Raw genomic sequence first — 115,343 nt, 5'->3', positions numbered from 1 at the left:
ACTATTGTGCTACTCACATGGTATGACAAGTCTGACTACAGCTACATCCAGAGTGAGAGCTACTTTGGCACTGAATCAGATGACAACCTGATGTATACACATAGCAGCAGCTACTCCTCTGAAGAGCTGCCTTACGAGCAGGTAGCATCCACTTTCAAGTTTGACTTGGATGTTGACGTTGTGACAGTTGAGTATCCGGATGACGATTATAGCCCAGAGGCTGAGAAAGAGGAGCTTTACAGTAGGTTACAGTCCGAGGAATACACCCTGGTTACCCCGATAGAGGATGGATTCACACTTAATTATGTAAATGTAACAACCGAAGAAGATCTTAACGACCCGCTTAGCGAGTATATGGCAGATCGCGACTTCTATGCCCCAGGTGAGCTAGGAGAGAAAATGTATCAGGAGTATACCTCTTATGCAAATCTCGATACGCTATTCCCAGAGGTTGAGTACGGCGTAACAGCAGGCTCTACCAGCTATAGTGCATCTATCTATCATGATGGCACATCACTTGAAGAGCTTATCAGGCAAAATCGCGGCGACTCTCCCGTGAACAACGTATCTCTGACAATTAACGGTGAGACAGTTGGTGCTGTACAGGTTGAATATGGACAATATAGTGAAGTAAGCAAGAGTGGTGGCAGTGCTGCGAGCTCGGGTAGTGGATCAAGCGACCGTGACATTATGCCCGTAGAGCCGGTAGAGGAGTATTACAGCGTTTACTACATATTTGAGTACCAGGATAATGTGTACACACTGAGTGTTGGTGGCTCAGACCAGCCAGCGGTTGAGAGCAAGTCTTTCAAGACATATTCATCTAACTGGTGACTTTGCTTACTTGCAGGGGTTAATCGAGGCAAGCAGTATGTATGATAGTAGTGGTGACGGTGAGCAGATTCCTGTAGACGTAGCATACTAATTAAATAAAAAGTTAAGCTTTCTTAACCTGCTTGTTATTCGGCAAGGGGAAGTGCGTATAAAGTAGTGCTTCCTGCAATGCGACCCGCCTTTGGCGGGTCGCATTTATTTTACACAGCAACTTCATTGTTTTTCATTGACAGCAACGCCAAATAACTGATACTATTACGTCCGGATTTCTAGATAAAAGAGCGCAAATGCAGAAGTATAAGAAATACCTCAACCCCATCGTGACCAAGCTGGACACGATTTCCGATTTTAGTAATGCAGAGATAACCTCAGAGACCCAGAAAGAAGAGCAGCCATACCTTGAGAAGGTGGTTAAAATGCTTATTTCCGACATTCACCGAGAGCTTAAGGTCATGGAAGATCTAGAAGAGCAGATCGAACACTGGATCACTGTCATCGATAACGAGACAGGAGACGACAAGAACGAAGCATTGACAGAGTATAAGAAGCTGCAGGATATGATGCACGATCTGCTAGAGAGGATGAATCGCATCCTCGATATGATCTATTCGCCTTACTTCGGCAAAATCAGCTTCCACCGCAAGAAGAATGAGCGCTATCCAGAGACAACACTTCAAATGTATCTGGGCAAATTTGCCTACATGGACAAAGATTCGCATCTGCCGTTGATTACCGACTGGAGAGCACCTATTGCCAACCTTTACTACATGAACACAGGGCCAACCGATGACGTGTCATTTGTGGCTCCAACAGGTGTGCAAAGCGGTGATCTGCTTCAGAAAAGGCAGTTTGAGATCGCCGAGGGAAGAATCACACATATTTATGACGCCAAGAGCGGTAATGCTGCTGCCGATGAATTCTTGCTCTCTCAATTAACCAAGCGCATAGGCCAAAAGCTGAAAGATATTGTCGCCACAATCCAGGAGCAGCAAAACGACATAATCCGCGCAGGAATCGATAAGCCTACTTTGATCCAGGGTGTCGCGGGCTCGGGAAAGACTACAATTATCCTCCATCGGATGGCCTACCTGTTTTATACCTACGCCGAGAAGATCAGGCCAGAGCGCTCCTTGATAATTGCGCCAAACAGAATGTTCCTAGACTATATATCGGATGTGTTACCAAGCCTTGGTGTTTCCTACCTTGAGCAGAATGTATATCTCTTCTGGGCTAGAAGCATACTTGGATTCAACGACAAATATATGCAAAATGTCGACAAGGACAACCTAGAAATAATGAAGCTAAAGGGGAGCAAAGATTTCGTAGAGTTGATTAACAGATACTTTGAAAAGCTGGAGGCTGATATTTTCGAAGGGCTCACAGGAACAACGGGCTACGATATCGAATATAGGTATCGAGAGCTCTCACAGCAGCACCCACAGATGACTATGATTGAGAAACTTGAGCTCTCGGTAGACTATGCCTTCGCCCAGGTGCAATTCAAGAAGAAAATGATCGGGGACTTCATGGGCAATCTCGAAGTACAGAAAGAGAAGCGCAAAAAGATTCTTGATTACATTAGAAAATCTACAGATATTTACAAAGCGTATCAGGGTCTGTTTAAGCGGTCAGAGATAACTGTCAGCACTGACTCAATCAGCTGGAAAGAGGTAGCTGCACACACAAATGCTTACCTCAAAGGCACTCCAGGCAACTCGATCGGATATAAGCTCGAGGATCTTGCCCCCATGGTGTGGCTATATTTCAAGATTCACGGTTTTAAGGATAGCCAGCGTAGCTACATTATCGTAGATGAGGCACAGGATCTTAGCCCATTCCAGCTATTAACCCTCGCCCGTATTGCTGAGCGCGGAAATATTACTATCGCAGGTGATTTAGCTCAATCAATCGTCCCACCGTTTCATATCGATGACTGGGATAAGGTGATCGCACTATTTAAAGAGCAGATTCCTGAGTTCGCACAGCCCGACTACTTCCAGCTTTTCCGCTGCTACCGAACTACCGTTGAAGTTATCGATTATGCAAACCGCATTTTCAAGAAGTACTTCCCGGATAGCTACAAGCTGCCAGAAGCAGTGCTTCGACATGGCGATACTGTAAAGCAGATAGAGACTTCAAGCCCACTTGAGGCTGGGAAGGAGTCAGATATCAAAGAGCTGCTCCAGATATTAAATGGCGAGACTGAGAAGGGTGCAGCCACGACGGCGATTATTTGCAAGAACGAGGGTCACGCTGACCGTATCCACAACGCGCTGCTACCTCACGCAGAGAAGATGAAATCACTCCTGGTAAGCCATAAAGAGGAAGATTACCATACAGGAGTCTTGGTACTCCCAATAGAGAAAGCAAAAGGGCTTGAGTTTGATTCGGTCATATTGGCCGATGTATCAAATGAGCATTACAAGGATAATGGTCTAGATGTGCGACTACTTTATGTCGGAATTACTAGAGCTCTTCACAGACTGTACATCATACATCCACAGGGCGACACTTCCGAGCTTCTTTCAGATTAGACTACTGCAGAACAGCACCTATCTTTTCCAATGCATCTCCACGGTTCACAACAATATAGTTCTTCCCTTTTGAAGCCTCAATAGCATCGCTTCTTGGCTCGAAAAGGAATGGGTGGTTGACTAGATTTAGAAACTCAAAATCAGCAACTGAATCGCCTAAACCGATTGAGTGTGTCGCCTCAGCCAATATCTGACCTGAAAATTCACGCTTACTCTGGTAATCAAGTATTGTTGCGAATTCGTTTGTAAGCATTCCTTCTTTCTCTTTAAACGCAGAACAAAAAAATGTATCGAAATCCAACATTTCCTGTGCCTCCTCAAGAATAAAATCCCAACAGCCAGATACGATTACCGTGAGATATCCATGCTCCTTTAGCGTTGTTATAAGTTTGCTTGAGTGTGGGTAGAAATATTTATCCCAATCGAAATGATCGTGTAAAAATTTGGTAACATCAGCGCGCCTTATTCCGTTAAAATAGTTTGCGAAAATTGCCTTATCGTCTGCGAATTTCTGGTTGTAGGTTATCTGCCCATCCTCATATGCGGTTTGCAGTGCTTTGACCTCGTCGGAAAAACCGTGATTAATTATACCCTCCTCTTCCATCAGATAGCCCAATTCATATCTGGCATACCCTTCAAAAAGTGTATAGTCAAAATCTAGCACAGCTATCTTCATAGTTCGAAAAGTGATCAAATTATTATCCATGGAGCAAGTGGCTCTTTCTATAATGAAAGCATCCCCCTGCCTTCCGCAAGCTGCAGTAACGGCTCCATACGCACGCCAGCCAGCATATATCATATAACGACTGCTCAAATTTGCAAAGCCTTTTGGGCACACTTTCGTGATAGTTGCACCCACAGCCACGATTGTGCATAATTCTTACGAATTCATGAACTACAAAATCAGTAAGAAATTAAATAGAATACTCCCAACAGGCTGGTCACAAAAATTTTGGGTTTACATCTACCCTATTATTATCGCAATTGCCTTCGTTTCAATAGCGTTTTCCGCTGTTCAGACAAAATCTGCCACGGTCGATGAGAAATTCCACCTAGTTCGCGGTGTGATGCTTCTTGAGACAGGTGATCTCCGAATAAATCAGCACCACCCATACCTTTTCAACCTGATACATGCGTTGCCAACACTCCTCGACAAAGATATTGTGAACCCTCCAACCGACTCTGAATTGTGGGATCAGGCTTTGAAAGATGAATTGGCATTCGAACACGTCGAGCTAAACGGAGGGGTGATCGAATACACTAAAAATGTGTTGGCGGGTCCTCGTTTACTTGCCACGATAATTACCGGATTTTTTCTTATCGCTTTCTACTGGCTCTTGCGCAGGGAGCTTGGGGTATTTATAGCGGCTACAGCGACGTTTCTGCTTGCATTCAGCCCAACCTTGCTTGCACACGGCCCGTTAGTCACAACTGACGCCCCAGCGATGATTACAATATTCCTGTCGAGTTGGTATCTATACCTTTGGATCAAGTACTCCAGAAAAGATTATCTCATCGCGTTTGTCGTATTCGCATTTGTGGCACTACTGACTAAATATAATGCCGTCATGCTGGGGCCAATCTGGGCTGCATTTCTACTCATCGGTTTCTATGCAAAACCTGATGCTGCAAAGCGACTGGAGCTGAAGCGCCTCATGATTGCTGCAGGTAAGGTACTACTAGTATGCATAGTATGGGCAGTAGCGCTTACCTTTGCTTACAAGCTGCAGTTTGCAACTATATATGACATGGCGTATGGCCGAGTCACCAGTGAGCAGCAAATCCTTGCTGAGATATCTCCTGAAGATCCACCGATCGTTCAAGATATCAAGGAGCTCGTATATCTTAAAATCAAGTTCCCGTTCCCACAATATGTTCATGGATTCCTTGATAATGTGATCTTCCACAATGAGGTTGGACACGATGCATACCTTCTTGGTGAATCCAGCAACTTTGGTTGGTGGTACTATTTTCCAATATCTTTCGCAATTAAGGAGACTTTGCCAACACTGTTCCTGACAATCGTAGCTTTTGCGCTTGCTACATATTTTCTATTTGCGCAGTGGAAATTGGGCAAAGGCATTAAGACCCAGTCATTCGTTCTGATAATGGTTCCAGCGCTTTTATTCGCTTTGTCGGTCAGCAGCTCACTCAACCTAGGCATAAGGCATCTACTTCCTATCTATCCATTCCTATTCTTACTTATTGGTGCAATGCTGTATGAAGTCGCTAAAAGAGTGCGAATTAAATATCTGCTAACTGCTATGATGGCGATCTCCTTCATTTCAGTACTTCTAGCCTACCCGAACTATATATCATATTTTAACGAGAGCATCCCAAGCAGAAGCGATGGCTATCTTTACCTCAGGAGCAGTAGCTACGACTGGGAGCAGGACCTGATCGTACAGCAGGAGTATATCGATACTATCCACGACAGGAAGATCTTTCTAAAAGCCGAAGATATAGATGGCGAGGGTCTATTGGTGCAACGCAAGGTAAACTTCTTCAAGAACTATAACCTGATTGAATCCAATAGATTGAAGGTACTAAGGATGCTTTATGAGAATGGGGAGCTTGAGACATATAAAGAGGTTGGTGACACACTTATTGTGTTTGAAGTAGACTCATTTGAGATTGACTCGCTAATACCGAAGATGCAGATCTGGGAAGCGGACAAGCTTTCAGCTGCACAGTAAGAATTTTACTTCTGCCTGTATGGAATCTCTGGGTATGCCTGCTTTATCCCATACCTTTCGAGAGGCTCAACGTTGTTTTGTCGTTGATACTCAACTGTAAGCCCGATCAGATATGTAATCACTGTCAACATCCCCATCGATGCCGCTATTGCGATCAGAACCACCCCCCAGTAGAGATCTATCTTATCTGTAACTTTCAGCACGATGCTAGAGATTAGCGATACAGCCATCACCGACAAGAATATCAGTGATAGCCAGCCATACACATAGATAGGAGTCTCCCCCATCTTGTTAAGCATTACAACAGTCGTCATATCAAACACACCACCCTGCAATCTATTAACGAAGCTGAAATTGCTTTTGCCAGTGCTACGTTTTCGATTCTCAATTGGGACCTCGGCTATTTTATATCCCTTGGCACCAAGCAGAGCAGGTATAAATCTATATGATCGACCTTTTAGATTGAGCTCTTTCGCAACATACCCTCGATATGCCTTAAATCCGCAGTTCATGTCGTGCACAGTGACACCGGTCAACATTCGGGTAAGGGTGTTGCTTATCTTCGAGGTAAGCATGTAAATCTTTCCATCTTTGCGCTTCTGCTTGAAGCCGGTTACCATCTCATATCCCTCGTCTAGCTTCTCGAGGAACTTTGGCAAGTCTGCTGGATTATCTTGACCATCCGAATCAATCTGCACAATTATTTCACCTCTCGCCAACTCAAACCCGACCATATACTTGGCTGATTTGTCACTACCTGCTGGACGATTGTAGGTTAGCTCTAGTGCATAGAAATTTGGGTAGCGGTCGGCATACTCCTTCAATGTAGCGAATGATGGGTTGCCAGATGGTGAGTCGATCATGATAACCTCGTAGCTCTTACCTATCTGCTCCATTACCTGCACTATCTCGTCGAGAACTTTGGCGACACTAGCGCCTTCATTTCTTGTAGGGAATATAAACGATATATCTACTCGATTATTTTGCTCTGCCATTTGGTAGCCTTTCTACCAGAAACTTAGTTACAAAGAATGCAAGGAATCCTAATACTTCTCCAGATATGAAAACTATCCTTGCAAGTACGGCGATTATAACAGAGGCTGATCCCGAGAGTCCAACTGATGCTGTCAGTAGAAATATCATCACAGTCTCTCTAACACCTGCCCCACTCGGTGTAATTACTGACATATATCCGAGTGCCCACGCCATCGCATTAGCCGAAATAGCTGCAACGTAGTTACTTTCAACACCAACTGCCTTCAAGATGAAGTAGAAGCTGATAGAATAGATACCCCATGCAATCGCATATCTAAGCAGCAGAATCAATCGATCTTTCATAGATATATCAAGCAGCTGAAACTCTCGCCTACTTTTCTCAGATAGTTTTGGTAATAGAAATTTATTAAAGAGTGACTTCAAGACACGGTTATCTAGGATTACGAAGAGTGTTAGTACAAATACTGCTACTATCAATCCTTGGAAAAGCAGGTCTGGCTCGCTACCAATCTCGAGGCGATCAAAAATATCTTGCCCAACTGAGAAAAGCGCTATTGACCCAAGCAGTAAGCCCAATGCCAGATACACAATATTTTCCCAGAACCAGCCCCAAAGCGACTTGGCCATCGGGACATTGTACTGCTTGTTATAGATCGCCCTTGCCAGTATACCCACGATATTTCCCGGCACATAGCGCAATAGGTATGACTTCAAATATACCTCGACTTGGCTTATCACAGTTACATCTTCACCGGATGCCTTGATCATATAGTGCCAGTTGAGGGCATTCCAGAATGTATGCCCCATATAGACAAAGACTGCCAGAATGAGCAGGCCGTAATTGATCTCTGACCACACATCGATTCTAGCGAGACTTCCACCAAGCTTATCGTAGATAAACCAGATAACCAGAGCATATATTGCTAGCTCTAAGCTCTTAAACAGGATTTTCTTTGAGTTGAATTTGGACGGTTTCTCGTTGGCCATATGTTTCGGTGTGATTTTAGCATGTGGCTCGGGAAAAGAGGATATCTATTGATTTTCCAGCTTCTTAGTAAGCGCTTCTAGATTCTCGATCCTCTCAGACAGTGGCGGATGTGTGGACATAACTTTCGTCCAGAACCCCTCTTCGGCTGTAGATACAGCATACATGTGATTAAGCGTGAGATCTACCTGCTTCTGCGCTGCTGATTTTTTGGCTTTTTCCCTAGCCTTTTTCTTTTTCTCCTGCTCGACGATCTTTTCAAGCTTCTGCAATGCGCTGATCAGTGGCTTGCCTGTGCCCATGTAGCGAGCAGCAGTAGCATCTGCAGAGAACTCGCGTGTCCTTGAGATTGCCATCTGGATTACTATTGCCACAATTGGAGCCAGCAGCAGCATGAGAATTGCCCTAAAAGCCTGCTCTACGGGATTTCGAATCGACCCAAGAATCCCGAAAAATAGTGTGAGCCTCGTTACAATTGTCACGGCAAAGACTAGTAGTGCTGCCGTTATTGAGATAATTACATCGCGATTTTTCACATGTCCAAGCTCGTGAGATATAACAGCTTTCACCTCTTGTCTTGTGAGTACTTTGAGCAGGCCATCTGTTAGGACGATAATTGCATTCTCTGGATTTCGACCGGTTGCGAATGCATTTGGAGACTTCTCCTTGTAATGAAATAGCTCGGGCATTGGTAGTTCCATTTTGCGACACATCTCCTCCACGTCTTGATAGACGTTTTCATATTTCCTTCTCGGGAGTGGCTTGGCCTTAACCATCTTCACAGCAAGCTTATCGCTATGGTAGTAGGCGAGGAAGTTCAGCAGCGCCATCATTGTGAATATAAATGCAGCGCCGGTAACTCCTGCCAGTCTATCACCTACATAGAGAACGAAAAGGGTGAGGACAATTAGGAGCAGCATTGTGCGGAAATATTTGTTGATGCGGTTCATTTTGCCTATGTACTGAAATTGTAAAATCGAATTGATGTGTCCTCACGAACCGACGGTTCTCTTCACAAGATACATACCAAGATCCATAGCACCCTTGGTTGCGACCGATCTTGGTGAGTCGCCAGGGACTCGAACCCTGAACCTAATGGTTAAAAGCCATTTGCTCTACCATTGAGCTAGCGACCCACATACCCCCGCTTATGCCTAAGCCAAAGGGAAAATCAAACAGGGCATTATACTCCGATTTCTACTATTTTTACAATATTTTTTGACTGCTGGGAACCGCCTACCCCATCTATCAGGAAAGCATACACACCACCCACAGATGACTCATCATATTTACTCTGGTTGAGCCATACCGATATGGTACTCCATAGCCTCGACAGCTTTAAGCCGCTGATTGATTCTGTGGCACTTTGAATGGAATTTCTTGATCTATATCGCACTTCGAAAAAATATACTCGTCCCTTTTTCTCGCCTATGATATCGATTTCACCAGATCTAGTGCGGAAATTTCTATCCAGAATTTTTACCTCACGTTCTGTCAGATATTGAACTGCGAAATCCTCATAGCGATCCCCTACCGACTTCATTAAATTAGCGCTGCTACAGGCTTATAAGTTTTGCGGTGAATTTCAGTTGGGCCATATGCTTGCAAGGCTGCCCGATGTGCAGCAGTGCCATATCCCATATGTGAGTCAAAGCCATACAGCGGATATTTTTCGGCATACTGCTTCATTACTCGATCTCTATGTACCTTAGCCAGTACTGAGGCTGCGGCAATCGAGTAATGGTTTGCATCGCCTTTATTCATCTTTTCCATCTTATATCCGGCTAGAAGCAGCACATTCTTACCATCGACAATTAAGTAATCGGCACGCACTCCAACCATCTCTTCTGCCTGCTTGATTGCCGAGAACATAGCCATAAGCACTGCTTTCTGTATGCCAACCCTATCTATCTCTGTTGAGGATATTTCGCCAATCCCCCACCCGACACAGCTCTCCTTTATCTCCTCGAAAGCCTCCTCTCTCTGCTTGAAGCTCATCTTCTTGCTATCTCTTACACTACTTACAATCTGGGTGTCATCGCCAATTATCACCGCCCCTGCAGTGACTGGCCCAGCCCAAGGACCACGACCCGCCTCATCAAGGCCAACGACAGTTTTGAAGCCTGAGCTCCATAGCCTACGTTCTAATTCTGTATCTGGGTATTGGATGGCGCCTCGCATGCTTAAGACTGTAAATTATTGCCTAAAATGCTTATACTATGCCCATGAGAATTCGGTCAAATCTTTTAACCAATTCATACACTATCTGCCTTACATTTTTAATAACCATCTTGGCATGGCTTGCTCCTGCTGCAATCTCCGCAGACGAGGGAACAGCAGAGGCAACACTTTTCCTGAGCCAGGAATGCCCGCAGTGTGAAGATGTGCTAGCAGAGATGGAAGAGCTAGATCTTACGAGCGTTGAGATTGTTTACCTAGAGAATGCCGGAGCTGATGACCAATACGCAGAAGCGGCGGCAGCATGTACTCTTACAGGACAGCCAGTCCCTATGCTATCTCAAAATGACGAGTGTATCGTTGGTGACACAGCAGTAATTGAGGCGCTAAGAGCCCTCTCTGCTGAGAATACTCCGCCAGTTCAAGATGAGAACAACGAAGATGATCAAAATAACGATATCCCAGTGGAAGAAACTGCTGAGGATTCAGCTGACGACGACGCGGCTCAACCCGAGATCTCACCATTCGTACTAATCGCCTCCTTGGTGGCGCCGATTCTCCTCGTTGCAATTGGCTACTACCTGATCACAAGGTTCAAACTTTAGCATCGTTCCCACCTAAAGACATAGTTAATGAAACGGCGTCCCTGTTTGCCAAAAGAGTCTCTCCTATGATATATATAAGCGTAGCTAATATATCACAATATTAATAATGGGAAAGAATGCAGGAGCGACATTTCTAAAAGGTGCACTCGTAGGTGCAGTAGCTGGCGCAACAGCCGGAATACTCTTTGCCCCTAAATCAGGTAAAGAGACACGTGAAGATATTAAAAAGGCAGCTGCAAAGCTGAGCAAAGAGGCTCAAGAGTTTTATGTAAATGCTAGAACCATGCTTGAGAAGAAGATGAAAGCACTTGAGAAGCTTGGAAAGAGCATCGATAAGGAGAAGTATATGGCTCTCGTAGAAGAGGTAATGGCAGAGCTTAAGAAGAACAAGACTATTGATCCTAAAGTAGCTTCAGAGGTTGGACAGCAGCTTGGCGCTGACTGGACAAAGCTCCAAAAGGCATTGAAGGCTTAAGGTTGTTGTGTATTTAAACCGACCACTTAGCGATATTTAGTACTGGGATTACCAGACTATCGCCGCCAAGTGGTCGGTTTTTTGTGTATAATGTGTATAATCGGTTAGATCGGGCGGGATTAGTTTAGTGGTAAAACGCCACCTTCCCAAGGTAGAGATATGGGTTCGATTCCCGTATCCCGCTCCATTAGTAAATTCGCCGCAGGTAAATTCCCACATCCCCTCTTATGCTAAAATGAATTAGCTCTATTTAAGTTTTCACTTAAAGGTAAATGCAAAAGCTGCATTACTCTATTTCTATCAACGCCCCAGTTCAGAAAGTCTGGGACACCATGCTGCAGGATGCAACTTATAGGCAATGGACAGCTGCATTCAATCCAGGGTCATATTATCAAGGGAGTTGGGATAAAGGCGCGAAAATGCTATTTCTTGGACCAGATCCTATGGGCGGCGAAGAAGGTGGAATGGTGAGCAGGATTGCTGATAACCGTCCAAACGAATTTATCTCAATTGAGCATCTTGGTCTAGTTAAAGGTGGTGTTGAAGATACTACCAGTGAGGAAGCGAAGAAATGGGCACCTGCTTACGAGAACTACACTTTCACTGAACAGGAAGGCGTCACAACTGTAAACGTAGAGATGGATAGCTTAGAGGAACATGCTGAGATGTTTAACGATATGTGGCCAAAAGGGCTTCAAAAGCTGAAAGAAATGGCTGAAAGCAATTAACATCTGACAATAGCCATTCAATTGAATCAGATCCCCCATATCTGTGCTATATTGGAGTGCATCCAGAACCAACTTCATACAAGTTGATTCTTCATGAATACCTAAATTATTAAAGGTCATTTTATGAAGGGTTTTCACAGTAATATTGAGGAGGAGACGAAGAGCAACTCCAACTTCAGGCGGGTACTTTACACTGCCAAAAACAGCCAGCTAGTACTTATGTCGTTGAAGCCAAAGGAAGAGATCGGTATGGAGATTCACCAGAACGACCAGTTTTTCAGAATCGAGTCCGGTGAAGGAAAGTGCCTTATCGATGGGAATGAGTATCCTCTTCATGATGGTGTTGCACTCGTCGTACCGGCAGGTGCTGAACACAACGTAATTAACACATCTGAAAGCGAAGACCTCAAGCTGTACACTATCTATTCCCCTGCACACCACAAGGATGGTGTCGTCGCGGCCACAAAAGAAGAGGCAGCAGCTATGGAAGAGGAGTTTGATGGTGTGACGACCGAGGCTTAGGAGGCAATTGGTAGGCTTTATTTCTATACAATTTGCTATAATCGACAATGAATAAGGCACAAATGGATGCACAGAGAGATAAAATCTACCCTATGATCTTCTCCGGTGTCTACCCGTTCTATATCGCCAAGGCAGAGAAAAAAGGCCGAACCAAAGCCGAGGTCGACCAGATCATCCTCTGGCTGACAGGATACAGCCAGAAGCAGTTAGATTCACAGCTGGACAAGCAGGTTGATATCAAGACATTCATCGAAGATGCACCGAAGATGAATCCCTCACGAGACCTGATCAAGGGTGTTATCTGCGGTGTACGCGTCGAAGAGATAGAAGATCCGGTTGTGCAAGGGATTCGCTATCTTGATAAGCTTATTGATGAGCTTGCGAAGGGCAGGGAGATGGAGAAGATATTGCGAGCCTAAACTTTCGTTAATAAAGCATGGAAAAGAAAACCGCTCCAGCAAGAGATATTGATGAATATATCAAACGATTCTCGCCGAGTATTCAGGAAAAGCTCCAGAAAATAAGAGATACTGTTGCAAAACGCTGTCCAGAGGCCATCGAAGTGATCAGCTACCAAATGCCTGCATTCAAGTATAAAGGCCGGATTTTGATCTATTTTGCCGCTTGGAGTGACCACGTAGGCGTTTACGGCATTTCTTCGGATATCAAAGCGCCTTTCATGGATGAATTGAAGAAATATAAGGCTTCCAAAGGCACTTTTAGCTTTTCGTTTGATGAGCCGATTCCATATGAGCTTATCGACGCATATGTCGAGTATAAGATGGAGAATTCTCAGACAGGCAAAGGCTATTAGGTAGCCTAGGAGAGTGGTTTTCACGACGATTTCAACCCTTTAGATTGGCGGCGCTACCGGTGGATATCTCCGTTTAAATATTGTATACTATGGGCTTCAACAAGGTGGGGATTTCTTTTATCAGAAGGCCAAGATGGACATCAATGGAGTCAACATTCCTAAAAGAGCAGCTGGGATCGATCTACAGCGACAGATCGAGGGCACACCTTTCGCGCCTGGAGAAAATGTTTTCGAAAGGATTGACCCAATGCTCGCAACTGATGCCGGAAGAATCATTGGCGCCATTTTCAAAGATATGATGAACGGTACATCATCTTTTACCTATGAAGGATCCTTCGCCTTTGCACCTGAGGTCGAACAGCAGGAAGAATTCCAGTCAGTAGTAGAGAAGATAAACCAGCTCGGGACATTGCTAAAAGAAAACCATCTTATTGGTCTTGGTTACCACGAGCTAGAACAGCTGAATAATGGATTACTGAGAAACAAAGATTTGTACGACCAAGTTGTATCACTCCTTTCAGAATGTACTGATGCTGGGCTTGCAGATTTGTTTATACATTGCGGACTCTACACAAGCTCAAGCGCGGGTTATATCGATAATCATGGGCGCCTAGCCTACCTAACGGAAGACGGACGCACTGATCAATTTGAGCAATTAATAGCTCGATGGAAAAAAACATATGAGTTCGTGCTTCTTAATATTTTGCTTTTCACTGGGAGGCCCGAGCCTGGATCAACTTCTACTCTACAAACGATAGCATCAGGTAGAGAGATATTGGCCGAGAAGACACTCTCCACTAGGCCGCGAAGCATGACTGGCAAACGGCTACAAGGCAGGGTCGAGATGTACCAAGATATTGTCAGCACACTTGGTGATCTAGATTACGTAGATCTACTTTTTAACCCCTCTGCATCCTTTCTCACGAATGGGATGCAAGCCTTTCTTTCTGCTCTAGACGATAGCGCGAATAAATCTCGAGGGAAATATCAGGTTTTAGCCAACTCGCTAAAGGATGGTGATTCACAGACAATGTTTAAGCGATTTATATCGTTACCACAGAGAGATTATAGAGGATTACTCAACGAGCTAAGCAATAATCCAGACTTCGCACACATCCAGGCAGAAATAGCAGCATACAGAAATGTATGGCTCTTGGCCAGGGATTTGAGCGGACATATTAAGCTGGGTAAGCTGGCAACCGCAATTAAGACTAGGCCCGACGCCCTGTTCCTAACAGGTAATTGGCAACTGAGAAATGGAACAATCCGCTTGCTCGATAAATGCTATCGCGACTTTTCTGAATCTTACAAGGATTTTCTTGGGTGGCTAGAAGTTAACGATCCAGAATTTTGTATGGAGCTTGAGAAGTCTGTGTCGAAGAGCGCAAGCGGCAAGTTTTTCTTCGACCCAGAGAGTGATTGGGTTATTCCAGAAGTAAGAGAAGCTTACAGTCGCTACGTCGAAGAAAGCGGAGCAAGTGTAGTGCCTGCCGGCATTGAAATTTTTGAGCTGAAGACAGGAGGGGTTGATGATGCAACGCATCGGACCCAAAGAAGAAGGTTTTTGATAGTCTTGCTGTCGCTCTATGCTGAAAATAGGTTGCCACATCAATCACTGTCGGACTGGTTGCGAAGTCGTCAAAATCCGCTTTTATTCTTCTACCTTTCAAACACATTGCGCATTGAGCAAAGCATCCTGAAGACAGCTGGAACTCTTAGCGAGTATCTGAATTATGATCCACTCACCCAAGAGATAAAGCCACCGTTTACACCAGCAGTTTTTTACAGAGAGAAGATGATCGACGCCCTACCTGCAATTTTAAAAGAGGTGGGGATCTTAAAAAATGAGCTGGACTTTCTATTGAATAGTTCGGCCGGTGATTAAGCTGAGCCCTCAATCACACAATAGTACTGACGTGCGTTAAAATTGACCCATTTTCCATGGTAAAATTAATAGAATGCCTGTCGGTCTCTAAATATTGTTAAACAAAGGTTGAGTACAATCCTAAGCCTAATAAATGAATACCTCACTATCATTAAGATTAAGATCCGTTCATATAGGCTGAATTCCCCTCCCCCACACTGGCGTAGAGGAACCAGAGGCGACATCCTACTTATCCACGGCTGGAACGAAACATGGAGCTATCTACTTGAAGTAGGCAATTTAATGAACTCGCTTGGATACACGGTCCACACAATAGACAGCATAGGTCGAAACCATAGCCATATATATGTAGCAGCGCAAAAGGTTAACGACTATATACTCAGTAACAATCTTAATGATCTTATTTTAATCTGCCACAGCAAAGGTGGCATGGTGGCCAAAGCGGTAATTGACCGATATCCTGCAGGTGCCAATATCAAGCAGGCAATCACGATAGCCACACCTTTCAACGGCTCGAAGTGGGGTTATCTTCGAATATGGAGCCTCGCCGATCTTATCCCAGGATCAGAGTTCATTCTTAGTTTTAATGAAAATAAGCAGAATCAGAAGATTACTAGCATTAGGGTCAGGGTCGACAACCATGTGATTCCTTTTGACTCGCCTATTTTGCCAAATGCACACAATATAGAGCTGCCGATAGTAGGCCATACCTCTGTCTTGGAGTCGGAAGAGTTAATGAAAACTCTCGAGCGTCTGGTCCGACCACCCCGCTAACTTATAATATTTTGTCCCGCTTATAGTTCCAATTAGGATTTAATGAATTCAGAGAATTCTACTTGCTTCGATATGCTGTACTATAAGTTAGCGGGGTGGTCGGACTTCCCATTTCACTACCCACAGAGTAGAATCAAATAGCATTAAATAAATTGAGTCCTAATCCAATGGGTACTTTTTTAGGCTTCTTCTTCTGTGTGTTTCTAGTTCTGATCGGTGTCTCTCTTTTAATGATTGTTTACTATAACTCGCTTGTTCAGCTGAAGATTCGAGTTGAGGAAGCCTGGGCCGATATTGATACCTTCCTTAAGCAGAGATATGACATGATTCCAAATCTTGTCAGTACAGTTAAGGGATATATGAAGCATGAGCAGGAGACATTGACCAAAGTTACTGAGCTTAGATCACAGGTAGCAAATGCTACAACAATGGAAGAGCGTGCTGAGGCTGACAACATGCTTACAAGCACATTGAAATCGCTTTTCGCAGTTGCTGAAAACTATCCAGATCTTAAAGCCAACACAAACTTCCTCGATCTACAGGAAAAGCTTTCAGGCTTGGAGGACAAGCTGCAAAATTCAAGGCGTTTCTACAATGCTACAGTTCGAGATTACAACACCAAGATCCAGGTTTTCCCAGGGAGCATAATCGCAGGGATGTTCAAGTTCGAGCAGAAGGAGTTCTTTGAGGCAGCAGGTGCAGAGCGTGAGAATGTGAAGGTCAGTTTCGACGAGCCAACAGCTGAGGCAAAAAGTGCTGCCGAGACTGATGCTATGGTTGAGAAGCCAGAGGCACTCGAGGCACCAGATGCAGATATGAGTGATGAATCAGGTTCTGTAGATAAGAAGACAGAAGAGTAGATGTTCCAAATAATTAATCGTCGAAATTGGAGTCGGTCAATCAGGCTGCTCTTTGTGGCCACTCTCTTTGCGCTTTCAGCGATTTCTCCAAATGTAGCTTCCGCGCAGGATCCACTTACAGTGCCAGAGTCGTCGCTCTGGGAGATTCAAAACTTTAGAGCTGATATTCAGGTAACTGATCGCGATCGAATAGAAGTAAAAGAGACCATTGACGCATACTTTTTCGTCGAGCGCCACGGCATTTTCCGTACAATTCCTTACAAATATGATGATGACCGAGGCGATCTTAAAATTGATGTAGCGCAAGTAACGAATGGCGAGGGGGTACCAATTCCATACACTGTCACGAATATTGGTGACTATATAGAGATAAAGATTGGCGACCCAGATGAATTCGTAATTGCAGAGCAGCGCTATGTAATCGAGTACGATGTCAGGAATGTCATTGGCTATTTTGAAGAGCATGACGAGCTTTACTGGAACGCCACTGGCAATGAATGGCCAGTCCCTATTGCTATGGCTGAGGCTGTGGTTAAAGGCCCAGAAAATCTTCCAGAGGAAAGCTTCGACGAAATCCAGGCTCGCTGCTATACGGGAGGGTATGCATCCACAGAGCAAGAGTGCGAGTATGCACGACAGGGTCTCAACACAGCATTTAGAAGCAACAGAGAGCTAGATATACGCGAGGGTCTTACAGTAGTAGTTGGCTATCCGAAAGGTTTTATCCAGGAGCCGACATTTATCGAGCGATACTGGTTGCTCTTCGTGGCAAACCTTGGTGCCTGCCTGCCATTTATTGTCTTCCCTATCACCTTTCTACTTTGGCGAAAATATGGCAAAGATCCGAAAGGACGAGGCACAATTATGCCGCAATATGAGCCACCAGAAGGATTGTTACCGGCAGAAGTGGGTGTGATCTATGACAACAGCTCGGACATGCGTGATATCTCGGCAACAGTGATAGACTTGGCCATCCGTGGCTACATCCAAATCGAAGAGCTACCTAAGAAAGCGCTCAGCAAACAGGACTATGCTTTCCACCTTTTGAAAACTGACTTAAGCGAGTTGAAGGAGTATGAGATCAATATATTGACCGGAATCTTTGGGACTGCAGTGGCCGAGGGCGAGGTAGTCAAGCTAAACTCGCTTAAGGAGAAGTTTTATCAAACTGCGCAAGAGGTAAATGAAGCACTTTACACACAACTAACCAGCGGTGGCTACTACACCAGGAAGCCGAAGAGCTTGACGGCTGTGATGATTACATTGGGAACACTTATTGGGCTAGGCTCTATCTTCCTGCTGAGCGTGCTCGCACCAATTGGCGGCTATCTCACTTTCTGCGGATTGCTACTTTCCGGTGTTGCTTTTCTAGCCATTGCCCCATGGATGTCTCAAAGGACTGCCAAAGGCACTGAGATTGAAGAGCATATCAAAGGGCTCAAGATGTACCTTGAGATTGCAGAGGAGGATCGGATCAAGACCTTGCAGGGACCTGATAGCGAGTATGTAACTGATCGAAAGGCTCCAAAACGTGATGTGAAGCTGTTCGAGAAATTGCTGCCATATGCGATGGTGTTGAAAGTAGAGAAGGCGTGGGCAGATAAGTTTAAGGATATATATAAGGAGCCGCCAGACTGGTACTCAGGAAGCAATATGTCTACATTCAACACTATCTATCTTATGAACTCGCTATCTAATGCCGCAACTAGCATGAATAGCACTTTCACATCCACTCCTAGGTCATCAGGAAGCGGATTCAGCAGTGGAGGTGGTTTTAGCGGTGGTGGAAGTGGTGGTGGAGGCGGAGGAAGCTGGTAAAGCTTCGATAATAGATACCCTTAATTTTTAATTGTGGTATGATCACCACAATTAAGCTTCAATAATGCATAGGTATGCAAGATCCTATTTCCCTACTTGAAAAACTTGTAAACATTAACTCATGGTCATACAACCAAGAAGGCATAAACGCATGCAATAATCTTGTTGTTGAGGCTATTAAGCAGGTTCCAGCTGCTCATTGTGAGTTCTTGAAAAAAGATGGAAAGCCCAATCTGCTTATTATTCGGAATACTCACGTGACTGGGCAAATGAATGTAATGTTCCTCGGACATATGGATACGGTTCACCTACAGGAGAGACATAAAGACTTTATAATAAAGGGTGAGAAAGCGGAGGGTGACGGTGTAGAAGATATGAAGGGTGGAAATGTAGTCATGCTGGCAGCTTTTGCACAGCTTGCTCAGAGCAACTATAACCTTACCGTAGTACTGAATATTGACGAGGAGATAGGTAGTACCTCTTACGAAACCGAGCTAGCAAAAATATATGCAGAGCAGCAGTTGACTCTTGTCTTTGAGGGAGGAGAGATGGAAGATGAATCGAGAAAACTGATCACAGACCGGAAGGGTATTGTAGCCTACGACGTGAAAACCGTAGGAAAGGCTGGTCATTCAGGTGTCTTAACCAAGCCATCTGACCGGCTAAGCTCAAACTTGGAAATGATCTATAAACTGGCAGAGATCCAACGATTGGAGGAGAAGTTTCAAACCGTCTCTGTAAATATCGGTACGATCCATGGAGGCCAAGCTTTCAATATCGTCTCAGAGGAGACAACGGCCAATTTTGAAGTACGGTCGTTTAATGAAGAAGAGATGCATGAGGCACTGGAACTTGTTGAAGAAATATTAAAGAAAATATATCGCCCTGGTGTTACTACTGAGTATAAGAAGCTCTTTAATTTTATGCCTCTTCAAAAGCAGGCCGATCATTTGAAAGTCCTTGAGCAGTTGAAGTCTTCACTTGATGCTGAAGGGACACAGATAGAGTATGGAAATAGAGGTGGCGTCTCGGATGCAAATAAAGTTCGTGAACATAACAAATCAGCACTAGTAATTGATGCGCTTGGACCAGTCGGTGGCGAGAGCCATACGAAGAATGAGTGGATTGAGCTGAGGAGTATCCAAGACAGCATTGACCTCACCATCAAAATAGTCGATAACTATAATAAGATAATCTCTCAGTAGTTTACTGCTCACAATGGCTATTCAGTCGCTAAATCCATACAGTGGCGAGCTTCTTCGTGAATTTACACCGTTAACAGAGCTAGAGCTGACTCAGAAAATAGCATTTGCACGTAAAAAGCACTTTATCTGGAAAGAGTTTGATTACCCTCAACGAGCTCAGTTCTTGCGGCTTCTAGCTGGATTCCTTGAGCGTCGCAAAGGTGACCTTGCCAAGTTGATGGCTGTTGAGATGGGCAAGCTTTATACCGAAGGGGTCGCTGAAATCGAGAAGTGTGTGTTTGTTTGCAACTATTACGCCGACAATGGCGCTACATTTCTGGCTGACGAGCAGCTAGAAGATGGCTATGTTATGTATGAACCGCTTGGGGTTGTCTTGGGTGTAATGCCTTGGAATTTTCCTTTTTGGCAGGTTATGCGCTTCGCCGCCCCTGCCCTGATGGCTGGAAATACGATCCTGCTAAAGCATGCCTCCAATGTGCCGCAGTGCGCTATCGCATTAGAGGATGCATTTAATGAAGTTAAATTTCCACCTGCTGTTTTTCAAAGCCTGCTTATAGGATCGGACATGGTTGAGCGAGTTGTGCGAGATCCTGCGGTTCGCGCTGTTTCATTAACTGGAAGTGAGGTAGCCGGTAGTACAGTGGCTCGTGCTGCCGGGGAATCATTAAAAAAATGTGTGCTGGAATTAGGCGGAAGTGATCCGGCAATTGTAATGGAGGATGCAGACTTGGATCTTGCAGTTGAGCAGCTGGTAATGTCACGGGCGAGGAATGCCGGCCAGAGCTGTATCGCAGCTAAGCGTTTTATTGTTCATGAATCAGTACACGATCAATTTGTAATGAAATTTAAAAGTGCCATGGAGAAATTAAGATATGGTGATCCTCTATCTTCAGAAACAAGCCTAGCACCACTTGCTTCTGCCTCTGCACTCGAGCGGCTTGAAGAGCAGGTAGTCGATAGCATTCACGCCGGCGCGAAAGTAGTAACTGGTGGGAAAAGGTATCCAGGTAACGGATTTGGATACCAGCCGACAATACTAATTGGAGTTAATGAAAATATGCCTGTATTTAATGAAGAGGCTTTTGGGCCTGTAGCTGCTGTAATCAAGTATGGGCGTCTCGAGGATGCTCTCGCATTAGCTAATAAGACAAAGTATGGGCTTGGCGCATCAATTTGGAGCAGAAACGAGGTTGAAGCAAAGCGGCTAGTTCGGAGGCTCGATGTAGGTGTTATCGCTATCAATAAGATGGTACAGTCAGACCCAGCTTTTCCGTTTGGAGGAGTGAAGGGCTCTGGCTACGGTCGAGAATTGGGCAGGCACGGGATCCTCGAATTCGTGAATGTGAAGAGCGTTTCGGTTGGCTAGCTCTGTGAAACAGGCAAATGTCAAACGAACTCCGCCTTCACCAAGTCGCACTTGCTAAGTGCGATTTCGCTTCGGTGTAGTCAACAACCATATGCATAAAGGCTGCCTTTCTGGACATTAATCCTTTCCTGAGGTCTCCCTGCAACGTATCCGGGTCGCCTAATCTGGTATAAGCGATGCCATAACTCTTCGCGAAAAGCTCCCAGTCAGGATTTTCGAACTTCAGCCCATTCTCTTTCAATCCCAGATGCTCCTGCTTCCACTCGATCATCCCAAAGCTTTTATCCTCAAGAAGTAGGATCTTAACCGCAACTCCGAGTCGCATCATAGTCTCAATTTCTTGAGAATTCATCATGAAGCCTCCATCCCCTACTACAGCTACAACTTGCGAGCTAGGGTTGAGCATCTTGGCGACTGTTGCAGTAGGGAGCCCTGCACCCATAGTCGCGAGAGCGTTGTCGAGAATTAATGAGTTTGCCTTATAAGCCTTATATTTCTCTGCAAATGCCAGCTTATATAGGCCGTTGTCGAGACAGACAATGCCGTTCTTTGAAATCACTGTACGTAGCGAGTGGACTAGGTGCTCAATGCTGATCGGTTGGTGATTTGGGGTCTCCTCGACCGACTCGGCTTCATACGGATCGAGCTCATACTCGGGCTGGTCGGCGAGCTCTCCACCAAACAGCAGATTGCTTTCTGTGAAAAGCTCGTGCTGCCCACCTTTAACCTCCTCTACTTTAAATTCAGTAAGCGAATTCCCTTTCCAATAGTTCTTTTGCTCGACCTTCTCTATAACTGCCTTGAGGCTCGCTGGAATATCGCCAACTACTTCATGCTCGAAAGTGAAACCGGCATCTTCTGTCGGATAGCTATTTATACTTAGCAGCTTTGAATTTGCTTTACTGAAAATAAAGGGCGGTTTTTCATATACGCCATATCCAATGCTAACTATCAGATCTGCTTCATTAACTATTTCATGAATTTTTTGCCCCTCTGTAAATATCGGGCAGCCAAGACAGTTATCCAACCGCTCATCTACCGCACCTTTACCCATCTGGGTTGAAATAAATGGAACCCCTAAAGTTTTAATGAAATCTGTAAGTGAGGCAGAGATATTTTTGTGATTTGCTCCCGAGCCGACTACCACCAGAGGCTTGTTTGCAGCGCTAATCACTGCCGCCGCATTAGAGATGTCCGCACTGTTTGGATAATTATTTGAGAGCTCGGCAGGCAGTGGAGTGTCCACTTCCGATGTGCCTGCAGCTACATCTTCTGGTAGCTCAATATGCACGACGCCAGGTCGCCCATTTTCCGCTTGATAAAATGCAGCTCTTACTGTTCCCGCGATACTCGCACCGTTATCAACACGACTACTCTCCTTCACAATGCTTTGCATCATCTTGATCACCTCAACCTTCTGAAATTTCCCTTCTTGACGATCTTTGGCCGACTTCTCGGCTGTGATTGCGACAAGCGGCATAGCTCCAAGCTGTGCATGAGCAATCCCGGTCATCAAATTGGTAGCGCCAGGGCCAAGAGTTGAGAGCACAACGCCGGCCTTGCCGGTCAAGCGCCCATAGGTTGCAGCCATAAATGCAGCGGCCTGCTCGTGTCGAGTAGTTATGAATTTTATTTCAGAATCTTTTAATGAATCGAGAAGGTCAAGATTTTCTTCCCCAGGGATGCCGAAAATATACTTGACTCCTTCATTCTCCAGGCATTTTACAAATAGGTCTGCGCCTTTCATGCCTCATTATACTAATATTTCGTTTTTCTGCTAAAATTCAAGCAACCTTGAAGAAATGCTGGTGTAGCTCAGTTGGCAGAGCAAATCTTTCGTAAAGATTAGGTCGTGAGTTCGAATCTCGCCACCAGCTTTTTGTGACCTTTCGTCGTGTTCAGTCCTCTCCTAACCACTTGAGGTATTATGCAAGTGGTTGGATGCGGAAGAACACTCCTTAAGATCACAAAAAGTTAGAACATACTCTCCTGTATAATGTGTGTATGAGCATGCAGCTAACTGAGCTATTTTCAGAATTCGAGACACTACACGCCAAACATGGCAGCCCAAAATTAAACCCTATCTTCGGCGCAGGCAAGATCGATAACCCAAAAGTGTGCCTAGTCTTTATGAATCCCACCAGCAGGAATATTGCCTCATCAAAAGAATGGTCAGGTATACTGGCGCCATGGCTAGGAACAAAGCATGTATGGAAAATGCTTCATACTCTTGGGCTATTCACAAATGACAAGATGCTTGACGAGATCAGCAACAGGAAGCCGAAGGAATGGGATGAGGCTTTTGCAGAGGAGCTATACTCCGAGATCGCGAGTGCTTCAATATATGTCACAAATATTGCTAAATGCACACAAGATGACGCCCGCCCCCTTCCTGATTCAATTTTTAAGGAGTACCTACCCTCCTTCAACCGTGAAATTTCATTAATTAATCCTGAAATCACTTTCACATTTGGCAATCAGGTCAGCTCGGTCATCTTAGGAAGGAGTATCTCAGTCTCGAGCTATCTTAGCTCCGAATTTGAGCCATTGGAGATCGATGGAAACTCCTTAAAGATCTACCCTACCTATTATCCTGTCGGGCAAGGGATGAGAAATATGGGGAAGGCGACCGAAAGAATTAAAACTGTCTTGCACTCATGATAAAAGCTGTAATCTTTGATGTCTTAAATGTCATCTTCACGCCAATCCCTGGTGAGGCCTTTAACTATCAGCTTACCGACGAGATGAAGGCTCTGCTATGGCAACTTGATAGTCATGACCTCATGATCGGATATCTCACAAACACATCCGGCAAGCGGCTGGATCAGCTTGTAGAGCAGAAAATTTTGCCTCAATTTAAGATACGGATCTCCTCTGTTGAGGCATGCTTCCCAAAGCCAGATCCACAGGTATATGCCCAGCTTGTCGAGGAGCTTGAAATGGTTGGGATCAAACCGGAAGAGACGCTTTTCATTGATGACAAAGAGCAGAATCTTGAGCCAGCAAGACGCATAGGTATAAAGACGATTCTGTTTCGGGGTGATCAGGAGTTAAATGACTCACTAGAAAGGCTTGTAGTAAAGTAGATTCCCATTCCGCTTGACAGGTTACGACATTGTTATAATAATGTTACGTTATCCCTTCCTGAAAATTTAATGAATATACCTACTTATACAAACACAAACCTTGTTATCAACTATCTGATCAAGATAGAAAAGGCCATTCAGACAATTAACAGAACCCCTATCCCATATATACACAAAGAAGAGCTACTTAATGAAATGTATGCGGAGGACATTATAGCTATCGCAGAGCTTATTAATGAAGAGCTGGGCTACGACGAGGCTAAACGTGTGCAAGAAGGCAAGGTCTTATCCTCTGCAAGGTCAAAGCTACTTCCATACATCAATTATCGAAACGGTATGGATTTTGTGCGTTCATACACGCCTCAGAGCTTCATGCAGCCATCTGTGGACCTACTGCTGCATATCAACAAGATCCAGATGAATAAATTGGTAGAGGAGTGGGAAGCAGGGAAATTGCGTGATTTTTCTGATCAGCCAAACGAGCTTTACGATAGCTGGTACGCTTTGCGTGACTTCTACCCAAACCTCGACTTTGCCAACCATTTTAATGAAATCATTAATTGGATCTACGCTCGCGGAAATAATTTTCATAAGCTGATTCAGATAGCGATCCTGCTCTATGAGCTAATCGACAAAGCACCTCTGCTCTCGGGCAACCAGCTAAGCTCAACGCTTCTCCTTTCAACATTAACCAAGGATCTAAAGTACAACCCTGACAGCATGCTGTCAATTGCGAAGGCGCTCAACTTTATCGGTGAAGATCTCAAGTCGGCCTTTAAAATTTCGAGGTCAAACCGCGATCTCACAGTGTTTATCGAAGCATTTCTTTACACTATGTCGAATGAGTACCTTAGCCTTGAGCAACGATACCTAAATGTGTATGAAAGAAAGGTAAAATTGCACGGTAAGCTGTCAGAGAAGCTTAATAATAGGCAAAAGAAGCTGCTAGATTATATGGAAAACAATGAAAAGGTGACCCGATCGGAGGTAAGGAAGCTAATGGGCGTTTCATTTATGACGGCTTATAGAGATTTACAGCAGCTTGTTGAAGAGGGATATATCGAGATTAAAGGTGTTGGAAGAGGTACCTACTATAAGCTACTGAAGAAAGACTCGGCAGACCACTCTAAGCCCGAGCTGCAAGTATTTGGCTCCCACAGCTAAATACTACACAATTATGCAGATTAAATTTGATCTCACATTTTGAAAATTTTGTGCTAAAATAGGCCGCTTATATGAATTGCTGGGGTGGCGGAACTGGCAGACGCGCATGGCTTAGGACCATGTGGGATTAAAATCCTGTGGAGGTTCGAGTCCTCTCCTCAGCAGATTAAATCTGGGGCATCTATAGCTAGCGCAGTTGAACTGCAAATTATTAAGATTAATTATTGTAACAACTGTGATAAAGAAATTTTTGCTTCCATTCCAAGTAGTCCTCTTGAAACGCAGGCTTTGTCCTGGGTGCACACACTCACTCGATAACATCGGCAAGCGCGAAGCTTTCCGTACCAACAAAGTAATGGTTACCTGCAAGTGCAACCGCAGATATGTGTTAGATCAAGATTCTAACCAGTACAGACGTGCCTCAGCTAGTGAAGAGAAAGAATTCCTTAACAAAAGGGGTGTTTTGAAGTAAAATGTCCTGTTTGCTCATTATTGACGCCACTTCACGCAGTGAGGTGATATATGCCGCCATCGTCTAACGGCTAGGACACTGGGTTTTCATCCCAGCAATCGGGGTTCGATTCCCCGTGGCGGTAGTTTATAACTTTTCCACACACACACTATGAAGAAAATTGGCAAGCTAGTAAGAGACAAGATCCCTGAAACAATAGAGAGTGAAGGCAGGAAGCCCATCACAAGGACACTCCTAAAGGATGAATTCCTTGCGGAACTAGATAAAAAATTCAGCGAAGAGCTGGCTGAATTTATAGAAGAGCATGAAATCGTAGAGTTAGGCGATGTCCTTGAGATTATTTATGCTTATTGTGACCTGCTTGGTGTTAGTTTCGAAGATCTAGAGAAGATTCGCAGTGAAAAAGCATCCAAGAACGGAGATTTTTCAAAAAGAATCTATCTTGAAGGCACTGAGGAATAAATCCTTAACCCCCTTTTAAATCCCACACCGATATACTCTTTACACTTAAGCAATTATCAAATAAGCTGTAGTAATCAGAACGGCGAGATTAATTTACTGCCCGAATAGATGTACGACACACCAACACCCGAAGCAAAGCAAGGATTCGCCAAACTTTCCGGAGTACTGGGAGGAGTAGGATCATTTGTATTTGAAAGTATTGAAGCCATAGTCATAGCGTTGGCTATCTGTGTTGTTTTATATCTCTTTTTGGTCACTCCACACGAGGTGATTGGCCGATCGATGCAGCCAAATTTCGTAGAGGGTGAGTACCTAATCGCAAACAAGCTGGTTTACAAGTTTAAAGACCCGGAGAGAGGCGATGTAGTCATCTTCAAGCACTCACCTACTCAAGATTATATTAAGCGCGTTATTGCCGTCCCTGGGGATGATGTGAGCGTGCTAGATGGCAATTACTACATAAACGGCGAGATGCTGGATGAGTCTGAGTATCTTGCGGACACGGTCTATACTGAGGGCGGGACTTTCCTGCATGAAGGAGAGACCTATACCGTTAAAGAGGGTGAAATTTTCGCATCTGGTGATAACCGACCTCACAGCACCGACTCAAGAGCTTTTGGCCCAGTTAAGCAGGACGACGTTAAAGGACGTGTCTGGTTTGTTTACTTCCCACTCAGCAACTTTAGGATCATTCAGCATCCTAACTATTAATCGAGAAGTTTCATATTTGCTTTGTAAAAGTTCGTGCTTCATGTAAAATGATGCATAGGCAGTTCTGTGAAACATTATGAAAACTTTCGTCATCGTAAATCAAAAAGGTGGTGTAGGCAAAACCACAACAGCCATCAACCTCGGAGCGATGCTTGCCAAGAAAGGGAAAAAGGTCCTACTTATAGACCTAGATCCACAGGCAAATCTCTCATCAGGAGTCGGTTTTCGAGCCTATAACGAAGAAACTTGGGATAAAGATAGCCGTGCAACATATAAAAGTGTGTACGATGTATTGGTATCCCAAGAGCCGATCTCCTCTGTCTATGTCGCCACCGATATTGAGAACCTCCTCTTAGTGCCGTCACACCTATCATTGGCCGGTGCCGAGGTTGAGATGGTCAACATGATGGCACGTGAGACCTTGCTCAAGAAAGCTGTCAGCAGCCTGAATGCCAAGATTGACTATGCAATTATTGACTGTCCACCATCACTCGGACTCCTGACTATTAATGCGCTTACTTCAGCTGACAAGATGATTATACCTGTGCAGTGCGAATATTTCGCGCTTGAGGGGCTGGGCCAGCTACTTAAAACCACTGAGCTGGTTAAGAGCATCAACCCACAGCTCACGATCGGCGGAGTTGTACTAACAATGTTTGATAGTCGCACCAAGCTGTCTAGCCAGGTGGTTAATGAAGTTAAAGAGTACTTTGACACGGTTGTATTTAAATCGATTATCCCGAGGAATGTGCGGCTCTCAGAAGCACCTTCGCATGGAAAAACTATTGTGGATTATGACCCTTCATCTACAGGCGCAGTAGCATATGGTAAGCTCGCCGATGAGTTTATTGAGAGATTCTCCTGAAGATAGAATTAATAAATTATTTAATGAATTTAATGAAATGGCAGAAGTAAAGAATAGCGAACCAAGGCTAGGAAAAGGTCTCTCAGCCCTCCTCTCAAACCCTGAGTATCAAGGTGCTGACTCGCCCTACAACGAGGCGTTCGACATAACCAAAATCGAGGCGAACCCATACCAGCCACGCATGCATATTGATCCAAGCGACCTTGTCGAGCTGTCAGATTCAATTCGCCAAAATGGCGTAATTCAGCCGCTTCTTATCAGCAAGAAAAAGGATGGTAACGGCTTCTATCTTATCGCTGGTGAGCGAAGATTCCGAGCAGCACAGCTTGCCGGATTGAAAACTGTACCAGTGGTTATCCAAGATACATCACCACAAGAGATGCTTGAGCTAGCCTTGATCGAGAATATCCAGCGCAAAGACCTAAACGCAATCGAAGAAGCGCTTGCATTTAAGCAGCTTCAAGATCAGTTCGGCCTGACGCAGACAGACATCTCAAAAAAGATGAGCCTTAGTCGTGTCTCTGTTACCAACAAGATCCGCTTGCTTGGACTTCCCGAGGTAGTGCGAGAAGCAGTGCTGAATGACAAGCTCAGCGAGGGACATGCAAGGGCTCTGCTTGGCATCACAGATGAGCCTTCTCTCATCGCAGCAGCAAATATTGTCTTGAAGCGCAACCTAAGCGTTCGCGAGACCGAGGAGCTGGTTCGCAAGATTAACTTCGGCAAGGGTACTCGATCACAGGAAAAGCTGAAGCTCGACAAGCGTACCAAAGATTGGGTAGATAGGCTTTCACAGAAACTTGGTCACACCACGAGGATTCAAAGGATGAGCAAGGGCGGCAAGATTATTATCCGCTATATGAGCCAGGAGGAGTTGGAAGATTTGATGAAGAAGCTTGTCTAACTTTTGAGAGGAGTCGCTCCCGTTACTCTGTGATTTTCTGCTTCCGAGCCAAGGTCGTATCCTGCCTATACTTCTCATACATAACAACAGCAGCTGATACACCCACATTCAATGCTCCTAAGCCAGGATGCATCGGCACCTTTACGCGTCTATCAGAACGCTCAAGCAGCTTTGGAGACACACCAATATCCTCGGCGCCTAGTACCAGTGCCTTTGGACCAGTAAGGTTGGCTTCGAATAGAGACTCACCCTCCATATCAAGCGAAACAACCTCGATCGCGTTGCGCTGAAGCTCTTTCAATGCTGCAAATAGGCTCATCTCTGCGATAGGGATGCGCAAGCAGGTTCCCATTGAGATGCGGATTGTCTCGTCTGAGAGCAGGTTTGCTTTCTCAACAGGCGTGATCACACCATTTACACCCGCGGCAAATGCTGTGCGGAAGATTGCACCGATATTGTGCCCATATCTCACATCGCTGAAGACGAGGATAAATGGGTCTTGGTCTTTGGCATAGATACCCTGGAGCATATCATCGATAGTCACCTGGTTGTCGATCTCCATAAGGGCAATGACGCTCTCAGCGCTTGATGTCTTGGAGCGACGGGTGATTGATCGGCGAGCAATTTTCTCAACTGGAATGCCACGAGCATTGGCGATCTGCATTATTTTCTTGGTCTTCGGGTCTTTGAATGCGTTGTTGGCGAGATAGATTTTTTCAAAATCTTTTCCCTCCTCTAGGATTTCGAGGATAGCGTTCTTATTTTCGATCTGGGCATATTTGCGCTTTGGCATTTCTGTAGGCTGCTTGAATTAACTGATTTAATATGACACAAAATCTATAGGGATGGGAAGCGATTACTTAGAAGATCTTACTCCTGTCCTCGGAGCTTTACTCTGCAGACTCAGTCTGGGTTGGAGCATCAAGCACGTCTACAAAATATTTACCCCTCTTGTGGCCTGACATCCTTCTGAAGTTTACAAATCCGTCTGTTACGGCATAAATTGAGTGGTCGCGGGAAAGCTTTGTGTTCCTACCTGCATGAAATACTGTACCGCGCTGTCGGACGATGATATTTCCGTTTCTTACTGATTCACCAGCATAGATCTTTACACCCAGTCTCTTACCTGGAACATTTGGTGAAATTTTTACGCTTCCTGCTGCTGCTGTCTTTGACATCGCTCAGCCGACCCAAACAAATTTAACTCTTCATCTTCAAAATCAAAAGATTGCGCCTTATGATACTATTAGTTCGCTCCCAATGCAAGTCTTTTTCCCTTACTTTGTTGTTTATAATCTCCCATTTTTTGCTGAAAAGCGAGCTGTATCTCAGCGTCATCCAACCCTTATGGGTCTTATATGATGGGAGGACTGCAACTACAGTTAGCTCATGCTTATCAATGTGCTCAAGCATCAAGAAAAGCCCTTCGTACAGCTTCTGAACCTCATTGAGAAGCTCGTTTGCCTTGCCAGGAGCCATCACCTTTCTCTGCGGTGGTCCCATGTATGGCTCGAAAACAACTGCGTGAATTTCTGTATTTCTAAGCTTTTTGCGAATTCCCTTGTGATAATCTGTGACATCGTACTGGAAAAGCGCGTACTTCTGATCACCGAGGTCGTAATTCTTGCTCAACCACGCAATATTTTCCTCAGTTGAATTCACCATCTCCTCGTCTAGATCGGAGCCAAGCACATTATATCCAAGGAGCAAGGCTTCAAGTGGGATTGTACCGACACCACAGAACGGGTCCCAGATAGTTGCACCAGGCTTAACCGATGCCAGATTTACCATAATGCGAGCTAGTTTTGGTGGCAACATCCCCATTTTCTTATCAAATGCAGGTCTTTCGTAGTCCCGCATCGAGAATCCTGCGATATCTTGTACTGCCAAGGTCTTTCCTAGGCTTAGTTCACCTTTGAAATCTTGAAGCAGTGAGAGATCGGCACCTTTCTCGATAAGGTTGTTGCCCAAAATCTGAGCGGAGGATAGCTCACCGCGATCACCACGGATATATCTTGATTTGATGCCGCTATCCTTAAGATACTTATCTACTGAGCGCGAAATTTTCATGACTTTATCATGAAGATCTTTGGCAGAGCTGTTTGAATAACCGCTTACGCCATAGTTAACTTTCTCAAGATTTATAGGAAAAATGCTACTCAGATCGGCGTCAAGCTCATAGACTTCACCATACTTAATGAAACCGCCAAGGCGGTTAAATAGCATTGCAACCTGCTCAGGCTGATCGCTTTCTAATACGAAAAAGTTGCGCCCTTTGTTGTCCAGGCTATATTTGTCTAGGATAACCTTGGCTTGCTGAGAGATCTCAACTGCTGATAGGTCGCGTAGTCTGCCCGGTATGAAGAAATATTTCATGAAAGAAGTGACAAATTTATCACATTAATGATTCTAATGTATCGAAAAGTGATTATCAATCTTGGGGGAAGCAAGCTCCTAAGCTATCTTGGTTACCTCAATACGGGTAATCATAGGGCGGATAGCCCTCTTTCGTCTGTATCGAGCCTTTGACTTGAATGTCCTAGTATCAACTTTCTTATCTCGCTTCTGTGTATCAACCTTTAGCTCAACCTTTGCACCATCAACATATGGCTTGCCTACATTAATACTATCTCCATCTGAGGTCATCAATACTTTGTACAGCTCTGCACTTACTTTCTCTCCCTTTGCACCATCGATCTTGTTAATTGTATATTTCTTCCCCTCTTCAACCTTGAGCTGTGTACCGGCAATCTCGATCACTGCGAAGCCACCATTCTGCTTTACAACTTTAGCTTTTGTAGCCTTTACCTCTGCTTTTGCAGCTGGCTTAGCCTTTGTGCTTGTCTTAGCAGGCTTTGCGTTTGCTTTCACAGCCTTTGGAGCTGCTTTCTTAACAGTAGTTTTCTTTTTTGTTGCGCTCTTTTCGTTTGCCATATAACAGCTGAGATTTTAGAGTAATAGTGGCTTCTTGTCAATGTTAATGACCACTTCTGCTGCTTTAAACGTTACAGCCCACCCGAGTGATCGTCATGATCAATGAAATCTACCTCTTTTGGATGTTTTGCCGAATATGAGATCACGCTTTGCACTAGCCCCAGCGTCACAAAAGTCATAAGTGTAACTGTACCTCCGGCACTCATCAGCGGCAGCGGGATTCCGGTTGCAGGTATAACTCCGGTGTTGCTGCCGATATTGATAAACACCTCAATCATTATCTTAAAGCCCAGCGCGGCAAGCAGCACAGCAGAAGCATCCCATCCATCTGTGCTATTTCGATCATTCACCGCATGCCAGAAGATCCTAGCAATCAATGTAAAGTACAACCCGAGCACTATCATCGACCCTATCCAACCAAACTGCTCAGAGAAAGTGGCAAATATAAAGTCGGTCTGGTGCTCCGGTAAGAATTTAAGGCGAGTCTGTGTCCCAAAGCCGAAGCCTTTCCCAAATAGCTGTCCCGACCCGATCGCTACTTTGGACTGCCGGACGTTAAATGATTTATCTTCATCAGCTTCCTCTGGATTCTGAAACACCTCGATACGATCCTTCTGGTGCTCTGGCAACGCCTCGTAAAAGCTATCCCACCCTGCCGCGACAACCGCCGCACCGACAAACCCGATAAGCAGTGCGACCAGAAACATCTTGCGCCAGCTTTCTTTTGAATATATGCCGTAAATCCCTGCAACTGTGCCGACTCCCACCAGAAGCAGTGCTGTGATCTCCCTATCCCAGGCAAATAGCACTCCGCCAAGCAGCAGCGACACCACAATACCCACCAGCAAGCCATTCCGGAGCTGATTCGACATAAATGTAAATGCGGTAATAAACCAAAGAATCAGAAGGATCAGCGCCATGCTTCCGTGAGGCTGCAGATAGATAAGCACAACTAGCGGCAACACCAAGATGAGCGAAATAACCGCCAGTAGCACTTCGTTATATTTATCACGCAGCGATATCACGCCTATTGTTACCAATATCACCGTGACCTTAGCGATCTCCGACGGTTGAAACTGTGTTCCGCCGATCAATATCCACCTCTTTGCATTATTAATGGCTGGCGCAAAAGCCAAAGTAGCTATCAGCAGCGATAGGGTGACTAGATATATCACAGCAATCACCTGAATATGCCATAGATAGGTAATGTCTATCCTAGCGACAGCAATGTAAAGAAGTACGCCAAGTGCGACAAACACCGCCTGCTTCATGACGATACCGGTCCAATCAATATTTCCATCGAAGTCTATGCTCGTCGAGACTAGTGTGAAGAGTCCTAGCACAGTCAATATGGTTGTAATAACAAGGATGAGCTTGTCCTGATATTTGAACATCAGATTGAGTTTACCACTGAGAGATTAAGGATTCCACGCCGCAAACTGATAATTAAATTGGCTATGAAGTTTAATATTTATAACTCACGACATTTGTAATAGAATGGGCAACTAAGTTAAGACTTATTTCCAATGGATTTCAACGGCAAGGTTGCATTTGTGACAGGTTCGACGAGTGGAATCGGTAAATCCATTGCACAAAAACTGTTAGATCTGAAATGTGAGGTAATCATTAGTTCGGAGCACAGTAGTTTTGAGTTATCGCAAGAATTTACACAGACAGATAAAGCACATTATATTAAGTGTGATATTTCAAGTAGGGCAGATATTGATATTGCACGAGAGTATATTAAAGAAAAGTGTCAGAGGTTGGATCTGTTAGTGTGTAATGCAGGTATTATGCCTTTGCCTTGTAGTATAGATACAATCACTGATGAAGTAATTGATAAGACTATTAACGTAAACCTCAAAGGAACGTTCTGGACTTTGCGTATATTAGGTGACTTAATTAAAGAGACCTCTAAAACAGGTGCTGTTGTAAATATTACATCTGTTGATGGTCTAATCGGAGAGCCATACGGGGTAATATATTCGGCAACAAAAGCTGGAATCATTTCGTTAACAAAATCATTTGCCCGCTACTATAACGAACCTTTAATAAGAGTGAATGCTGTAGCTCCTGGTTTAATAGATACTCCTTTGACATCTACGACCGGTGAAGACCCTTCCATGACTACTGATCTATCAGTAATTAAGAGGATGGGCACTCCTGCGGAAGTAGCTGATTCAGTAGTGTATTTACTGAGTGAACAAGCAAGCTTTGTTACAGGTCAGGTAGTAGCCGTTGATGGTGGATTTACACTTAAATAGGGCCTCGAGTAAGATTCCCCACAATGTGTATAAGTAGTGTAATCTAATTAAGCTGTTAGCTTACACTCACCGTCAGCTCCGCACCTTCTAGCTTGACCTTCTCACCCTCAACCTTTTCCTCTTTTACTACTGCCTTTGCGCCGACTTTCTCTCGAAGCGCACCATCGAAATCCTCCATCATCTTCTTAACCTCATCTGAGTCTGTGCTGTAGCTCACCACCACCTTATCCTCAACCTTAAATCCGTTCTCTTTGCGCAATACCTGTACCGTGCGAGCCACATCATTCATCCAGCCTTCAGCTTTCAACTCCTCGGTGAGTGTCACATCCAATCCGACAAAGTGGCCTTTGCTATCGTTGAACACCAGCTCGTCATCTTTCGGACGGCTTTTCTTATACTCAACACTCTTCACATTTAGCTCCTCGCGAAGTAGATCACGAAGCTCTTCACTCTCAACAGGCACTACTGCTCTGCTAAGCGGTTGTCGCAGCTTCATACGATTCTCCTCGCGTAGATTCTGTCCTAATGAGGCCAAAGTGCGTACCTGTGCCATACCATCTAGCAGTTTCTGATCTACATCTTTCTCGGTTACTTCTAGATAATCCTCTAGGTGCACCGACTCCTTTGCACCTTTAAGGCCTGCACCAACTACTAGGTTCTGATATATCTCCTCGGTCAGGAAGGGCATCTGAGGTGCAAATGTCCTTGCAAATTGCACCAGAGCTGCATAGAGGGCTTGCAGAGCTTCTATATCACCATTGGCAAATCGTTCTCGCGATCGGCGTATCCACCAGGTAGATATATCGTCTACGGTTGGCTGTATCAGACGGACTGAGCCAGGTATATCGTACGATTCTAGAGCATCTGCATACTGCATTGTGACGCTGTTCATATATGACTTGAGCCATCTGTCTAATACTGTATTTTCTGGGTACTCAGCATCCTTTGGAGTCCAGTTGTGCTGCGTGGCATACATAGTCAGATATCGGTATGTATTCCAGAGAGGTATCATCACTGTCTTTACATACTCGTTTAGATCCTCGTCTGACCAGTTCATATCGCCACCAGCCATGAGTGGAGATCCCATTGCGTACAATCGCATCGCCTCACCACCTATATTCTTCAATACATCCTCAGGGTCGGTGTAGTTGCCATATGTTTTAGACATCTTGCGCCCGTCGCTACCTGCCATTACGCCGTGGCATATCACATTCTTGAATGCCTCTTGGTCGAACAGCATGGTCGACATGCGGAAAAGCACATTAAACCATGCACGCACCTGACCCGAGTACTCGACTATAAAGTCTGCGGGAGAGCTATTTTTAAATTCTTCCTGATTTTCAAATGGATAGTGGTACTCAGCAAATGGCACAGAGCCAGAGTCCAGCCAGCAGTCCAGCACCTCAGGAACTCTTCGATACTCTTTCCCGTCCTTCTTTAGCACCAACTTGTCACAGAAATCCCTGTGGAGTGAGAATTTCTCACCATCAAGGTAGTAGACTGTTTTTCCTTTCTCCTCGCGGGCTTCTAGCTGATCGGTGAGCTCGGCCATCTCGGCTATGCTTCCCATTACTAGCTCTTCCCCATCTTCAGATTTCCAAAGGGGGAGTACGGTTGCCCAGTATCTATTTCTCGAGACTGCCCAATCTGGGGATGTCTCAACAGTATCTGCAAAACGCCCATGCTTAAAGTGGCCTGGCACCCAGTTTACATTTTCGTTAAGCTCGAGCATTCTCTTCTTTAGCTTTTGTACGTCTATGAAGTATGAGTCTTGAGCCATGTATATAAGTGGATTATCACCGCGGTAGTATGGAAGTCGGTGAGTATACATCTCCGATCTGAGCAGATTGCCCTTGAGCTGCATATCCTCTGCAACAAGCGGGCTTGCGTCGCGTAGATATACACCTTTCCAATCTCCCACTGTCATCTTACCCTCTTCATCTATATCAGCTTCGAAGCTTAGCTTCTTCTCATGCCCAAAATTGAAGTCCACCTCACCAAAGGCTGGAGCTATATGGAGCACGCCGGAGCCCTCTTCACCTGTAACCTCACTAAATGCGTAGACGTGGAAGTCATTCTTGGTTGCTTTATCGACAAAGAAATCATACACAGGCTTATACTGGAGCCCATCCATCTCATCACCCATAAAGGTTTTGACGACTCGTACTGTCTTGCCCGCATCCTCGCCTACCTCATCTTCATTAACATTAAATGTGTACTGAACTCGGTCCTCCGCTACTACAAAATACTGTTCATTAAATTCTGCGAGCACATATTTAAATTCAGGGTTTACTGCCAGTGCGAAATTTGATGGTATTGTCCATGGGGTTGTCGTCCAGGCAACCATATATACTGGCTTCTTGTCGGTATCTTTAGCCCAAGGATTCTCTTCTAGCTCAAATTTTACAAATACGCTTAGATCCTCTGTATCCTGATAGTTATCAGTATCCATTGCCACCTCGAAGCTTGAGACAGGTGTCGCAGTATCGGTCGAATACATCGAGACACGCTTACCTTTATATATGTAGCCTTTGTCCCACGCCTGCTTGAAAGCCCATATCACAGATTCATTAAATTCAGGGTGCATCGTGTAGTATGCATTGTCCATGTCGGCCCAGCGACCTATCTTCTCTATGTACCACTTCCAGTTCTCAGAGAACTCTTCAACAAATTTGCGACACTCTTTAACATATCGCTCTACTCCAAACTCTTCCTCTATCTGCTTACGACCCGTCAGGTTATATTTTTTATTGACCTTTGCCTCTATTGGGAGACCGTGACAATCCCAGCCAAATACTCTTCTGACTCTGTACCCCTTCATTGCCCAGTAGCGAGGTATCACATCTTTGGCTATTGAGACAAAAAGATGAGCTGGATGTGGCATGCCCGATACAAACGGAGGACCGTCGACGAAAGAGTATTTCTTATCTTCCGGTCTCTGGTCTACCGATTTTTTAAATGTGTCGTTCTCCCTCCAAAATTCCAGTATTTTGTCCTCGAGCTTTGGGAACTCTGCTCTTTGTGGTGCTTCTACTATTTTCGACATTTTGTATTACTAGTTAGATTAAACAAAAACCCTCCCGCTAACTTATAGTACGTATCGTACTATAAGTTAGCGGGAGGGATGTAATTTCATACATGGTACCACCCTCGTTCCGGAGATTGTTGCCAATCTACGCTTATTTCCCACTCTGTTTCACCATGAATGGGTTGGGTTATTTACGGCTCCCTACCGTCAGCTATTACTTAGCCTTCGATGCTTTGCGAAGAAGGCTGTTCTGTCTGCCACTCCCCTGTGATGCAGGATCGTCGTGTTTAATGGGATAATTATACAGTAAATCTACAAAGAAGCCTACTCCTTACCCTGCTTATACTTGACGTAGCTCCTGAGCAAGCCAGCCGCCAACAGTACAACATCGTCACCATACCCTAAAATAGGGACGACATCCGGTAGAAAATCTATTGGAATAAGCAGATATATTATAGCCGCAATCAGTAAGAAGTTGTTTTTTACGAATGTCATGAGACCCTTATCTTTTTGCGGAGTTGCTTTTTGATTGCTACTTTCGGATTTTTTCTGGACTTCAACAGCCTCAATCTTTTTCGCCACTTGGTCTAGTGAAAAATTTTAGCTAGTGCAAAGAGATACAGCAGAGGGCTTAATTCTTGCGCCTCATAAATGCTGGGATCTCGAGGTCGTCATCATCACTTCCAGATTTGAAGTCGTCTGCTGGCTTGCTTGGCTCCTTAGCAGCAGAGTCAACCTCTGTGAAATTCACAGGTGTCTGCACTTGTGGCGCTTTCTGTACTGGCTTGTCGATCAGGCTGCTCTTTGGCTCTTCCTGGATCAATAATTTCCGTGCTGGCGAGTCTACGTTCAAAGCCTCAAGCTCGATGTCATGCTGTGCAGCCTCGTCAAAGCCTGTCGCTACAATTGTAATCACGATCTCGTCCTTCATTGTCTCGTCAATTGTTGCACCGAAGATCACCTTTGCGTCTGGATCAACCGCTTCACCGATCATCTGGGCTGCTGTATTTATCTCAGACATGCTTAGGTCAGTTCCTCCAACAATATTGAATAGAACACCCTTGGCACCCTGGATAGACATATCGAGAAGTGGGCTCGTAGCAGCCTGGCGAGCGGCAGTCTCTGCACGCTTGTCTCCGGATGCTCGACCCATACCCATCAGTGATGTACCAGCATTTGTCATGATTGCCTTAACATCGGCGAAGTCTACATTGATAAATCCTGTCATAGTTACAAGGCTTGAGATGCTCTTCACACCCTCCGCAAGCACTTTGTCGACCTCTTTCATCGCCTCGAGGAATGAGATGTTCTCATCGACAATTTCGAGCAATCTCTGGTTATCAACTATAATCAATGTATCAACCTTATCCTTTAACTCGGCCAATCCCTCTTCTGCGACTCTTTCTCTATGCTTTCCTTCAAACTTGAATGGCTTGGTAACGACGGCAACTGTGAGCGCTCCAAGGTTCTTGGCCACGCCAGCGATTACTGGAATTGCTCCTGTACCCGTACCACCACCCATCCCAGCTGTTAGGAAAACCATATCGGCACCTGCAAGATGCTCATGGATCTCGTCGAGGCTCTCTTCTGCTGCCTGTGCACCTACATTATGATCACCACCTACGCCAAGTCCACGTGTAAGCTCTGGTCCAAGCTGCAATGTTTGAGGAGCTAATGAATTCTTTAATACCTGGGCATCTGTGTTAAATGCATAAAACTCCACACCCTCAGTGCTGTAATCGGCAATCATTGTGTTAACAGCGTTTCCGCCGGCTCCACCGACGCCTACTACTTTTATCTTCGCCACCGGGTTGACGTTGCTAGGGGTAACCAACATAATTTTTACAGCACAATAAATATATTAATTCGCAGTTTTATTAGGGCATCAACGACTTAATCCAGCCTCCGACCTTCCCAAGGATACCACTTAATCCACCCACAAGCGAGCCTTCACCATCTGACATTCCGCCACCAGCCTCATCTTCCATTGCATGCTTTACCAAGCCTTGAACAGCCGAATATGAAGGATCAGAGATCTCTTCAATCATACCTGTCAGACCGCTTGGATAGCCAAGTCTTGCTGGCACTCCAAATGAAGATTGAGCTACTTTGGTAATATCCTTAAGCTGTGAGCTACCACCTGTAAGCACGATTCCTGCTGGCATCGCGACATCGAAACCGCCTTTTGATACGCTCTCACGTACCATATCAAAGATCTCTTCCAATCGAGCCTCTACTATCTGCTTGAGCATCGATTTAGATACTGAATCTCGGCCCTTGATCCCAAGTGCTGCGATATCTACTAAATCATCTTTGTTCTCTTCTTTCTTCTTTGGCTCCTCTTCTTTTCGTAGAAGTGCTGGAGTCTTGTCCATATCTTTTCTAGCCTTCTCAAGCTTATCTTCAAGTATCTTCTCCATATTTACCTTCACCTTCTCTGCTTCATCTAGGGAAAGCTGTAGGCCGATTGCAAGGTCAGATGTGATGCTCGAGCCACCGAGAGGTACCGAGCCGCTGTAAACGATTGCTCCCTCTTGGAAGATTGATACGCTTACAGTGCCACCACCGATATCCATCATTGTGATTCCGAGCTCTCGCTCAGTGTCTGTCAAAACTGACAATGTTGAGGCCCAGCCTGTAAACACAATGTCTGATACCATAAGGCCTAGCTGCTCAATGCACTTTCGCAGATTCTTCCACGATGACATTGATGCTGTAATGATATGTGTCTCAACTTCAAGTCTTTGACCGGTCATGCCGATTGGGTATTTGATACCGTTCTGATTATCTACGACAAATTCTCTTGGAATTATGTGAATAGGATTCATGTCTTGAGGGAGGGAAAGGGTTCGAGCATTCTCGATTGCGCGATATGTATCCTCCATGGTGATCTCACCGCCGGATACCGCTACGACACCGCGATTGTTAATGCTGTTAATCTGCTCACCATTGATAGAAACATACACATCGGAAACAGTGACACCTGCCATTCGCTCGGCTGCTGTGAGGCTTTCTGAGATTGAATTGGTAGCCTCGTCTATATTTACGATGACACCCTTCTTAATGCCTTGTGCTGGATGGGAGTAAACACCTATAACTGTCGGCTGTAATTCGTTATCGTCGACAGCTGCAATTACTGTTGTAACTTTGGTAGATCCAACGTCTATTGCGGTAATAATTCGTTTCGCCATTTTCTAACAGGAGCAGTTACAAATATTAATTGTTCGCTTATTCATAGCTCTTTTCCGGTTCTTAATCTACAGGATCCATGAGCTTAATTCAATATATAGTAAAAGGTTTCCGCGCGCAAGAGTTTAGTCTCTATAGTACAACGTTTTGGGGAGTAGCCAATTTTAACCCTATTCCTGAGAGGCAATCAATCAGAAAACTGTCTTGTAGGATTTTAACGCAGCCTTGATTAAATCTTTTTTAAGATCGGCCGCTTATATCGAAGATCCAAGGTACGGAAAGTTAGCCCTTCCTCTTCTATCTTGTCTGTCACCAAGAGAAATCTCTTGAGCTGTATATCAAGATCTTGCGAATCAGAAAAGACGATCAGCTTATCTACTCCGACTTGTAGCAGGAAAATCCCCTCGACTAGCTCGACATTCTCCAATATATATCCATTGTCCTTGAGCACTTTACTAAAGATAGAGATCTTCACAGCCTCATAAAATGTAGACTGCTCACCAAGCGGAAAATCCGCTTTCACATCGGTCGAGTACACAATAACCACCGGGAATTTCTCCTTCATCGTCATGCAATCCAGCTGCGGCTCGACTTCGATCTCTTCTTCACCCGTGGTTTTGGCCAACACATATCCCTCTGTATCCAGTAGGTAGCAGTTATTTGTTGTGTCGACCAAAAGGTAAGGCTCACGCTCTGTGAGGGTGGCTACAACTCTGTTTGGGAAATGCTTCTCTACATACACATCTTTAATAAATGGGTTGGACTCGAGCAAGATCTTTCGCACCTCACGAATATCAACTGAGAATAGGTTTGCGCCGATCACTTTATCTTCGACGACCGCTGTCAGCAGCTCCCTATCGGCATTTACCAGATCGGAGTTATCAGCCGTTCGGACCTCGACATGCTTTACATCAACCCAGGTTGTCCGGCTGATCACCAGCCCCAGCAGCAAAACCAAGACAAGCAGAACACTACTGATCGCAATCTTGACCAGCAACTTTTTGCGCTTTGCCTTCTCTCTCTGCTTTACCTCTTTTAATATTTGCGGATCTTTTGGCATTCTTTAATTCTCTCAGTTATTGGGCTAGCTTACTGTAAGAAGCTCATTCCACTCCGTAGTGTAGGATGGCGAGCGGCTTTCTGATTTCATCTTCCACCGATGACCTACTCCTTCCGATGCTATTCTTACAGCACCTCGCCCCCATTTCAAGTTTATACTATCTATATATTTATTTAGATTAATTCTCTTTGCAACACTCTCCTCACTTGAGATCCTACCCCAAAGCTGAAGCTGTAGGCTGTCTAAAGGCACAATATTGTATAAACACACTCCTGCTTTTTTATATCTATAACCTGGTCGGAAGATCTCAGAGGCCGCCTGAGTGGCATATGCGGCTATATCTTGAGTCTCGAAAGAGGGCATCTGAAAATTCACCTTCTTATAGAGCGTCGAGTATTTATGCTGCGACTCTTGCGAATTCTTAATGATGAGGAAAAGATACATCGAGCTGGCTGCGCATCCCTGCCTCCTCAGCTTCTCGCTAGCGCTTGCAGCATAGAAAGCAACACTCTCAAGGATCTCCTCTTTCCGAGTTACTTTATATCCGAACGACCTGGTGTAGGCAATGCTCTCCCTATATGAATGGTCTTGATGCACCTCGAAGCAGCGCGTGCCGTTTAGCTCAAGCCAGGTGCGATACCCAGCCACGGTAGCCATTTTGCGCACTGTTTTTCCGTCCATTCTTTTGAGATCCAACACACTATCTACACCAATCTTTTCATATTTCTTGGAGAGCTGCCTGCCGACTCCCCACACCTCCGAGACAGGCAAGCTCTCCAGCACACAATCCTGCTCTTCGTGTGTCATATTGCCGAAATCTACACAGCCGCCTAGCTCCGGGTTTTTCTTTGCCACCTCCGAGCCTATCTTCGCGAGAGTTTTCGTAGCAGCCACGCCAATAGAGACTGGTATACCGGTCCAAGTAAGTATATCTGCCCGCAGAGATCTCATCTGAGCACCAATCTGTTGCGGATTGTAGCCCTCAAGGTCGAGGAACGCCTCATCTATAGAGTAAAACTCCACCTTCGGGATGCGGTTCTTCAATATCCGCAAAACTCTGCGCGACATATCTATATAGAGGGGGTAGTTCGACGAAAATACCTTCACATTATGCTTCTTCACCAATGCTTCCACCTGATAGTACGGCACGCCCATCGGGATATTGAGCTGCCGCACCTCATTGGAGCGTGCAACAACACACCCGTCGTTATTGGAGAGGACTAAGACGGGTCTATCTTTAAATTTCGGGTTAAACGCCCGTTCGCACGATACGAAAAAGTTGTTGCAATCAACTAGGCCTATGCTCCTCATATGGCCTGATGGATCACGTAGATAACCTTACCCCATGAGAGGAAGTCATCTTCTTCATGGATCATCATAGATTTGTATCGGGAATTCTCTGGTAACAACAAGAAGCGATCTCCTTTCTTTTCCAATCGCTTGACTGTGAACTCACCATTTATAGAGGCAATGATGATATCACCGCTCTTTACGGCTTGCGACCGGTCCACGATAAGAAGATCTCCATTGTAGATACCAGCTCCAACCATTGAATCCCCGCTAACTCTCAGGAAATATGTTGCCTCAGGGTTTTTAATGAGGAACTCATTAAGATCGAGCTTCTTCTCCACCACCTCTTCTACTATCCCGGGGAATCCGGCATATATAGGAGAGAAGTAGAGCGGCGTCATCTTATTTACGAGTTCAGTTTCCTCAATGAGCCAATTTTCGAGTCACCCATATTCTCTGATTTCTCGTTAACAGGATTATTAAGCACAGTGATCACTTTGCCCGCTATATATGTAGAGTTTTCGTTGTCGACATATATTGGCTTATGGATAGGGTTTGTGGACTCTGGGAATAGTGTGACAACCTTGCCATCTCGCTTAAAGGTCTTTACCGTAGCCCCATGATTAATCACTGCTAAAACCACATCGCCATTTCGCACCTCTGCATCTTTGGCAATGATTGCATAGTTGCCGTTTCTCATATGTACGCCATTCATCTTTTTACGATCCATAGAGTCTCCTCGAAGCTCTACACCGAAAACCTTTCTACTACTTTTCAAGAGACTTCTATCCACTGTAAGCTCGCCAAGATACTCATCCTCAGCAGTCATGAGCGGCTCACCAGCATTTGCAAAACCCATTAGCGGGACAGTAATAAAATCGCCTGCTAGGTCACCCAGAAGCTTGATGCCACGAGCCCGTCCATTTCGGACGATATAGCCTTTTCTCTCAAGGGCATCTAGGTGGAAAGCTACACTCTTCTTAGTGGATAAGCCAAGCTCACCCATCATCTCGTTAAGAGAGGGAGCGGTACCATCTTGATCAAATTTATGCTTAATGAGATCAAGAACTTCTGCCTGCTTCTTGGTTAATGCGACTTCCATCTGATTACCCCTAACAAATTAGCTACACCCACTACACCCACTACACCCACTACACCCCAATATACAACACCCACTACACCCTGTCAACGGGCGATCAGATAGCGTGAAAGATTAACCTTACTTAATTGGGAAAGTTAAAGATCTCAAGAGATCTTTGTATTGCACCATTGCGGCAGCTAGTTCTGCTGGGCTTAATGTCTCATGTCCGTGAAGCTTGTTAAAGTCACCGACACCAATTGTTATTAACTTCTCACCATTTGCCCATACAATTGGGTGGATATGCTCATATGTGCTAGGACCACCGTCATGCATCGCGTTGAATACATTGATTCTTGGGGTACATTCAATGCCAAATGCTTCGTTAATATTCTTTTTAAGGTTGTTCTGTGCAGCTTCAACCAATCCCCAATCTTTCTCTTGTACCTCAAGACCTTCACGACATGATGCAGCCTGATTTCGCTCTATAGACATCTTTACCTTAGAGCTTTTCACCAATTCGATGCCTCGCTCAATATATTTCTCAACCAACTCGAGATAGTCAGCCTTAAGCATCCTATTGAGCACGGCCTCGAAATTAATATTTGAGGAGAAATAAAGCTTGGCAAATTGTGGGACGCTGTTAGGCTTATTTACATCACCCCACTGGACTGAAGTCAGCTTCATCCTATCCTCGTCGAACATTCCAGCCAGGAACAGCATTGAAAGGGTTAGAGGATCACAGGTCTTCCCTAAGACAAAGTTGGCTGGATGTATACTGTCCTTTAGATCAATCTCGACAATTGCACCCTCGGATGTGATCTCATATTTGTACATCTCTGCGAATTTGCATTGGAGAGCCGAGTTATCAACTTTCTGTACCCTATCAATGTGGTTGCTATCAAGAACCGCCTTCTCCATTAGCTTAAATCCCTCGCAGGCACCGATCTTCTTGTTGGTTCGAAGCTCCCAGATGAAGTCACCTTCATGCCCATCCAAATTAAAATATGTGGGAATTAGCTCCGTGGCAATTAGTTGCTCGCGATCGGTTGAGGTCTCGCTACTCATAGAATTTACATGGAAATACTCCTGCCACACTCTTAAGAAGCTGAACACAGATTGAGCGATATCGCTACATGAAGCCTCTCCTGAGCCGAATCTAAAAGTACCAGTAACCTTACCACGGTTGGCATAAGCTATACCTGGAACGATATTTTCATTAATAACTGCATTACCTACCTCATCGAACTGCTGAGCTTTGCTGGTCGCTTCGCACACAATCATGTAAGCCAACTCCTTTAGCTTGCCTGTCTCATACCACTGGTTCATCAAATACTTCATACCCTGCGTATTTACCTCTTCACCATCGCTAACTATTAGCTTTACGCAGATATTTTGGTCAAGAGAATCCTTGTTCTCCTCGTACCAGCGGTTGAAGTTTACAAACTCGTACAGTGCAGACACTAGGTTGATGCTATCGTCGACGATACCCTGTGCAGACATTTTGCCACCTTCAAGCTTAATCTGAGAATCATTTCGAGCGACATGGTCGTGGTGAACTGAGAAGATTGCATTTTTACCATTATCTACAAAATCTTCAGCACCCACATATGCCTCAACCACATACCAAGAGTTATCCTCATTTGCGACAGCATAATTCTCACTATTCTCTAGCTTCAGTACTTTTGATTTGCATCCGTTCTGGTTAAGCCAGCGAGAGATAAATTCAGCCTTCACCTTACCTTTGCGGCTGGTGGCGCTGTTATCCATACTGACAATCTGCTCAAGCAGCTGTATAAAGCCGTCAATTTCTTGCGCAGCCAAAGTGCGCGAGTTATTATGGAAGTGCTTCAACACAGAATCCTTGAATTGTACAAGTTCTATAGTGTTCATAAATTTGCTGATTACCCCTGCATCTGTAATAATATCGGCATATTACGCCGCCCATTACATAAATTATACTACAGGATACGCAAATTCGCAATAAAGGGCACACATAAGGCATTAAGGCGTAATCCCCCAATAAAACTTTGCAATACTTTGACTTCTTACTTATAATGAAAGTAATTAACTTGAGGGGGGTTAGCTCATATGTGTTTATTCTTCATTATCTTACTTTTTGGTCCTAGACTTGGACTACTTTCGTGGTGGTTGGTATCACCAGCTCGATTTAATATAGTTTTCGAGACATGGATCTGGCCATTTATAGGTTTAGTATTCCTACCATGGACTACATTGATGTATGTAGCAGTGGGAACAAATGGTGTGGTCGGATTTGACTGGGTATGGCTTGGTTTAGCATTGCTTGCAGATATTGCTTCATACTCAACCAGCGGCTACTCGAATAGAGATAAGATTCCTGGCTACAGCAAGACGACGACGACTACAACCACAACAACAGCTGCACCAACAGAGAGCGCGACTGAGGTCCCTGCAAAGCCTGTAGAGACAACTGTTACTGAGAGCACAACAGAAGAGTCGAAGGGCTAGTAGCACGGATTGTCTTTGATCGTTACTGATTTAATGCTACAATTTGTTGATCCTGTAGCTCAGGTAAGAGCGCTTCTAATACATAGAAGAGGTCGCAGCCTTAAAACTGCCGGGATCACCAATTCTATTCAAGCGGATTCATTATGCAGAATGATGTCTTACAATTTCTTAAGGAAAGGCTTGAAAAGAGATACTCCTATAACCTAACGCCTAAGGATAAAAGAAAGCTTGATCAAAACCCCGCTGACTTTATCTTTGAGAGAATCACCTCGGGAAAGTTTAAGAAAACGAAAGCCGATGAATTAACAGCTGAAAACTGTCGGAAGAAGATCGATTCTGCTGTCTCATCAAATTTGCCAATAAAGTTTACATTTCCGTTTGGCGGCTACAAGCTACATTCATTACCTTCAGCCCCAATGACAGACTGGGCAGAGTTTTTTATGATTGCCTACTATGCTGACTTTTTGAACCAGATTGCTGAGCATTACAAGCCAGGAGTTGAGTTAGCATTTTCTTCGGACGAAGTGATTATTAATAGGTTGGATAATATTCCTCAAGGAGAACTCGACGGCTACACAGACTCATTTAAAGAAATTCTACATCTCTTTAATCAACATTTAGCACCTAACCTAAAAATAGTGCTGCAAAGGGTAAGAGATTTGTATGAGTCAGAAGAGGAATTTGAAAAAGAGCTACAAAAGAACATGAATGAGACAAAGGATAACTGGGATGGCTTTGATGATGTGAAGAAGGCAAAGCGGAAAAGCTCATTTATACTGAACTATAATTTTGCAGGTGAAGAAGATAGAACTGACTTAAATCAGGAGGAACTAGAAGATCTACTCAGAAGCAACACACAACTACACGATGCCTACGGGCTACTAAGTAAAAGGAAAGACTTTGTACGAGGGTCAGATGTAATAGTTCTGTTTACCACCCCAATTCCAGATGCAATTACCTTAGGTACAACCAGATACTCCGCCGTAAAATTTTGGACAGGCTTTGGGGTACTAAAAAGACGTAGCAGCTCATACGAGGAACATGTGCTATCACCGAAACAGCTTAGTCTGATGGGCGACTTCGAAGAGGTTCGTGTAGATAGTCTCACTACGCTTAAGAATAGTAATTTGCACACTATTCGGATTTACGAATAGCAGTGGGGTCAAAGAATATAACTTTATAGAATGTACAGTATGCCAAAGATTAAAATTATTACAGGCTCTGTCCGCCCAAACCGCTTCAACGACCAGCCATCCAACTGGATCTATGATATCGCCACCAAGAGAAAAGATGCAGAATATGAGCTTGTAAACCTTGCCGAGATGAATCTGCCGTTCCTTGACGAGCCAAAGTCACCAAAGGCCCGTGAGTATACGAAGGATAATACAAAAGCCTGGTCTGAGAAAGTTGAAGCATCCGACGGATTTCTCTTCGTCACGCCAGAGTATAACCACTCTGTATCCCCTGCGCTGAAGAATGCATTAGATTTTCTTTATTACGAGTGGAACCACAAGCCAGCCAGCTTTATTAGCTATGGCGCCGAGGCAGGTGGTGCGAGGTCTGTTGAGCATCTGCGGGCAGTGTGTGGCGAATTAAAGATGTACGACCTGCGCGAGCAGCTGATTTTGCCTAATTATTGGGAGAATCAGAATGAGTCGGGTGAGTATCAATTTAATGAGAAGCATGAGGAGGCTGCGAATAGGATCTTGGATGAGCTGGTATTTTGGTCTACTGAAATGAAGAGTGCAAGAGAGAAAATGACTGTAGCAGTGAAGAAGTAAGTTATTAGAAGAGGCATATGAACGTAGAGATTCTAAAATATAACAGCTCTCAACACTCTGAAGCTGATCGAGAAATCTGCGAGAGGCTTGCTAAAACGATTTCTGAGAATCTTCCAAGCACCGAAGATAAGATATGGCATGGCCACCCTGTATGGTTTATTGATGGCAATCCTATTGTAGGATATAGCAAGCTTAAAGATAGTGTGCGGCTACTATTCTGGAGCGGACAATCATTTGAGGAGGAGGGTTTGCAGAAAGAGGGTAGTTTTAAAGCAGCTGAAGCTAGATATACGTCTCCCGATCAGATTAATGAAGACGATCTTAAGCGCTGGTTGAAAAAGTCTGTAGATATTCAGTGGGATTATAAGAATATTGTGAAGAGGAAGGGTGAGCTTGTGAGGCTGAAATAATGTCTTGCTACTTTGTTAGAATACTCTCCATCGGATTACCCTAAACAAGCTCATCTGATATAATCAAAAATGATCAAGAATCATACCGAATTCTCCCTTGACACTATCTGTAGTATTTCTCACGATTTGCGGAAAAACGGTAAGACAGTTGCTTTCACACACGGCGCGTTTGATTTGTTCCATATAGGTCACCTGACTCTCCTTGAAGATACGAAAAAGGCAGCAGATTTTCTCATCGTTATGGTTGAGTGTGATAAGAATGTAACCTCATACAAGAAATATCCTCGCCCGATTATTAGCGAAGAGCATAGGGTTGGAATAGTGGGAAATTGCGAGTGTGTGAATATCGCTTTTGTTAATAACGAGCCGATGGGCAAAGACCTGTATACGCTTCTTTACCGAGAGATTAAACCAAGTTTCGTTGCAATCGGTCGCGAGTATGGGTACGCGGACGCGATTGAAGAGCAGACAAGCCGAGCAGATATAATGCTTAGGAGGTTCACGCGCAGACAGAAAGCATTTACTTCTACTACAGAGATAATCGACAGAATTGTGCAAAGTCACCGCGATTAGTCTAGCTTCTATCGAGACAGATCCGCATACAGATCCACTCTATAACCATCTGGATCCTCAACCACTGCGTATCGCTGATTCCAGAAAGCATCCCAAGGCTCTTTTACTACTACAAAGCCGTTATCCTTCACCTTGCTGGCGACGGCATCAACCTCTTCTGGCGAATCATACCTTATTGCGAACGGAGAGTGGTTTGCTGGCCTTGGTTCCTCGCCAAGAATATCTCGGATGATCTCTACACTATCAATCATTAGTCTTGCTGACCTGTCTGGGGTAGCTGGCTCGATATGTCCTTCTGTTAGGTCTAATCCTGTGAAGTCGAATCCTAGTTGTGTATAGAATTCAACTGTTTTGGTCATGTTGGTTGTTGTAACTCCGACGGCGTCTATTTTCATAATTGGATTGTAACAAAATCGGTTACTTATTCCTACCAAACAAACCTAAATTTCTAATCGCTTAGATCCAAATCTAACAGCATTTCCACCAACATAAACAGCACCATCATTGATTTGAACTACTATTCGACCTGGCTTTCCTAATTCGAACCCTTGTTCAATAATAATTTGATCGTGAATGATAAGGTTGTATGCCCTCGCATAAAGAGCAAGCGCTCCACCCGCCACACCTGTGATAGGATCTTCAGGAATCCCTGCTGCGGGATTAAACTGTCTAGCATGAAAATTAGAGCCTGGGAGAATAACTTCTTTAGTGAAAACATAAAATCCTTTGACCGGATATTTTTTACAAAACTCAATCATTGCTTCAAAGTCCGGTTGAACTGTTTCTACAATGTTCAAATGTTTAACTGGTATCATTAACTTTGGGCTTCCTACTGAGGCTGTTATGATAGGCAAATCAAACATGTCAGAGGGGCGTATTCCTAATAATTTCCCTATTTCGGTCTTATCATATTCCTTATCTACTAATTCAGATCTTGCCATCTTCATCATGAGTGATCCATCCTCTTCTCTATATACGGATAGTATCCCTGCCCCTGTTTCGACCTTTATCTCATTAAATGGTTTTTTCTCATAGATAGCCTGCGCACCGGCAAGCGTTGCGTGTCCACAAGAATCAACTTCTGTTATGGAGGTCATAAACCTGAGTCTATAATCTGCTTCAGAAGTACTTGGCTTAACAATAAATACGCTTTCAGAATAGTTAAGTGTGGCAGCTATTTCTATCATTCTATCTTGAGTTAGATTATCAGCATTAAAAATAACCCCTGCAGGGTTTCCTTGATCAGGTTTATCCGCGAACGCTTTAAACAATTCAATCTCCATAATGTGTCTGTGCCTAGAATAAACAATTTTACACTTGCCACGGTAAGTGCAAGACTGTAAGCAATAATATGTCTAGATTTTATTCTTCCCTTAACTAAACCCTTTGTGCTTTTATCTGATCGACAAAATTGTCAGGGTCCGTCTCAAAGAGATTCTTTAGAAGTGCGACAGAGCTTTTAAAATGCAGCATCTCATCAAATGGGGCGACTTTTTCGATATACTTGGCACTGTACTTGCTACCGTTGTACGAGTTCTCAAGCAACGTGGTATACAGCTCGATTATATCTGCATCCTTTACCAATTTCGTCTCCGGCTCTTGGCGATCTTCATACTTTTCAAGAATCGCTTTTAGTCTCTCCCCAAATTCTCCCAACCCTTCTGCAATGTCTTCAACAGCGGATTTTTCCTCGCGCTTAATATATTTCTTCTGGATATTAAAGTTGTCACCACAGCGAACCTCCGTCGTGTCGTGAAATAGTGCGTATGTTAAGACCTTCTCGATATCCAACCCCTCTTCTCCGGCGAGGTAATAGGCTATAAGCATAGTCCTGAATGTATGGTCAGCAACCGAGTCAGTATTATCAAATATATTTAGGAATGGTGTTCTACGTATCTGGCGTAGTGCCCCCATTTCATATACAAAGTCTGCGAAGCTCTTCTTTTTCATAAACAAATTGCAAAATATTGTATCTTATCTTTGAGAAACTCTGTTCTTATATAGTTATGACAATTTTCTTATCGGCAAGCTTGAAAAGTTACTGAACGAGGGAGCGTGCATAAGACTCGCTATGCTCGTCTTGGAGGGACGGGGTGTACTCGCTGATTCTACTTCGCTGCGCTCTGTAGAATTGCTGCGAAGCTGTGATTGCACTCAGTCGTCGTCACTTCGTGACTTGACTTCGCTTAATCCACAGGGCGCACCCTGGCTGCGCCATGGGTTCTCACGCTACCAACTCCATGCCGCCAACTCATAGTGCGATACGCACTATGAGTTGGCGGCATGGAGCGAGGGACGGGGTTCGAACCCGCGACCTGCACATTGGCAATGTGCCGTTCTAGCCAACTGAACTACCCTCGCAATTTTGCACCATTCTTCGCTAAAGCTACGAATGGTGCCGAGACCCAGACTTGAACTGGGGACAGCTTGCTCTTCAGGCAAGTGCTCTACCAACTGAGCTATCTCGGCAATACAAAGAACCTTTGTAACAATGCAATGATATCAAAAGAGTGCTTAATCAGCAAGGTCAAAAAGCCCTTCGAACTGCTGAATGTTCTCAACAAGGTAGTCTGGATCAACGGCTTGCAATGCCCGGAGCGTGTTTATCCCCCACGCTACCGAGATGATTCGAAGCCCAGCCTCTTTAGCTGCGCGTGCATCACGGGTCTCGTCACCGACATAGATCACATCTTCAGGGTGAAGCTTGTAGATTTTGTAGAATCGAGCCATCGAAACCGCCTTACCAAATAGTGCTTTCTCACTACGGATATATTCAAAGAGGTCAAGAATGCCCTCGCGCTCAAGCAGGTTATTCACATTTGCCTCTGAGTTCGAGGTAAGGACACCCATGCGATATCCAGCGGCACTCATCCTCTGTAGCAACTCGCCAAGCCCCTCAACGACATCGATCTTATCAAGGTTCTCATGAAAAGCCTTCTGAACCTGACGCAATATGCCTGGGATTTTGTAAAATGGGATCTTCAGATCCCTGATTGATTGCTGCAGATCCTTGTCGCGAAACTGTTCAAACTGTTCGTCTGTGAGTGGGGGCTTGTGGAGGGATTCCAGGATTTTGTTGGCTGTGAGATGGGCATATTTAAACGAGTCATTGATGGTTCCGTCGAAATCAAAGAGGATAAATTTTGTGTTTGGGATTTTTTCCACTGTTATACATTCAACTCTCTTAACTTACTCCTGACAAGCTCTATAGCTTCAGTAATATCCTTGGCTTGAATTACGCCTGCCGCGGCTGCCTCTCTTCCACCACCACCAAAAGCCTGTCCAAGCTCCAATACGCTAAACTTTAGGTCTGATGCTCTAAAGCTAACAGCAAATTTGCCTTCACCTTCTTCCGCGACGCAAAATACAAACTTAACACCGCTTAGTGACTTAAAATTGTCGACATGTCTGACGATGACCTTACCAAGGTCTATCTTCTCGTTCGCCAACTCTTCCAGCGTAAAGTAGGAGTAAGCATATTCACCACCTTCATCGAGCACGAGATGCGATAAAACTATTTTGTTAAGCATCAAATCATCCCAACTTCTGCCAATCTTCAGTTTCTGGATGATTCCCTTGTAATCAAGGCCATTCTCTAGCAAGTCGGCCAGATATCGCAAATCCTCAGCTGTAGTCGTGTCAAAACTCATGAATGATGTGTCTGTTACAATCCCTGTAGCAACAAGTGTTTTTTCCGGCTCTGTGAGCTCAATATCCAAATGCATAAACAACTCCACCAAAACGGTGCAGGCCGAACCATACTGTTTTACATAGTTCAGGATGCCATAAAACGAATTGCCACTATGGTGGTCAATATTTATCAGATCAATATCAGAGGTTAACTCAAAACCAATTTCCGAAGACATATGCCCTTCCTCACCGCAATCGGTAACTATAACAAGGTCATACTTGCCAAGATCAACGGAACTAATATCTGTATTCTCCTTAACTGGAGATACATCAACTATATCTTTAGCATTATAAGCTAGCTCGCCTGTATAGATGATGTCTACTGACTTTCCGAGCTTCCTCTCGATCACACTTTTCATTAACAGTGCAGAACAGAGTGCATCAAAGTCAAACCGCTTATCGTGAACCTGGAGAATCTTATTCGCTTTAGAAATCCTATCCCAGATCTCTTGCGGGGTGTTGTTCATGATGAATAGTCGATATTATCCTGTTTGAATTATACAGAAGCCGTTGCTGTTTTTACAATCTTTCTGAATTCCTTCTTGAATTCCTGGTCCGAGAAGTGCATTAGTTTCTTCTTTTCAATTTTGAGCGGATCCGTTTTCGGTATCTTGGAGCTCCCTTGTTTAATAATGTATATTCCCCCAAGCTTTTTGCGTATCTCAGCTACTGCGCCATTGTTATAAGCAATAACTGGGCAGCCGCTTGCTATGGCCTCGATGGCTGCGATCCCGAAATCTTCTTCGCCCAAGAAAAAGAGCCCCTTTGCCTTGCTGAGTAGCTTATATTTCTCTTTCTCGCTCACCCAACCGAGAAACTGTATGTTTTTATGCTTTGAGTACTTCTTTTGGAGTCTTTTCTTTGTCCTGCCGTCGCCTGTGAGTTTTAATGTTGCTTTATTGGCTATAGCAAGCTCGATTGCAGCTTCCGCTCCCTTATTTTCCTCAAATGGTGATAGCGCCAAATAGTAGTTAGAGCGCTTCTTGGACGATTTGCAGTTGGAAATGTCGACGGGCGGATTTAATACAAAATCAGCCCCCCTACCATAAAATTTTAGCAGCCTTTTATTAACAAATCCTGAAACCGCTATAAGATAGTCCGGCCTATTAAAAGCCCCAACATCCCACACACGCAAATAGTGCAAAATCGGAGAGACAAAAAACTTTCTGACTCTAGAATATTTAGACATGTAAAGATCCTTCTGATCCCACAAATATCGCATCGGCGTAAAAATATACGAAACATGTGTCGTGCCCAACGGAGTAATCACACCATGAGCTACAGATGCACTCGTAGAAATTACCAAGTCATACTCATGAAATTTTAATGACTCAATTGCCATCGGCCAAAACGGAAGTGTCACTTTGTAGATCCTCTTAATAAAGGGCAATCGCTGAAGCCAAGTAAATTTCACGCTCTTTCCTTGAAAATTTTCGGCAAGAAATCGCTTATCTCCAAAAAGTGCATACAGATCAGCATCCGGGAAAATCTCACAAAGCGACTTTACAACCCGCTCCCCACCACGCATCTTGAAAAACCAGTTGTGAACGATTGCAACTCTTAGGGCAGACCGCTTATCCTTGCCCTTTTTAGTCATAATCAACTACAGTCCTCTTCTTGGTTGAACTTACATTCTCGGAGGCCTTCACTACCATGCTACCGCCAAAGAAAATCAGCATAGCACCAACCAGTGTTAAGCCTCCAATATAGAGCGGGAGATAATCTCGCACTGCTGTATCAGGCACTTCAGGCTCTTCAGGCACAACTCCAGAGTCTTGAATCGTAAACGTCACTGCGGCAGGCTTACTGTTCAAGATATTTTGCGGTGGACTGCCATGGCTCATAATTACAGATTTAAAAGGCTGGTCAGATCCATTATATTCCCAATCGAATGTGACGCTCCCCTCTCTCAAAGCCTCAAATGTCAGCCGAACAAACACATCGGGTGCCCCGTCCGTTGCATATAAATCATCAACTCCCGCTTGTGAAAATCCTGTCACCATTACAACACCATTTGTATTGTCAGTTGTCTGTCCATCGGTAGGATATTGAGCGAAAAGTGAGTTATTTCGGCCGGCATTTGTCAGCCTCACGCGAGTCGGATCAAAGGTGATGACCGCTCGCGCCTGTACCACCTCGGTACCTGCTGTATCAATTAGCACATCAATGCTGAATTGTTGCCCTTCTACAACATATCCGTTGCTAGGTGTAATCGAAAATGTGGCAGAGCCAGAAGCTTGGGTCGGCGCTGGAAAAGCCAGCAGATTGACAGCAGATGCGAATAATATAAGAATTAGGGAATCTATGCGGAATGTTTTGATTGACAGATTTTCTCGGGTCATGGTGAACAATTCTAGCATGTTTGAAACAGATTAGGATATTATTTTTGATCCAAGATATCGAAATGCCAGGCAAGACGGCGATACTAATTGTGTCCTACAACGCGACTGAGAATCTGAAGGCATGTCTCGAGAGCCTGCGTTGGACTGAAGGGCGAGAGGAATACAAGGTTTTCCTTGGTGATAACTCTAGCTCAAATGTAATTTCTGCAATGGTTACGAACGAGTACCCATGGGTTGCATTTTCGATGAATGAGGTGAATCTCGGTTTTGCCAAAGGTATGAACCGACTATGTGCTCAAGCAGTCACTGAGTATGCGCCTGATTATATATTGCTAGTTAATCCCGACATGCGGATCGATAGCCAGTCAATCGAGTTAATGAAAAAGAGCCTGGATAATGGCGAGAAGATCGCCGCAGTTGGCCCAAAGCTGCTTGACGACGAGAATAATATTGAGGACTCAGTAATTACTCCGCCGAAATTTCACCTTTTATTCATGAAATTCATGATTCATGGGTTAACTGGAAGCGAGCGAATTTCATTAAATTATGATCCTACCAGTTGGAGCCGAGCCCAAGCTATATCTGGTGCCTGTATGCTTATACGGAGGGTTGCGATTGACGATGCAGGCTTCTTTAATGAAAGATTCTTTATGTATTTTGAGGATGTAGAATTTTGCTGGAGGCTGAGAAAAAAGGGTTGGGAGATCTATTATGATCCAAATGCAATTGCCCACCACAGTCGTGGCAAGTCTTCTGAAGAGAAAGAGGATGTAAGAAGATGGCGAGCAGAGCAAACTTATATTTCATTAATTACATATTTTAGCGCCACAGGGCAGAAAATGGACCTCTGGCTTACACGCTTAATGATCTTAGGCATACTGCGAGCTCGCATCCTATTGAACAAGGATGCAGATTGGTCTAGAACTGTTATAGATAAGATTAAGTCAATGTGAAATGGATATTAACCTGTATATCTTGGCTGTAGTCCAAGGAGTATCAGAATTGCTGCCAATCTCTAGCTCCGGACATTTGATAATTTTTAGCGAGATCTTGAAAGTCGAGGCAACTGTCGCCTTATTAACGCTGCTGCATATCGCTACGCTTGGCGGAATTGTCGTTGGCTACTGGCCTGAGTTAATGAAAATCATTAAAAATAGCTTCAGATGGAGGGTGCTGCTAAATATAGTGATCAGCTGTATCCCTGCTGTCATGCTAGGAATTCTAATCGGTGAGATCTTGGATGAGTATTTCTACAATTTACCTTTTGTAGCAGCGATGCTTATCTTGTGGGGCGTAGCTCTGATTGTAACTGAGCGACTGCACGATCGAAGACCAGTACAGAAGTTTAATGATATTTCAGAATTGCGAGCGATTGATGCGCTGGTTATAGGCTTATTCCAGACTTTGGCTTTGTTGCCTGGAACTTCTCGTTCTGGGGTAATGACGCTTGCAGGGGTATGGCGAGGTATGCGCAAGGATATTGCCCTCGAATATGCTTTTATTGTCGGAATTCCGATAATCGCAGGGTCTTTCTTTTTTACAGTAGCTACTGATTTTGAGGACTTCAAGCCTTTTTTGAATATGAATGGATTTGTAACTGTGGCTTTAGCCTTTGTAGTCAGTCTCCTTGCTGTACTGCTACTAAAATATGTCAGCAAGAAGAAGTTCCTCACATTTTTCGGTTGGTACAGAATTGCACTCGGAGCATTGCTAATTGGCTACCTGCTTATTACCCAGCTCTAAGCACTTTGACGAGCTTTCATTATGAAAAGCTTGCTAAAGTCGGGCTGTCGGACAATTTTTCCGTTTTGCCAAATCTCAATCGTGAAATCGTCTGCTAGCAGTCGAGCAGTCATCTCTTTAAATCTCTGTCTCGACTCGGGATGTATCTCAATAATCATTTCATTAATTTTCATTAAATTTTTCTGAATATCTTTGAAAATTTCAAACTCTGCCCCCTCCACATCTATTTTGAGCAGATCAACTTTATCCAGCTTCTCTAGAATCTTTGCAAGTCTTCTTGCTTCAATCTCAACTGGCTGCTGCGCCTCCTGCTTGCTCCAAGATCCATTTGTAAAGCTTGAGTTTGAGTCCCAAGATACATCATTTGCAGGGATATACAGCTTTCTTTTCCCGTCGCTGCCAGCGATTGCAATATTGTATGCCTCAACATTTTGCAAACCGTTCTGCCAAATATTCTCCTCAAGCAGCTTGAATGCCACAGGATTCGGCTCAAAAGCAAAAACTGTACCCCCTGGCCACTGCTGCTTAAAATAAAGAGTCGCCAACCCAATATGTGCACCAATGTCTAGTATGATAGGCGTTTCACTTTGAAGTTTGGTCGCATATATCTGGGTATTAAAAATCTCGTTCTTGATCGAATGGAACTCGCGCGAGTTAATGTAACTGATTATTAACTTTCCTAACTTGGTCGATGGCATGTGTGATTATACCGCGATTTCTTGTTAATTGCTCAGACCCGATCGGGTCTGAGCAATTAGGGTCTGACCCAGCCGGGTCGTGATATAATCGGCCATGGCAGTCAAAATCCACCCCTCCTGGGAAAAAGTCCTCAAAGAAGAATTCACCAAAGAGTATTTCATAACGCTAACCAACTTTGTAAAGAGTGAGTATAAAACCGAAACCGTTTACCCTGCCGGCGCAAATATCTTCAACGCCTTCGAATACACACCATTTGACCAGGTAAAAGTAGTTGTACTTGGACAAGACCCATACCATGGCGAAGGACAGGCGCACGGCCTATCTTTCTCAGTGCCGGACGGAGTTAAGCCACCACCATCATTGGTAAATATCTATAAAGAGATCAAAGAGGATCTTGGCAAAGATATCCCCGCCAGTGGGAACCTCGAAAGATGGGCAAAACAGGGCGTGTTAATGCTAAATGCTACTCTTACCGTACGCGCCAAATCGCCCGGCTCGCACCAGAATCAGGGCTGGGAGCAATTTACAGATGCTGCAATCAAAGCACTTAACGAGCGCCGCAAGAACATTGTGTATATGCTCTGGGGTGCCTATGCACAGAAGAAAGGTGAATTTATCGATCGAGAAGAGAATCTAGTACTTGAAGCAGCCCATCCTTCTCCATTCTCTGCTCACAACGGATTCTTTGGCTGCAAGCATTTCAGCCAGGCCAATAAATTCCTTATTCTTAATGATATTGAGCCTATAGATTGGTAGCCCCATAGAGAGTATAATCGCGGCGCACATACACAACACTATTCCCCTATCCTCACACTCCTATCAGCCACATTATCCACAAAATAAGCATCGTGCGAAATCAACACAATCGACCCATTAAATTGCAGCAACAGCCTTTCCAAGGCCTCGATCGCGTACAGATCTAGGTGGTTTGTTGGCTCATCCAAAAGCAAGAGGTTATAGTTCCCCTCTATAAATTTCATTAAATGCAGCCTATTTTTCTCACCGCCAGAAAGATTTGCGATTAAAGTCTTGGCCTGCTCGCGCTCGAATAGGTATTTTTCAAGTAGACCATATATGCGGCTTATGCCAGCTTCAAATTCACGCTCAATATAGTCACCGAGATATACATTCTCATTTTCGAACTGCAGTGTCTGATTAAAGTAGCCAACAACCGACGCTGGTGTTACGGTGACAGAGCCTTCTGCTTCAACATAGTCACACTCGCCGACAACATATTTCATCAGAGTAGACTTCCCTGCTCCGTTTTTTCCAGTAATTGCGACAGTCTCGCCATACCTCACATCCAGATTCAGATGCTCGAACAAGATCCGCTCTTTCGTCATCAAGGTGAGATCATTAATTTTTAATGGGAACTGCGAGTACTTGCCTTCATATTTTAGCTCCCCACCGATGCGAGCCTTTTCTAGAGTCGGCTTGATACCTGGCATTTCTGTCTCTATTCTTTCCATGCGGATCTGCACGCTGCGAATTTTCTTCTTCCATTTCGGGCTATCATACAGAGAAGCTTTCCTCTTGTAGGTATCGACCAATTCCTGCAGACGATCAACCTCTTTCTGGTCTTTGCGATATCGTGTCACCTGATTAATCAAACGGCGTGTATGCTCCTCTTCATAAAATTCCCAATTGCCGTTGTATACCTGCAACACCTTATCTTCCAATTCCCAGATTTTGCTACATGCGGCACTAAGTAGCTCACGGTCGTGAGAGATCACCAGCACACAGTTAGGAAACTTACTAATTAATGAAATGTATTTCTGCTTCAGCTCCGAGTCGACATGGTTTGTTGGCTCGTCTAAGAAAAGAAGCTCGGGCTCCTGTGCCATTATTCCCACCATATAGAGCAGCCTTTTCTGCCCTTCAGACAAGGCGCTTACAGAATGCTCGTACCAACCTTCGTTAAAGCCAACAATATCAAGCAGCAGGGTAACCTTTTTCATAACCTCGTAGCCGCCAACACTATCGAATAGGTGCAATGCCTCGACATAGTTCTCGTCGAACTTTTTCTGAACCTCGTGATCAAGTAAGAACATATACTGAGAGGCGACATTGGTGAGGCTCATGCAAAATTGAAATAGACCCTGATTCAAGATCTCTCCTTCAATCTCTTGTGGCACATAGCCGTAATTACTGTAATCTGTAAGCAAATTGCCTGAATCAGGCTTAGTTTCCCTCATCAGTATGCGCATCAAAGTGCTTTTTCCTGATCCGTTTATTCCGATTAGCCCTATCTTTTCCGCGTTAAAAACCTTGCCGGCTACGTCGAAATAAAGCTCGCGGTCATTATATCTTTGCTTAATCTGTGAAAAGTCTATTAATTTTTTACTCATATGTCTCAAATCTTAACAAGTTAGGTGGGTAGCCCTATTACCCAGTATGCGGGCGCGTTAAAACCTAGCAGTTGTAGCCTGCTAGTCGCAATAAGACTGTTTTCCTTGTCCTAAATGCGTATTGAGACACACTTTCTAGAGCAAAATTTAATCAAACCATTATACATCAGGCTTTGCTGCACTCGCAAATTGCACAGAGTGAAATTCTTACAAGACATTCATCAGATTGAGGCCTGTCATCTCTTCTGGTGGCTCAACTCCCAAAATTGCCAAGATTGTCGGAGCGACATCGGCTAGCAATCCTGAGGTTGGCACGTCGCGCCCCTCACCAAGCCTGATCGGTGTCTCATTTACACCAGCTAGAAGTTGCTCCTCATTGTCCACAAGGATAAATGGTACAGGGTTGATATTGTGATATGTATCTATCTTCCCAGTCTCACGATCGATCATCGTCTCACAATTTCCGTGGTCGGCAATTATAATCGCAGCGCCATTGTGCTTAACTGTCGCGGTAACAATATCCCGAACGCAATCATCGACAAATTGATTTCCGGTGACCGCTGCCTGTAGATTACCTGTGTGTCCAAGCATATCTGGATTTACAATATTTATGACTGTGAATGCGTACCTGTTTTCGGCATTGTTATTTATCCGTTTTACCAACTCATCGCGGGTAATAGCAGCGCTCATTTCGGGAGTTTGCGAATAATCGAATACCTTCGGAGATGGGACACTGAAGAACTCCTCACCTGGATGAGGCTCTTCGATACCGCCATTTAAGAAATATGTAACGTGCATGAATTTCTCTGTCTCGGATATATGGAACTGATTCCATCCCTGATTGGCTATCACTCGGGCAAGTGAGGCCTCGATCTTTTTCGGCGGGAAGATCACATGATTGTCCAGTCCATCGCCATAACCGGTCATTGCGAGGTAATAAAGATCTTTATGGAACACCTTCCTCTTAAAGCCATCGAAATTGGCCTCATCAATCACAAATGCTTTGGTTATCTGCCTGGCCCTATCTTCACGGAAATTGTAGAAAAGCAACACATCGCGGTCCTTGATTGCACCGATCGGCTCACCCTCTTTATCTACCAAGGTTGTAGGCACAAAAATCTGGTCGTTCTCATCATTCTTGTATGCCTCCTGCACTATCTGGAATGGATCGGTAGCTATTCGCCTACCGTGACCAAGCATCGCATCATATGCCATCTCTGTCCTATCCCACCTCTTATCACGATCCATTGCATAAAACCTCCCTGACAATGATGCCAGCCGCCCTACTCCAACTTCATTAATCCTATTTATAAGCTTGCTAAGGAAATAGTAGCCGTCTGTCAGGCCTGTATCACGCCCGTCGAGGAAGGCATGGATATACGGATTGATCCCTTCTCTCTTGCATATATCTAGAAGCGCAAAGAGGTGGTCGATATGGCCGTGTACACCACCTGTGCTGAGAATGCCCATCATGTGAAAATCAACACCGTTCTCTTTGGCATAGTCTAGAGCTGCCTTTAATTCCGGATTTTCTTGAAATTTACCATTGCTAATCGCGTCATTAATTCTCGGAAGACTTTGGTAAACAATCTGCCCCGAGCCAATATTTAGGTGACCCACTTCTGAGTTGCCAGGCTCAAGTTCTGGCAGCCCTACATGCACACCAGAAGCGTGTAGAAGTGTCGAATGCCCTTTCGTCCAGATTGTGTCGAGAAATGGCGTTTTGGCTTGAAGCACAGAGTTGCCGAGCGGGTCAGGATGAATTCCTAGACCATCAAGAATGATTAAAGTGACAAGTTCTTTCCGGATATTGAGCGCGGAAGTAGGCAGATTTTCTTCTTTCTTCCTGGAAAATAGGTCGAACATGGTAATATAATAGCCTAATGGAAATGATTAGCAAAGTCGACATAGAAAGGCTGATCAGCGAGGTAGCTGAAACAGTCGACGATCTAAAAATCGAAGAGAAGAAGGGGAAGCTTGGCGAGCTTGAGACAAAAGCTATGGCTCCTGACTTCTGGTCAACTCCTGAAACGGCGAAGAAAGTCCTCTCTGAAATTGACTCGATAAAGAGCGAATTAACAACTGCCGATGAGATTCAGAAATCTGCATCTTCGCTGCTTGAGCTTTTTAATATTTCGAGTGACGCTGAATTAGAGGCGATTTCATTAGAATTTAATGAAATTGAAGAAAAGTTTAGAAGATTCCAGACATTTAAGTTTCTCTCAGGAAAATATGATAACAGCGATGCTATCCTCTCGATCCACTCCGGACAAGGCGGCACCGAGGCGAACGATTGGGCAGACATGCTGATGAGGATGTACCAGAGATATGCCGAGCGATCCGGCTGGAGCTGCCAGATTGAGCACGTCGTCCGCGGGACCGAGACAGGAATTTCGACAGTGACAATGCTAATTTCTGGGCAGTTTGCTTTCGGGAAATTAAAACGAGAGACAGGTACCCATCGATTGGTTCGTCTATCACCTTTCAACTCACAAAATTTGAGGCAGACATCATTTGCTGGAGTCGAGGTAACTCCAGTTATAGAAGATAACGATGAGATAAAAATTAATGAAAATGATCTCGAGATCAAAGCAGTGAAATCAGGTGGACCTGGTGGACAGCATGTAAATAAAACATCTTCTGCAATCCAGCTTCGTCACATACCTACTGGGATCACAGTGCATAATTCCGAGCAGCGTAGCCAAGCACAGAATCGCGAAGCAGCGATGAGGATCTTGCGCGCCAAGCTTTGGCAGCTAGAAGAAGAGAAAAAAGAGAAAGAGTTAAGACAGATTAAAGGCGACCATAAGATTGCCGGATGGGGCAACCAGATCCGAAATTATGTGCTGCATCCATATAAATTGGTCAAAGACCTGCGCACTGGAGTCGAGAGGAACGACCCAGAGAACGTACTTGATGGCGATCTTGATCAATTCGTTGAAGCAGAAATCAGAATCATGTAATATAGACTGATTCAATTCTTAGATAGTAGATGTGAGCAAGCCTCAAATTATTAAGTTTGACAAAGTCAGCAAGGTATACAAAGGAAGTATAAACGCACTCGATGACGTTACCTTTAATGTTGACGAAGGTGAGTTTTTCTTTGTTGTAGGTACCTCAGGTGCAGGCAAGTCAACCATTATCCGCCTGCTTATCAGGCAAGAATTGCCAACAACTGGTGACATAGCATTTGAAGACATTGCAGTTACGAAGATCCCGCGCAAGATGCTTTCGATCTATAGGCAGCAGCTCGGAATTGTCTTCCAGGACCTGAAGCTTATTCCATCTAAGACAATTCGTGAAAATGTAAGCTTCGCACTCGAGATTCTTGGCAAAGATCGTAAGGAGGTGACCGACACTACCGATTACTTGCTTGAAGTTGTTAAGCTGCAAGACAGGGCAAATCTATTCCCTGAAGATCTGTCAGGCGGAGAGAGGCAAAGAACTGCGATCGCAAGGGCGTTGGCTAATGATCCGAAGCTACTGATCGCTGACGAGCCGACTGGCAACCTTGATCCAGACACTTCATTTGAGATCCTTGAGATTTTAAAAACGGTAAACTCATGGGGAACTACAGTAATGATTGTAACCCACGACAGAGACATTGTAGATGCGATGAAAACCCGCGTTATCCATATGGACAAAGGTAAAATCGCTGGTGATTATGTTGGTGGGTATCGCGAATAAATTCAAACTGCTCGATCATGTCGAACAAACTCTCTACTACATTTAAGAATACAAAGAACAATATCCTAAGAAATAAATGGCTCTCGATGGCCACAATTCTTGTTACTACAATTGTCTTTGCCAGTGCAGCAATCTTCACCATTGCTGCGCTACTTGCACGAAGAGCAGTGGATGTGACCGAGAAAGAGGCTCAGATGCAGATCTATTTTGTATTAGACGCTCCCGAATCAGAAATCTTTGCCGTCGAGGAGCTTGTCAAAAGCGCAGGACAGATCGAAAAGATTGAGTATATCGATCAGCAGAAGGCTCTCAAGTACTATATCAGCTACTATTCAGAGGAAGAGGATCTGACAGAGGGTGTTGACTCAGAGTGGCTTCCAGCCAGCCTCACTGTGCGGGCAGAGACATTAACCGACTTGGACAATATTACAGCGGTAATCAAAGAAGAAAGCAAAACAAACCCTTATATTGACGATGTTCTTTATCATGAAGATGTCGTAAACCAGCTCAAAATGATCTCTAAGGCAATCACAGTGGGTGGACTCGCCGTAATTGGGTTGTTTACATTTATCACACTTGCGCTGGTGATTATCACAGTCTCATTCAATATCACTGCTCATAAGAGCGAGATTCAGATCATGCACCTTGTGGGAAGCTCAGACTCATATGTGAAGACTCCATTTATTTTAGAGGGTGTATTTGCGACTGTTGTAGGCGCATTTATAGCAGCCTCCCTTATCATCATTCCGTGGTATCTCTTTATGTACACGGCTGAGGGAAGCAACTTTTATTTCGTCATCACAGATACGTTGAGTTACCTCTCTCTCCAAGGGCTAGGGCAGTTTAACCTTATATTCGTCTTAATTTTCTATGGTATACTGATTTTGATAGGTGGGATCATTGGTTTCATAAGCAGCTACATTGCTACGGCCAAGTATCTTAAGCTAAAAGAGAAATAAATAATCATGAGTCTCAGGCTAACCATCGGATCATCTACTATCTCCACTATTTTCAAAGCGATATTTGTGCTCATACTGATTGTCGGATATGCAGCCGCAATCTCGGGTGGGCACACATTCATTAATAAAGCCTCCGCATACGAGACAACATGTCCCCCAGAGATGGATGAGTTTGAATGTATTGATTTCCTACAGCAGCAGATTGCGATGATCGGACAAGAAAGAAGCGCGCTTAATTCCAAGCTTTCAAAAGAAAACTACGATCAGCTCAGCTTGAGCGGCAAGATCGCCTACTACAATAATAAAGTAGCTGCTACAGAGAAAAGCATAGAGGCGATGGAGGCTGATATTCAGAAGAACAACCTGGAGCTTCAGATCTTGGATCGGGATATAAGAGAGCTAGGAGAGAGCATTAATACAGCGTCACAAGAGGTAAACAAGCTCCAAAATAGCATAAAGAAGCGTGTCAGATTCTCATACAAATACTCCTCTTACTCCCCTGTTGAAATTATTTTCTCTACCCCCAATTTAGACGACATATCGCGAAAGCTTAAGTATCTCCAATACACAAAGGAGAAAGATAAAGAGATGCTAGAGGGAATGAGTGAGCAGATTGCTATATTGACGGAGAAAAAAGAAGTGCTGGCTAATAAAGAGGTCGAGCTAGAGGAGAAGCGAGATGAGATTGAGCTTAAGAAAATCTCCCTGAGCGAAGAACGCAACAACCTGAACGCTGAAAAGACTACACAACAAGGACTACTTGCTGAATCTCGATTGCGGGAGGAGCAGTATCTCGCAAGCTTGTCTGAACTCCAAGGTCTTGCAGATGGTATTACAAGGAGGGTAACCCAATTGATTTTAGAGGCTTACCAGTCGGGACAGCTTCCAGCCAATACACCTGTCGAGCAGGGAGACATAGTTGGCTTTCAAGGGCACACAGGGTTCGCCTACGGCTCGCACCTACACTTTGAATACTCACGACACCCTTTCCAACAGGGCAGACTTAACGGTGGGGTCTTATACCAGCCAGTCACGAGTGGGACATTGAGGGCACCGCTAGATGGAGGAGTCTTGACTCAAGGCTTCCATCTCTCACTTCAGAACTGGTACTCAATTGATTTACAAAGTCGCACATATGGCGACCAAAGCGGGGCCACTTATACTGTCCAGCCGGGCCAAGTATGCTGTTTCGGCACATGTGTTCCTGCGACCAATTCAAGCGGTAATCCTATACATTACAATATGAGGGGTGAGGGAGCCCCTGTACGAGCAGTCAAGGCGGGAATGTTCACAGGGGTAAGGGTAGATATGTGTGGTGGGAAATATGCTATCGTCGACCATGGTGGAGGCGACCTCTCACTTTACCTGCACTTGAGATAGTTTTTCCTGATATTGTATTACCCTAGTAGAGTCAGTTCTACTCGAGGCTAACGCTTTATTAAGGGAAAGTATTGACATGCTTTAAGACAGTGCAGCTTTCTGTTACACTGTCCCGAGAGTTTTAAATTATTTTTATCAATCCGTTTAAAATGGCAGAGAAAAGCAGTCGAAAGAGCCCAGCACGAAGAGCGCGATCTAGATCAAGCAGCAGTGCCGCAGCTTCAAAAGAGAAAGTGGAAGTAGCCGCTTCAAAGCCGAAAAAGGCAACTACTAAGCCAGATACAGCTGCAAAAGCAGGCATGTCATCAGTTACATCATCTGTGAGCAATCGATTCTCAAAGGTGAACAAGAGAATGGTCATATCAATCGCGGGATGGACACTTCTACTTGTTCTCTCATTTGTGATGATTGATTACTTTGTGCAGTACCTCAACAAGGGATATAGCGCAGGAGTGATCTATGGAGAAGGCTATACAGCTAGAGTTTCCAAAGAGGAGATGTATACAAGACTTGAAGAGCAGTTTGGCGTAAAAATGACAGAGAAACTCCTAGAGGAGGAGATCGTCAATCGAGCAGCCAAAGAGAAAGGTGTATCAGTCTCTGACGATGAAGTAGACGAAGTCGTAGAGAAGGCTAAAGAGGAATTGGGTGGTGAGGAGGCTTACCTCAGCGCACTCGAGGCATATAGCTGGACTGACGCAGTTTTCAGACAGCAGACTCATTATGATCTATTGAAGAAGAAGCTTCTTGTTGAAGATCCTTCAGATGAAGAACTAATGGCATACTTTGAGCAATATAAGCAGGTATACTTCACGGAAGAAACTTCATATGAAGATGTCGACAAGGAGCAGCTTAATGAGCTGTACCGAAACCAGAAGCTTAGCGACAGCTTTAACGACTGGTATGAGGCAGAGCTAGCCAAGGTAACTGTAAAGAATAACTATGCTGAGGATACAGATGTCAGCTATGGGGTTCTAAAGACTACAAGAGATATTTTGGGCTCGATCTGGGAAGAGTTCCAGAACAGAAGCTAAAATAGCTTATCTAGGTAATCACCCCGCTATCCTTCGCTAAAGCTACGGATAGCGGGGTTCTGTTTTATAAGCTATTCGACACCAGCATATTCATCATCGTCGTCAACATCAGCCTTCATCGCTTCTGCAGCTGCTTCTGCTTCTAACACCCTCCAAGGTGTCGAGCCTTCACTCTTCTTCTGTTTATCGTTATTTTTCTGCAACACTCTGAAAAGCTTATCCGTTGCCTCATCAACTAACGCATACATGTCGCTTCCAGCTGCTTCTACATGGACTCTATTTCCAGGGACATCAACATTGATATCTAGCTGAAAGTCCTTATCAACACCCTTTGCATGCACATTCTCGGTCAGATGCACTTCTGCCATGGTCATTTTCTCTAAGAGATGCTCACTCTTATGCTTTAATATCTTCTCATTTAGGTACTCTTTGAGGGCGTCCGACGGCTCCATATTGTTAAATGTAATCTTGATGCGATCGTCCATGGTGTGAAAATATTAAAATTTAGCTTCCTTACCTTATAGGGTACACCATGGTAGAGTGTGAATCAAAATTGCTCTTTACACTACCTTAACATCAATTCCCTCGGCACGAGCTGCTTCACATATCTGACGAAGTTTTTCATCCGACGTGACAGGCTTATCCAGCACGCGGTACTCTGGCAAGAATCGCCTAAGCTGCCACGACACCTTCTTGTCCAGTGATTTAATGACTTTTATGAAGAGCTTTATATCATGCATGGTGTCATTTTCTCCAGGAATAAAATAGGTTGAGAGCTCTAGATGAGCGATTGACTTGAAGCTACGCTCTATGTTCGATGTTATGATTTCTAGGTTGGCTTTAAGATGCTTTTTCATGAAAAAGGATTGGAGCGAGTCGAGCTGATACACAATATAACTGAGCTGTGTGGTCATTTCCCTGCAGACCATTTCCGAGAAATAGCCATGCGTGATCACTCCAACTTTTAATTCCTTATCTTTAGCTACTTCTGAGACATCCGAGACATAGTCCCAACAGCTTGTGGGTTCAAACCCCATAAAGAAGATATTGCGAACGTTGGATGCATGAGCGTACTCGACTAGCGCTTCTGGTGAGTAGTAGCTGCCAATTGATGCGACTTTCTTATTTGCAGCTGCCCTACCCCATTCCTGTTGCGCTACAGTGGCATATTGCGACGTGCCCCACTGCTGGTCATAGGTAATGCGAAGATTGTTTCCTATCATGGTTACGGCTATACACTCTTCATCATGGTGGTTAATGAGAAATTCACGAAGCTTTAATTTCTTTATCAGCACAATCTGCCCATAGTTGAGCTGCATTAACTTTCCGCCCTGATTAAGTCTCACACCCGATGAATCGACCTCGCCATCTTTAACAATTTCATTAAATGGGTCAACCAGCGAAATTATTTCGCCACCTTCAGCATTCTTGTAATATCGAGATTTCTTAACCATACCGGATTATACACAGAGAGCCGGCTTGGCTCTATCAGTAGAAGCCAATCGCAACATAGCCGGAGGTTTTGCTGTCATTTTTGACAAACTCAGATGAGTTTTTATACATCAATAGCTCCGCTTTCCATACTTTCAGCCTAGCAATCTCGACGAGAGTGGCTATTGAATTTATAGAGAACGCCTTAAATGAGTCGTGCAAGATAGCATCGACATCGAGCTTCAGTATCGAATCAATCGCTCGCTTGTCTATATCCTTAGCGTAGTCTGCTGGATATCCGTGCGAAAGCTCGCTGCTGCATATGATCAAATCATCAGGGTCAATAAATTTGACCAAGCTATTTGCTGCAAGCCTCGGGCTACCCTTGCCAATAATCAGTGGTAAGAATCTAAACTCTTCACCCCACAGATACTGCAGCACAGGAAGATGCACCTCGATTGCATGCTCGCCGTCGAATGGATCATTGTCTTGCTGTATAAGGTTTTGAGCCGCTGAATCATCCGAGCCGGCGATCTGATTCCGCCTATGTGATTCCTCAACATAGCCCAAAGGCGTCTCCCACCTGCTAAAGTCAGACATTATGACGCCTTCTGCTTGATGGAAATGTGTGCCTGACATCACAAATACCTCATCTATCTCTCTTTCAAGCAGCTTGGCATATCCTGCACCCATCACCACGCCACACTGCTTATAGCTGGAGTGTGGAAGTATAAATGCCTTGAATCTCCGGCTATCAATGATATCTTCAGCTGAAGGGTCGAGCATATCTGCTATTGAGCCCTCAAGTTCGGCCGGATCCAAAGGGTAAAATTGTCCTGCAACGGCCGCAAAACGTGTTCTTTCCATATACATGTTTAACACATATTTATGGAAATTTCACGAATCGGGTCGAGCAAGTAGAAGCCCACAACGTATCGAAGCCTGCTAAGACTTACTATTTCTTGCTAGCAGCTGAATACACTCCGTAGCCGACGATGAACATCAGTACAACTCCTCCTAACACTAGGAATACGCTGTCACCCAACCCACCACTAGGCGAATCAGATGTAGTAGTATCCTCTCCATTATCAGGAGCTGTGTATGGGATACCGTTGTACTGGCTCAAGATCTGGATAATTGGCTCGTCACCGGTCGCGTAGGTCTCATCACCGTTCTCATCTTCATAAACCATAAACGGCCATCCTTGATCACTTGTAGGCACATTAAATTTCTCCCATTCAGCTTGAAGCGCATCCATATTCTCCTGGTTATTCTTTAGCTCCACATATTCTACCTGGTCCTGTATCCCCTGCTCTTCAACAAATGCTTCAACTCTCTGGCAGTGAGGGCAATCTTCATGTACGTAGATAAGGAAGGTCTGCTCTGGCAATCCACCGTTCTCGACTTCAGTTGCAGCACTTTCATCGGTCGTCTCAACGTCAAGTGTTTCTTCTGTATCTTGTGCGAAAACAGTAGTAACGCTAAATAGTGCTACAAACGCTGTCACAAAAAGGGCGGCTAGGTATTTTCTGAACATTACTGATGTAAGAAATATATTAGATTGGTTTAACTATTTTACTTTATACAGGGTGATCTTTAAAGCCCATATTAAGGTCGCCAAATTTTAGATGGAGTGCCAAGGTAGTGCTGTTTTAGCGGGCTTGTTGCACATTTTAACCTGTGAAAGTATAATGTCCTGTTCATTATTCTGCGGTAGCTCAATGGTAGAGCAACTGGCTGTTCATTAACACGTGTGTGGGTTTTGAGAGAAATCCACGCAGGTTTACGGCAGCTTTAGCGCGAAAGCGCTAGATGTATAACAAGGTGAATTGCGGGAACCCTAACCCTCGTCTACTCGACGGTAGACATGATAAGAGGTAATGGAAATCCGCAGCCTAGCCCAACTTCAGGCAACTGAAAGGGAAGGTTCAGAGACTAGAGCGATGCTCGTACTGCTCGTAGTTTTACTACGTGTGGGAAGTGCCTTGCGCCTAATGCTAATAGCAATGGCGATGAGATAGTCCACGCCTCATAGAAATATGAGGAGTACGTGTAACCAGTGGGTTGAAGGTTCGAATCCTTCCCGCAGAGCCAATGACACCCTCATAAATATTGAACCGGAATGCAAGACAACATCGAAAAATTTGAGGCCGTAAGAGATCAAATTTTGGATGTAATTGACCAATTCCCCCGCGAACAACGAGAGACCCTTATATTCGATAAATGGAGTCTTAAAGACATTGTCTCGCACCTCAACCACTGGATGGAGCATGATCTGGAATGCTTGGACTCACTAAAAGACGGAACCGAGCCTTTCTGGCATCCGGATATAGACCAATTTAACCTGGAAGGCATTAGCGCTCGCAAGGATTGGACTTGGGATAAGGTCTACAATGAGTTTGTACAGCTCAGTAAACAGCTACTGCAAACCTATCGCACATTCCCCGTGGAGTTGTGGGATAAACCGATCTGGGAAGGACGAGATCTTACACCCTTAAAATTTCTCACAGACGACATCTGGCACTTAGAAGCGGAGCATCTTGGCGATATGAAAGAGAAGCTTGCTTTAGCCGTAGGGTCTGAAACCTATTAGTTCTAACATTGCCACCAGTATAGTACAATCTGTTATGAGCCAAGAAGAGCTTGAAAAAATAAATATTCAGATAGCTACTCTCCAAAGAAGCAAAAACATCCTGGCTACAGAAGCAATCCAGGTAAACACAGCGGTAATGATTGGTATCTACCTGGTTAACTCCTATGTTACTTCAAACCAGCTTAAAGATATCTTGATACTGTTAGGAGGGCTTTTTGGTATAGTTTTTTCGCTATATGTAGTTCAAAAGAATGTTAGAAAACAGAGAAAGGTTAGAGAGTTGAAGAAGAAACTAGATATCACCTACTAGTTTCGCTTCAAAATAGAAAACAAATTTCCCGAATTGTTCGAAACGACTATTTCAAAGACACATTTATTGCTATACTCCGCTATCCCGACCATACAACAAATGGACCACACAACCGGATTAAAACGAAACGTCACCGTCTACTACATCAGCAACGCGTTAAGCGGACTCCTCTTCACCATCCCAGTATGGGTTGCATTCCACCAGCAGTATCTCGATTACTCTCAGCTTGCCTTTATTGCCGGACTTTCATACTTCGTTACGCTTATTCTTGAGCTGCCAACTGGTGCGTTAGCCGACCTCATCGGCAGGAAGAGAACTATCATCATTGGACAGGTACTAATAGGAGTCTTCCGAATCTTTCTAGGGTTCTCTTTTGCACCTTGGATGTTCTATGTCGCCTGGCTTGGGGAGGCAGCCGGGAATGCATTCGTATCTGGTGCGGATAAGGCACTGCTGTATGATTCATTAAAAGAGTGCGGAGACGAGAAGAAGTTCCCAGGCATTGTGGCCAAAAGCTCTTTGGTGAGGCGGGCCCTCATGGTCGCTGCCGTACTTAGCGGAGGCTATTTGTATCAATATTTTGAGGGACTACCATTCATCTTGCGGGGCTTGGCTTACATGGTTATGGCCATTGTGTCGGTCTTCTTGATTGAGCCAGATGTCGAGAGCTACAAATTCACATTAAAGAATTATACCCGCCAAGCCAAAAAGGGATTCATACATCTGCTGAGAACTCCATACTTGAAAAGCCTTACAGCATACTACACAGTCGTGGTTGGAATAATCTGGGTCTGCCAGGACTATTTCGTAAATACATTTGCAAAAGATTCGGGATACACTGAAAAGGAGCAGAGCTGGGTTTTTGCTTCGCTATACTTGATTAGCACACTTGTCGTGCTCTTTTTGACACGAAATGAGAGCAAGATTATGAACAAAAAACTTCTCTATGTATCGATGGCGGCAATACTTATTGTGTCGCTCGTTCCCGGCTACTATGCGAGCAAATTGGTGGTGTATTTCTTAATTTTTGGTCTAAATCTCACGAGTGCGATGCAAAGGGCGCTACTTGATAACTACGTAAACGAGGAGCTTGAGTCTAAATATAGGGCAACTGCGATGTCTGGACTGAATCTGCTTGTGAGCGGTGTATATATGGCAGTGTTGTTTATTAGTGGGCCATTCCAGGATGAATATAGCAATCGTTTTGTGTGGAGTGCACTTGGTATAGCAGCAGTGCTGTTACTGGTGCCACTGACGACATTATTACTAAGTCGGCTGAAAGCAAAGGAAGAAGCTGACCGTGATATAATCACAAGATAACCTAGAGAATTACCATAATGTCCCCAACCACCCTACTCTACATGGAAGATTCATATCTGTTGCAGCAAAAGGCCAAGATTATTGGCATGGATAAGAGTGAGGATGGTAGAGACCTACTTTTCCTCGATCATACAGTATTCTACCCTCAGGGTGGCGGCTCACCATATGACCAGGGATGGATCAGCTCTGACAATGGCAAATTCGATGTAGAGGAGGTGAGATTCAAAGATGGGTTGGTACACCATATCGGGAAATACAGCTCCGGAAGCTTCACTGTGGGCGAGCAGGTTAATCTGCTGGTAGATGAGCAGCGCAGATTGATTATTAACAAGCTGCAAAGCGCAGGACATCTCATCGATATTGCAATGCGAAACGTGGGTTATGCCCACTTTAGGCCAACCAAAGGGTTTCACTTTCCTGAGGGTGCGAGTGTTGAGTACGAAGGGACGATAGAGCCTGAAGAGCGTGAGGCTGTGAAGGTGAAGCTACAGGAGGAGCTTGATAAAATGATTGCAAGCGGTTATGAGGTTAAAACCAGGATGGCGAATGCGAATGAGCTGCCAAATTTATGCTATGTGACTCCGTCTGCTCTGCCAGAAGGTAAGCCGATCAGGATTGTGGCTGTTTGGGATGATCTATTCATGCCTTGTGGAGCGCCACATGTGAAGAATATTAGTGAGCTTGTGGGTTTGAGGGTGACGAAGGTGAAGTGTAAGGGTGGGAGTACGAAGGTGAGTTATGAAATTGAGTAAGCTTATCCAACCTTTTTGAACGGTTTTGTCGTAGATTCAGGAAGCTGTCTAAATCTCCAATTCTTGAGTAATCCACCAGAATAGCTAGCAAAAATATTTGTAGGATCCAAATAACCAGGATTTTCTGTTGGAGCACCTGGCCGAACAGACACTCTGAATCCTGCAAAATAATCCCTTACCTGCATTATATTTGCTGTCGGCAAGAAAAGGTGATCTACTCCAAGCTCCATTATCTGTCTTTGAAGTGACCCGTCAAATATATTGCCTTCAAATGATATTACCGTATTTTCTGTGTACGGTATCTGGCTCAGCGTTGCGAGTCTGTATTCCTCAGTTGTTTTTGGATGCATCCTCAACACCTTCCCAAGTGAGCTATCGCTCACAGTTGCACATATTAAGTACCCACAAGACATTGCTGCTTGACGGCATAAAAATGCCTCCAGCGTCGATATATATTGTTGCTTATAGAAAAGTAGCAGGCCAACCTTCCGTGACTGTGAACGCTCGTACATGCTACGCCTAACAAAACGTTCCATATCCCACTTCTCTCGATGTGGTTCATAAATATCAATCACCTCGTCATCCAATATATACGGGTTGACTAATGCTTGCCCTTCCCTTTCTGTGAGAAGCCCTAAGCCAATTGCTGCCTGTAGTATGAATTCCCTCCGTGCCACAGCTGCATGAGTACCAGGAGAAAGCTTGCCTGTCAAAGGATGTGCAATTTCATCAGTAATATTCAGAAGCTCAGCAATGAGCACCCTTCTCGCTGCTCCAGCCTCTCGTGAGTCAGCTTTTGTTATAAATTCAAACGGCGAGCCAAGGCACCCATTAGGGTCTTCAGTCTCCTGTCTCGTAAGATATCCAGTGTCACCTCTCCATAGCGGCGTTTGTTGTTTCCCAGGTTTCATGCGAGTATATCGCAGATCTGCCAAAATACTGTCAGTAGGTGACCACCACCGTCGTTATTTGGAAATGACGAACAAGACTTCACTCTCCATTAATACCTCTTCTACAGCCCACTCTTCCCCCGATGTGACAGCTGAGATAAGCGTCCGATAATTATCGACCATCCCCTTCTCTTTTCCGCCAATCGACTTAGTTGGAAAGGTCACCACTATATACTTCGCCTTTAGCTGTTTTAAAATCTCTCCACCGCTACCTTTTACCTGATGCTCCAAAAGCGGCAACAACTTAAACAGGAAAACAACATCAGCCTCAAGCAGCTCGTCGCACAAAATATCACCTTGAATCGCCTTCGCACGCTCCTCTAGGCCTAATTTCATGAAAATTCTGTTCTGAAAATCTGCCAGCTCACTATCAACGTCAACTCCTGTGTATTTAACACTTTGCCCGAATGCCTCCTGCATCCAAGGATATGTAAGTGCGTTCATTCCTGCCCCATACTCAACGATACTCTCTATCTTGGCGTCAATGCTCTCGGCTATTTTAAGATAGATTTCATTAACTACTGGGATTCGCTCTTCGGTAGATGTTTGCAGCCTCAGAAGTGGTAGCAAAACATCCTTCGCCTCAGCTCCGGAGGTTATGTCGGCCTCTACCTGCTCTAAAACTTTCATGAAATTCGGTCGCTTAATGTAGGCGCCCCACAGCTGGTGGAGCCTCTTGCGAGTTTCATTATCAAGCTTTTTCTCAGGATAGCGTGTTGCGAGCTCCTCAACAGTGCGCCTGATTGTGGGCTCATAGAGGTAACGATATTTTTTTGATGAGAGAACTGAAGATACCACTTTATCTAGTACAAGGCTGTCCATGGCGTCAGTGTAAAAATTGATTTGAGCTCAAAACTAGGCTTACTCCATGCGATCCAAGATATATCTCAACCTATCTGCCACTGTCGTTGACTCATAGTAGTAGGTTGTTTCGCCATTCTCACGATTTTCATTAACCAGGTACACCTGCTCTAGCTCTTCAAGGAGTCCACGAGCCCGTGATTCAGAAGTGTTTGCCTCATCTGCAAGCTCTTTCAGCGTAACTTCTCCACCCTTTTGCCTCAGATAATCCAACATTACAAGAGACTCAGCCTCTGTTAAGGACTGAAAAATATTCGCATATCTTTGTGCTGTTGATCTTGTCATCCCCCGAATAATGAAAATTTATCCATCTCTATTATACCGCAGGTCAGCCTTGAAGTGCTCAGACCCGTTCGGGTCTGAGCGGATAACAAAAGTGCGCTTTCAAAGCGTACTTTTCAGGAAATTTTGACATTAAGAATTCTGAGGCAACATTAAACGAAGCGAAAACTCCAATACATGAGCATCTTATAACCAACAACCTCTATAAAAGAAAAGCACCCAAAGGGATCAGGTTGGGTGCTATCTAATAAATATATCGGCGGTGGGTGCAACTACTTACACAAAGCTTACAAATTACTACTACAGGACATCATGCAGCAAAATCTGCCTTTATTATCTGATAAAATAGGGAGTGCCCAATTAAGACAGCTAAACTAAAAATACCTTTTTAATGAAAGATAATGAACATTACACTATCCTAAAGACTGAAGAGGTAAAAGAAGTTGGGCTTAAGAGTACACTACTCGAGCATAAGAAGACAGGCGCACAGATCCTGCTGCTGAAAAACGATGACACCAATAAACTATTCTCGATCAATTTCAGAACGATACCGCAAGATTCCACTGGAGTTGCGCATATTCTTGAGCACTCAGTTTTAGGTGGCTCGGAGAAATACCCCGTAAAAGATCCATTTATCCAGATGGCTAGGACTTCATTAAATACCTACATTAATGCTTGGACTTTTCCGGACAAAACGCTTTACCCAGTTTCAAGCGAAAATGATGAGGACTTGCACAATCTTATCTCGGTTTATATGGACGCGGTATTCCACCCACTTATCACCGAAGAGACATTAAAACAGGAGGGCTGGCATTATGAATTTAATGATAAAAACGAGCTGATCTACAAAGGTGTTGTATTTAATGAAATGAAGGGAGGCATGTCAAATGTGGACAGTGTAGTCGACAAAGCGGTGAACAAAACCCTCTTCCCTGGTACAACATATGCCAACAACTCAGGCGGTGAGCCAGAAAATATTCCCGACCTCACATATGAAAATTTCATTAAATTCCACAAAAAGTATTATCATCCTACAAACGCCAAGATCGTCCTATACGGAAACATGGATTTTGAAAGAGAGCTACAGTTCATCGACGAGTGTCTCTCCCATTTTGAGAAAGATGAGAGCGTGCTCGAGCAGATAAAAACCGCAAAAGCATTCGACAGACCGATTCAAGCAAAAATGCCCTACCCCGTTCAAGACGAGAAAGAAACTGATCATCATGCCGTATACAGTTGGGTCTTAAGCAAGCCAACAAGCGCCGAGCGTATGGCACTGGAAATATTAGTGTACATGCTGCTTGAGACCGACTCATCTGAGCTTCGCCATAGAATCTTAGCAGAGACGTCGTGCAAAGAGATCGTACCTACGGGATTGGAGCAAGATATTCATCAGCCATATTTTTTTGTCTATCTGAAAGGCTTAGGTGAAAAAGATTTCGAAAAGGCTGACCTTATAATCAATGAAGAGCTCACAAAACTAGCCAAGAGTATCGATCCACAGCTTGCATTGGCAGCCACCAACCGAGTCGAGTTCCGCAGGAGGGAAGCAGTTTACCGAGGGGACTCTCGAGCGTTAAGCTTCTTACACCTAACCTCAACGCTATGGAACTACGACCTGGATCCGTTGGATGGGATAAGATTTGCAGATGACATAAGAGCAATCCGAGAGAATCCAGGCATTATATCAGAGGTTATCCAGAAACAGCTGCTAGACAATAATCACAAAGCCAGTATAGACCTCTACCCTGATGCCACTTACCAGTCTTCAAGGCAGCAAAAAGAAGATGAGAAATTAGCAAAGCTTCAGAAGGAGCTCACAAATGAAGAGCTGGATAAAATTAAAAACGAGGCCGAGCAGCTAAAGCAGCTCCAAGAAAAACAGGATACAGCAGAAGATCTTGAAAAACTCCCAATGCTGAAGGTCAGCGACCTGCCTACAACTGTTAGTGAGATTGAGAAAGAGGTGATAACAGAAGGCGACAGCTACACACTGCTTTTCCACCCGCAACATACAAATGGCATTGTGACGACCAATATATTTTTCGAAATGAATCAGCTTGATAAAGTCGAGCTCCAATACGCGGCGCTTCTAACGCTACTCATGAGCCGAATTGATACAGAGCGCTATACATACAAAGAGCTCTCAAATGAGTTAGACACATACCTGGGCAGCATAAATTTCACAGCCTCTGCCTACGCTCATGTAGATAGTGGCGAGCTTATTACAAAGATGGCGTTGAGCATGAGCTACCTGCCGGAGAATGACTCTAGAGCAGCAGAGCTAGCGAAAGAGATCTTGTTGAACACCCAGTTTAATGACCAGGAGCGAATCATGCAGATAGTGAAGGAATCAGCGCAGTCGCTTGAAGATTCACTTGTGGAGTCAGGACATCTCTATTCGTATATGAGATCTTCGGCAATGCTTAGTGGCCTGCACGCCAAAAACGAGCTGATGAGTGGAATCAGCTTATTGCAGTTCTTGAAGGGTATAGAAGAGAGTAAAAATTTTGAGGCTATCTCGCAGCAGCTCGAAAGTGTCCATACAAAGATCATAAGCGCATCAGGTAAGTTGCTCAGCACCTCAACGGAGGCGAAATACAAGGTCAGGAGTGTGAAGCAGCTAGAGACATTGGCTGCCAGCCTACCATCTGAGCAATTTAAGGTCGCAGACCAGAAACAGTTCCTTCTCGCACAAGAAAACGAGGCCTTCGTGCTGCCGACAAATGTAAACTATGTCTCAATCTCGGTGCCAGTTGCTTATCTAAAGTCGTACACCGGCTCACAGCTTGCTATCAACATACTAGCCCGCAACCAATATCTGTGGGAAGAGATCCGCCAAAAAGGTGGAGCCTACGGATGCATCATCAGGTATAACTCTGGCGCTCCAGTAATCAGCCTTGCCTCCTACCGCGACCCAAACATACAGAACAGCATCGAGGTGTACAAGAGAATCTCTGAATACTACAAGAAAACAGCAATCGCACAAAAAGATCTTGACGGCTCAATAATCAGCGGTTATGCAGACCTTGAGCCATATATCGAGCCTCTGGAAAGAGGCCTCATTTCCACACTTCGCCACCTACGAGGATCAACTGTTGAGTATCGCCAACGTTTGTTAGATGAATTGCTAGCAACAGATGAAAAGTCGTTTAAGCGATTCGGAGAGCTATTTGAGCAGGGTTACAAGCAGTGTCACCCAATTTCAATCATCGGCAACGAAGAGAAAATCAAAGAGGTTGCCAAGAAGTACGATATTAAGATAAAAAGTATATAGTAAAGTTCCTTATCTTACTTGAACTGAGGCCAGTGCAATGCAGAGACATCTTACGATTAATATATTGAATAGGCAGATCCGCTATCTTACGGCCAGTGATACATTTATCTGGAGTACAGTATTGGCAAATAACTTCCTAATCGCACTATATGTAGAAGAGAAGCTTGGTGTGGAGGCAATCAAGGTGATCGCAATTGGTGCGATGATAACATTCTTCGTACGATCTATCTGCCAAACACCTGTGGCGAAGTATCTCGACAAAGACAGAAGGATGTCTGATGAGATCTACGCAATAATGACTGGCGGCTTGCTTATTGTGGCCGCATACCTGCTCTTCCCTTACCTGTCTGAGGCGTGGCACTACTATGTGCTGCAGCTAATGATCGGTCTAGGCATAGCTATTAACCTACCAGCATGGAGGAAGACCTTTGCAGCTTCACTCGATGAAGGGAAAGAGGCTGTAGAGTATGCTGTGTATGATTCTCTGCTAACAGCGTTCACCGCTGTATTTATCGCCGTGATAGGACTAATAGTTTACCAGACATTGAATTTTAACTATCTTTTCTATGTCTCGGCCGCGATGGCGGTTTTCGGCTCACTGGTTGTGCTGCCGCTGAGGCGATTTAGGAAAATGAGCTAATCCGACCCCCGACCACTTGCCCGACCCACTTGCGAAGCAAGTGGTCGGGTGGTCGGGTTAGCGGCCCTCTTTCATGAGCTTGTACAGCTCCCAGCCGAGCCTGTCGCTGTCATGCCTCACCATGCTTCTCACCAGATCATCACCCTTATCTCTCTCGAAGATCTCATCGGCAATAAGATCGGCTCGGATAATCTTGCCTACAGAGTCATCAAGATCATCTTCGAGCAGATGCTCGCCGTGCTCTTTATAGTAGCTAATGACACGATCGGGGATGCTTTCTGAGTTGACCAACAGGTAGTCGAATTTGCACTTACAATATTTGCCAAATGTTGCGACAATTTCGGACTGCTTCATACCCTTAGTCTGGCCCACCTTGCTCATGATATTTGTAATCAGGATTTTCTTCCCCTTCGACTTGCATATGGCATCAACAATCCCATCTACAATTATATTGGCTAAAGTGGTTGTATAAAGATCCCCTGGACCCACTATTATGAAGTCTGCCTCTTGGATTGCCTTCACAGCGTCTGGGTTGGCCTCAGACTTTGGCTCCATCCAAAACTCCACAAGCTTAACACCATCAGCTATTTCAGGCTCATCAATCAGGTGCTCACCTTTAATCTGCGACCCATCAGAAAACTTTGCAAATAATCGCGAGTCAGAATATGTCACAGGTATAACATTATGTTTAACTCTAAATATCTCACAGATATACTCCAACGCCTCTTTCTCGGAGCCATTGATTGAATTAGCCGCAATCATCATAAGATTGCCCAATGTATGTCCCCTTAACCCATCCCCTTCTGCAAATCTGTATGTAAAAAGCTCACGCAACTTGTCGTTATTTGGTAGCTCTGAGAGCGAGATTATCGACTTTCGCAGATCGCTCATAGGAAGGAGACCGAACTCGTCGCGAATTACAGCGTTACTACCACCATCGTCGGCCATGCTGACTATTACATTTAGGTCTAGATCGGGGTATTTCTTGAGGCCGTTGAGGACAGCGGAGCTTCCTGTGCCTCCACCGATGATTGTGATTTTCATGGTGGGATTATACACCTAAATCAGTGTAGGGGTTTCATTAAATCTTTCCGACACGCTTCGCATAGCCTTGGATGAGGTAATAAACGAATGTGTAGATCTGCGGTGGGTTGTAGCCCTCACTTCCTTGGATTGTATACAATTCTTGGTCACCTATCAGACTCTGCACTATTTGCTTGCTTTGGATGCTATACTGCCCCACATAATTAGACAAGTTGACACGATCATTAGACACGATTCGATCAACAAATTTTGCGACCTTTACCAAATCTATTTGTACAGAATTGCCATTACTGCTCAAGACTACATATAATGGCTCACTTCGGCGTCCAAGGAGTTTGATTACATCCACGAAGGGCGTAACAGGCGCGGTAAGGGTATTAATCCCTAGATTCTCCATCCTCGCCTTGAGATCTTGCAGAGCTGCTTCCTCATCCTGTGTTAGTTCACCTGCAGTAACAGTTGTGGTAACTGAACTGGCGTCCGGGGTAACTTGCCCATTCACAACTGCCGGTGCACTCTGAAGTGTCTCTAGTCGCGCTGTGAGATTCGCTATTGTCTCCTCTTGATCGGCAATCTGAGCAGTTGAAGCAGCAAGCTGCGCTTGAAGTTCTAAAATTTGTCTCTGAAGGTCCGCATTTGCTGCCTCTTGTCGAGCTACTTTCTCTTTCAGCTCAAGATCTTTCTCCACCGCAACCAGAGCATCATACGCTAGGTGGGCTATCTGCTGTTCTTTTTCTTCGACTCCTGCCACCTTCGTTTCAGATACAACTTGCTGATCTGAAGCAAAGGTGTTTAATTGTCTCCTACTTTCAAGGATTCTATTTACATGAACTGGATCTGGTGCAGAAATCTCCATACCCCCTAGTGATGTTATCCAACCATCGAGAGCAGCAAGATTACCAACTGTTAGTCCATGTACATCTTCTCTACTCAGCCCCAATTCTACAAGGATCTCTTGTAAAACAGATGTCTCATCAGAAATTCTACTGTCAAATAAGGCTTTCGAGGTTTCATACGCTGAAATTACTCCCCAAATATCTTGTAATCCTGGCAATTGGCTTTGAGATCTATGCTGAGTTATTGCATCACGAATATTACTGCCAGTCCAGCTGATTTTGTCACTTTCTAACTTGCTTGTAATATCATCTAATTCGAGACCAACGCGAGAGATATAATTTAAAAGCAACTTCCTAGTATCAAGTGGGGAAGTACCTTCAGGTACGGTAGGCATTAAAGCGATATCCTGAATTTTCAAGTCAATCTCTTGGGACAGTTGCTGATCTGAGAGATCAGAATTAACTAGAAGTGGGAGAACCTGCTGAGAGAGTTCTACATACCTTCTGGTCTCTGCCTCTAGCTCGCTAACTTTCGGTATTGTACCATCTTCCGCCTCCCTATCTTCTATAACCCGAGACATACGTTCCTCCAATTCTCTATACTGCACTTCTTTGTTTGTAAGTGATTTTGTGGCGTTTTCCTTTGCCTGACGTAACTCAGCTATCGCCTTGTCACGAGCAGTATTTACACTCTTATGCGCTGATGAGACTACCTCTTGCTCCGTTTCACCATCCAAAGTGCTCGCACTTTTTAGCGCTGACTCCAGAAGCCTCCTTTCAGCCGAGCCTTCTTCTACTTCCACCAGCATTGCTGCATAAAGCCGATTGCTTTGATCAGCCATCTTTTTATTGATTTCATCTCTAGAAGGGTGAGGTGGCTGTACGTCACCCGCTAACGCATACCACTCTTGCAATACTGTTGCTAAAGCAGTCACACTGTTATATGTCCTAACTGACAGTAGCTCTTCCTTAGGTGCAGCGTCGCTTCCACCATATATCTGTTCATAAATCTTTCCTATATTCAACCTATCTTCGTCATTACCAGAATAAGATCGTGCGGCTTCAGACAGAGTTGCACTAATACCATTGCTTTGACCTGCCTCGGACCTCTCGCCTTCTTGACTCGTGATTGTATTTCCACTCATACTAAACTCTTCAGTCTAAGATTATCCCTACTGCTACAATCGATTATTTGCAATCCAAATTAATCCAGTGTACACTGAACAAAGGGATCGCGCAACACACAAAATCCTATTGCAATAAGCTTTCTTTTGTGTTATAATCTACGATAATGAAGAAGGCAAAGAACACGGAGCATTCAATAGACATAAATTCCAAAGTTTTCTACCCATCACACGGCGCAGGCCATGTAGTCCGCGAGCGGATGATAGAATTCGGCGGCGAGAAGCAGAGATATTACGAATTTGAGTTCGTTAATAGCTCACTTACAATTTCCACACCAGTTCAGAACATCGCAATGCTGGGCGTCCGTCCTGTTGAATCAGTTGCGTCGATCAAGAAGAAGGTTAAACCTCTAAAGAAGACCCCTAATCTTAAGCCACCAAGCCAGGATTACAACGATATCATTACCGAGATCGATACACTCCTAGAGGAGGCTTCGATTGAGTCATTTATCAAAGCAATCCAGTATTGTAACTATGTCATCAAGGTTCGTGAGAAAGAGGGCCGATTGATCCCTGTGAGCATCTCGAAGAGCATGAAGACTGCTATTGGCAATATCGCAGGTGAGCTAGCGGTATCAGATGGTATAGAGTTTGAGGAGGCAGTGCTGCAATTTACCAAGCTTACTGGCGTAGACGCTGAGAACCTGTAAGGCTAACAGAAATTCATTAGCCTCGTACTTATTCCCCGTTACCGTGAAATTCTAATATTTTCTGCTGAATCTTCCTCCTGATAGATTTGATGTCTTCGGTGTCATTTGCCGGATCAGGTATGGCTATCTCATCCAGAATTACTTCGAGCTCCTCGGCGGATATCTCCAGATTAACTGGATCAACGTCTGAAATCATTATTGCATTTAGCTTGGACTCAAGTGGAGTGCCTTCATACACAGCAGGCGAAACCCTTTTCAAAATCTCATCAACTTCCGCATGTGACACCTCGATTATTCCTCTCTTCATACTTATTTCATACTTTTAACTTAGGCGGGCATGTCCACCATATTACCATATCGGCTACTTGCTGTAGAAGACCAATCTCTCCTTGTACGGCTGCAGGATTTTATACACAAAATACGCCAGCAGTATCCCGCCTACCACATCTATACTGTAATGTCCGCGAGTAATTACCATGAGCAGGGCTTGAAAGGCAATTAACACAAATAATATGTTGCGAAGGTTCATCTCTATACGATCCTTGGTGAGCAGAAAAAGCAAGACAGCGAAGCCGACATGCCCCGAAGGGAACATCCCGTACTGTATCGCGATATCCCGAAGCAACCCATGCGATATAGCATCACCAAGAGGCCTCTGAAGAGGTGTCAGCACATTTATAATCGCTCTTGTGCTGTAGAAGAGACATGCATTTACAGCCAGATATGGGAAATACTGCTTCATATCGTCTTTCCAAGCCCAGACTGTGATCGCTATCATGCTTATAAGTACTACGTCAGTGTAATACTCGAAGATAAGCGATCGTGGTGTAGCAAAAAGCCTGAATATAATATCGTCTACCACCAATCTATGAGGAAACGAGCTGCTGATAATCTTATCAGATGCGGCCGAGAGCATTAGGGTCACACTGACGCCCAGAAGTATTATCAACACCCTACCATTGTTTTGCCTGTCAAATATTGAGCTATTAAAAATCTTCATTTGTGGCAGTAGCTAAAATTGCATCCCTAGCTTCTCATTTTTCAGCTTCAGAATTCTAAAGAGTGACTGGTTAATCCTCTCTTCACTAATTGTACCATCATGCACGGCATTTATGACAGCGTTGTATGCATCAGATTGCATATCTGGCGAGCCAACGTACAGAAGAATATCATTGCCTGCTAATATCGCCTTCACTGCAGCATCGTTTACGCCATAAGTTTTAGTCACAGATTTCATAGTCATATCATCTGTAATTACTATGCCATTATACTGCTGCTCTCCCCTCAGCTTTTCACTAATCCAGAAGTCTGACATCGAGGCAATATCCTCACTGTCGTAGTTTTCGTACCTCACATGTGCCATCATTACTATATCCGGATCTGCATTTTTTAATGAAATCGAGAAACTATTTAATGACTCTTGCATCTCTTGCTCTGGCACAGTAAATGAGGCCAGATTTTTGTGTGTATCTACAGCATAATTAGTATGCCCAGGGAAATGCTTAAGGTTAGTCACAATCCCTGCTTCATCAGCTCCAGATATCATAGCGCTTGCCATCTTACCGACATTTCCCGAATCACCCGCAAAGCTCCTCCTGTATAGAAATGACGCTGGATTTGTTATGTAATCCGCCGTCGGGGCGAAATTTATATTCACACCCATAGATTTGAGGGCATTCGATCTCGCAATTGCAACCTCTTTGGCCTGTTGCTCGCTTTCAAGCTGCTTCTGACCAATCTTTTGTGCTGCATCCCAGTATCTAAACGCATTCACAGTACCGCCTTCCTGGTCGACAGCCATAAATAGTGGGATGCTATTACCGGTAGATACAGCATGAGAGTTTAGCGCTGCGATATTATTTCTGGCAGTAGGATCGTCGGGAAGGTTATAGAATAGAAGCATCACCCCACCGATTTTATACTCACTCACATAGCGCAAAATGTGAGGGGTTGGAGTATTTCCCTGAAATCCGAATATGAAAAGCTGCCCAACCTTCTCTTCAAGACTCATCTGGGATATGTATGCTGCAATCTGTGCGTCGCAGCACGGGGGAATGTCAGACACCGCTTCCTCCTCAACAGTTGCTGGATCGGTAGCAATTACAGAGCTTCCCTTGATTCGATCTTGAGTCTTGCTTCTATCGTAGAGAAATATAGAGGTTATTATAACTCCACAGATTCCGGCGAGCATTGTAAGCCAGAGGATATTTATTAATCGTCTTCTGAATGACATACCAGGATTATACGCTTTGTCTCAATATGGGGCACTCTCTTCACTATAGTACTACGCCTAGCTTGGCCAGCTCATTAAGGACAAACTCAGCTCTTTCGATCGTAGAGTTGACGCTCATCGCCTCTACAAATCGCTTGAAACTATCAGGTGTGAAATATACTCCATCGAGATCGAAACAGATTGCTTTAATCATTCTGAAGCTTTGAAATGTAAAGTTGCCAGGCAGGGATTCGAACCCCGATTATTGGTGCCAGAAACCAACGTCCTACCGTTAGACGACCCGGCAATGTCGATTAACGGACATAGTTTACCAAACAAATAACCCTCTATCAAGCGAAATTCCGAGAGTCTTAAGACTCAAGATATTTGACCGCGGCTTCCATAAACCCTCTTCCCTTTTCCCATCCCATTACCTGGAAACTCTCAAAAAGCGGTGGACTCTTAACTGCACCCGTTGTGGCCGATCGGATTGCCATGAAAAGATCGCCATGCTTCCACCCGATCTCATCCGCATAGCCCCTTACACTCTCTTCCCATGCCTCATGGTCATTCACTCCGTTGGCAAATACCTCGTCTAGCTTTGGTAGAACACCTTTTAGCGCAGCAGCTGTCTCTGCCTTGTCGTGATTCTTGAAGTTCCATACCTCGTCAGACATCTCCAGTTCATCTGCATAGATAAAGTTGAGAAGCTCAGGGATCTCGCTTAGGTAAACAAGCCGCTCGTGTACCAGTGTCAAAGCCTTCTTGAAATACTCCATATCTGCCTTCCATTTTGGCAAGGCACTTTCTACCGAGGCTTTAAGCGCTACTTCCCACTCCATCTTCTCCTCGTACATGTCGGTTATAAACTCCTTTAATACCAGATCCTCAGCCCACCTAACTACACGATCTGCCAACTGGTCGATGCTCATAGCTCGAATATGCTTCCCATTCATATAATCAAGCTTGCGCTGGTCAAAACGAGCAGGGGCACGATTAATTCTGGACTCATCAAAAAATTTTACCAGCTCATCTTCGCTATAGATCTCATCCTCGTGGGCGTTTTCCGGTGATGGTGACCAGCCAAGCAGCGCCAGGAAATTAATCATAGCCTCAACTAGGTATCCTTTACGGAGATAGGAGATAGCAGGCAATGCACCTTTGCGCTTACTTAGCTTTCCTTTCCCATCTGGGTTAAGCACCTCTGGCACATGGATATATCTTGCTGGCTCCCAGCCCAGCGAGCGGTATATAAAGATATTTTTTGGGATCTCTGAGAGGTATTCACGGGCTCGCATTGCATGAGTTATCGCCATTGCATGGTCATCTACTACGACGCCGAAGTTATAAGTAGGCAGCCCATCGCTTTTCAAGATAACGATATCTTCCATATCCTTGTTCTTGAACTTCAGCTCTCCGAAAACAATGTCGTCATACCTGAATTCACCCTCAGTTGGAAATTTTAGGCGGATAACATGAGATTCTCCTGCCTCGACTCTTTTGCGAGCCTCATCCGATGCTATGTCTCGACAATGCCGATCGTAGCCTGGCTTAACCTTATTCTTCACTTGATCTTCTCTAAGTGCCGCCAACCTTTCGGAGCTGCAGAAGCAGTAGTAGGCATTCCCATCATTAACAAGCTTTTCAGCTACCTCTTTATAGCTATCTTTTCGCTCGGTTTGCACATATGGACCATACTCACCTCCAACGTGTGGCCCTTCCTGGAATGTAATGCCGTACTGCTCGAGCACCTCTATTATGCCCTCCAATCCCTTCTCTACCGACCTTTTCTGGTCCGTATCCTCAACTCGAAGCACATTTATGCCATTGTTATGGCGAATAAACAGCGAATTAAAAAGGAAAGTACGCATATTGCCGATATGAACACGCCCTGTTGGGCTAGGTGCTGCACGACCGCGAATAACTCCACCATTTTTGTCTCCCATGTGTAAACCTCTCTTAATCTAAATCATGTATGATCACACTGATTTCCTGTGCTATTATATCTTATCAAATTAGAATTAACGAGCTGAGATGACATTAACTGAATCAGCATACTGGACAAGAAGATTAGGAGTGATTGGTGCAGTGCTATTTGGTGCCTTCATAGTGATTACACTTATCGTTGTGAACTGGCCCGAGGAAAGCGCAGTACCAAGGTACTTGAAGCCAACATATACCTGTACAGACACAAAAGAGCAATTCCAGGAGCACCGGCTATCGATACCAAGCCTCGAACTTTCTGGCGGAGATGAGCCATTTTTCACAATCGAAACGGCTACCGGTAAGATTGAAGAACTCCCACTCATTGCCAATGTTTATGCTTATGACAACCCTGGTGCGCTTTTAGGTGCACAAAATGAAGCCAAGAAGATCGCATTAAAATTCGGCTTCCAGCCCGAGCAGATCAAGAGGCGCGGTGCTTCAGAATATTATTGGGAAGAGGATGCTTTTGGTCGATCACTTGTAGTACAGGCAGCTTCATTAAATTTCACAATGTCGGTGAATTTTAAAAATTCAAATGCAATCCCATCAGATGGCGAATTGCCAACCTCAGAACAGGCAAAGCAGATGGCAATTAGCTTCCTCCAAAGCAACGGCTGGATGTTACAAGATTACAAAACCGAGGAGCCACAGACTACAGATATAAATATCGAGCCTGATGGAAGCTTCTCTGAGGCACGGTCACGCGGAGATGCTGAGCTAATTAGAGTAGATTTCTATAGAACAAAGCCATTTATCTCTGTCCCGAGCAACATCGACGGAGCCGAGGAGATAAAAGAGGAGCTACAACAGGAATTCCACAACTATGACTATAGCGCCGAGCAGATTAGCACAGATGAGGGCAAGGCTGACCTATATAACTTCAGCACAGAGGTAGTGCATGAAGATACGCAGCGATCGAATATTTCGATCTATATCGGGCCATCCAACGAGCAGGTTGAAGAGACCAGTCCAAATGTGCAGGAAGTGTACGGCCTCGAGTATTATGCATGGATAGTAGAGCCAGAGCCATGTGGTACATACCCTCTTATCTCAGCAACCGAGGTATCTAACAGAATCGCCAAAGGGGAAGGAAGCCTTGTCTATCTAAACGAGAAAGATGGTGATGATGTTGTGCCATATACCCCTCAGTCGGTAGGCAAACTGGCAGTTAATGATGTGCGAATTGCGTACTTAGACGAGCGCGAGAAGCGCGATTTCATGCAGCCAATCTATATCGTAATTGGGGAAGCATTTTTTGATTCTGGTGCAGTGGGAAGGTTCTACTACTATATTCCGGCGATCGATTATGAGAACTTGCAAGATCCTGCACCTGTCGAGGCTACTACCGAAGAGCAGTAATTCCCCCACCCCGCTAACCTATAGCGGATATAGAAAGGGAAATTATCCTGATTTTATCCTGAAGGCCTTAACAGAAATTAATCATCTGGGGATCCGACATCGCTATAGGTTAGCGGGGTGGGGGTGAGTAGGACTTGCCAAGCAAGTAGTAAAGCTCTTCAGTCAGATCAAATCGATTATCATTCCCACCCAAGACGATTGTTACAAGTTTCTCCTCTGCACCTGCGTCGAAGTAACCCACAAGAGATGGTCCTGCTTCAGCTGTATACCCTGTTTTAAGCCCTTTCATATATTTCAGTCTGCCAAGAAGTTTGTTGGTTGATTCAAGGTCGACCTGCTCAACTTCACCATTTGCATGCTCTATCGTCATCTGCGAGCTAACAGTCTGAGCTGCACTCATTATCTCTTCATACTGCATCGCATAGCCGACAAGTCGCTGTACATCACGAGCTGTTGAATAGCTATTGTCAGAATCGAAGCCTTGGGGGTTCGCAAATTTCGTATTAGCCATGCCAAGTTGCTCTGCACGAGAATTCATCTCGGCGACGAATCCATCGTATCCTGATGGGTGCAGAACAGCCAAAAGCACAGCAGCATCGTTAAATGAGTTGATCATCATCGCGTCGTACAACTCTTGCACGCTCAACTTATCTCCGTCTTCAAAGCCAATCACATGACTTAACTCATCAGGAAAACTCTCAAGCATCTCATCTGTAACCTCGATCTCCTTTTCAAAATCGTACTGATCTATCACTACTGTTGCTGTCATTAGTTTGGTTATGCTAGCGATCTGCCTCTTCTCATCGATATTCTTCTCATAATAAACCTGATGCGATTCCGGATTGTAGGCATAAACTGATGAAGCATCTATTTCAGTGAAATCTAATTCGCTCACCCGAAGTTCCATATCAAACGGCTCGGCAACATCCGGGAGCTCTTCGCTGAAATTCTCAGCTGGGCTACTTACTCTGAGGTATTGCACTTCGGGCTTGCTAAATCCAGCCTTTGCGATTGCCATTCCGGATATAGTCAGAAGCAGCAATACTCCTGCGCCAATGACAATTGGTCGTCTCCGCCTCGGATAGTGAAAGCCAGTAGACCGATGTACCTGATTGACGACATTGTCTATCTTCTTATCGTCCATCCTAGATGGGAAGCTACTATTTATCAAGCTCTTGTTTTCGGCAGCTTTATTATCCATGATCCGACACTGCTTTGCAGCAAATCTAATATTGGATATACATTTTCGCTCATACAGGACCTAGAGCTACTTGGTATACTCTTCAGCTATTTTATTAGGCTGCACAAGTTTTATCAAATCAGAAGTTTTCATATAGATGGATCTGTCTTTCCTACCACAGTTGAAGGCTGACATCTCTTTCTCCCACATCTGCTTGTCGAAATACACCTCCAACTTTAGCAGCCTACCAAATGGTGGCACACCACCCATCTGTACTCCTGTGTAGCTCTCAACCTCTTCGGCAGGTGCGACATCAAACTTCTCGCCTAGCACCTTTTCAACTTTCTCAAGGTCGAGCTGCTTATCAGCAGGGATGACTACCATTATGTATTTGCCAGCATATTCAAGTGATTTGAGCACTAATGCCTTGGCACCCTCACTCACTTTCGTGCCTCGGATTTTAGCCGCCTGCTCTGATGTGCGTACCGGCTCGTGCTCCATAAACTTGTACTCAGCTCCTGATCCGTCTATTAGCTCTCGGATCTGGTTCACAACTAGATCGCCCTTGTCGGATATCTCAATGCCGAGAACCTGCAGATCTTCTGGATATGCCTCGCTTGGTGCATTCATCATTAGGTCTTCACCGTTTGCAGCTGTCGGGAATGCATAAACGTCTCGTATGTTTGGCTCTTCAGTAAATACCATAAACATACGGTCGATGCCGATAGCCCAGCCTCCGTGTGGAGGTGCTCCATACTGGAATGCGTTGTAAAGTCCGCCGAACCTTCGCTTCACCTCTTCTTCGCCGTATCCAACAATCTCAAATGCCTTCACCATCAGCTCTGGGTCGTGGTTTCGAATAGAGCCGGATAGAATCTCGAAGCCGTTTAGAGTGACGTCGTACTGGTTTGACTCGATCTCAAGCGGGTTTTCCTTGTTGAATGCCTCGAGCCCACCTTTCGGCATCGAGAATGGGTTGTGAGCAAAGTCGATTTTGCCCGTCTTTTCGTCTATTTCGTACATTGGAAAGTCGGTAATCCATGCAAAGGCCAACTTCTTCGGATCTTTTAAGCCGAGTAGGTCTCCAAGCTTTGAACGTACCTGTCCTAATACTTTATTTACAATTTTGCGGTCGTCGGCACCAAAAAAGATTAGATCACCATCTTTGGCTCCAGTTGCTTCGATAAGCTCTGCTGTTACCGGTTCTAGGAATTTACCAATTCCACCCTCGAGCTTTCCTCCTGCTGCCTTTGTGTAGGCCAAGCCCTTAGCGCCTTCACCTTTTAGCGAAATGTTTCCATATCCTCAATCTCTTTTCGACTCCACTCACCTGCCCTCTCAGCCACAATGGCTTTTACTACCTCTGCGCTATTGAAGATGTTAAATTCAGTTTTGTCTTTTACAACCTCAGTTATATCTTTCATCTCAAGTCCGAATCTGATATCTGGCTTGTCAGAGCCGAAACGCTCCATAGCCTCAGCATGTGGAATGCGAGGGAATGGAAATTCCATAATCTCCTTGTCGGGAGCGACTGTTTTATATGTCTCTTTGATCAGGTTCTCACAGGTTGAGAAAAGCCTGTCGATTGTCGGGAAGCTCATCTCAATGTCGATCTGATAAAACACACCGTAATGCCTGTCGGCTCTTGGGTCCTCGTCACGCGCACAAGGTGCAATCTGGAAGTATTTATCGATACCACCGACCATGAGCAGCTGCTTAAACTGCTGCGGTGCCTGTGGCAACACATAGAATTTCCCTTTATGAATTCTTGAAGGGACCATGAAGTCTCTTGCACCTTCAGGTGATGTGCTTGTAAGAAGCGGCGTGGTAATTTCGGTGAAGCCGTTCTTGTCCATCCACTGACGGACGGCAAGCATCAGCTTGTGTCGCTTTATCATGTTTGTCTTGAGTCGTTCGCGGCGTAGGTCTAGGTATCGGTACTTCGAGTCGAGTGTTTTCGTCGATCTCATGGCCAGTTGTGTCGATCGGGAATGGCAAAGGCTTTGTCTTGTTGATTAACTCCAGCTCGTCTACGATTATCTCGATTTTTCCTGTATCCAAGCTTATCATTTAGAAGTGAGTTGTCTCTTTCAACGACCTCGCCTGTTGCGGATATTACAAACTCGCTGCCCAGATGATTTGGCTACCTCAAATGCTGCTTTGTTCTCAGGGTTTACGACTAGCTGTACACGTCCCGACCAGTCTCGTAGGTCGATGAAAGAGGAGCTGGCCGTGGTCTCTGACCGATGCCACCCAGCCTGATACTTTAACTTTCTCTCCGGTTTTTTCGCTCGTTGACCGAGCCAATATTCTGTCCAATTTAGTTTCCATTTTGTGTAACTCAAAAATTAATTCACTTATTTTTGTTTTTTGGATTCTTAAACAATTGGCCTTGCCCTAGCAATTAATAAGCTTCCGACTGCCACCTGTTTAAGAAGCTAAAAAACAAAATCGCCCTACGCTTTCTACTAAATAATTTCAATAGAAAGAGGACGATTATCACCGTGGTGCCACCTCGATTGTTGTAAAACTACAACCGCTTTTCATTAAATTTTCACTCATGTCACAGCACAAAGGCTGAGGTCACTTCAAAAACCCAGGCTCACACTCTCCCTGGTCGCTTCTTCGAATTATATTTGAACAGAGCCATAATTACAAGTATAATTTTAGTAGAGCAAAGCTAGGAGTAAATTTATTACAAATTTTTATGGAAAATTCTATCCCCGAAAAAGAGGTTCAACCTGAGATTAAGCCTACGGAAACGAAAAAAGTTGAAGCACAGGAGGTTAAACCAAGTAAGAGCAGTAAGAATGGTAAAGTAATAGCGATCGTAGTTGCGGTGCTAGCATTTCTTGCACTGTGTAGCTGTTGCGGTACATATGCTGGCTTTATATTCATCCGGAATATGACCGAAGGGGCAGAGAGATTGGCAGAGGATGCAGATCAGGTTTTCTTCTACACTACGATCGAGAACTACAATGCAAGTCTCGACTTTTACTATGAGGATTATGGTTACTACCCCGAATCTCTTGAGGAGCTAGATCCAGATTACATGATTTATGACACACAATTCATTTCGGACTACAACGTATCGTACACACTGCAAAATGACGGCCAAAGCTACTTAATTGAGGCCAACACTGGATCGATCGACTACTCTTACGAGCCGCTAGATCTATCATCAGGTAGCAATGAGCAGCCCTTGGACACAGATCCCGTGACCATAGCAACCCACACTCAGTATTTACTAGAGACTTACTTTTTTGCCTTTGGATACTACCCTAGCTCCTTAGAGGAGCTAGCAGTTTACGGTGTTTACACCTATGATGAGGAATTTATGCAGACATATGATATGAGCTACGAGCTCGTGGCTGAGAATATGGACTATGTGTTGAAGGTGGATGGAGAACTGTATACTAAATCCAATTCTCAATAGTTGGCTGCTAATGACTTTGACTCAGAATGAAAAAGGTCGCTAAATGCCACCTCTAAGGTGTGAAAAGTAGATGCGCTCAAACACTTTATTCAAAGTTATCAGCCGCTGGAAGAAAGCCCAAGCAAGCTCACCTGTAGGGAATATATGTTGAATAGCAAGATATCGTTGTTCTCCATAGTAGAAATCAACTAGTACAACCCTTCTCCCTTCATCCAATGGATTATTCATGGTGACCAGAGTAGAACGAGTTAAACTTTGTAACAAGGCGGCCTCATCAAACTGCGTACGTCCTGGCAACCCAAGGAGGCTACCGTAGTCAGCTTCACCAAAATATCTAGTTACCTCTTCGAGAATTCTCGTCCCACTTTCAGTTCCGTCCAGGTCAGCTGAGATGAAGACGGCACTGTTTTTCTCTAATTCACTTGGCGTTCTATTGTAGAGATCCGATCCCCCAAGTGAGTAGGTTTCCGTAGATATTAAGCCTCTACCCTGCTCAAACCGATTAGTAATTTGCGGCATAAGCCACTCCTCTACTTTTCAATACTAAATTGTATACTCACTACTCCATCACCCTCTTCTACTTCGCGCTCGAACTTCATACCACACTTCTCCATGATTCTCTGTGAGGCAATATTTTCTTTGTCACATTCTCCAAATATCTTATGAACACCTTCTAAACTAAAACAGAATTCAATCAGCCTATTCAGCGCTTCAGTGGCGTATCCTTTACCCTGGTATTCCATACCATGTTTCAGGAATTTTGAGAACTCCTCCGCATCCAACCACTTGTATAATTCCTCAAGTGGTTAGGAGAGGAGTGAGCTCGAGAGATTCCTAAAATATGGAGCTGACCGGAATCGAACCGGTAACCTCGTCAATGCGAATGACGCGCTCTACCAATTGAGCTACAGCCCCTTAATTGCCTAGGTAGTTTCCAGCCACGTTCTACGCAAGTGTCTCGAGACTCCCTGTAACCTCCAATCGGGATTATACTCTAAAAGCGTGTTGCAGTGAAAAGCACGAGACCTAAGGCTTGCGCCATTCTTTTACCAGAAATTGCACGTCTACATTACCGTTCCACTCATTTATCCCCAGCGTGCCAGCGATATCCAGCAGGTCGTCGACCTCAATCTTCTCAATATCCTCAGCACAGTCAAACATCACCGCCGTACCAAATCCGATCCCGTCGCCTTTCAGCTTTAGCCTCAAGTGATTGCCACCTCGCCCCATTACAAATTTCTCAAACACAACAACCCCTTGCAGCATCACGACCGGCTTGCGATTGCCGTAGCCAAACGGCTCAAGCTGTGCCAGCTCATTTACTGTATCAACATTCATATCTTCAGTATCGATTATCATGTCAATCTTTAGCTCGCTCGTCAGGGCTGTCGGGTCGATCTTCTCATTGGCATAATTTACCAGCGCCTGGCGAAATTCCTCAAGCTTTCCGACCTTCACACTGAAGCCGGCAGCCTGCTCGTGACCACCATACCTCTCAAGCAGCTCATTAAATTCCTCGATTGCATTAGTTATGTTAAAGCCCTTTAGACTTCGTGCCGAGCCTTTTATTTCTTCATCCTTTACCGTTACCACAACAGTCGGCCTCCCATATGCTTCCTGAATCTTACCCGCGACTAATCCGATTATCCCTTCTGGCCAATTTTCACCATCAAGAAAGATAAGCTTGTCATCTTTTAACTCTGTATCGATTCGCAGCCTTGCCGCCTGCATTATCTCCTCGGTCAGCTGCTGCCTCTGGTAGTTCAATGAATTTAATGAAGCGGAATTCTTTCTTGCGATTACAGGGTTCTCGGTGACAAGAAGCTTTACCGCCTCGATCGCTGAGCCTATGCGGCCTGATGCGTTAATCCTAGGACCAAGCACAAATCCGAAGTGATACGCCTCGATCGCCTTAGGGTCAACTTTTGCGATTTCACACAGCTGGACCAAGCCTACACGTTTACCCTTCTTTATCTGATCTAATGCGGCTTTTACCAAGACTCGGTTTACACCAGTTAGCGGCATCATATCCGTGACAGTGGCCATACCTGCCAGATCGAGCCCTGGAGTGTCTTCATTAAATTCGTACGGCAGAGCTAGCTCGGCTCTAATTGCCTGAATCAGCAGCAACGCAACTACCGACCCACAGATCTGCAGCTCTGGGTAGTGATGGTCCGGATACATCTGGTGCACAACTGTGTAATCGAGCTTCTTTGCTAAATCGTCGGGTGGCTGGTGGTGGTCTGTCACAATAAACTCAACTCCATGCTTTTTCTGAATCTCTTGAATCAGCTTCTTGTCGCGGACACCACAATCAACCGTAATAATGAGCTTTGCACCGCCATCTATCATAGCCTCAACTGACGGTTCAGAAAGCCCGTACCCTTCTGTGGCCCTATCTGGAATATATGGCATCACATCGACTTCCTTGCCTATAGCTTTGGGCATTTCACGATAGATGAACTCCCATAAAATCGAGGTTGCGCATATTCCATCTGCGTCAAAATCCCCATGGATATAGATCTTCCTGCCTGCTTTCACGGCTTCTACTATCTGCTTTGCTGCTTTGTCAGCGTTGTACAGATGGGTAAAGTCAGGGACCTGGTCGAGCGTCGGCTTTAAGAATCTTTCAGAGTCTTCAGCTGCGATGCCTCTCGAGTGAAGTAAGGATGCTATTTTAGGGGAAAGGCTCTTATACTTTTCCAGCTCTTCGATTGATATATTCTCTGGAAGCTGCCAATTTTTCTTGCTTTCAAGTGTCAAAATCTTCTAGATCACAATTTAATCATTAATCAAGCGACTTATCTGATCCCAGCTAAATCCTCGCCTTCTCAGATAGTCAATCTTTTTCCTGTCGTTACGAGATAGCTCTCGAACCTTATACTTTTTATATAAAGTGTCAGCTATTAATGTCCCCTCATCGACAATCAGCTCATTTACAACCTCATTAGCCAGCTTCCGGTCGATTCCTTTAGATCTAAGCTCCTGTACCAGCAATATCTTGCCCCTCGGTCGCATCTTGGTCCTATCACGGATGAATGCCTCTGCATAAGCCCGATCATCGATTATTTTGAACCTGAGCAACTCCTCGATTATACGCTCTTCCATCTTCCCCAGATCAAAGTCAACATTCTTACCTATCCAATCATCTCTCTTCTGATGATATAGCTTGCGAATATATTGCCGTACCTGGTACTCGCTCCTAAGCCTGCTCTCAAGATATTTTACAGTACGGTTCCAAAAACGTTCAAAGATCGCCGCCTCTGATATCAATGCAAGCTCTTCTGTTTCTATATCGCGCTCTTTATAAATCCCATATTTCGCAACGATATTTGCCGAGACACCGACAACAAACTCACCATCAACAAACATATTGAATCTGTTCTGATTCCTCTTCTGAATCTTAAGATCTGTAATCTTCATTCCAACCACTTGGTTTAGTTTAGCATCGAGTATTCAAAGGCAATAATGCCAAGTGGTCAGACTTCAATTGGCCTCCACCAAGTAGTAAAGCTGGATTCCAGGCTGATCAACTACACTTACCTCTTCTGCCTTCTTGCTAAGGGATTTTAGACCAAAAAGATCTGCCCAAGGATCGTAGCTGTTATATTCAACAATTGTTAGCCCATCCTCTCCAGCAAGCTCCTCGGCCTTCTCATATGCATCTCGGATATAGCCTGTCTCATCGATCAGACCGTTCAGCGCAGCCTGCTTACCAGAATACACACGACCATCAGCCAACACCTTTACCTGTGACGGTGTCATGCCTCTACCTTCAGCCACAATTGACACAAATGATTGATATGTCTCATCTACCAATTCTTGATATACCTGGTCAAGCTCGCCGTTTGGATTCTCGTCGAAAATCTCTTCGTCATCCTTGAAATTCCCTGACTTGAATGTAGCCGTCTCAATGCCGAGCTTCTCGTATAACCCTGCCAAGCTTTGTGCTTGCAATATTACACCTATAGATCCAGTTATTGCTCCTTCATGCGTCATAAAATAATCACTCCCCATCGCGATCATATAGCCACCCGAAGCCACCATGTTGCTTGAGTAGACTACCACTGGCTTCTTAGACGACAATGCCTTCACCTGCTGATATATCAGGTCACTTGCTACTGCCTCACCACCAGGAGACTCGATATGAAGCAAGACTGCCTTAACATCAGGATCGTCATATGCTTTCTTCAAATCCCGATTGACAAATGATGTGACTGCACCCGATGAGCTACCGAATGGTGACAATGTCGCTCCTTGGGTGATTACTCCGCTCACATTTATTACCGCGATCTTATTTGTCGAGGTTCCTTCCTCGATCAAAGTCTCATCTGGATCGTAAATATAGCCGCTGCTCGCACCCTCAGAGACATCCGCTACTGCAACTATAATCAATGTGAAGAGTCCGCATACGGTAGCAAAAGCAAGCACAATAAATAGGATTCCAATGCCCCACCAGCACCCACGCTTCCACCAGCGATTCTTGTGATGGTTGGTTTTCAAACTCTCGTAGCCGATATCGTACGAATTGACTTCATTCTCTGCCATAGTAATCTTGAATAATTTAATGTGTGCAAGGCCTCATTTCAGATCGACCTCACACACATTGTAGCACTACTTTATAGTATCTCGCACTTTTTTCTCGATTTCGTCACGTAGCTTCGAGTTATCTTTGAGCTCCTGGATTGCGCCCTCTCGTCCCTGCGCGAGCTGAGAGTCGCCATACTTCATCCATGCGCCAGATTTCTCGACAATCCCACGGGCCACTGCAGCATCAAGGATGCTGCTTTCTTTGTCGATGCCGGTTGGATACTTGATAGTGAATGTCGCCTCTCTAAATGGTGGCGCAAGCTTATTCTTCACTACTTTTACTACTCTAGTGTGTCCAATGACTTCGCCCTCTTCCATCACCTTCTCTCGCTGTCTGATATCCATCCTGATAGAGGCGTAGAATTTCAGTGCATTACCACCGGTGGTTGTTTCAGGATTTCCGAACATTACGCCGATCTTCATACGAAGCTGGTTGAGGAAAATTACTGTCGTGTTGGTCTTGCTTGCAATCGCGGTGATCTTGCGAAGCGCCTGTGACATCAGCCTTGCTTGCAATCCCATATGGCTGTCACCCATCTCTCCTTCGATCTCAGCTCTGGGAGTAAGTGCCGCTACAGAGTCAACAACGATCACACCGAACCCTGATGACCTTACCAATGTCTCTAAGATCTCAAGCGCCTGCTCACCGAAGTCTGGCTGAGAAATATACATTTCATTTACATCAATGCCAATCCGCTTAGCGTAGACTGGATCAAATGCGTGCTCTGCATCAATAAATGCCACCATCTCACCAGCCTTCTGAGCCTCTCCGAGGATATGCATTGCAAGGGTAGTTTTACCAGATGATTCTGGCCCATAGATTTCAATTATTCTGCCTCTTGGGATACCACCAATACCGAGAGCCATATCCAAAGATAGAGCGCCAGTCGAAATAACAGGGACATCAATCTTTTCTCGGCTGCCGAGTCGCATAATTGAGCCTTTTCCAAACTGCTTCTCGATCTGCTGAATCGCGGCATCAACTGCCATCGCTTTGTTCGGGTCGATCTTTGGCTTAGTTGGTGGGGCGGCTTTTGTTGGTTGTAGGGCTTTGGCGGCAGTTTTCTTTACATCTGTGCTTCCTTTGGATGGCATATAGGAATTACTATAAATTTTAGATATTGAGAGTGTAACAGAGGGTGGGTTAAGGGTCAAAAAACAGCTATATTTTTAATGAATTTCTAATGAAGAAATACTATCAACTCCGCCTTCGCGAAGTCGCACTTGCAAAGTGCGACTTGGTCTGTGCTTAGAGAGTCAGCAGATACTGCTCCATCCCAGTGACGAAATTCTGCCTCAGTAACTCATCCTCTCGGATATAGCGAGCGATCTCCAGCTGCACAGCCACAGTTCCGAGGTTCTTCACCGCAAACTGACCAATACTTTCCTGCAAATTTTCATTGAAACAGAGAACCTGTGCAACTGCCTGTCGGAGCAAATTCTGGTTGATAGACTGGGCTAAACCATATGCAATTCGTTTTGACTTATAAAACCGACGCGAAAAATAGTAGCCAAAATCATATGGATAGATCTCGCTCAGGCCATGCAGGTCGAAAATGTATTTAATCTTTTCAGACTCAACTATTTCCTGCACCCTCTGCTTAAAAAGATTGTCTGCGACTGCGTGGTAATTCGGATCAAAGTCTAGCTGATCATTGACTACTAGTGTATGCGCGCCGCTCCTCTCGCCAAGCTCTAATGCAATGTTGTCAGTCCACAACTCGGCCGGCCTCAATGAACCCGAATAGCTAGGCCGTCTATGCGCAGTGCTATGCGGCGCTGTAATTAACACAGCATTGCTGCCCTTGTTATATAGAATTGCATCGCTAATTTGCATACTCCAAATTATCATATCTGTGCACACACTAAAAGCTATTGACGTATGTGAAAAATTTAGAGTAAACTCAGATTAAGATTTATTTAAATTTTCTCATTAAGACAATGCTGAAAAGATTTATCGTGGGTTTCGCAGCGCTAGCAGCCTTTGCAATGGGTGTATATGCGTATGCATCGCCAGCAATGGCACAGGACGAGTTTGATTATGATTACGACTATACGTACGAGGATGATCTTCTCTATACAACTACGGATACTAGCGAAGAGGATACAGCTGCAGCTTTGGCAGCACTTAGCGCATATATGATGTGCTGGGCAGTATTCGGTATTGTCTTCTACGTGGTCATGGCCTATGTGCTTATGACAATTGGTAAGAAGGTTGGTACATCTGATCCTGCATGGATGGCTTGGGTACCATTTGTTAACTACTACTACATGGTCAGAGTAGCTAACGAGGATGGTTGGAAATTTATCCTCTTCTTTATCCCATTCGTAAACATTGTTTACTACTTGATTGTTTGGATGAAAATAGCTGAAAGACGAGGCTTCGAGAACTGGTACGGTTTACTCGTAATAGTTCCGGTTGTAGGTTGGTTAGTACCTCTTTACATTGCATTTGCTGAGCCAAAAGGCGCTGCTCCTGCAATGAAGAGCGAGGCTCCAGCTTCAACACCATCTGAGCCAAAGGCTGAGTAGTTTTGGTGTAGCAATTAAAGCCCCGCTAACCTATAAGTCGAATCGACTTATAGGTTAGCGGGGCTTTTCATTTACCCTTCTTTAGGCTATCTTTAACAGTATCTCATCCGCTAACTTATAGACAGATAATCGTGACAAGCAGCGACATAATCCAATACAAAGTCTCCGGATTCAACAACCCAAAGTATATCCAGAACCAGAAGAAAAAGATTTTAGAGCGCATTGATCGATTCAAAGATGGCAAACTGTACTTCGAGATCGGTGGGAAATTCCTTTATGATGCGCATGCTGCACGTGTGCTTCCAGGCTTTGACCCTGTAACGAAGGTGACCATTTTAAAAGAGTTGCACGGCTTCCTCGATATCTTTTACTGTGTCAAGGCTGAGGATATTGCAAATGACAGGCAGATGCGGAGCGACCGTGAGTCATACACCGATTATTGCAGCAGAGCGATTAAGGAGCTTGAGTCAACATTTGATATTAAACCGAAGATTGTCATAAATTTGTGTGATCGAATCAACCATGACCAGGAAGTGCAGGGCTTTGAGGAATCTCTATCGAGCCAAGGGTATACAGTCAAGAGAAGGTATAAGATCGAAGGCTACCCAGATAGTACAGATGCTGTTTTGAGCGATACAGGATATGGAGCTGACGATTATGTCGAAAGCAATAAAAACCTAATCCTGGTAACCGGTGCTGGCTCCAATAGCGGTAAAATGTCCACATGTCTCGGCCAGATCTATCTCGATAAGCAGCACGGGCTAATTTCCGGCTATGCCAAGTATGAGACCTTCCCTATCTGGATTCTTCCCTTGAACCACCCGATCAATCTTGCCTATGAGGCTGCCACGGCTGATATCGGCGACTACAATGTGATCGATACATATCATATGGAGGCTTATGGGAAAAATTCGGTAAACTACAATCGCGACGTCGATGCATTCAAGATTATCTTGAGCATGAAAGATAAGCTTCTAGATTCAACCAGCTTCATGAACGAGTATAAATCACCAACCGACATGGGAATTAATTTCGCCGGTCACGCAATCGAAAACGATGAGGTTGTGTGTATTGCAAGCTTGCACGAGATCCGCAGGCGCAAAGAGTGGTATGCACAGATAATTGCGCGTGGTGCTGGAGATCAGGAGTGGTATAGGAAATGCGAGCTGCTTGAAGATCGTGCCTTGAAGTATATAAATGAAAGGGGCTACAACCCTGATCTCGCTCTAGAGTAAGGCTTTGGTGTGTGACTACAGTGTAGTCCGTAGCTTTAGCGTGACTAGATGTAGTCAGTAGCTTTGGTGTATGACTATATGTAGTCCGTAGCTTTAGCGTAGGACTACTCAATCATCTTGATCGTATCACTTTCCCCGGAAGTACTCTCTTCAACAGGCTCCTCAAGCATCTGAACCCTGTCCATCTTTCTGCGTAGCTGATTCATGCGGGTGCTATTTACTGTTGCAAACTGCTTATCAAGCGCCTGGATCCTATCTCCAACCTTCTGAAATTCATCGTCAAATTTCGCGAACTCAGTAGAGAAAGCTTTAACATGCCCAATAATCTCTCGTATGTTCCCTTTAATCTCGAAGTTGTCATACGCTTGGCGCACCATCCTCAAGATCGCAGTGAAGCTAAACGGGCCAGCGAAGATAACCTTCTTGCGCATTGCCTCGACCCAGATCTCATTCATCTGGTCATATATCCAGGAGAAGATCATCTCGTTCGGGATAAACACTATTACAAAGTCCACAGTACCCTCTTCTGGGTTGATATAGTCGCGGACTGTTACCTGCTTGATCTTATCCTTCACATCTTTTTCAAATAGCTTGCGATACTCCTTCTGCTGCTCTTCGTTCTCAGTCTCAGCAAGCTTCTGCAGATTTGCGTACGGGAATTTGGCGTCTACGTTAATCTTGGTACGGTCGGGCATATATATCGTGAAATCAGGGCGTGTCTCGCGCGTCTCTTGTGCCTTGTTAAATTCGTAATCCTTGCCGACTACAAAGCCTGACATTTTGAGAAGATCTTCTGCAACCTGTTCGCCGAAATGGCCACGCATCTGATTATTGGACAGCACTTTCTTTAGGTTCTCTGTTGAGACACGGAGCTGCTCGGAAATCCTTGTCTGCTCCTCTAGTCGTTCCTTTAGTGCATTGAATGAGCCGATCCTTTCTTTATCAGAAGCCGCGAGCTTGTCCTCATTGTTTTTCAATTGTCGCTCGATCTGCTGCACCATTCGCGTCATCTCGGATCGCTTGCTCTCCATATCAGCCCTGATCTCTTTCTTCTCTGCACCAAGCTTTTCGTTAGCTATCTTGATTAGGTTTTCCGAAGATTCATTGATAAGTTCAGGCATCATCGCTTTTATCTTTAGCTCCAAGGTCTGTAGAAGCACCTCATCGTTTACTTTACTTTTTGGCTTGAGGATGAAGTAAGCAATCACGAGTGCAATGGCACCGCCTATGATTAATCCGATTAATGTGTAGAGAACGATTTCCATTATTGTGTAGTCTCAAGTAATTATTGGATTATATCTTGATAGTAGGGCAGAATCCAACATGTGTGAAAAGGTTTGTAGGCGCTTTACGCTTTCGTGTAAAGTCTGACGAGAGAGAGGCTATTTCTTGCTCTCAAGCCACTTCTCTACATCCATCGCAGCCATGCAGCCCATACCCGCAGCTGTTACAGCCTGCTGATAAACATGATCCTTAATATCACCGGCAACAAACACACCCTCGTTTGAAGTCTTGGTGCGGCCATCTTTTACAATTATAAATCCCTGCTCATCTAATTCAATTTGGCCCTCCAATATCTGAGTATTTGGGATATGGCCTATAGCCAAGAACATGCCATCAACTGTGATATCGTCGAGTGAATTTCCGTTGTTGTCTTGCAATTTTAAAGAAGTAACTACTTCACTCCCTACTACTTCAGTGACTTCTGCATTCCAGATCACCTCTATCTTCTTGTTTTCAAAAAGCCTATTTTGCATCGCTTTTGAGGCTCTGAACTCGTCACGGCGATGGATTACATAAACTTTACTGGCAAATTTTGTGAGGAATGTGCTTTCTTCCATTGCGCTGTCACCGCCACCAACTACTGCGACGATTTTATCACGATAAAAGGCTGCATCGCAGGTTGCGCAGGTAGATACACCACGACCATAGAACTCCTGCTCTCCCGGTATATTTAGCCTTCGTGGCGAGGAGCCCATAGCGAGTATGACACTCTTGGCCTGATACTCGGTGTCTTCAACATATACTTTTTTAACATCACCTGTGAAATCGACCTTATCCGCGTTCTTATAGACAACCTCTGTGCCAAATCGCTCGGCCTGCTTCATCATGCTGTTCATTAACTCTGGTCCCATTACACCATCAATAAAGCCAGGATAGTTTTCCACCAATGTTGTATCCATCAACTGGCCACCAAATTTGATGCCTGCAATAAGCAGCGGCTTAAGGTCAGCACGTGCGGCATAAATTGCTGCTGTTAGTCCAGCTGGGCCTGAGCCGATAATTATTAATTCATGAACTTTTTGATCTGACATATCGATATGGCGAAATTTATTCATGACCAGTATACCACCTGGCTCGATCACCCCGCTAACCTATAATGATAATAAAGCTTGCGCAGGTACAACGTTTTTTATTACAGGTGTTAAATTGTCTTAAGATTTTAACCTTACCAATGCTCTATAGGTTAGCGGGGTCGATAAAAAAAAGACCGACTCTGTAAGCCGGTCTTCATATTTTCCTTAGAAATAGCTATTAAGTTTTGCGGATAGATCCCCACGTAGGATTACCATCCGTACAAAACTCAAGGCGCATCCCTCGGTTTGTGCTTAATTGCCTTCACATTAGAGCGAGAGATCTCTACTCGTCTAACGCGGAGAAATGTTCTTTTGAACATTTAGCCCTCCCTGACAATTTAATTATATTATCAGTGTAGTCCGTTACCCTTTAAGGTGCGGTTAAGGTTTACATTATACTTAAAAGCTTTTTTAGAGGTGCTAATTGAGGTATTCCAGCGCCAATAGGTGTAACATCTCCCCATAATAGAGATCCTCTACTACTACAATTTCACCTAATGTTAATGAAATTATCATTAAAACTCCAGAATGAAAGTGGTTAATCCATCTTTGCTTTCAACCTGAATTTCCCATTTGTGCAGGTCAGCAATCTTCTTTACAACAGCCAAACCAATCCCGTATCCCTTATCTGATCGAGACTCGTCGGTCTGATAAAAGCGATCGAATATCTTGCCCATCTCTACAGCATTTATCTCTTTACCAGTATTAGCGACTGAAAGCTTCTTACTCGTCAGCTTAACTTTGAGCTCACCATTTTGGAGATTGTATTTAATTGCATTGTCGACCAGATTTGCGACAAGAATCTTGAATAATCCAGAATCTCCGACCAACTCCTTCTTCTCATCCAGCTTCACATCTGCTTTTATTCCCTTGTCAGCAATCTGCTCGTTGAACATATCCATCACCTGCATCACACTCTCAGAAGCCATAAATTTGTTCCGGTCCAGCGACATCTTATCTAGCTTCGCCAAGGCCAGCAGCTTATCGACAATATTGTTTGCATCACGAACACTCATCTTAGCCTCACGAATATACTCTTCATACTTCTTGGATCTGAGAGCGAGGTCCAGTGCTATGTTCGCGTTGCTCAGTGGTGTCCTTAGCTCGTGCGAGGCATCTTGGGTAAATTGATTAAGCCTGGCCACCATATCCTCGGCCGGCTTGAAATTTTCCTGTACGAAAACATAGCCCACCATCAATATGACGATTGTTGTTACCGATACCTCAGAAAGTAGGAATCCAAGCTTATGGATATACTGGTCAAAAGTGAGATCGGCAAGATACACCTCGAACATTATCAGCACAAAGCCGGTAATGAACTGTATAAACAGCACAACGACTGTAAAAACAATAATGAGGTTATACTTTAAACGCTTAAACATAGACTATTTTATCGCTCGCGCACTTAAGATTCAATAATAATTTCGCATGCACGAGGTTATAGCCCATAGCATCTCCGCGTAAAAGGAAAGCGGAACTTGTTAGCTAGCGTCCGACTCTACCATATACCCGCCTGGAACAGTTTTTATTACCTCTTTGCCAAGCTTCTTTCGGATGTATGCCACGTGCACATCCACTGTTTGTGAGAACATTAGCTCTTCAAATTCTCCCCACACACTTTCAATAATCTCGCTTCGATCCATCGCTTTATCCATATTTACTGCGAGGAACTCTAGCAGTGCAAACTCTTTCGGAGCCAGATCCACTACATCATCACCCTTCTTCACCTGTTTCTTGTTGGAATCGATCGTAATATCTTTGAATTTGATGACCGGGCTTGGTGAATCTTTGCTTCGTCTTACGACTGAATTTATCCTGGCGATCAGCTCATCCATATCGAACGGCTTCTTGATGTAGTCGTCTGCACCTGTATCCAATCCCTTAAGTACAGCATCTTTATCGGTCCTCGCGGTGAGCATAATGATCGGCTTCTTTACGCCTCTCTCTCTGACGCTCTTACACACATCTACACCATCTTTCTTGGGGAGGTTTAGGTCCAAAATTATGCACTCATATTCTTCCTCTAAAATTTTCTTCTCGCCTTCTTCCCCGTCAAATGCGGTATCCACAGTCAGATTGTCGAGCTCGAGGTAGGTTCGGATATTTTTGGACAGCATCACGTTATCTTCAACAAGAAGTACTTTCATCGCTTGAATGAAACAAAAGAATTTAGATAGTGACTTTCGAATTCAGGAACTATTGTATGTTACCACCAATTAAGGTGGTATTAATCGATCGAGGTCAGCCCTGTGTAGGCCGTCCCTGACCCGGGACGGCCTACACAGGGCTGACTGCTATGCTATTGATCTTTAAACTAGCAACAAGTATCATTTCAGCGTATATTTTCGTACTTATATAAAGCAAAATATGAAGATTGTTTACGCGGCTTCAAGACCTGAGAATATAGGAGGCGGGGAGACTAAAGTAGCATTTGATATGGCCAGAAGGATGGCCAAAGATCATGAAGTGCTTATCCTGCACCCATCGCAACATGACGACACATTGATTGAGAAGGAAGGAAATCTTACCAAGTATGGCGTCAGAAGCGTAAGCAACGGCAATATCTACACGCCGAAGCTTGATATCGGAGAGATTAGAAAGCTTAAAAGATATATAACAAGGTTTGATCCTGATATCGCACATTCTCACACAATTATCTGGTTGGGGCAGATTTTACAGGACTGGGCGATTAAGCATGGCACTCCATTTTTCTATACTACACATATACTTCCATCGAAGGCGGCTGAGTGGACAGAGAACGATTCGACCAAGTCAGTAGCTAAGAAATTTACAGACTCAGGGCTTTTTAAGGATTACATTAAGTCTTTCTATAACTCATGCTCCATAATAATTACTTTAAATGATGAAAGCCACGACGACTTGAAGAGATTTGGCTACAAGGGTGAGTCGTACATAATCCCAAATGGACTCTCTCTAGAACTGTTTAGAGATTTAGAGCAGCCAGACCCTGAGGAAGATGAGGTCAGGCTACTATACACAGGCAGCATCTCAAAGCGAAAGAGAACACACTTTCTCGTAGAAAGCATGGCGCACCTGCCGTCAAACTACCACCTCTACATAGCAGGAGGTGTTGATGTAGACATTGCGTACGGCAATTCTGTAAAAAATTACATAAAGAAGCATAAGCTTGATAATGTCCACCTGCTTGGTAAGTTGCCATATGAGGAGATCCCGAAGCAGCTCGAGAAAGCACACTACTTTGTCTTTGCATCAAAAGCGGAGGTTCAGTCATTATCGATTATCGAGGCTTTAGCAGCTGGTAAGCCTGTCGTAGCGATCGAAAATCAGACCTCAAGAGAGCTTATAAATGATAGCAACGGTAAGCTTCTTCCGGCAGAGACAACTCCCGAGCATTTTGCTGAAGCAGTTGTAGAAATGCACAGTAACCTAGAGGAATATAGCCAGAGGTGTAAAAATGCGAAAGAGCTAGCAAATATGTTTGATTATGATACTGTGATAAACCAAACCGTTGATGCTTACAGCAGGCATCTGGAGGACGCTCCAAATAGCAATTCATCTGCTACGAGCAAAGTCTTCGCAGCAGCCTTTATAGCAGGGACTCTCGGTCTCTATCTGGGTGTAAAAGCCTATAAGAAGGCGAAGCGCTCCAGAAATTAGTAATTTTCCGAGTGCAAAACTACTTTTTCATCTTCAACAGTTAAGTATTGTGCCAATCCCCACCTAAAGTATCCGGTGTTGATTACGCCAGCCTTTTCATTAAATTCCTGCTTATGTGAATGGCTCACTATTGTGTAGTGATTCCCTTTTCGGTCTTTCCCAAAGTGCTCAAATAGCTTCTGATTTATATCGCTAACTGGTGCTGGCGTACGGAAAAGCTTGAGGCTTATATACTCACCAATATTAAATGGTAGGTTCCATATCATTAAAAATAAGCGAGACTTCCTAAGCGGCATAAATCTACGACTCATCTCTGGCAATATCCTATGCCCATGCTCGACATAAAACTGCTTGTCTCCTGACTTGAATTTAAAATTTTCGGCTACAAGATCAGCAAATAATCCACAATTATCCTTGAACTGATAAAGCTGGGTGTCATCATGGTTTCCAGTGATATATACTGCCTTCTTCTCTTTGAGAAGTGGAAAAAGTGTTTTCCATTCTGACTTTAAGAACTTGTCGAAGGTCGTAAAATAGCCATCCCAGAAGTCGCCATTGATAATCACCCTGTCTGCGGCTTGAATAATAATTCGGAGTTTCTCATATTTATCGGGATAGAACCTGTGCGTTAGATGTGTGTCTGATATGACCAGATATTTCATACTAGTATAGTGCGAGATAGTTACTCTCTTCACAATACCAAACATATACCTGTCTCGAAAGAGCAACCTACTCAACCAGCCTCGCATAACTCTCGTACCGACGCTCATCGAGCTCACCAGCCCTCACTGCCGCTCTGACAGCACAATCAGGCTCATCCAGGTGAAGACAATCGGAATATGCACAACCAACTGCCAGCACTAGCAGATCTTCGAAATAGAACCTAGCATCCTCTCGACTGATAAACGACACATCCAAAGAACGAATTCCTGGACTATCGATCACCCATGAATCCTTATCGAACTTATACATCTTCGTGTCGGTGGTTGTATGTCTTCCTCTCAAAGTTTTATTACCCACCTCCTGTGTCTTCAGGTCAGTACTGCCTCGAAGCGCATTAACTAGAGAGCTTTTACCCACACCGCTTGGCCCCACAAATATCGATCTGCTGCCCTTTAAGACACCCTTTAATTCATCTATACCTAAACCTTTTTCTGCAGAGGTGTGTACGATCTCAACGCCAAGCTTATCTGAGTAGTAGGGGAGGTCGGGCGAGATTACCTCGACCAGATCGACTTTGTTGTAGCAGATAATTGGCTTAACCCCACCAAACTCAGCCATTAGAAGATATCTATCGACCATATTTGGATGAAATGCTGGGTTAGCTGCTGCCACAACTATCACGGCGATATCTATATTTGCAGCCCATACCTGAATCTCTTTTGCTTCAGTATTCTTGCGTGTTGAGTCTATCTTCTTGCGGGCGATAAAGGATCGGCGACGCTTGCGGTATGCCACATTTGGCTCACTCGAGCTATCTGATAGCATCACCTCGTCACCAACTATTAGCGATTGCCTCAATACGGCGGGGAGAGAGTGGTCATATTTTGCCTGAACAGGTTTATCACCAACCATTACGGTAACAAAATCATTTCTTGACTCGACCACCACTCCCTCTATTGCTTCGGTTGCAGATGGTCTCACCGACTCCCACATCGAGTCGATTTTGTCGTTGCTGATTACACCTGTCAGGTTGAGGTTTTTGCCTAATGAGTTATTGCGAATTTTTCTGTCGCGCTTCTTATCGCGACGACTTACATATGAGTCTTCGTAATCCACGAGATCTACTTAATGAAATTATTGTTGTTTGGGAAATTTGCTAGGCGAGGTCGCCAAAGGAGACTTCATCTAGCGAGTTACGCATTTTTCTTATCATTACACGCCCTCGTTAAAATTTAATGAAGTACTTAACGATCATACATTAATAAAGCCTTAAAGTCACTCAAATCGCCTACCTGCAACCACGTGCCTCTCATCGAGTTAAATAGTATAATCCCCAGGTTACTCGTACTGTATAACGGCTATCTTAATTCTATATAAAACAGATGAAAGACAATATTATTACAAAAGTAAGCCTCTTCTTTGTCAATAGAAGCAGGTTTACCATACTTATCACCCTCTCCCTCCTGGCAATGGGTTTCTACACCTACACCAATACTTTGAAAAAAGAGGGCTTTCCGGTAATTAACATACCGTACATTGTCGTTGTTACACCATATCTATCAGGCGACCCAGCCAAGACTGAAGCCGACATTACAATCCCAATCTACGATACAGTGCTTGAGCTAGAGGAGGTAGAAGAGATTAACAGTAGCTCTAGTGCAAATGTTTCAACTGTGGTCATCACGCTAGATCAAGATAATTCGGATCCATACAAAGTTGAAGAGCTTGTGGCAGAGCGCGTGGAGTCGCTAAATTTGCCCAACGAGTCACAGATATCAATCCCAGAGCCTGGGCTTGTTGATGGTGAAAATGACATCTTGATCTCAATATATTCAGATGAGCTTGGATTGGAAGAGCTTCAGGAAAGAGGTGAGTTACTTGCAACAGAAATCGAGAGAAACGACATGGTGCAACACGCAAATGTGAAAGAGCAGTTTGTAGAGACCTACGATTTCGGCCAGAACAGAGAGGTTGTCGTGCAAAACTCGTTCTCAAGACTCATTACTGTAGAAGGTAATGGTAGTCGGGCATTTGAAAAACGGGCGTTTGACACAATAGTTATCGGAATAATGAAGAAAAACCAAGACATCGGCACTCTTGATTTCTCCGAATCCGTGAGGAGGCAGCGTGGAGAAGGCACTCGAAAGCGAGGCGCTCAAAGATATTGATGTCTCATACACATCTGATCCTGCAGAGCAGCTCGAGACACAGATCTCATCCTTAGAGGAAAATGCTGTGGCCGCAATAGTGACAATCTTTATTATTCTACTGCTATTCATAGATCTACGATCGGCACTCATACTCGCACTTTTCATACCGATGACGCTTGGGGCGGTATTCCTTACATTCACACTTTTTGGTCTTTCCCTCAATACAATTTCACTATTCTCGCTTGTGCTTGTGCTTGGCCTATTTGTAGATGATGGGACTGTAGTAGTTGAAGCTATCGATTACTATAAGAGGAAAGGCCATAAAGGAGTAGAGGCCGTAAGAAAGGCAATCGGGGACATTGGAGTCGCGGATATCTCAGGGACATTAACTACAGTGCTTGTATTTGTGCCGCTTGTATTTATCGAAGGGGTACTTGGAGAGTTTATCAAGATCTTACCAATTACAGTTATCATTTCACTGCTACTTTCGCTGCTAATTGCTTTAACTATCCTGCCATTCATATCGAAGCATTTCTTGAAGGATCGCAACGGTAATGCGGATAACAGATCAATCTTCGAGAGGGTATTTGAATATGTTCCTAGCAAGATTCTCCGCTTTGGGGAGATACTCGAGTCGTATGTCAAATTTGCGCTAAGAAATAGGCTCTACAAACTATTTGCCATTGTGATGTCTATTGTTTTAATTGGAGTGGGCATATACTTCTCCAGCTTAATCGGGTTCTCATACTTTGCACCTGCTAAGGATTCTGAAGAGATTACTGTCTCTATATCATTTGACCAACCAACAGCTATTGAGAGCGCTAGAAAACTTAGCATTCAGGTTGAAAATATTCTACTGCAGAAGAGCCGGGAGGAGATTGAGGAGGTAACATATCTCGTTGGAAACAGCAGGAGTGCCCAATTAATGGTTCACCTGAACGGCATTACTGAGAGAGAAATAACCTCTACACAGATTGCAAAGGAATTAAATGTCGCTACCGAGGATTTTGATGGTGCTATTATTAACACAGCGGTCGTATCAGCAGGTCCACCTGAAACACAGTTCCCTTTTGCTATGCAGATTTATTCTGAAGATCAGACGATGCTTGAGAATGCCACGGATGACATCGCACGATATATACCAACCGTTAAGCTGGATAACGATGTTGAAGTTGCAGATGTAAAGAGTGAATCCCTGCTAGAAGTGAGCCGTAAAAATGGCGACAGGTACGCAACCATCAGGGTTAAGTTCAGTGATGGTAGTGACAGCGCGACAATTATTGAGTTGCAAAATGCAATCGAAGCGGAATTTGATCAAAATCTTCTGAACAGTAGGTACCCAGGGGTCACCGTTGGATTTGATTCTGGACAGGAGAGTGATAATGCCGAGTCGTTCGCATCCGTGGCATTGGCAGGAATAATTGCGCTAATAGTAATGTATGGCTTGCTAGTGCTTCAGTTCAATTCCTTTTCACAGCCGCTGCTGATCCTTTTGGCAATACCTTTCTGCTTCCCTGGACTATTCTTGGGGTTGTACTTAACTGGTAACCCGATGAGCTTCTTTGTAGTGATCGGTCTCACAGGATTGATCGGTATTGTAGTGAATAACACAATCATGTTGATTGAATACGCAAATGCGCGCAGGCGAGAGGGCAAAGACATAACCGAAGCAATCTCTGAGGCTGTACGGCTTCGAACTCGACCTATACTGACCACAACTTTAACGACGGTGTGTGGCTTAGTACCGCTAGCACTTACGGAGCCATTCTGGGAGCCACTTGCATTTACAATCATATTTGGGCTGCTTTCTAGCATGGCACTAATACTCTTCGCCTTCCCTGTATTTTATGCCGCAGTACAGGGCTGGAGGGATTTGCTGTACAACTACTCGCCTAAGAGGTTAAGAAAAGGTTAAGCCAGCAGCTAGACAAGCTTGCTTATATCTCGTGATTAGATATAGTAAGGGTGTAGTCAGATCTTCGAAAAATCAGCGAGTTAACATGGGGTGCGTTTCGCTGGTACTCGGCTCTGGGAGTAATCCCTCTACCGAGTGAACCCTGATACTTGATCTGACTACACTTTTTATTCTCCAAATTTCCCCGATATACTTTATAAGTCGTTTCCTGTAGTACATTTGTGCAATATAGGTGTAAAATCAAGCATCTACATCATACGCAAGATACAGGTGGGGAAGACGGATATCATCCTAAAACTCGTTGTCGTTATGTGGGTTGTCCTTACAATACTAGCAGTATTTGTTGCTGCAGCTGGTTTGGCGACCCAATCGGTAGAGGTGCAACGAGGGATCGATCTACTTGGGATTCACTCCAGACTTTCAGTGCGGTATCTGATACTATTCGCAACTCTCTCAATCTATTTTGTTTATGTGATACGAAGAAAGAGAGACTCTCTGAGACACCTTATCTTGCTATTTGCACTACTTGCAATTGCTTTACTCGATGGGGGAGGCAATGCACTTAATCTTTACACCAAAACATTTGTTGGTATTTACTACGACGGCTATATGCATTTTATTATCCCATTTATGGCATCTTTTGCTGTTGGGTTGTTTATTTCTCAAAACGATGGGCAGAAAGGGATGGCCTTTGGAAGCATTTTGCTTGGTGCGTTGCTTATATTTCAAATGGCAGTGCTGTTTGAGATCTATGAGTATTACTCGGATGTTTACATCGGGACAGATATGGTGCAGGGACTTCACGATACGATTAACGACCTGTTGCTAGACTATCTTGGCTGTGCAGCAGCGGTTGGAGCATTGGTGATCTATTCCCGACTATTGGAAAGAAAAGCTGCTTCAAAGTAACTCTCAATTTTAGGAAATGGTGGGTGATGAGGGATTTACTGGATCTCATTTCGGTTACTGCTCGCTACGCTCGCAGACCTCAATGGATCTAGCATAACGTCGCATCTGCCACTCGTTTCACTCGTGGGATGCGTCCTAACGAACCGTCGGTTCTTCATACACTCAATCTTTAAACCATAGCTCGCCTTGCAGCCTACGGATGCGATCGGTTACATGGTGGGCGATGAGGGATTCGAACCCCCGACCCTCTCGGTGTAAACGAGATGCTCTAACCAGCTGAGCTAATCGCCCGATGTCCTGTATTTTAACAGATAGATGCCATTAAGGCACCATCCCGACTCACTTGACCCTAGTGCGACTTAAATCATGCGACTATTATCGTCTAGCGGTCGGATGGTGCCGAGGACAGGACTTGAACCTGCACAGGATTTAACTCCCACTACCACCTCAAAGTAGCGTGTCTGCCAATTCCACCACCTCGGCTTGCCTTCTTAATAATTAGCCATAAATGGCTGTTTATTAAGATTTCGCTAGTATTTTACCGTATTATTAGCCCAGATACAATCTATTTTCCCACGTGCAGTGTAGGAAGTTAGCGCAAGGATAAGGCTTACATAAACGAATATTTGAACAGTTTTAACGGCTATGTTATATATTAAGAAGGTTTAAATTAGTAATAAAGCATATGGACAGAAGCAAAAGGATTGCAGGGATACTATTTGCAGTTGTGGTCGTTGGAGTTGCAGCATTAGCCATATTAAACTCGGCAACATTTAGCGTACAGTATGGGCAGGTTTCAATATTGACACGCTTTGGTAAGATTGTTGGAGAGCCTAAAGAGCCGGGACTGCACTTTAAAATTCCAGTAGTCGACGAGGTTGTAACCTATAGAACACAGAAGATTGTGTACGAGACATTGTCATTTACACCGTATACCGGAGCTTCAAACTCTGACTACCAAGACTTCGCTGTTGATACAAACACTAAAGATGGACAGCAGGTTTCGATACGATACACGGTGAGATTCTCAATCGATCCTGACAAGATTAAGGATGTAGCCAACACCTTGGGTACAGAAGAAGAGGTTGTCGAGAAGATTGTGAAAACTGATTCGCGCATCTGGGCACGTCAGATAGCACGCAACTACTCAGCAGCCGACCTATACACCGGTAATGTTGACGAGGTCTCTCAAGAGATTTTTGATAAACTTGCGCCTATTTTTGAAGATAACGGTCTAATCTCTAGACGAGTTTGGTATCAGATCACTCCAATTCACTGATGAGTACATACAGGCAATCGAGCAGAAGCAGATAGAGAAAGAGAAAGTAACTACCGAAGAGTTCATCGCGCAACAAGAAGAGTTCAAGAAAAAAGCAGCTATCACCAAGGCAGAGGGTGAGGCACAGGCTCAAGCTTTGCAGCAATCATCACTAAATCAGGCATTGATAAACAAGCTATGGATTGAGAAATGGAATGGGCAGCTGCCCGACGTGGTTGCTGGAGATGACTCAGGCCTAATCCTAGATTTAGGGAACCAGGGCCAATAACCGACAGCTCGTAGCCTGAAACAGACGGATGTCAAACAAACTCCGCCTTCGCGAAGTCGCACTTGCAAAGTGCGACTTGGACTAACCTTATCAAACAAGACATGAATATATCCAACCTGCGAGCCCGCGAAATCCTAGACTCCCGAGGCATCCCGACCATCGAGACCGAGATTACATTAGAAGACGGTACCAAGGCAAAAGGTGCAGTACCTTCTGGAGCCTCAACGGGCACTACAGAGGTGCTTGAGATGCGCGACGATGACAAGGCTCGCTACTTCGGCGATGGGGTATTAAATGCCGTCTCCAAGGTCGAGACAGAGATTAAAACCGCAATCGTTGGCATGAACTACGACACACAAGCAGATCTAGATAACTTCCTTATCCTGCTTGATGGCACTTTGAACAAAAGCAAGCTCGGTGGCAACAGCATTCTCTCAGTATCTATGGCTTTCGCACGCGCGATGGCTATATCTACCAAACAGCCGCTCTATCAGTACTTTGCAAAAGCGTATTTCGGCGACGAGTATGAGAGCAAATTTAAGATAGAGATGCCGCAGTCGATGGTGCTGCTCATGGAGGGCGGAA

114 protein-coding genes, 11 tRNA genes and 1 pseudogene (2 of these 126 cut by a window edge) are annotated in these 115,343 nt (G+C 44.5%); 57 read left to right on the top strand and 69 right to left on the bottom strand.

Going from position 1 to position 115,343, the window contains the following annotated elements; translation table 11 throughout:
- A protein-coding gene (locus QY318_04305) for a hypothetical protein (protein ID WKZ31034.1) crosses the window boundary here: on the top strand, nucleotides 1–834 show its 3' portion. Its footprint begins 1,059 nt before the window's first position; only the last 834 of its 1,893 coding nucleotides appear in the window; its start codon lies beyond the left edge, outside the window; the stop codon is at nucleotides 832–834.
- Nucleotides 835–1,121: 287 nt separating this feature from the next.
- Nucleotides 1,122–3,368, top strand: a complete 2,247-nt coding sequence (locus QY318_04300; GenBank protein WKZ31033.1) for a 3'-5' exonuclease — start codon at nucleotides 1,122–1,124, stop codon at nucleotides 3,366–3,368.
- A gap of 1 nt (nucleotide 3,369) precedes the next feature.
- On the opposite strand, the gene QY318_04295 is transcribed toward QY318_04300, so the two are convergent.
- Nucleotides 3,370–4,044, bottom strand: coding sequence for an HAD-IB family phosphatase (locus QY318_04295; protein ID WKZ31032.1), 675 nt, complete (start codon nucleotides 4,042–4,044; stop codon nucleotides 3,370–3,372).
- A 214-nt stretch (nucleotides 4,045–4,258) separates the two neighbouring features.
- On the opposite strand from QY318_04295, the gene QY318_04290 reads away from it, so the two are divergent.
- Entirely contained in the window at nucleotides 4,259–6,064 is a 1,806-nt protein-coding gene (locus QY318_04290) for a glycosyltransferase family 39 protein (GenBank protein ID WKZ31031.1), read from the top strand.
- Between the two features lie 5 nt (nucleotides 6,065–6,069).
- On the opposite strand, the gene QY318_04285 is transcribed toward QY318_04290, so the two are convergent.
- The 6 genes from QY318_04285 to QY318_04260 form a co-directional block, all read right to left on the bottom strand.
- Nucleotides 6,070–7,059 (bottom strand): glycosyltransferase, encoded by a 990-nt coding sequence (locus QY318_04285; protein ID WKZ31030.1) that lies wholly within the window; start codon nucleotides 7,057–7,059, stop codon nucleotides 6,070–6,072.
- Nucleotides 7,043–8,047 carry a lysylphosphatidylglycerol synthase transmembrane domain-containing protein gene (locus QY318_04280; protein ID WKZ31029.1) on the bottom strand — a complete coding sequence of 335 codons (1,005 nt, stop codon included), beginning with the start codon at nucleotides 8,045–8,047 and terminating at the stop codon, nucleotides 7,043–7,045. Before QY318_04280 ends, QY318_04285 begins: the two co-directional genes overlap by 17 nt.
- Before the next feature lie 45 nt (nucleotides 8,048–8,092).
- Nucleotides 8,093–8,995: a M48 family metalloprotease gene (locus QY318_04275; protein WKZ31028.1), complete on the bottom strand. Its 903-nt coding sequence runs from the start codon at nucleotides 8,993–8,995 to the stop codon at nucleotides 8,093–8,095.
- A 111-nt stretch (nucleotides 8,996–9,106) separates the two neighbouring features.
- Nucleotides 9,107–9,181, bottom strand: a tRNA-Lys gene (locus QY318_04270).
- A gap of 47 nt (nucleotides 9,182–9,228) precedes the next feature.
- The gene (locus tag QY318_04265) at nucleotides 9,229–9,588 is read right to left on the bottom strand and encodes a YraN family protein (GenBank protein WKZ31027.1); all 360 of its coding nucleotides are present in this window, start codon (nucleotides 9,586–9,588) and stop codon (nucleotides 9,229–9,231) included.
- Nucleotides 9,588–10,226: a ribonuclease HII gene (locus QY318_04260; GenBank protein ID WKZ31026.1), complete on the bottom strand. Its 639-nt coding sequence runs from the start codon at nucleotides 10,224–10,226 to the stop codon at nucleotides 9,588–9,590. Before QY318_04260 ends, QY318_04265 begins: the two co-directional genes overlap by 1 nt.
- 44 nt (nucleotides 10,227–10,270) lie before the next feature.
- Here QY318_04260 and QY318_04255 point away from each other — a divergent pair, with 44 nt between their 5' ends.
- The 13 genes and pseudogenes from QY318_04255 to QY318_04195 all read left to right on the top strand — a co-directional run bounded on the left by QY318_04255 (nucleotide 10,271) and on the right by QY318_04195 (nucleotide 21,275).
- Nucleotides 10,271–10,828 (top strand): hypothetical protein, encoded by a 558-nt coding sequence (locus QY318_04255; GenBank protein ID WKZ31025.1) that lies wholly within the window; start codon nucleotides 10,271–10,273, stop codon nucleotides 10,826–10,828.
- Between the two features lie 106 nt (nucleotides 10,829–10,934).
- Nucleotides 10,935–11,303, top strand: coding sequence for a YtxH domain-containing protein (locus QY318_04250; GenBank protein ID WKZ31024.1), 369 nt, complete (start codon nucleotides 10,935–10,937; stop codon nucleotides 11,301–11,303).
- A 113-nt stretch (nucleotides 11,304–11,416) separates the two neighbouring features.
- A tRNA-Gly gene (locus tag QY318_04245) sits at nucleotides 11,417–11,490 on the top strand.
- Nucleotides 11,491–11,575: 85 nt separating this feature from the next.
- On the top strand, nucleotides 11,576–12,031 hold the full coding sequence (locus tag QY318_04240) for an SRPBCC domain-containing protein (GenBank protein ID WKZ31023.1): 456 nt from the start codon (nucleotides 11,576–11,578) through the stop codon (nucleotides 12,029–12,031).
- Between the two features lie 123 nt (nucleotides 12,032–12,154).
- On the top strand, nucleotides 12,155–12,553 hold the full coding sequence (locus QY318_04235) for a cupin domain-containing protein (GenBank protein WKZ31022.1): 399 nt from the start codon (nucleotides 12,155–12,157) through the stop codon (nucleotides 12,551–12,553).
- A 47-nt stretch (nucleotides 12,554–12,600) separates the two neighbouring features.
- Entirely contained in the window at nucleotides 12,601–12,972 is a 372-nt protein-coding gene (locus QY318_04230; protein WKZ31021.1) for a DUF2200 domain-containing protein, read from the top strand.
- Nucleotides 12,973–12,989: 17 nt separating this feature from the next.
- Complete coding sequence (locus tag QY318_04225) at nucleotides 12,990–13,367, top strand: DUF1801 domain-containing protein (GenBank protein ID WKZ31020.1); 378 nt, start codon at nucleotides 12,990–12,992, stop codon at nucleotides 13,365–13,367.
- 133 nt (nucleotides 13,368–13,500) lie between these two features.
- Nucleotides 13,501–15,252, top strand: coding sequence for a hypothetical protein (locus QY318_04220; GenBank protein WKZ31019.1), 1,752 nt, complete (start codon nucleotides 13,501–13,503; stop codon nucleotides 15,250–15,252).
- Between the two features lie 108 nt (nucleotides 15,253–15,360).
- Nucleotides 15,361–16,026: an alpha/beta hydrolase gene (locus QY318_04215; protein WKZ31018.1), complete on the top strand. Its 666-nt coding sequence runs from the start codon at nucleotides 15,361–15,363 to the stop codon at nucleotides 16,024–16,026.
- A gap of 167 nt (nucleotides 16,027–16,193) precedes the next feature.
- Nucleotides 16,194–16,754, top strand: a pseudogene (locus QY318_04210) (LemA family protein).
- 132 nt (nucleotides 16,755–16,886) lie between these two features.
- Nucleotides 16,887–18,704: a DUF2207 domain-containing protein gene (locus QY318_04205; GenBank protein WKZ31017.1), complete on the top strand. Its 1,818-nt coding sequence runs from the start codon at nucleotides 16,887–16,889 to the stop codon at nucleotides 18,702–18,704.
- A 74-nt stretch (nucleotides 18,705–18,778) separates the two neighbouring features.
- Nucleotides 18,779–19,909: a M20/M25/M40 family metallo-hydrolase gene (locus tag QY318_04200; protein WKZ31016.1), complete on the top strand. Its 1,131-nt coding sequence runs from the start codon at nucleotides 18,779–18,781 to the stop codon at nucleotides 19,907–19,909.
- A 13-nt stretch (nucleotides 19,910–19,922) separates the two neighbouring features.
- Nucleotides 19,923–21,275, top strand: a complete 1,353-nt coding sequence (locus QY318_04195) for an NAD-dependent succinate-semialdehyde dehydrogenase (protein ID WKZ31015.1) — start codon at nucleotides 19,923–19,925, stop codon at nucleotides 21,273–21,275.
- Nucleotides 21,276–21,312: 37 nt separating this feature from the next.
- On the opposite strand, the gene QY318_04190 is transcribed toward QY318_04195, so the two are convergent.
- Nucleotides 21,313–23,022 (bottom strand): thiamine pyrophosphate-binding protein, encoded by a 1,710-nt coding sequence (locus QY318_04190; protein WKZ31014.1) that lies wholly within the window; start codon nucleotides 23,020–23,022, stop codon nucleotides 21,313–21,315.
- A gap of 57 nt (nucleotides 23,023–23,079) precedes the next feature.
- On the opposite strand from QY318_04190, the gene QY318_04185 reads away from it, so the two are divergent.
- From QY318_04185 to QY318_04140, 10 genes are all read left to right on the top strand, one after another.
- A tRNA-Thr gene (locus QY318_04185) sits at nucleotides 23,080–23,152 on the top strand.
- 127 nt (nucleotides 23,153–23,279) lie between these two features.
- Nucleotides 23,280–23,936, top strand: a complete 657-nt coding sequence (locus tag QY318_04180) for a uracil-DNA glycosylase family protein (GenBank protein WKZ31013.1) — start codon at nucleotides 23,280–23,282, stop codon at nucleotides 23,934–23,936.
- Complete coding sequence (locus QY318_04175; protein WKZ31012.1) at nucleotides 23,933–24,361, top strand: HAD-IA family hydrolase; 429 nt, start codon at nucleotides 23,933–23,935, stop codon at nucleotides 24,359–24,361. The genes QY318_04180 and QY318_04175 overlap by 4 nt, the downstream gene beginning before the upstream one ends.
- A 69-nt stretch (nucleotides 24,362–24,430) precedes the next feature.
- Nucleotides 24,431–25,525, top strand: a complete 1,095-nt coding sequence (locus QY318_04170; protein ID WKZ31011.1) for a DeoR family transcriptional regulator — start codon at nucleotides 24,431–24,433, stop codon at nucleotides 25,523–25,525.
- 78 nt (nucleotides 25,526–25,603) lie between these two features.
- A tRNA-Leu gene (locus QY318_04165) sits at nucleotides 25,604–25,689 on the top strand.
- 360 nt (nucleotides 25,690–26,049) lie between these two features.
- Nucleotides 26,050–26,121 (top strand) — tRNA-Glu (locus QY318_04160).
- Nucleotides 26,122–26,147: 26 nt separating this feature from the next.
- Nucleotides 26,148–26,459 carry a nucleoside triphosphate pyrophosphohydrolase gene (locus tag QY318_04155; GenBank protein ID WKZ31010.1) on the top strand — a complete coding sequence of 104 codons (312 nt, stop codon included), beginning with the start codon at nucleotides 26,148–26,150 and terminating at the stop codon, nucleotides 26,457–26,459.
- 108 nt (nucleotides 26,460–26,567) lie between these two features.
- A complete protein-coding gene (lepB, locus tag QY318_04150; protein ID WKZ31009.1) occupies nucleotides 26,568–27,170 on the top strand; it encodes a signal peptidase I in 603 nt (200 codons plus the stop codon).
- 76 nt (nucleotides 27,171–27,246) lie between these two features.
- Entirely contained in the window at nucleotides 27,247–28,035 is a 789-nt protein-coding gene (locus QY318_04145) for an AAA family ATPase (GenBank protein WKZ31008.1), read from the top strand.
- 37 nt (nucleotides 28,036–28,072) lie between these two features.
- Nucleotides 28,073–28,939, top strand: coding sequence for a ParB/RepB/Spo0J family partition protein (locus QY318_04140; protein WKZ31007.1), 867 nt, complete (start codon nucleotides 28,073–28,075; stop codon nucleotides 28,937–28,939).
- Nucleotides 28,940–28,961: 22 nt separating this feature from the next.
- On the opposite strand, the gene QY318_04135 is transcribed toward QY318_04140, so the two are convergent.
- The 5 genes from QY318_04135 to rodA all read right to left on the bottom strand — a co-directional run bounded on the left by QY318_04135 (nucleotide 28,962) and on the right by rodA (nucleotide 33,267).
- Complete coding sequence (locus QY318_04135) at nucleotides 28,962–29,732, bottom strand: RNA methyltransferase (protein ID WKZ31006.1); 771 nt, start codon at nucleotides 29,730–29,732, stop codon at nucleotides 28,962–28,964.
- A 97-nt stretch (nucleotides 29,733–29,829) separates the two neighbouring features.
- Nucleotides 29,830–30,117, bottom strand: a complete 288-nt coding sequence (locus tag QY318_04130) for a 50S ribosomal protein L27 (GenBank protein WKZ31005.1) — start codon at nucleotides 30,115–30,117, stop codon at nucleotides 29,830–29,832.
- 22 nt (nucleotides 30,118–30,139) lie between these two features.
- Complete coding sequence (locus QY318_04125; GenBank protein WKZ31004.1) at nucleotides 30,140–31,315, bottom strand: DNA methyltransferase; 1,176 nt, start codon at nucleotides 31,313–31,315, stop codon at nucleotides 30,140–30,142.
- 78 nt (nucleotides 31,316–31,393) lie between these two features.
- Entirely contained in the window at nucleotides 31,394–31,873 is a 480-nt protein-coding gene (gene rplU, locus QY318_04120; GenBank protein WKZ31003.1) for a 50S ribosomal protein L21, read from the bottom strand.
- A gap of 71 nt (nucleotides 31,874–31,944) precedes the next feature.
- The gene (gene rodA, locus QY318_04115) at nucleotides 31,945–33,267 is read right to left on the bottom strand and encodes a rod shape-determining protein RodA (protein ID WKZ31002.1); all 1,323 of its coding nucleotides are present in this window, start codon (nucleotides 33,265–33,267) and stop codon (nucleotides 31,945–31,947) included.
- Between the two features lie 132 nt (nucleotides 33,268–33,399).
- Between rodA and QY318_04110 the strand changes: the two genes are divergently transcribed.
- Nucleotides 33,400–34,137 (top strand): SDR family NAD(P)-dependent oxidoreductase, encoded by a 738-nt coding sequence (locus tag QY318_04110; GenBank protein ID WKZ31001.1) that lies wholly within the window; start codon nucleotides 33,400–33,402, stop codon nucleotides 34,135–34,137.
- Between the two features lie 55 nt (nucleotides 34,138–34,192).
- Here QY318_04110 and ileS read toward each other — a convergent pair whose 3' ends face one another.
- From ileS to QY318_04065, 9 genes are all read right to left on the bottom strand, one after another.
- The gene (gene ileS / locus QY318_04105) at nucleotides 34,193–37,183 is read right to left on the bottom strand and encodes an isoleucine--tRNA ligase (protein ID WKZ31000.1); all 2,991 of its coding nucleotides are present in this window, start codon (nucleotides 37,181–37,183) and stop codon (nucleotides 34,193–34,195) included.
- Between the two features lie 306 nt (nucleotides 37,184–37,489).
- Nucleotides 37,490–37,747, bottom strand: a complete 258-nt coding sequence (locus tag QY318_04100; protein ID WKZ30999.1) for a YkvA family protein — start codon at nucleotides 37,745–37,747, stop codon at nucleotides 37,490–37,492.
- Nucleotides 37,748–37,796: 49 nt separating this feature from the next.
- Nucleotides 37,797–39,002, bottom strand: a complete 1,206-nt coding sequence (ftsZ, locus tag QY318_04095; protein WKZ30998.1) for a cell division protein FtsZ — start codon at nucleotides 39,000–39,002, stop codon at nucleotides 37,797–37,799.
- A 40-nt stretch (nucleotides 39,003–39,042) separates the two neighbouring features.
- Nucleotides 39,043–40,356 (bottom strand): cell division protein FtsA, encoded by a 1,314-nt coding sequence (gene ftsA / locus QY318_04090; protein ID WKZ30997.1) that lies wholly within the window; start codon nucleotides 40,354–40,356, stop codon nucleotides 39,043–39,045.
- A gap of 227 nt (nucleotides 40,357–40,583) precedes the next feature.
- Nucleotides 40,584–41,414 carry an FtsQ-type POTRA domain-containing protein gene (locus QY318_04085; protein ID WKZ30996.1) on the bottom strand — a complete coding sequence of 277 codons (831 nt, stop codon included), beginning with the start codon at nucleotides 41,412–41,414 and terminating at the stop codon, nucleotides 40,584–40,586.
- A gap of 24 nt (nucleotides 41,415–41,438) precedes the next feature.
- Nucleotides 41,439–42,725 carry a Y-family DNA polymerase gene (locus QY318_04080; GenBank protein WKZ30995.1) on the bottom strand — a complete coding sequence of 429 codons (1,287 nt, stop codon included), beginning with the start codon at nucleotides 42,723–42,725 and terminating at the stop codon, nucleotides 41,439–41,441.
- Nucleotides 42,722–43,105 carry a translesion error-prone DNA polymerase V autoproteolytic subunit gene (gene umuD, locus QY318_04075; protein ID WKZ30994.1) on the bottom strand — a complete coding sequence of 128 codons (384 nt, stop codon included), beginning with the start codon at nucleotides 43,103–43,105 and terminating at the stop codon, nucleotides 42,722–42,724. The genes QY318_04080 and umuD overlap by 4 nt, the downstream gene beginning before the upstream one ends.
- A 5-nt stretch (nucleotides 43,106–43,110) precedes the next feature.
- Nucleotides 43,111–43,806, bottom strand: coding sequence for a transcriptional repressor LexA (gene lexA, locus QY318_04070; protein ID WKZ30993.1), 696 nt, complete (start codon nucleotides 43,804–43,806; stop codon nucleotides 43,111–43,113).
- Nucleotides 43,807–43,923: 117 nt separating this feature from the next.
- Complete coding sequence (locus tag QY318_04065) at nucleotides 43,924–45,675, bottom strand: hypothetical protein (protein ID WKZ30992.1); 1,752 nt, start codon at nucleotides 45,673–45,675, stop codon at nucleotides 43,924–43,926.
- A 198-nt stretch (nucleotides 45,676–45,873) separates the two neighbouring features.
- Here QY318_04065 and QY318_04060 point away from each other — a divergent pair, with 198 nt between their 5' ends.
- The 5 genes from QY318_04060 to QY318_04040 all read left to right on the top strand — a co-directional run bounded on the left by QY318_04060 (nucleotide 45,874) and on the right by QY318_04040 (nucleotide 49,036).
- Complete coding sequence (locus tag QY318_04060; protein ID WKZ30991.1) at nucleotides 45,874–46,272, top strand: hypothetical protein; 399 nt, start codon at nucleotides 45,874–45,876, stop codon at nucleotides 46,270–46,272.
- A gap of 143 nt (nucleotides 46,273–46,415) precedes the next feature.
- Nucleotides 46,416–47,426: an L-tyrosine/L-tryptophan isonitrile synthase family protein gene (locus tag QY318_04055; GenBank protein ID WKZ30990.1), complete on the top strand. Its 1,011-nt coding sequence runs from the start codon at nucleotides 46,416–46,418 to the stop codon at nucleotides 47,424–47,426.
- 39 nt (nucleotides 47,427–47,465) lie between these two features.
- Nucleotides 47,466–48,053 (top strand): NAD(P)H-dependent oxidoreductase, encoded by a 588-nt coding sequence (locus QY318_04050; GenBank protein WKZ30989.1) that lies wholly within the window; start codon nucleotides 47,466–47,468, stop codon nucleotides 48,051–48,053.
- A gap of 17 nt (nucleotides 48,054–48,070) precedes the next feature.
- Entirely contained in the window at nucleotides 48,071–48,463 is a 393-nt protein-coding gene (locus QY318_04045; GenBank protein WKZ30988.1) for a DUF1801 domain-containing protein, read from the top strand.
- A 69-nt stretch (nucleotides 48,464–48,532) separates the two neighbouring features.
- Nucleotides 48,533–49,036: an adenylyltransferase/cytidyltransferase family protein gene (locus tag QY318_04040; GenBank protein WKZ30987.1), complete on the top strand. Its 504-nt coding sequence runs from the start codon at nucleotides 48,533–48,535 to the stop codon at nucleotides 49,034–49,036.
- Between the two features lie 8 nt (nucleotides 49,037–49,044).
- On the opposite strand, the gene QY318_04035 is transcribed toward QY318_04040, so the two are convergent.
- From QY318_04035 to QY318_03995, 9 genes are all read right to left on the bottom strand, one after another.
- Nucleotides 49,045–49,431, bottom strand: a complete 387-nt coding sequence (locus tag QY318_04035; protein WKZ30986.1) for a VOC family protein — start codon at nucleotides 49,429–49,431, stop codon at nucleotides 49,045–49,047.
- 45 nt (nucleotides 49,432–49,476) lie between these two features.
- Entirely contained in the window at nucleotides 49,477–50,319 is an 843-nt protein-coding gene (locus QY318_04030; GenBank protein WKZ30985.1) for a PhzF family phenazine biosynthesis protein, read from the bottom strand.
- A gap of 94 nt (nucleotides 50,320–50,413) precedes the next feature.
- A complete protein-coding gene (locus QY318_04025; protein WKZ30984.1) occupies nucleotides 50,414–50,986 on the bottom strand; it encodes an HD domain-containing protein in 573 nt (190 codons plus the stop codon).
- Nucleotides 50,987–51,320: 334 nt separating this feature from the next.
- Nucleotides 51,321–51,397 (bottom strand) — tRNA-Gly (locus QY318_04020).
- A 32-nt stretch (nucleotides 51,398–51,429) separates the two neighbouring features.
- A tRNA-Phe gene (locus QY318_04015) sits at nucleotides 51,430–51,505 on the bottom strand.
- 45 nt (nucleotides 51,506–51,550) lie between these two features.
- A complete protein-coding gene (locus QY318_04010; GenBank protein WKZ30983.1) occupies nucleotides 51,551–52,201 on the bottom strand; it encodes an HAD-IA family hydrolase in 651 nt (216 codons plus the stop codon).
- A gap of 2 nt (nucleotides 52,202–52,203) precedes the next feature.
- Complete coding sequence (locus QY318_04005) at nucleotides 52,204–53,193, bottom strand: DHH family phosphoesterase (GenBank protein WKZ30982.1); 990 nt, start codon at nucleotides 53,191–53,193, stop codon at nucleotides 52,204–52,206.
- A gap of 29 nt (nucleotides 53,194–53,222) precedes the next feature.
- Nucleotides 53,223–54,323 (bottom strand): glycosyltransferase, encoded by a 1,101-nt coding sequence (locus QY318_04000; protein WKZ30981.1) that lies wholly within the window; start codon nucleotides 54,321–54,323, stop codon nucleotides 53,223–53,225.
- Nucleotides 54,316–55,086 carry a hypothetical protein gene (locus QY318_03995; protein ID WKZ30980.1) on the bottom strand — a complete coding sequence of 257 codons (771 nt, stop codon included), beginning with the start codon at nucleotides 55,084–55,086 and terminating at the stop codon, nucleotides 54,316–54,318. The genes QY318_04000 and QY318_03995 overlap by 8 nt, the downstream gene beginning before the upstream one ends.
- A gap of 44 nt (nucleotides 55,087–55,130) precedes the next feature.
- Between QY318_03995 and QY318_03990 the strand changes: the two genes are divergently transcribed.
- Together QY318_03990 and QY318_03985 are read left to right on the top strand one after the other, a co-directional pair.
- Nucleotides 55,131–56,021 (top strand): glycosyltransferase family 2 protein, encoded by an 891-nt coding sequence (locus QY318_03990; GenBank protein ID WKZ30979.1) that lies wholly within the window; start codon nucleotides 55,131–55,133, stop codon nucleotides 56,019–56,021.
- Between the two features lies 1 nt (nucleotide 56,022).
- Nucleotides 56,023–56,811 carry an undecaprenyl-diphosphate phosphatase gene (locus QY318_03985; protein WKZ30978.1) on the top strand — a complete coding sequence of 263 codons (789 nt, stop codon included), beginning with the start codon at nucleotides 56,023–56,025 and terminating at the stop codon, nucleotides 56,809–56,811.
- Here the strand turns inward: QY318_03985 and QY318_03980 are convergent.
- On the bottom strand, nucleotides 56,808–57,509 hold the full coding sequence (locus QY318_03980; GenBank protein WKZ30977.1) for an FkbM family methyltransferase: 702 nt from the start codon (nucleotides 57,507–57,509) through the stop codon (nucleotides 56,808–56,810). The two genes, QY318_03985 and QY318_03980, sit on opposite strands and share 4 nt — an antisense overlap.
- A 94-nt stretch (nucleotides 57,510–57,603) precedes the next feature.
- Here QY318_03980 and ung point away from each other — a divergent pair, with 94 nt between their 5' ends.
- Nucleotides 57,604–58,266, top strand: coding sequence for a uracil-DNA glycosylase (gene ung / locus QY318_03975; GenBank protein WKZ30976.1), 663 nt, complete (start codon nucleotides 57,604–57,606; stop codon nucleotides 58,264–58,266).
- A gap of 38 nt (nucleotides 58,267–58,304) precedes the next feature.
- Here the strand turns inward: ung and QY318_03970 are convergent, their stop codons facing one another.
- Both QY318_03970 and gpmI read right to left on the bottom strand, forming a co-directional pair.
- Complete coding sequence (locus QY318_03970; GenBank protein ID WKZ30975.1) at nucleotides 58,305–59,858, bottom strand: ABC-F family ATP-binding cassette domain-containing protein; 1,554 nt, start codon at nucleotides 59,856–59,858, stop codon at nucleotides 58,305–58,307.
- 207 nt (nucleotides 59,859–60,065) lie between these two features.
- Complete coding sequence (gene gpmI, locus QY318_03965) at nucleotides 60,066–61,724, bottom strand: 2,3-bisphosphoglycerate-independent phosphoglycerate mutase (GenBank protein WKZ30974.1); 1,659 nt, start codon at nucleotides 61,722–61,724, stop codon at nucleotides 60,066–60,068.
- A gap of 17 nt (nucleotides 61,725–61,741) precedes the next feature.
- Between gpmI and prfB the strand changes: the two genes are divergently transcribed.
- From prfB to QY318_03940, 5 genes are all read left to right on the top strand, one after another.
- On the top strand, nucleotides 61,742–62,821 hold the full coding sequence (gene prfB / locus QY318_03960; GenBank protein ID WKZ30973.1) for a peptide chain release factor 2: 1,080 nt from the start codon (nucleotides 61,742–61,744) through the stop codon (nucleotides 62,819–62,821).
- Nucleotides 62,822–62,852: 31 nt separating this feature from the next.
- Nucleotides 62,853–63,545: an ATP-binding cassette domain-containing protein gene (locus tag QY318_03955; GenBank protein ID WKZ30972.1), complete on the top strand. Its 693-nt coding sequence runs from the start codon at nucleotides 62,853–62,855 to the stop codon at nucleotides 63,543–63,545.
- Between the two features lie 17 nt (nucleotides 63,546–63,562).
- A complete protein-coding gene (locus QY318_03950) occupies nucleotides 63,563–64,504 on the top strand; it encodes a permease-like cell division protein FtsX (protein WKZ30971.1) in 942 nt (313 codons plus the stop codon).
- A gap of 6 nt (nucleotides 64,505–64,510) precedes the next feature.
- The gene (locus tag QY318_03945; GenBank protein WKZ30970.1) at nucleotides 64,511–65,884 is read left to right on the top strand and encodes a hypothetical protein; all 1,374 of its coding nucleotides are present in this window, start codon (nucleotides 64,511–64,513) and stop codon (nucleotides 65,882–65,884) included.
- Between the two features lie 149 nt (nucleotides 65,885–66,033).
- Nucleotides 66,034–66,918 (top strand): SurA N-terminal domain-containing protein, encoded by an 885-nt coding sequence (locus QY318_03940; GenBank protein ID WKZ30969.1) that lies wholly within the window; start codon nucleotides 66,034–66,036, stop codon nucleotides 66,916–66,918.
- A gap of 71 nt (nucleotides 66,919–66,989) precedes the next feature.
- Here the strand turns inward: QY318_03940 and raiA are convergent, their stop codons facing one another.
- The 4 genes from raiA to QY318_03920 all read right to left on the bottom strand — a co-directional run bounded on the left by raiA (nucleotide 66,990) and on the right by QY318_03920 (nucleotide 69,886).
- Complete coding sequence (gene raiA, locus QY318_03935; protein WKZ30968.1) at nucleotides 66,990–67,403, bottom strand: ribosome-associated translation inhibitor RaiA; 414 nt, start codon at nucleotides 67,401–67,403, stop codon at nucleotides 66,990–66,992.
- A gap of 75 nt (nucleotides 67,404–67,478) precedes the next feature.
- A complete protein-coding gene (locus tag QY318_03930) occupies nucleotides 67,479–68,372 on the bottom strand; it encodes a hypothetical protein (protein ID WKZ30967.1) in 894 nt (297 codons plus the stop codon).
- A 34-nt stretch (nucleotides 68,373–68,406) separates the two neighbouring features.
- Nucleotides 68,407–69,216 (bottom strand): AmmeMemoRadiSam system protein B, encoded by an 810-nt coding sequence (gene amrB / locus QY318_03925; protein ID WKZ30966.1) that lies wholly within the window; start codon nucleotides 69,214–69,216, stop codon nucleotides 68,407–68,409.
- Nucleotides 69,217–69,304: 88 nt separating this feature from the next.
- Nucleotides 69,305–69,886 carry a glutaredoxin domain-containing protein gene (locus tag QY318_03920; protein WKZ30965.1) on the bottom strand — a complete coding sequence of 194 codons (582 nt, stop codon included), beginning with the start codon at nucleotides 69,884–69,886 and terminating at the stop codon, nucleotides 69,305–69,307.
- Between the two features lie 585 nt (nucleotides 69,887–70,471).
- Here QY318_03920 and QY318_03915 point away from each other — a divergent pair.
- The 4 genes from QY318_03915 (at nucleotide 70,472) to QY318_03900 (ending at nucleotide 73,324) form a co-directional block, all read left to right on the top strand.
- Complete coding sequence (locus QY318_03915; protein ID WKZ30964.1) at nucleotides 70,472–70,942, top strand: hypothetical protein; 471 nt, start codon at nucleotides 70,472–70,474, stop codon at nucleotides 70,940–70,942.
- Nucleotides 70,943–70,976: 34 nt separating this feature from the next.
- A complete protein-coding gene (locus QY318_03910; GenBank protein WKZ30963.1) occupies nucleotides 70,977–71,252 on the top strand; it encodes a hypothetical protein in 276 nt (91 codons plus the stop codon).
- 99 nt (nucleotides 71,253–71,351) lie between these two features.
- Nucleotides 71,352–72,572, top strand: a complete 1,221-nt coding sequence (locus QY318_03905; GenBank protein ID WKZ30962.1) for an MFS transporter — start codon at nucleotides 71,352–71,354, stop codon at nucleotides 72,570–72,572.
- Nucleotides 72,573–72,589: 17 nt separating this feature from the next.
- The gene (locus QY318_03900) at nucleotides 72,590–73,324 is read left to right on the top strand and encodes an alanine--tRNA ligase-related protein (GenBank protein ID WKZ30961.1); all 735 of its coding nucleotides are present in this window, start codon (nucleotides 72,590–72,592) and stop codon (nucleotides 73,322–73,324) included.
- Between the two features lie 2 nt (nucleotides 73,325–73,326).
- On the opposite strand, the gene QY318_03895 is transcribed toward QY318_03900, so the two are convergent.
- Genes QY318_03895 through QY318_03885 form a run of 3 tightly spaced genes read right to left on the bottom strand, consistent with a single transcriptional unit; the run spans nucleotide 73,327 to nucleotide 75,420 of the window.
- Entirely contained in the window at nucleotides 73,327–74,235 is a 909-nt protein-coding gene (locus QY318_03895; protein WKZ30960.1) for a hypothetical protein, read from the bottom strand.
- A 54-nt stretch (nucleotides 74,236–74,289) separates the two neighbouring features.
- Complete coding sequence (locus tag QY318_03890) at nucleotides 74,290–75,096, bottom strand: hypothetical protein (protein ID WKZ30959.1); 807 nt, start codon at nucleotides 75,094–75,096, stop codon at nucleotides 74,290–74,292.
- Nucleotides 75,097–75,135: 39 nt separating this feature from the next.
- Nucleotides 75,136–75,420 carry a helix-turn-helix domain-containing protein gene (locus tag QY318_03885; GenBank protein ID WKZ30958.1) on the bottom strand — a complete coding sequence of 95 codons (285 nt, stop codon included), beginning with the start codon at nucleotides 75,418–75,420 and terminating at the stop codon, nucleotides 75,136–75,138.
- Between the two features lie 388 nt (nucleotides 75,421–75,808).
- On the opposite strand from QY318_03885, the gene QY318_03880 reads away from it, so the two are divergent.
- The gene (locus QY318_03880) at nucleotides 75,809–78,694 is read left to right on the top strand and encodes an insulinase family protein (GenBank protein ID WKZ30957.1); all 2,886 of its coding nucleotides are present in this window, start codon (nucleotides 75,809–75,811) and stop codon (nucleotides 78,692–78,694) included.
- Nucleotides 78,695–78,731: 37 nt separating this feature from the next.
- Complete coding sequence (locus tag QY318_03875; GenBank protein WKZ30956.1) at nucleotides 78,732–79,334, top strand: hypothetical protein; 603 nt, start codon at nucleotides 78,732–78,734, stop codon at nucleotides 79,332–79,334.
- 57 nt (nucleotides 79,335–79,391) lie between these two features.
- On the opposite strand, the gene QY318_03870 is transcribed toward QY318_03875, so the two are convergent.
- Together QY318_03870 and QY318_03865 are read right to left on the bottom strand one after the other, a co-directional pair.
- Nucleotides 79,392–80,378 (bottom strand): YvcK family protein, encoded by a 987-nt coding sequence (locus QY318_03870; GenBank protein ID WKZ30955.1) that lies wholly within the window; start codon nucleotides 80,376–80,378, stop codon nucleotides 79,392–79,394.
- Between the two features lie 37 nt (nucleotides 80,379–80,415).
- Nucleotides 80,416–82,359: a hypothetical protein gene (locus tag QY318_03865; GenBank protein ID WKZ30954.1), complete on the bottom strand. Its 1,944-nt coding sequence runs from the start codon at nucleotides 82,357–82,359 to the stop codon at nucleotides 80,416–80,418.
- Between the two features lie 146 nt (nucleotides 82,360–82,505).
- Between QY318_03865 and QY318_03860 the strand changes: the two genes are divergently transcribed.
- Nucleotides 82,506–83,048, top strand: coding sequence for a CarD family transcriptional regulator (locus QY318_03860; protein WKZ30953.1), 543 nt, complete (start codon nucleotides 82,506–82,508; stop codon nucleotides 83,046–83,048).
- Between the two features lie 28 nt (nucleotides 83,049–83,076).
- On the opposite strand, the gene QY318_03855 is transcribed toward QY318_03860, so the two are convergent.
- The 6 genes from QY318_03855 to gltX form a co-directional block, all read right to left on the bottom strand.
- Nucleotides 83,077–83,355, bottom strand: a complete 279-nt coding sequence (locus QY318_03855) for a hypothetical protein (GenBank protein WKZ30952.1) — start codon at nucleotides 83,353–83,355, stop codon at nucleotides 83,077–83,079.
- A gap of 54 nt (nucleotides 83,356–83,409) precedes the next feature.
- Nucleotides 83,410–84,048, bottom strand: coding sequence for a phosphatase PAP2-related protein (locus tag QY318_03850; GenBank protein WKZ30951.1), 639 nt, complete (start codon nucleotides 84,046–84,048; stop codon nucleotides 83,410–83,412).
- 12 nt (nucleotides 84,049–84,060) lie between these two features.
- Nucleotides 84,061–85,281 carry a glycoside hydrolase family 3 N-terminal domain-containing protein gene (locus QY318_03845; GenBank protein ID WKZ30950.1) on the bottom strand — a complete coding sequence of 407 codons (1,221 nt, stop codon included), beginning with the start codon at nucleotides 85,279–85,281 and terminating at the stop codon, nucleotides 84,061–84,063.
- 43 nt (nucleotides 85,282–85,324) lie between these two features.
- Nucleotides 85,325–85,474 carry a hypothetical protein gene (locus QY318_03840; GenBank protein WKZ30949.1) on the bottom strand — a complete coding sequence of 50 codons (150 nt, stop codon included), beginning with the start codon at nucleotides 85,472–85,474 and terminating at the stop codon, nucleotides 85,325–85,327.
- A gap of 22 nt (nucleotides 85,475–85,496) precedes the next feature.
- Nucleotides 85,497–85,567 (bottom strand) — tRNA-Gln (locus QY318_03835).
- A 64-nt stretch (nucleotides 85,568–85,631) separates the two neighbouring features.
- Nucleotides 85,632–87,206: a glutamate--tRNA ligase gene (gene gltX / locus QY318_03830; GenBank protein ID WKZ30948.1), complete on the bottom strand. Its 1,575-nt coding sequence runs from the start codon at nucleotides 87,204–87,206 to the stop codon at nucleotides 85,632–85,634.
- Nucleotides 87,207–87,294: 88 nt separating this feature from the next.
- Between gltX and QY318_03825 the strand changes: the two genes are divergently transcribed.
- Nucleotides 87,295–88,605 (top strand): hypothetical protein, encoded by a 1,311-nt coding sequence (locus QY318_03825; protein ID WKZ30947.1) that lies wholly within the window; start codon nucleotides 87,295–87,297, stop codon nucleotides 88,603–88,605.
- Between the two features lie 109 nt (nucleotides 88,606–88,714).
- Here QY318_03825 and QY318_03820 read toward each other — a convergent pair whose 3' ends face one another.
- The 4 genes from QY318_03820 to QY318_03805 all read right to left on the bottom strand — a co-directional run bounded on the left by QY318_03820 (nucleotide 88,715) and on the right by QY318_03805 (nucleotide 92,130).
- On the bottom strand, nucleotides 88,715–89,806 hold the full coding sequence (locus tag QY318_03820; GenBank protein ID WKZ30946.1) for a serine hydrolase: 1,092 nt from the start codon (nucleotides 89,804–89,806) through the stop codon (nucleotides 88,715–88,717).
- Between the two features lie 66 nt (nucleotides 89,807–89,872).
- Nucleotides 89,873–91,078 carry an amino acid--tRNA ligase-related protein gene (locus tag QY318_03815; GenBank protein WKZ31578.1) on the bottom strand — a complete coding sequence of 402 codons (1,206 nt, stop codon included), beginning with the start codon at nucleotides 91,076–91,078 and terminating at the stop codon, nucleotides 89,873–89,875.
- Complete coding sequence (locus QY318_03810; protein WKZ30945.1) at nucleotides 91,069–91,755, bottom strand: amino acid--tRNA ligase-related protein; 687 nt, start codon at nucleotides 91,753–91,755, stop codon at nucleotides 91,069–91,071. The genes QY318_03815 and QY318_03810 overlap by 10 nt, the downstream gene beginning before the upstream one ends.
- Nucleotides 91,756–91,875: 120 nt before the next feature.
- Nucleotides 91,876–92,130 (bottom strand): hypothetical protein, encoded by a 255-nt coding sequence (locus QY318_03805; protein WKZ30944.1) that lies wholly within the window; start codon nucleotides 92,128–92,130, stop codon nucleotides 91,876–91,878.
- Between the two features lie 362 nt (nucleotides 92,131–92,492).
- Here QY318_03805 and QY318_03800 point away from each other — a divergent pair, with 362 nt between their 5' ends.
- Nucleotides 92,493–93,221 carry a hypothetical protein gene (locus QY318_03800; GenBank protein WKZ30943.1) on the top strand — a complete coding sequence of 243 codons (729 nt, stop codon included), beginning with the start codon at nucleotides 92,493–92,495 and terminating at the stop codon, nucleotides 93,219–93,221.
- A 39-nt stretch (nucleotides 93,222–93,260) separates the two neighbouring features.
- On the opposite strand, the gene QY318_03795 is transcribed toward QY318_03800, so the two are convergent.
- The 8 genes from QY318_03795 to QY318_03760 all read right to left on the bottom strand — a co-directional run bounded on the left by QY318_03795 (nucleotide 93,261) and on the right by QY318_03760 (nucleotide 99,648).
- Nucleotides 93,261–93,740: a hypothetical protein gene (locus QY318_03795; GenBank protein ID WKZ30942.1), complete on the bottom strand. Its 480-nt coding sequence runs from the start codon at nucleotides 93,738–93,740 to the stop codon at nucleotides 93,261–93,263.
- A gap of 11 nt (nucleotides 93,741–93,751) precedes the next feature.
- Nucleotides 93,752–94,003 carry a GNAT family N-acetyltransferase gene (locus QY318_03790; protein ID WKZ30941.1) on the bottom strand — a complete coding sequence of 84 codons (252 nt, stop codon included), beginning with the start codon at nucleotides 94,001–94,003 and terminating at the stop codon, nucleotides 93,752–93,754.
- Between the two features lie 60 nt (nucleotides 94,004–94,063).
- Nucleotides 94,064–94,136 (bottom strand) — tRNA-Ala (locus QY318_03785).
- A 111-nt stretch (nucleotides 94,137–94,247) separates the two neighbouring features.
- The gene (recJ, locus tag QY318_03780; protein ID WKZ30940.1) at nucleotides 94,248–95,984 is read right to left on the bottom strand and encodes a single-stranded-DNA-specific exonuclease RecJ; all 1,737 of its coding nucleotides are present in this window, start codon (nucleotides 95,982–95,984) and stop codon (nucleotides 94,248–94,250) included.
- 18 nt (nucleotides 95,985–96,002) lie between these two features.
- Nucleotides 96,003–96,644 (bottom strand): RecX family transcriptional regulator, encoded by a 642-nt coding sequence (locus QY318_03775; GenBank protein WKZ30939.1) that lies wholly within the window; start codon nucleotides 96,642–96,644, stop codon nucleotides 96,003–96,005.
- 63 nt (nucleotides 96,645–96,707) lie between these two features.
- Complete coding sequence (gene sppA / locus QY318_03770) at nucleotides 96,708–97,769, bottom strand: signal peptide peptidase SppA (protein ID WKZ30938.1); 1,062 nt, start codon at nucleotides 97,767–97,769, stop codon at nucleotides 96,708–96,710.
- Between the two features lie 66 nt (nucleotides 97,770–97,835).
- Nucleotides 97,836–98,819 (bottom strand): recombinase RecA, encoded by a 984-nt coding sequence (gene recA, locus QY318_03765; GenBank protein WKZ31577.1) that lies wholly within the window; start codon nucleotides 98,817–98,819, stop codon nucleotides 97,836–97,838.
- A gap of 241 nt (nucleotides 98,820–99,060) precedes the next feature.
- The gene (locus tag QY318_03760; GenBank protein ID WKZ30937.1) at nucleotides 99,061–99,648 is read right to left on the bottom strand and encodes a hypothetical protein; all 588 of its coding nucleotides are present in this window, start codon (nucleotides 99,646–99,648) and stop codon (nucleotides 99,061–99,063) included.
- Nucleotides 99,649–99,752: 104 nt separating this feature from the next.
- On the opposite strand from QY318_03760, the gene QY318_03755 reads away from it, so the two are divergent.
- Entirely contained in the window at nucleotides 99,753–100,343 is a 591-nt protein-coding gene (locus QY318_03755) for a DUF5684 domain-containing protein (GenBank protein ID WKZ30936.1), read from the top strand.
- Between the two features lie 131 nt (nucleotides 100,344–100,474).
- Nucleotides 100,475–101,578, top strand: a complete 1,104-nt coding sequence (locus tag QY318_03750) for a DUF1846 family protein (protein ID WKZ30935.1) — start codon at nucleotides 100,475–100,477, stop codon at nucleotides 101,576–101,578.
- A gap of 104 nt (nucleotides 101,579–101,682) precedes the next feature.
- Here the strand turns inward: QY318_03750 and rmuC are convergent, their stop codons facing one another.
- The 4 genes from rmuC to QY318_03730 all read right to left on the bottom strand — a co-directional run bounded on the left by rmuC (nucleotide 101,683) and on the right by QY318_03730 (nucleotide 106,082).
- Nucleotides 101,683–102,843, bottom strand: coding sequence for a DNA recombination protein RmuC (gene rmuC / locus QY318_03745; protein ID WKZ30934.1), 1,161 nt, complete (start codon nucleotides 102,841–102,843; stop codon nucleotides 101,683–101,685).
- Nucleotides 102,844–102,960: 117 nt separating this feature from the next.
- Nucleotides 102,961–103,893 (bottom strand): thioredoxin-disulfide reductase, encoded by a 933-nt coding sequence (trxB, locus tag QY318_03740; GenBank protein ID WKZ30933.1) that lies wholly within the window; start codon nucleotides 103,891–103,893, stop codon nucleotides 102,961–102,963.
- Between the two features lie 557 nt (nucleotides 103,894–104,450).
- Entirely contained in the window at nucleotides 104,451–105,317 is an 867-nt protein-coding gene (locus QY318_03735) for a HAMP domain-containing sensor histidine kinase (protein ID WKZ30932.1), read from the bottom strand.
- 99 nt (nucleotides 105,318–105,416) lie between these two features.
- Entirely contained in the window at nucleotides 105,417–106,082 is a 666-nt protein-coding gene (locus tag QY318_03730) for a response regulator transcription factor (GenBank protein WKZ30931.1), read from the bottom strand.
- 220 nt (nucleotides 106,083–106,302) lie between these two features.
- Here QY318_03730 and QY318_03725 point away from each other — a divergent pair, with 220 nt between their 5' ends.
- Entirely contained in the window at nucleotides 106,303–107,574 is a 1,272-nt protein-coding gene (locus QY318_03725; protein WKZ30930.1) for a glycosyltransferase, read from the top strand.
- Here the strand turns inward: QY318_03725 and QY318_03720 are convergent.
- Together QY318_03720 and rsgA are read right to left on the bottom strand one after the other, a co-directional pair.
- Nucleotides 107,571–108,236, bottom strand: coding sequence for a metallophosphoesterase family protein (locus QY318_03720; protein ID WKZ30929.1), 666 nt, complete (start codon nucleotides 108,234–108,236; stop codon nucleotides 107,571–107,573). The two genes, QY318_03725 and QY318_03720, sit on opposite strands and share 4 nt — an antisense overlap.
- 67 nt (nucleotides 108,237–108,303) lie before the next feature.
- Nucleotides 108,304–109,353 carry a ribosome small subunit-dependent GTPase A gene (gene rsgA / locus QY318_03715; GenBank protein WKZ30928.1) on the bottom strand — a complete coding sequence of 350 codons (1,050 nt, stop codon included), beginning with the start codon at nucleotides 109,351–109,353 and terminating at the stop codon, nucleotides 108,304–108,306.
- 266 nt (nucleotides 109,354–109,619) lie between these two features.
- Between rsgA and QY318_03710 the strand changes: the two genes are divergently transcribed.
- From QY318_03710 to QY318_03700, 3 genes are all read left to right on the top strand, one after another.
- Entirely contained in the window at nucleotides 109,620–110,405 is a 786-nt protein-coding gene (locus QY318_03710) for an efflux RND transporter permease subunit (GenBank protein ID WKZ30927.1), read from the top strand.
- Nucleotides 110,365–112,302: an efflux RND transporter permease subunit gene (locus QY318_03705; protein WKZ30926.1), complete on the top strand. Its 1,938-nt coding sequence runs from the start codon at nucleotides 110,365–110,367 to the stop codon at nucleotides 112,300–112,302. The genes QY318_03710 and QY318_03705 overlap by 41 nt, the downstream gene beginning before the upstream one ends.
- Nucleotides 112,303–112,611: 309 nt before the next feature.
- The gene (locus QY318_03700) at nucleotides 112,612–113,211 is read left to right on the top strand and encodes a hypothetical protein (protein WKZ30925.1); all 600 of its coding nucleotides are present in this window, start codon (nucleotides 112,612–112,614) and stop codon (nucleotides 113,209–113,211) included.
- 214 nt (nucleotides 113,212–113,425) lie between these two features.
- Here the strand turns inward: QY318_03700 and QY318_03695 are convergent.
- Both QY318_03695 and QY318_03690 read right to left on the bottom strand, forming a co-directional pair.
- A tRNA-Val gene (locus QY318_03695) sits at nucleotides 113,426–113,502 on the bottom strand.
- Between the two features lie 103 nt (nucleotides 113,503–113,605).
- Nucleotides 113,606–113,694 (bottom strand) — tRNA-Leu (locus QY318_03690).
- Nucleotides 113,695–113,896: 202 nt separating this feature from the next.
- Between QY318_03690 and QY318_03685 the strand changes: the two genes are divergently transcribed.
- Nucleotides 113,897–114,490: an SPFH domain-containing protein gene (locus QY318_03685; GenBank protein ID WKZ30924.1), complete on the top strand. Its 594-nt coding sequence runs from the start codon at nucleotides 113,897–113,899 to the stop codon at nucleotides 114,488–114,490.
- Between the two features lie 369 nt (nucleotides 114,491–114,859).
- A protein-coding gene (gene eno, locus QY318_03680) for a phosphopyruvate hydratase (protein WKZ30923.1) crosses the window boundary here: on the top strand, nucleotides 114,860–115,343 show its beginning. The gene runs 791 nt beyond the window's last position; the window shows 484 of its 1,275 coding nt (coding positions 1–484); the start codon lies at nucleotides 114,860–114,862; its stop codon lies beyond the right edge, outside the window.

It is taken from the genome of Candidatus Dojkabacteria bacterium (assembly GCA_030583845.1).
In the GTDB taxonomy this organism is placed as follows: Bacteria; Patescibacteriota; Dojkabacteria; order SC72; family JAHDCA01.
Note: the sequence above shows the minus strand (reverse complement) of the source record. Positions and strands in the feature narration are given on the sequence as shown.

Excerpts from the sequence above, each read along its gene's own strand:
- ftsA (WKZ30997.1), bottom strand. The coding sequence starts at position 40,356 with ATGGCGAAACGAATTATTACCGCAATAGACGTTGGATCTACCAAAGTT.
- QY318_03875 (WKZ30956.1), top strand. The coding sequence starts at position 78,732 with ATGCAGAGACATCTTACGATTAATATATTGAATAGGCAGATCCGCTAT.
- QY318_04300 (WKZ31033.1), top strand. The coding sequence starts at position 1,122 with ATGCAGAAGTATAAGAAATACCTCAACCCCATCGTGACCAAGCTGGAC.
- QY318_03845 (WKZ30950.1), bottom strand. The coding sequence starts at position 85,281 with ATGTCATTCAGAAGACGATTAATAAATATCCTCTGGCTTACAATGCTC.
- QY318_03910 (WKZ30963.1), top strand. The coding sequence starts at position 70,977 with ATGAGCCAAGAAGAGCTTGAAAAAATAAATATTCAGATAGCTACTCTC.
- QY318_04205 (WKZ31017.1), top strand. The coding sequence starts at position 16,887 with ATGTTCCAAATAATTAATCGTCGAAATTGGAGTCGGTCAATCAGGCTG.
- QY318_04285 (WKZ31030.1), bottom strand. The coding sequence starts at position 7,059 with ATGGCAGAGCAAAATAATCGAGTAGATATATCGTTTATATTCCCTACA.
- QY318_03945 (WKZ30970.1), top strand. The coding sequence starts at position 64,511 with ATGAGTCTCAGGCTAACCATCGGATCATCTACTATCTCCACTATTTTC.
- QY318_03885 (WKZ30958.1), bottom strand. The coding sequence starts at position 75,420 with ATGACAAGATCAACAGCACAAAGATATGCGAATATTTTTCAGTCCTTA.
- QY318_03735 (WKZ30932.1), bottom strand. The coding sequence starts at position 105,317 with ATGTTTAAGCGTTTAAAGTATAACCTCATTATTGTTTTTACAGTCGTT.
- QY318_03800 (WKZ30943.1), top strand. The coding sequence starts at position 92,493 with ATGGAAAATTCTATCCCCGAAAAAGAGGTTCAACCTGAGATTAAGCCT.
- QY318_03810 (WKZ30945.1), bottom strand. The coding sequence starts at position 91,755 with ATGAGATCGACGAAAACACTCGACTCGAAGTACCGATACCTAGACCTA.
- QY318_04050 (WKZ30989.1), top strand. The coding sequence starts at position 47,466 with ATGCCAAAGATTAAAATTATTACAGGCTCTGTCCGCCCAAACCGCTTC.
- QY318_03930 (WKZ30967.1), bottom strand. The coding sequence starts at position 68,372 with ATGGTTAAGAAATCTCGATATTACAAGAATGCTGAAGGTGGCGAAATA.
- rodA (WKZ31002.1), bottom strand. The coding sequence starts at position 33,267 with ATGTTCAAATATCAGGACAAGCTCATCCTTGTTATTACAACCATATTG.
- QY318_04220 (WKZ31019.1), top strand. The coding sequence starts at position 13,501 with ATGGACATCAATGGAGTCAACATTCCTAAAAGAGCAGCTGGGATCGAT.
- QY318_03870 (WKZ30955.1), bottom strand. The coding sequence starts at position 80,378 with ATGAAAATCACAATCATCGGTGGAGGCACAGGAAGCTCCGCTGTCCTC.
- lepB (WKZ31009.1), top strand. The coding sequence starts at position 26,568 with ATGTACGACACACCAACACCCGAAGCAAAGCAAGGATTCGCCAAACTT.
- QY318_04190 (WKZ31014.1), bottom strand. The coding sequence starts at position 23,022 with ATGAAAGGCGCAGACCTATTTGTAAAATGCCTGGAGAATGAAGGAGTC.
- QY318_03905 (WKZ30962.1), top strand. The coding sequence starts at position 71,352 with ATGGACCACACAACCGGATTAAAACGAAACGTCACCGTCTACTACATC.
- QY318_03995 (WKZ30980.1), bottom strand. The coding sequence starts at position 55,086 with ATGCTAGAATTGTTCACCATGACCCGAGAAAATCTGTCAATCAAAACA.
- ileS (WKZ31000.1), bottom strand. The coding sequence starts at position 37,183 with ATGTCGAAAATAGTAGAAGCACCACAAAGAGCAGAGTTCCCAAAGCTC.
- QY318_04060 (WKZ30991.1), top strand. The coding sequence starts at position 45,874 with ATGTGTTTATTCTTCATTATCTTACTTTTTGGTCCTAGACTTGGACTA.
- QY318_04230 (WKZ31021.1), top strand. The coding sequence starts at position 12,601 with ATGAATAAGGCACAAATGGATGCACAGAGAGATAAAATCTACCCTATG.
- trxB (WKZ30933.1), bottom strand. The coding sequence starts at position 103,893 with ATGTCAGATCAAAAAGTTCATGAATTAATAATTATCGGCTCAGGCCCA.
- gltX (WKZ30948.1), bottom strand. The coding sequence starts at position 87,206 with ATGGGAGACAAAAATGGTGGAGTTATTCGCGGTCGTGCAGCACCTAGC.
- QY318_04145 (WKZ31008.1), top strand. The coding sequence starts at position 27,247 with ATGAAAACTTTCGTCATCGTAAATCAAAAAGGTGGTGTAGGCAAAACC.
- QY318_04240 (WKZ31023.1), top strand. The coding sequence starts at position 11,576 with ATGCAAAAGCTGCATTACTCTATTTCTATCAACGCCCCAGTTCAGAAA.
- QY318_03850 (WKZ30951.1), bottom strand. The coding sequence starts at position 84,048 with ATGAAGATTTTTAATAGCTCAATATTTGACAGGCAAAACAATGGTAGG.
- QY318_03970 (WKZ30975.1), bottom strand. The coding sequence starts at position 59,858 with ATGAGTAAAAAATTAATAGACTTTTCACAGATTAAGCAAAGATATAAT.
- QY318_03685 (WKZ30924.1), top strand. The coding sequence starts at position 113,897 with ATGGACAGAAGCAAAAGGATTGCAGGGATACTATTTGCAGTTGTGGTC.
- QY318_04265 (WKZ31027.1), bottom strand. The coding sequence starts at position 9,588 with ATGAAGTCGGTAGGGGATCGCTATGAGGATTTCGCAGTTCAATATCTG.
- QY318_03915 (WKZ30964.1), top strand. The coding sequence starts at position 70,472 with ATGCAAGACAACATCGAAAAATTTGAGGCCGTAAGAGATCAAATTTTG.
- QY318_03840 (WKZ30949.1), bottom strand. The coding sequence starts at position 85,474 with ATGATTAAAGCAATCTGTTTCGATCTCGATGGAGTATATTTCACACCT.
- QY318_03990 (WKZ30979.1), top strand. The coding sequence starts at position 55,131 with ATGCCAGGCAAGACGGCGATACTAATTGTGTCCTACAACGCGACTGAG.
- QY318_04235 (WKZ31022.1), top strand. The coding sequence starts at position 12,155 with ATGAAGGGTTTTCACAGTAATATTGAGGAGGAGACGAAGAGCAACTCC.
- QY318_04135 (WKZ31006.1), bottom strand. The coding sequence starts at position 29,732 with ATGCCAAAGCGCAAATATGCCCAGATCGAAAATAAGAACGCTATCCTC.
- amrB (WKZ30966.1), bottom strand. The coding sequence starts at position 69,216 with ATGGAAAGAACACGTTTTGCGGCCGTTGCAGGACAATTTTACCCTTTG.
- QY318_03980 (WKZ30977.1), bottom strand. The coding sequence starts at position 57,509 with ATGCCATCGACCAAGTTAGGAAAGTTAATAATCAGTTACATTAACTCG.
- QY318_03710 (WKZ30927.1), top strand. The coding sequence starts at position 109,620 with ATGAAAGACAATATTATTACAAAAGTAAGCCTCTTCTTTGTCAATAGA.
- QY318_03940 (WKZ30969.1), top strand. The coding sequence starts at position 66,034 with ATGGCAGAGAAAAGCAGTCGAAAGAGCCCAGCACGAAGAGCGCGATCT.
- QY318_03755 (WKZ30936.1), top strand. The coding sequence starts at position 99,753 with ATGCTGAAAAGATTTATCGTGGGTTTCGCAGCGCTAGCAGCCTTTGCA.
- QY318_04030 (WKZ30985.1), bottom strand. The coding sequence starts at position 50,319 with ATGGAGATTGAATTGTTTAAAGCGTTCGCGGATAAACCTGATCAAGGA.
- QY318_03775 (WKZ30939.1), bottom strand. The coding sequence starts at position 96,644 with ATGAAGATTACAGATCTTAAGATTCAGAAGAGGAATCAGAACAGATTC.
- raiA (WKZ30968.1), bottom strand. The coding sequence starts at position 67,403 with ATGGACGATCGCATCAAGATTACATTTAACAATATGGAGCCGTCGGAC.
- QY318_03720 (WKZ30929.1), bottom strand. The coding sequence starts at position 108,236 with ATGAAATATCTGGTCATATCAGACACACATCTAACGCACAGGTTCTAT.
- QY318_04055 (WKZ30990.1), top strand. The coding sequence starts at position 46,416 with ATGCAGAATGATGTCTTACAATTTCTTAAGGAAAGGCTTGAAAAGAGA.
- sppA (WKZ30938.1), bottom strand. The coding sequence starts at position 97,769 with ATGGCAGAGAATGAAGTCAATTCGTACGATATCGGCTACGAGAGTTTG.
- QY318_03920 (WKZ30965.1), bottom strand. The coding sequence starts at position 69,886 with ATGTTCAGAAAATACCTAGCCGCCCTTTTTGTGACAGCGTTTGTAGCA.
- QY318_04035 (WKZ30986.1), bottom strand. The coding sequence starts at position 49,431 with ATGAAAATAGACGCCGTCGGAGTTACAACAACCAACATGACCAAAACA.
- QY318_03890 (WKZ30959.1), bottom strand. The coding sequence starts at position 75,096 with ATGGACAGCCTTGTACTAGATAAAGTGGTATCTTCAGTTCTCTCATCA.
- QY318_03760 (WKZ30937.1), bottom strand. The coding sequence starts at position 99,648 with ATGCAAATTAGCGATGCAATTCTATATAACAAGGGCAGCAATGCTGTG.
- QY318_04180 (WKZ31013.1), top strand. The coding sequence starts at position 23,280 with ATGAGCATGCAGCTAACTGAGCTATTTTCAGAATTCGAGACACTACAC.
- QY318_04250 (WKZ31024.1), top strand. The coding sequence starts at position 10,935 with ATGGGAAAGAATGCAGGAGCGACATTTCTAAAAGGTGCACTCGTAGGT.
- QY318_03880 (WKZ30957.1), top strand. The coding sequence starts at position 75,809 with ATGAAAGATAATGAACATTACACTATCCTAAAGACTGAAGAGGTAAAA.
- QY318_03865 (WKZ30954.1), bottom strand. The coding sequence starts at position 82,359 with ATGAGTGGAAATACAATCACGAGTCAAGAAGGCGAGAGGTCCGAGGCA.
- umuD (WKZ30994.1), bottom strand. The coding sequence starts at position 43,105 with ATGACGCCGCTCTACTTCTCTCCTATATATGCCGGATTCCCCGGGATA.
- QY318_03730 (WKZ30931.1), bottom strand. The coding sequence starts at position 106,082 with ATGAAAGTACTTCTTGTTGAAGATAACGTGATGCTGTCCAAAAATATC.
- QY318_04225 (WKZ31020.1), top strand. The coding sequence starts at position 12,990 with ATGGAAAAGAAAACCGCTCCAGCAAGAGATATTGATGAATATATCAAA.
- QY318_04025 (WKZ30984.1), bottom strand. The coding sequence starts at position 50,986 with ATGAAAAAGAAGAGCTTCGCAGACTTTGTATATGAAATGGGGGCACTA.
- QY318_03825 (WKZ30947.1), top strand. The coding sequence starts at position 87,295 with ATGACATTAACTGAATCAGCATACTGGACAAGAAGATTAGGAGTGATT.
- QY318_03900 (WKZ30961.1), top strand. The coding sequence starts at position 72,590 with ATGTCCCCAACCACCCTACTCTACATGGAAGATTCATATCTGTTGCAG.
- gpmI (WKZ30974.1), bottom strand. The coding sequence starts at position 61,724 with ATGTTCGACCTATTTTCCAGGAAGAAAGAAGAAAATCTGCCTACTTCC.
- QY318_04110 (WKZ31001.1), top strand. The coding sequence starts at position 33,400 with ATGGATTTCAACGGCAAGGTTGCATTTGTGACAGGTTCGACGAGTGGA.
- QY318_03895 (WKZ30960.1), bottom strand. The coding sequence starts at position 74,235 with ATGAAACCTGGGAAACAACAAACGCCGCTATGGAGAGGTGACACTGGA.
- QY318_04290 (WKZ31031.1), top strand. The coding sequence starts at position 4,259 with ATGAACTACAAAATCAGTAAGAAATTAAATAGAATACTCCCAACAGGC.
- lexA (WKZ30993.1), bottom strand. The coding sequence starts at position 43,806 with ATGGAAGTCGCATTAACCAAGAAGCAGGCAGAAGTTCTTGATCTCATT.
- QY318_04255 (WKZ31025.1), top strand. The coding sequence starts at position 10,271 with ATGAGAATTCGGTCAAATCTTTTAACCAATTCATACACTATCTGCCTT.
- ung (WKZ30976.1), top strand. The coding sequence starts at position 57,604 with ATGGCAGTCAAAATCCACCCCTCCTGGGAAAAAGTCCTCAAAGAAGAA.
- QY318_03860 (WKZ30953.1), top strand. The coding sequence starts at position 82,506 with ATGAAGAAGGCAAAGAACACGGAGCATTCAATAGACATAAATTCCAAA.
- QY318_04065 (WKZ30992.1), bottom strand. The coding sequence starts at position 45,675 with ATGAACACTATAGAACTTGTACAATTCAAGGATTCTGTGTTGAAGCAC.
- QY318_04195 (WKZ31015.1), top strand. The coding sequence starts at position 19,923 with ATGGCTATTCAGTCGCTAAATCCATACAGTGGCGAGCTTCTTCGTGAA.
- QY318_04000 (WKZ30981.1), bottom strand. The coding sequence starts at position 54,323 with ATGACTAAAAAGGGCAAGGATAAGCGGTCTGCCCTAAGAGTTGCAATC.
- QY318_04130 (WKZ31005.1), bottom strand. The coding sequence starts at position 30,117 with ATGTCAAAGACAGCAGCAGCAGGAAGCGTAAAAATTTCACCAAATGTT.
- QY318_04200 (WKZ31016.1), top strand. The coding sequence starts at position 18,779 with ATGCAAGATCCTATTTCCCTACTTGAAAAACTTGTAAACATTAACTCA.
- QY318_03725 (WKZ30930.1), top strand. The coding sequence starts at position 106,303 with ATGAAGATTGTTTACGCGGCTTCAAGACCTGAGAATATAGGAGGCGGG.
- QY318_04175 (WKZ31012.1), top strand. The coding sequence starts at position 23,933 with ATGATAAAAGCTGTAATCTTTGATGTCTTAAATGTCATCTTCACGCCA.
- rmuC (WKZ30934.1), bottom strand. The coding sequence starts at position 102,843 with ATGGAAATCGTTCTCTACACATTAATCGGATTAATCATAGGCGGTGCC.
- QY318_04295 (WKZ31032.1), bottom strand. The coding sequence starts at position 4,044 with ATGAAGATAGCTGTGCTAGATTTTGACTATACACTTTTTGAAGGGTAT.
- QY318_04140 (WKZ31007.1), top strand. The coding sequence starts at position 28,073 with ATGGCAGAAGTAAAGAATAGCGAACCAAGGCTAGGAAAAGGTCTCTCA.
- QY318_04155 (WKZ31010.1), top strand. The coding sequence starts at position 26,148 with ATGAAGAAAATTGGCAAGCTAGTAAGAGACAAGATCCCTGAAACAATA.
- QY318_03855 (WKZ30952.1), bottom strand. The coding sequence starts at position 83,355 with ATGAAGAGAGGAATAATCGAGGTGTCACATGCGGAAGTTGATGAGATT.
- QY318_03985 (WKZ30978.1), top strand. The coding sequence starts at position 56,023 with ATGGATATTAACCTGTATATCTTGGCTGTAGTCCAAGGAGTATCAGAA.
- rplU (WKZ31003.1), bottom strand. The coding sequence starts at position 31,873 with ATGGCAAACGAAAAGAGCGCAACAAAAAAGAAAACTACTGTTAAGAAA.
- QY318_04040 (WKZ30987.1), top strand. The coding sequence starts at position 48,533 with ATGATCAAGAATCATACCGAATTCTCCCTTGACACTATCTGTAGTATT.
- QY318_03950 (WKZ30971.1), top strand. The coding sequence starts at position 63,563 with ATGTCGAACAAACTCTCTACTACATTTAAGAATACAAAGAACAATATC.
- QY318_04085 (WKZ30996.1), bottom strand. The coding sequence starts at position 41,414 with ATGCCAAAAGATCCGCAAATATTAAAAGAGGTAAAGCAGAGAGAGAAG.
- QY318_03700 (WKZ30925.1), top strand. The coding sequence starts at position 112,612 with ATGTGGGTTGTCCTTACAATACTAGCAGTATTTGTTGCTGCAGCTGGT.
- QY318_04260 (WKZ31026.1), bottom strand. The coding sequence starts at position 10,226 with ATGCGAGGCGCCATCCAATACCCAGATACAGAATTAGAACGTAGGCTA.
- QY318_04080 (WKZ30995.1), bottom strand. The coding sequence starts at position 42,725 with ATGAGGAGCATAGGCCTAGTTGATTGCAACAACTTTTTCGTATCGTGC.
- QY318_04170 (WKZ31011.1), top strand. The coding sequence starts at position 24,431 with ATGAATATACCTACTTATACAAACACAAACCTTGTTATCAACTATCTG.
- QY318_04045 (WKZ30988.1), top strand. The coding sequence starts at position 48,071 with ATGAACGTAGAGATTCTAAAATATAACAGCTCTCAACACTCTGAAGCT.
- QY318_04280 (WKZ31029.1), bottom strand. The coding sequence starts at position 8,047 with ATGGCCAACGAGAAACCGTCCAAATTCAACTCAAAGAAAATCCTGTTT.
- QY318_03795 (WKZ30942.1), bottom strand. The coding sequence starts at position 93,740 with ATGCCGCAAATTACTAATCGGTTTGAGCAGGGTAGAGGCTTAATATCT.
- QY318_04005 (WKZ30982.1), bottom strand. The coding sequence starts at position 53,193 with ATGAACAACACCCCGCAAGAGATCTGGGATAGGATTTCTAAAGCGAAT.
- ftsZ (WKZ30998.1), bottom strand. The coding sequence starts at position 39,002 with ATGTTGGTTACCCCTAGCAACGTCAACCCGGTGGCGAAGATAAAAGTA.
- QY318_04275 (WKZ31028.1), bottom strand. The coding sequence starts at position 8,995 with ATGAACCGCATCAACAAATATTTCCGCACAATGCTGCTCCTAATTGTC.
- QY318_04125 (WKZ31004.1), bottom strand. The coding sequence starts at position 31,315 with ATGAAATATTTCTTCATACCGGGCAGACTACGCGACCTATCAGCAGTT.
- QY318_03820 (WKZ30946.1), bottom strand. The coding sequence starts at position 89,806 with ATGGATAATAAAGCTGCCGAAAACAAGAGCTTGATAAATAGTAGCTTC.
- prfB (WKZ30973.1), top strand. The coding sequence starts at position 61,742 with ATGGAAATGATTAGCAAAGTCGACATAGAAAGGCTGATCAGCGAGGTA.